Annotated in this window: 105 protein-coding genes, 2 tRNA genes, 1 other RNA gene, 3 pseudogenes and 1 riboswitch (1 of these 112 only partly in view); of the genes and pseudogenes, 58 read left to right on the forward strand and 53 right to left on the reverse strand. The window is 60.6% G+C overall.

Annotation, left to right across the window (positions count from 1 at the left end; all coding sequences use genetic code 11):
- Positions 1-181: 181 nt before the first annotated feature.
- The 3 genes from J1G18_RS19515 to J1G18_RS19525 are packed head-to-tail and all read left to right on the forward strand — an operon-like array spanning position 182 to position 3,747.
- Entirely contained in the window at positions 182-841 is a 660-nt protein-coding gene (locus J1G18_RS19515; protein ID WP_027612261.1) for a paraquat-inducible protein A, read from the forward strand.
- The gene (locus tag J1G18_RS19520; RefSeq protein ID WP_007961513.1) at positions 828-1,451 is read left to right on the forward strand and encodes a paraquat-inducible protein A; all 624 of its coding nucleotides are present in this window, start codon (positions 828-830) and stop codon (positions 1,449-1,451) included. Before J1G18_RS19515 ends, J1G18_RS19520 begins: the two co-directional genes overlap by 14 nt.
- Positions 1,444-3,747: a PqiB family protein gene (locus tag J1G18_RS19525; RefSeq protein ID WP_098965612.1), complete on the forward strand. Its 2,304-nt coding sequence runs from the start codon at positions 1,444-1,446 to the stop codon at positions 3,745-3,747. The genes J1G18_RS19520 and J1G18_RS19525 overlap by 8 nt, the downstream gene beginning before the upstream one ends.
- A gap of 214 nt (positions 3,748-3,961) precedes the next feature.
- Here the strand turns inward: J1G18_RS19525 and mksF are convergent, their stop codons facing one another.
- Genes mksF through mksB form a run of 3 tightly spaced genes read right to left on the reverse strand, consistent with a single transcriptional unit; the run spans position 3,962 to position 8,770 of the window.
- Positions 3,962-6,802, reverse strand: coding sequence for an Mks condensin complex protein MksF (mksF, locus tag J1G18_RS19530; RefSeq protein ID WP_134787332.1), 2,841 nt, complete (start codon positions 6,800-6,802; stop codon positions 3,962-3,964).
- Entirely contained in the window at positions 6,799-7,500 is a 702-nt protein-coding gene (gene mksE / locus J1G18_RS19535; protein WP_016773189.1) for an Mks condensin complex protein MksE, read from the reverse strand. Before mksE ends, mksF begins: the two co-directional genes overlap by 4 nt.
- Positions 7,490-8,770: an Mks condensin complex protein MksB gene (mksB, locus tag J1G18_RS19540; RefSeq protein WP_003228202.1), complete on the reverse strand. Its 1,281-nt coding sequence runs from the start codon at positions 8,768-8,770 to the stop codon at positions 7,490-7,492. Before mksB ends, mksE begins: the two co-directional genes overlap by 11 nt.
- Positions 8,771-9,003: 233 nt before the next feature.
- Between mksB and J1G18_RS19545 the strand changes: the two genes are divergently transcribed.
- The gene (locus tag J1G18_RS19545; RefSeq protein WP_223008323.1) at positions 9,004-9,750 is read left to right on the forward strand and encodes an energy transducer TonB; all 747 of its coding nucleotides are present in this window, start codon (positions 9,004-9,006) and stop codon (positions 9,748-9,750) included.
- A complete protein-coding gene (rimI, locus tag J1G18_RS19550; RefSeq protein ID WP_064589192.1) occupies positions 9,743-10,195 on the forward strand; it encodes a ribosomal protein S18-alanine N-acetyltransferase in 453 nt (150 codons plus the stop codon). Before J1G18_RS19545 ends, rimI begins: the two co-directional genes overlap by 8 nt.
- 112 nt (positions 10,196-10,307) lie before the next feature.
- On the opposite strand, the gene J1G18_RS19555 is transcribed toward rimI, so the two are convergent.
- On the reverse strand, positions 10,308-10,712 hold the full coding sequence (locus J1G18_RS19555; protein WP_027612254.1) for a hypothetical protein: 405 nt from the start codon (positions 10,710-10,712) through the stop codon (positions 10,308-10,310).
- A gap of 141 nt (positions 10,713-10,853) precedes the next feature.
- On the opposite strand from J1G18_RS19555, the gene can reads away from it, so the two are divergent.
- Positions 10,854-11,498 carry a carbonate dehydratase gene (gene can / locus J1G18_RS19560; protein ID WP_003228196.1) on the forward strand — a complete coding sequence of 215 codons (645 nt, stop codon included), beginning with the start codon at positions 10,854-10,856 and terminating at the stop codon, positions 11,496-11,498.
- A 6-nt stretch (positions 11,499-11,504) separates the two neighbouring features.
- On the opposite strand, the gene J1G18_RS19565 is transcribed toward can, so the two are convergent.
- The 6 genes from J1G18_RS19565 to J1G18_RS19590 all read right to left on the reverse strand — a co-directional run bounded on the left by J1G18_RS19565 (position 11,505) and on the right by J1G18_RS19590 (position 20,414).
- Complete coding sequence (locus J1G18_RS19565; RefSeq protein WP_139054150.1) at positions 11,505-12,020, reverse strand: SET domain-containing protein-lysine N-methyltransferase; 516 nt, start codon at positions 12,018-12,020, stop codon at positions 11,505-11,507.
- A 177-nt stretch (positions 12,021-12,197) separates the two neighbouring features.
- Positions 12,198-13,379, reverse strand: a complete 1,182-nt coding sequence (locus J1G18_RS19570) for a hypothetical protein (RefSeq protein WP_223008300.1) — start codon at positions 13,377-13,379, stop codon at positions 12,198-12,200.
- A 117-nt stretch (positions 13,380-13,496) separates the two neighbouring features.
- On the reverse strand, positions 13,497-15,191 hold the full coding sequence (acpA, locus tag J1G18_RS19575) for an acid phosphatase (protein WP_223008301.1): 1,695 nt from the start codon (positions 15,189-15,191) through the stop codon (positions 13,497-13,499).
- Positions 15,192-15,364: 173 nt separating this feature from the next.
- Positions 15,365-17,086 (reverse strand): J domain-containing protein, encoded by a 1,722-nt coding sequence (locus tag J1G18_RS19580; protein ID WP_223008302.1) that lies wholly within the window; start codon positions 17,084-17,086, stop codon positions 15,365-15,367.
- A gap of 12 nt (positions 17,087-17,098) precedes the next feature.
- The gene (locus J1G18_RS19585) at positions 17,099-18,796 is read right to left on the reverse strand and encodes a molecular chaperone HscC (RefSeq protein WP_003228190.1); all 1,698 of its coding nucleotides are present in this window, start codon (positions 18,794-18,796) and stop codon (positions 17,099-17,101) included.
- 199 nt (positions 18,797-18,995) lie between these two features.
- Complete coding sequence (locus J1G18_RS19590; RefSeq protein ID WP_003228189.1) at positions 18,996-20,414, reverse strand: short-chain fatty acid transporter; 1,419 nt, start codon at positions 20,412-20,414, stop codon at positions 18,996-18,998.
- Positions 20,415-20,725: 311 nt separating this feature from the next.
- Here J1G18_RS19590 and J1G18_RS19595 point away from each other — a divergent pair, with 311 nt between their 5' ends.
- Complete coding sequence (locus tag J1G18_RS19595) at positions 20,726-22,039, forward strand: MFS transporter (RefSeq protein WP_098968455.1); 1,314 nt, start codon at positions 20,726-20,728, stop codon at positions 22,037-22,039.
- A 6-nt stretch (positions 22,040-22,045) separates the two neighbouring features.
- On the opposite strand, the gene J1G18_RS19600 is transcribed toward J1G18_RS19595, so the two are convergent.
- Positions 22,046-23,416: a gluconate:H+ symporter gene (locus J1G18_RS19600; protein WP_098965602.1), complete on the reverse strand. Its 1,371-nt coding sequence runs from the start codon at positions 23,414-23,416 to the stop codon at positions 22,046-22,048.
- A gap of 329 nt (positions 23,417-23,745) precedes the next feature.
- Between J1G18_RS19600 and J1G18_RS28490 the strand changes: the two are divergent.
- The 4 genes and pseudogenes from J1G18_RS28490 to J1G18_RS19615 all read left to right on the forward strand — a co-directional run.
- Positions 23,746-24,432, forward strand: a pseudogene (locus tag J1G18_RS28490) (PAS domain-containing protein); the annotation flags it as partial.
- Positions 24,433-24,534: 102 nt separating this feature from the next.
- Positions 24,535-24,972 (forward strand): annotated as a pseudogene (locus tag J1G18_RS28495) (methyl-accepting chemotaxis protein); the annotation flags it as partial.
- A 153-nt stretch (positions 24,973-25,125) separates the two neighbouring features.
- Positions 25,126-25,725 carry a flavin reductase family protein gene (locus J1G18_RS19610; RefSeq protein ID WP_134787327.1) on the forward strand — a complete coding sequence of 200 codons (600 nt, stop codon included), beginning with the start codon at positions 25,126-25,128 and terminating at the stop codon, positions 25,723-25,725.
- A 75-nt stretch (positions 25,726-25,800) separates the two neighbouring features.
- Entirely contained in the window at positions 25,801-26,433 is a 633-nt protein-coding gene (locus tag J1G18_RS19615) for a LysE family translocator (RefSeq protein ID WP_223008303.1), read from the forward strand.
- 80 nt (positions 26,434-26,513) lie between these two features.
- Here the strand turns inward: J1G18_RS19615 and ggt are convergent, their stop codons facing one another.
- Complete coding sequence (gene ggt / locus J1G18_RS19620; protein ID WP_223008324.1) at positions 26,514-28,346, reverse strand: gamma-glutamyltransferase; 1,833 nt, start codon at positions 28,344-28,346, stop codon at positions 26,514-26,516.
- 265 nt (positions 28,347-28,611) lie between these two features.
- On the opposite strand from ggt, the gene J1G18_RS19625 reads away from it, so the two are divergent.
- Positions 28,612-29,721, forward strand: coding sequence for a DUF2817 domain-containing protein (locus J1G18_RS19625; RefSeq protein WP_098965593.1), 1,110 nt, complete (start codon positions 28,612-28,614; stop codon positions 29,719-29,721).
- Between the two features lie 109 nt (positions 29,722-29,830).
- Here J1G18_RS19625 and J1G18_RS19630 read toward each other — a convergent pair.
- Together J1G18_RS19630 and J1G18_RS19635 are read right to left on the reverse strand one after the other, a co-directional pair.
- Positions 29,831-29,907, reverse strand: a tRNA-Met gene (locus J1G18_RS19630).
- A 115-nt stretch (positions 29,908-30,022) separates the two neighbouring features.
- Positions 30,023-32,080, reverse strand: coding sequence for a methyl-accepting chemotaxis protein (locus J1G18_RS19635; protein ID WP_210558561.1), 2,058 nt, complete (start codon positions 32,078-32,080; stop codon positions 30,023-30,025).
- 333 nt (positions 32,081-32,413) lie between these two features.
- Between J1G18_RS19635 and J1G18_RS19640 the strand changes: the two genes are divergently transcribed.
- Entirely contained in the window at positions 32,414-33,631 is a 1,218-nt protein-coding gene (locus J1G18_RS19640) for an MFS transporter (protein WP_098965589.1), read from the forward strand.
- A 189-nt stretch (positions 33,632-33,820) separates the two neighbouring features.
- Here the strand turns inward: J1G18_RS19640 and ychF are convergent, their stop codons facing one another.
- The 8 genes from ychF to J1G18_RS19680 all read right to left on the reverse strand — a co-directional run bounded on the left by ychF (position 33,821) and on the right by J1G18_RS19680 (position 40,741).
- Positions 33,821-34,921, reverse strand: a complete 1,101-nt coding sequence (gene ychF, locus J1G18_RS19645) for a redox-regulated ATPase YchF (RefSeq protein ID WP_047599160.1) — start codon at positions 34,919-34,921, stop codon at positions 33,821-33,823.
- A gap of 22 nt (positions 34,922-34,943) precedes the next feature.
- Positions 34,944-35,528: an aminoacyl-tRNA hydrolase gene (gene pth, locus J1G18_RS19650; protein ID WP_003228164.1), complete on the reverse strand. Its 585-nt coding sequence runs from the start codon at positions 35,526-35,528 to the stop codon at positions 34,944-34,946.
- Positions 35,529-35,697: 169 nt separating this feature from the next.
- Positions 35,698-36,300 carry a 50S ribosomal protein L25/general stress protein Ctc gene (locus tag J1G18_RS19655; RefSeq protein ID WP_095136806.1) on the reverse strand — a complete coding sequence of 201 codons (603 nt, stop codon included), beginning with the start codon at positions 36,298-36,300 and terminating at the stop codon, positions 35,698-35,700.
- A 141-nt stretch (positions 36,301-36,441) separates the two neighbouring features.
- Positions 36,442-37,383, reverse strand: coding sequence for a ribose-phosphate pyrophosphokinase (locus J1G18_RS19660; RefSeq protein WP_003171603.1), 942 nt, complete (start codon positions 37,381-37,383; stop codon positions 36,442-36,444).
- 45 nt (positions 37,384-37,428) lie between these two features.
- Positions 37,429-37,503: transfer RNA gene (locus tag J1G18_RS19665), tRNA-Gln, on the reverse strand.
- 37 nt (positions 37,504-37,540) lie between these two features.
- Positions 37,541-38,392 carry a 4-(cytidine 5'-diphospho)-2-C-methyl-D-erythritol kinase gene (gene ispE, locus J1G18_RS19670; RefSeq protein ID WP_027612238.1) on the reverse strand — a complete coding sequence of 284 codons (852 nt, stop codon included), beginning with the start codon at positions 38,390-38,392 and terminating at the stop codon, positions 37,541-37,543.
- A 3-nt stretch (positions 38,393-38,395) separates the two neighbouring features.
- Positions 38,396-39,013, reverse strand: a complete 618-nt coding sequence (gene lolB / locus J1G18_RS19675) for a lipoprotein insertase outer membrane protein LolB (RefSeq protein WP_095136807.1) — start codon at positions 39,011-39,013, stop codon at positions 38,396-38,398.
- Between the two features lie 3 nt (positions 39,014-39,016).
- Positions 39,017-40,741 carry a tetratricopeptide repeat protein gene (locus J1G18_RS19680; protein WP_098965585.1) on the reverse strand — a complete coding sequence of 575 codons (1,725 nt, stop codon included), beginning with the start codon at positions 40,739-40,741 and terminating at the stop codon, positions 39,017-39,019.
- Positions 40,742-40,923: 182 nt separating this feature from the next.
- On the opposite strand from J1G18_RS19680, the gene hemA reads away from it, so the two are divergent.
- The 6 genes from hemA (at position 40,924) to J1G18_RS19710 (ending at position 46,284) form a co-directional block, all read left to right on the forward strand.
- A complete protein-coding gene (hemA, locus tag J1G18_RS19685) occupies positions 40,924-42,210 on the forward strand; it encodes a glutamyl-tRNA reductase (protein WP_064589169.1) in 1,287 nt (428 codons plus the stop codon).
- Positions 42,207-43,289 (forward strand): peptide chain release factor 1, encoded by a 1,083-nt coding sequence (gene prfA, locus J1G18_RS19690; RefSeq protein ID WP_098965583.1) that lies wholly within the window; start codon positions 42,207-42,209, stop codon positions 43,287-43,289. Before hemA ends, prfA begins: the two co-directional genes overlap by 4 nt.
- A complete protein-coding gene (gene prmC, locus J1G18_RS19695) occupies positions 43,290-44,120 on the forward strand; it encodes a peptide chain release factor N(5)-glutamine methyltransferase (protein ID WP_098965581.1) in 831 nt (276 codons plus the stop codon).
- Complete coding sequence (locus J1G18_RS19700; protein ID WP_098965579.1) at positions 44,114-44,869, forward strand: molybdopterin-synthase adenylyltransferase MoeB; 756 nt, start codon at positions 44,114-44,116, stop codon at positions 44,867-44,869. The genes prmC and J1G18_RS19700 overlap by 7 nt, the downstream gene beginning before the upstream one ends.
- Positions 44,862-45,653: a glutamate racemase gene (murI, locus tag J1G18_RS19705; RefSeq protein WP_223008304.1), complete on the forward strand. Its 792-nt coding sequence runs from the start codon at positions 44,862-44,864 to the stop codon at positions 45,651-45,653. Before J1G18_RS19700 ends, murI begins: the two co-directional genes overlap by 8 nt.
- A 112-nt stretch (positions 45,654-45,765) precedes the next feature.
- A complete protein-coding gene (locus tag J1G18_RS19710; RefSeq protein WP_027612230.1) occupies positions 45,766-46,284 on the forward strand; it encodes an acyloxyacyl hydrolase in 519 nt (172 codons plus the stop codon).
- Positions 46,285-46,417: 133 nt separating this feature from the next.
- Here the strand turns inward: J1G18_RS19710 and J1G18_RS19715 are convergent, their stop codons facing one another.
- The 12 genes from J1G18_RS19715 to J1G18_RS19770 all read right to left on the reverse strand — a co-directional run bounded on the left by J1G18_RS19715 (position 46,418) and on the right by J1G18_RS19770 (position 56,510).
- On the reverse strand, positions 46,418-46,723 hold the full coding sequence (locus J1G18_RS19715) for a YkgJ family cysteine cluster protein (protein WP_007967664.1): 306 nt from the start codon (positions 46,721-46,723) through the stop codon (positions 46,418-46,420).
- Between the two features lie 53 nt (positions 46,724-46,776).
- The gene (locus tag J1G18_RS19720; RefSeq protein ID WP_098965576.1) at positions 46,777-47,268 is read right to left on the reverse strand and encodes a DUF2878 domain-containing protein; all 492 of its coding nucleotides are present in this window, start codon (positions 47,266-47,268) and stop codon (positions 46,777-46,779) included.
- Complete coding sequence (locus J1G18_RS19725) at positions 47,261-48,526, reverse strand: SAM-dependent methyltransferase (RefSeq protein ID WP_134787320.1); 1,266 nt, start codon at positions 48,524-48,526, stop codon at positions 47,261-47,263. Before J1G18_RS19725 ends, J1G18_RS19720 begins: the two co-directional genes overlap by 8 nt.
- The gene (locus J1G18_RS19730) at positions 48,513-49,328 is read right to left on the reverse strand and encodes a DUF1365 domain-containing protein (protein WP_223008305.1); all 816 of its coding nucleotides are present in this window, start codon (positions 49,326-49,328) and stop codon (positions 48,513-48,515) included. The genes J1G18_RS19725 and J1G18_RS19730 overlap by 14 nt, the downstream gene beginning before the upstream one ends.
- A complete protein-coding gene (locus tag J1G18_RS19735) occupies positions 49,325-50,572 on the reverse strand; it encodes an NAD(P)/FAD-dependent oxidoreductase (protein WP_223008306.1) in 1,248 nt (415 codons plus the stop codon). The genes J1G18_RS19730 and J1G18_RS19735 overlap by 4 nt, the downstream gene beginning before the upstream one ends.
- Positions 50,569-51,351 (reverse strand): SDR family NAD(P)-dependent oxidoreductase, encoded by a 783-nt coding sequence (locus J1G18_RS19740; RefSeq protein WP_095136816.1) that lies wholly within the window; start codon positions 51,349-51,351, stop codon positions 50,569-50,571. Before J1G18_RS19740 ends, J1G18_RS19735 begins: the two co-directional genes overlap by 4 nt.
- Positions 51,348-51,770, reverse strand: coding sequence for a nuclear transport factor 2 family protein (locus J1G18_RS19745; RefSeq protein ID WP_027612224.1), 423 nt, complete (start codon positions 51,768-51,770; stop codon positions 51,348-51,350). Before J1G18_RS19745 ends, J1G18_RS19740 begins: the two co-directional genes overlap by 4 nt.
- Positions 51,763-53,208 carry a deoxyribodipyrimidine photo-lyase gene (gene phrB, locus J1G18_RS19750; protein ID WP_098968454.1) on the reverse strand — a complete coding sequence of 482 codons (1,446 nt, stop codon included), beginning with the start codon at positions 53,206-53,208 and terminating at the stop codon, positions 51,763-51,765. The genes J1G18_RS19745 and phrB overlap by 8 nt, the downstream gene beginning before the upstream one ends.
- 11 nt (positions 53,209-53,219) lie before the next feature.
- Entirely contained in the window at positions 53,220-54,161 is a 942-nt protein-coding gene (locus tag J1G18_RS19755) for a MerR family transcriptional regulator (protein ID WP_096797277.1), read from the reverse strand.
- Complete coding sequence (locus J1G18_RS19760; RefSeq protein WP_027612221.1) at positions 54,161-55,123, reverse strand: YbgA family protein; 963 nt, start codon at positions 55,121-55,123, stop codon at positions 54,161-54,163. The genes J1G18_RS19755 and J1G18_RS19760 overlap by 1 nt, the downstream gene beginning before the upstream one ends.
- A 188-nt stretch (positions 55,124-55,311) precedes the next feature.
- Complete coding sequence (locus J1G18_RS19765) at positions 55,312-55,527, reverse strand: TIGR02450 family Trp-rich protein (protein ID WP_027612220.1); 216 nt, start codon at positions 55,525-55,527, stop codon at positions 55,312-55,314.
- Entirely contained in the window at positions 55,524-56,510 is a 987-nt protein-coding gene (locus J1G18_RS19770; RefSeq protein WP_210558556.1) for an NAD(P)/FAD-dependent oxidoreductase, read from the reverse strand. Before J1G18_RS19770 ends, J1G18_RS19765 begins: the two co-directional genes overlap by 4 nt.
- Before the next feature lie 197 nt (positions 56,511-56,707).
- Here J1G18_RS19770 and J1G18_RS19775 point away from each other — a divergent pair, with 197 nt between their 5' ends.
- The gene (locus tag J1G18_RS19775; RefSeq protein WP_139054176.1) at positions 56,708-57,610 is read left to right on the forward strand and encodes a TIGR01777 family oxidoreductase; all 903 of its coding nucleotides are present in this window, start codon (positions 56,708-56,710) and stop codon (positions 57,608-57,610) included.
- Positions 57,611-57,623: 13 nt separating this feature from the next.
- Positions 57,624-58,649, forward strand: a complete 1,026-nt coding sequence (gene hemH, locus J1G18_RS19780) for a ferrochelatase (protein WP_223008307.1) — start codon at positions 57,624-57,626, stop codon at positions 58,647-58,649.
- Positions 58,650-58,767: 118 nt separating this feature from the next.
- On the opposite strand, the gene J1G18_RS19785 is transcribed toward hemH, so the two are convergent.
- A complete protein-coding gene (locus J1G18_RS19785) occupies positions 58,768-60,042 on the reverse strand; it encodes a uracil-xanthine permease family protein (protein WP_003228120.1) in 1,275 nt (424 codons plus the stop codon).
- Positions 60,043-60,044: 2 nt separating this feature from the next.
- Positions 60,045-60,683, reverse strand: coding sequence for a uracil phosphoribosyltransferase (gene upp / locus J1G18_RS19790; RefSeq protein WP_003228118.1), 639 nt, complete (start codon positions 60,681-60,683; stop codon positions 60,045-60,047).
- A gap of 161 nt (positions 60,684-60,844) precedes the next feature.
- Between upp and J1G18_RS19795 the strand changes: the two genes are divergently transcribed.
- The 3 genes from J1G18_RS19795 to J1G18_RS19805 all read left to right on the forward strand — a co-directional run bounded on the left by J1G18_RS19795 (position 60,845) and on the right by J1G18_RS19805 (position 62,417).
- Complete coding sequence (locus J1G18_RS19795) at positions 60,845-61,402, forward strand: hypoxanthine-guanine phosphoribosyltransferase (RefSeq protein ID WP_016987197.1); 558 nt, start codon at positions 60,845-60,847, stop codon at positions 61,400-61,402.
- A gap of 178 nt (positions 61,403-61,580) precedes the next feature.
- The gene (locus tag J1G18_RS19800) at positions 61,581-62,066 is read left to right on the forward strand and encodes a hypothetical protein (RefSeq protein ID WP_027612216.1); all 486 of its coding nucleotides are present in this window, start codon (positions 61,581-61,583) and stop codon (positions 62,064-62,066) included.
- 63 nt (positions 62,067-62,129) lie between these two features.
- Positions 62,130-62,417 (forward strand): PA4642 family protein, encoded by a 288-nt coding sequence (locus tag J1G18_RS19805; protein WP_134787316.1) that lies wholly within the window; start codon positions 62,130-62,132, stop codon positions 62,415-62,417.
- 235 nt (positions 62,418-62,652) lie between these two features.
- Here J1G18_RS19805 and mqo read toward each other — a convergent pair whose 3' ends face one another.
- Complete coding sequence (gene mqo / locus J1G18_RS19810) at positions 62,653-64,161, reverse strand: malate dehydrogenase (quinone) (protein WP_027612214.1); 1,509 nt, start codon at positions 64,159-64,161, stop codon at positions 62,653-62,655.
- Positions 64,162-64,870: 709 nt separating this feature from the next.
- A complete protein-coding gene (locus J1G18_RS19815) occupies positions 64,871-65,104 on the reverse strand; it encodes a hypothetical protein (protein ID WP_003228102.1) in 234 nt (77 codons plus the stop codon).
- A 205-nt stretch (positions 65,105-65,309) separates the two neighbouring features.
- Here J1G18_RS19815 and J1G18_RS19820 point away from each other — a divergent pair, with 205 nt between their 5' ends.
- Entirely contained in the window at positions 65,310-65,894 is a 585-nt protein-coding gene (locus J1G18_RS19820) for a YajG family lipoprotein (RefSeq protein WP_003228101.1), read from the forward strand.
- A gap of 243 nt (positions 65,895-66,137) precedes the next feature.
- Here the strand turns inward: J1G18_RS19820 and J1G18_RS19825 are convergent, their stop codons facing one another.
- Entirely contained in the window at positions 66,138-66,344 is a 207-nt protein-coding gene (locus tag J1G18_RS19825) for a hypothetical protein (RefSeq protein WP_027612213.1), read from the reverse strand.
- 194 nt (positions 66,345-66,538) lie between these two features.
- Between J1G18_RS19825 and J1G18_RS19830 the strand changes: the two genes are divergently transcribed.
- A complete protein-coding gene (locus tag J1G18_RS19830) occupies positions 66,539-66,817 on the forward strand; it encodes a hypothetical protein (protein ID WP_007967709.1) in 279 nt (92 codons plus the stop codon).
- Positions 66,818-66,960: 143 nt separating this feature from the next.
- Here J1G18_RS19830 and J1G18_RS19835 read toward each other — a convergent pair whose 3' ends face one another.
- Positions 66,961-68,127 (reverse strand): 1-acyl-sn-glycerol-3-phosphate acyltransferase, encoded by a 1,167-nt coding sequence (locus J1G18_RS19835; RefSeq protein WP_098965560.1) that lies wholly within the window; start codon positions 68,125-68,127, stop codon positions 66,961-66,963.
- Positions 68,128-68,266: 139 nt separating this feature from the next.
- Between J1G18_RS19835 and J1G18_RS19840 the strand changes: the two genes are divergently transcribed.
- Genes J1G18_RS19840 through J1G18_RS19850 form a run of 3 tightly spaced genes read left to right on the forward strand, consistent with a single transcriptional unit; the run spans position 68,267 to position 69,379 of the window.
- Positions 68,267-68,449 (forward strand): CPXCG motif-containing cysteine-rich protein, encoded by a 183-nt coding sequence (locus J1G18_RS19840; protein ID WP_096797159.1) that lies wholly within the window; start codon positions 68,267-68,269, stop codon positions 68,447-68,449.
- A gap of 9 nt (positions 68,450-68,458) precedes the next feature.
- The gene (locus J1G18_RS19845; protein ID WP_003228093.1) at positions 68,459-68,719 is read left to right on the forward strand and encodes a putative signal transducing protein; all 261 of its coding nucleotides are present in this window, start codon (positions 68,459-68,461) and stop codon (positions 68,717-68,719) included.
- Between the two features lie 36 nt (positions 68,720-68,755).
- Entirely contained in the window at positions 68,756-69,379 is a 624-nt protein-coding gene (locus J1G18_RS19850; RefSeq protein ID WP_007967716.1) for an SOS response-associated peptidase, read from the forward strand.
- A 105-nt stretch (positions 69,380-69,484) separates the two neighbouring features.
- On the opposite strand, the gene J1G18_RS28500 is transcribed toward J1G18_RS19850, so the two are convergent.
- Together J1G18_RS28500 and J1G18_RS28505 are read right to left on the reverse strand one after the other, a co-directional pair.
- Positions 69,485-70,327 carry a methyl-accepting chemotaxis protein gene (locus J1G18_RS28500; protein ID WP_410477717.1) on the reverse strand — a complete coding sequence of 281 codons (843 nt, stop codon included), beginning with the start codon at positions 70,325-70,327 and terminating at the stop codon, positions 69,485-69,487.
- A 12-nt stretch (positions 70,328-70,339) separates the two neighbouring features.
- Positions 70,340-71,686, reverse strand: a pseudogene (locus J1G18_RS28505) (HAMP domain-containing protein); the annotation flags it as partial.
- 203 nt (positions 71,687-71,889) lie between these two features.
- On the opposite strand from J1G18_RS28505, the gene J1G18_RS19860 reads away from it, so the two are divergent.
- Positions 71,890-72,708, forward strand: a complete 819-nt coding sequence (locus J1G18_RS19860) for a M48 family metallopeptidase (protein ID WP_223008309.1) — start codon at positions 71,890-71,892, stop codon at positions 72,706-72,708.
- A 191-nt stretch (positions 72,709-72,899) separates the two neighbouring features.
- On the opposite strand, the gene J1G18_RS19865 is transcribed toward J1G18_RS19860, so the two are convergent.
- The 3 genes from J1G18_RS19865 to J1G18_RS19875 form a co-directional block, all read right to left on the reverse strand.
- Positions 72,900-73,484 (reverse strand): TMEM165/GDT1 family protein, encoded by a 585-nt coding sequence (locus tag J1G18_RS19865; RefSeq protein ID WP_027612206.1) that lies wholly within the window; start codon positions 73,482-73,484, stop codon positions 72,900-72,902.
- Between the two features lie 89 nt (positions 73,485-73,573).
- Positions 73,574-73,696, reverse strand: a riboswitch (yybP-ykoY riboswitch).
- A 40-nt stretch (positions 73,697-73,736) separates the two neighbouring features.
- Positions 73,737-74,735, reverse strand: a complete 999-nt coding sequence (locus J1G18_RS19870; RefSeq protein ID WP_223008310.1) for a class I SAM-dependent methyltransferase — start codon at positions 74,733-74,735, stop codon at positions 73,737-73,739.
- Positions 74,736-74,768: 33 nt separating this feature from the next.
- Complete coding sequence (locus tag J1G18_RS19875; RefSeq protein WP_134787311.1) at positions 74,769-75,734, reverse strand: 2-hydroxyacid dehydrogenase; 966 nt, start codon at positions 75,732-75,734, stop codon at positions 74,769-74,771.
- 243 nt (positions 75,735-75,977) lie between these two features.
- Here J1G18_RS19875 and J1G18_RS19880 point away from each other — a divergent pair, with 243 nt between their 5' ends.
- Positions 75,978-76,607 (forward strand): LysE family translocator, encoded by a 630-nt coding sequence (locus J1G18_RS19880; protein ID WP_027612203.1) that lies wholly within the window; start codon positions 75,978-75,980, stop codon positions 76,605-76,607.
- 127 nt (positions 76,608-76,734) lie between these two features.
- On the opposite strand, the gene J1G18_RS19885 is transcribed toward J1G18_RS19880, so the two are convergent.
- Positions 76,735-77,499, reverse strand: a complete 765-nt coding sequence (locus tag J1G18_RS19885) for an AraC family transcriptional regulator (protein ID WP_223008311.1) — start codon at positions 77,497-77,499, stop codon at positions 76,735-76,737.
- A 100-nt stretch (positions 77,500-77,599) separates the two neighbouring features.
- On the opposite strand from J1G18_RS19885, the gene J1G18_RS19890 reads away from it, so the two are divergent.
- The 7 genes from J1G18_RS19890 (at position 77,600) to J1G18_RS19920 (ending at position 88,728) form a co-directional block, all read left to right on the forward strand.
- A complete protein-coding gene (locus tag J1G18_RS19890; RefSeq protein ID WP_098965555.1) occupies positions 77,600-78,784 on the forward strand; it encodes an MFS transporter in 1,185 nt (394 codons plus the stop codon).
- Positions 78,785-78,931: 147 nt separating this feature from the next.
- Positions 78,932-80,614, forward strand: a complete 1,683-nt coding sequence (locus tag J1G18_RS19895; protein WP_223008312.1) for a fatty acid--CoA ligase — start codon at positions 78,932-78,934, stop codon at positions 80,612-80,614.
- A 337-nt stretch (positions 80,615-80,951) separates the two neighbouring features.
- On the forward strand, positions 80,952-82,841 hold the full coding sequence (locus tag J1G18_RS19900) for a DUF1302 domain-containing protein (protein WP_098965554.1): 1,890 nt from the start codon (positions 80,952-80,954) through the stop codon (positions 82,839-82,841).
- A gap of 28 nt (positions 82,842-82,869) precedes the next feature.
- Positions 82,870-84,234, forward strand: coding sequence for a DUF1329 domain-containing protein (locus J1G18_RS19905; protein WP_027612198.1), 1,365 nt, complete (start codon positions 82,870-82,872; stop codon positions 84,232-84,234).
- Positions 84,235-84,435: 201 nt separating this feature from the next.
- Complete coding sequence (locus J1G18_RS19910; RefSeq protein WP_223008313.1) at positions 84,436-87,168, forward strand: LuxR C-terminal-related transcriptional regulator; 2,733 nt, start codon at positions 84,436-84,438, stop codon at positions 87,166-87,168.
- A gap of 63 nt (positions 87,169-87,231) precedes the next feature.
- Positions 87,232-87,876, forward strand: a complete 645-nt coding sequence (locus J1G18_RS19915) for an MBL fold metallo-hydrolase (RefSeq protein WP_223008314.1) — start codon at positions 87,232-87,234, stop codon at positions 87,874-87,876.
- A gap of 117 nt (positions 87,877-87,993) precedes the next feature.
- Positions 87,994-88,728 carry an OmpA family protein gene (locus J1G18_RS19920; protein WP_007961595.1) on the forward strand — a complete coding sequence of 245 codons (735 nt, stop codon included), beginning with the start codon at positions 87,994-87,996 and terminating at the stop codon, positions 88,726-88,728.
- Between the two features lie 254 nt (positions 88,729-88,982).
- Here J1G18_RS19920 and J1G18_RS19925 read toward each other — a convergent pair whose 3' ends face one another.
- Positions 88,983-89,417 (reverse strand): YhcB family protein, encoded by a 435-nt coding sequence (locus J1G18_RS19925; RefSeq protein WP_027612195.1) that lies wholly within the window; start codon positions 89,415-89,417, stop codon positions 88,983-88,985.
- Positions 89,418-89,561: 144 nt separating this feature from the next.
- Between J1G18_RS19925 and J1G18_RS19930 the strand changes: the two genes are divergently transcribed.
- The 3 genes from J1G18_RS19930 to zapE all read left to right on the forward strand — a co-directional run bounded on the left by J1G18_RS19930 (position 89,562) and on the right by zapE (position 92,756).
- Positions 89,562-90,191, forward strand: coding sequence for an alpha/beta hydrolase (locus J1G18_RS19930; RefSeq protein ID WP_223008325.1), 630 nt, complete (start codon positions 89,562-89,564; stop codon positions 90,189-90,191).
- 24 nt (positions 90,192-90,215) lie between these two features.
- A complete protein-coding gene (locus J1G18_RS19935) occupies positions 90,216-91,571 on the forward strand; it encodes a tryptophan--tRNA ligase (protein WP_223008315.1) in 1,356 nt (451 codons plus the stop codon).
- A gap of 90 nt (positions 91,572-91,661) precedes the next feature.
- A complete protein-coding gene (gene zapE / locus J1G18_RS19940) occupies positions 91,662-92,756 on the forward strand; it encodes a cell division protein ZapE (RefSeq protein ID WP_041074841.1) in 1,095 nt (364 codons plus the stop codon).
- A gap of 176 nt (positions 92,757-92,932) precedes the next feature.
- Here zapE and J1G18_RS19945 read toward each other — a convergent pair whose 3' ends face one another.
- Positions 92,933-93,829: a GlxA family transcriptional regulator gene (locus tag J1G18_RS19945; protein ID WP_171061848.1), complete on the reverse strand. Its 897-nt coding sequence runs from the start codon at positions 93,827-93,829 to the stop codon at positions 92,933-92,935.
- Between the two features lie 250 nt (positions 93,830-94,079).
- On the opposite strand from J1G18_RS19945, the gene J1G18_RS19950 reads away from it, so the two are divergent.
- Positions 94,080-95,216 (forward strand): acyl-CoA dehydrogenase family protein, encoded by a 1,137-nt coding sequence (locus J1G18_RS19950; RefSeq protein ID WP_007961611.1) that lies wholly within the window; start codon positions 94,080-94,082, stop codon positions 95,214-95,216.
- Positions 95,217-95,319: 103 nt separating this feature from the next.
- On the opposite strand, the gene J1G18_RS19955 is transcribed toward J1G18_RS19950, so the two are convergent.
- Entirely contained in the window at positions 95,320-96,360 is a 1,041-nt protein-coding gene (locus J1G18_RS19955) for an NADP(H)-dependent aldo-keto reductase (RefSeq protein WP_003228063.1), read from the reverse strand.
- A 244-nt stretch (positions 96,361-96,604) separates the two neighbouring features.
- On the opposite strand from J1G18_RS19955, the gene rplM reads away from it, so the two are divergent.
- The 7 genes from rplM (at position 96,605) to J1G18_RS19990 (ending at position 101,491) form a co-directional block, all read left to right on the forward strand.
- The gene (rplM, locus tag J1G18_RS19960; RefSeq protein WP_003228062.1) at positions 96,605-97,033 is read left to right on the forward strand and encodes a 50S ribosomal protein L13; all 429 of its coding nucleotides are present in this window, start codon (positions 96,605-96,607) and stop codon (positions 97,031-97,033) included.
- Positions 97,034-97,047: 14 nt separating this feature from the next.
- Positions 97,048-97,440, forward strand: coding sequence for a 30S ribosomal protein S9 (gene rpsI, locus J1G18_RS19965; protein WP_007961615.1), 393 nt, complete (start codon positions 97,048-97,050; stop codon positions 97,438-97,440).
- A gap of 270 nt (positions 97,441-97,710) precedes the next feature.
- A complete protein-coding gene (petA, locus tag J1G18_RS19970; RefSeq protein WP_003228055.1) occupies positions 97,711-98,304 on the forward strand; it encodes a ubiquinol-cytochrome c reductase iron-sulfur subunit in 594 nt (197 codons plus the stop codon).
- Positions 98,304-99,515, forward strand: a complete 1,212-nt coding sequence (locus tag J1G18_RS19975; RefSeq protein ID WP_096797145.1) for a cytochrome b — start codon at positions 98,304-98,306, stop codon at positions 99,513-99,515. Before petA ends, J1G18_RS19975 begins: the two co-directional genes overlap by 1 nt.
- Positions 99,515-100,297 (forward strand): cytochrome c1, encoded by a 783-nt coding sequence (locus J1G18_RS19980; protein ID WP_007917027.1) that lies wholly within the window; start codon positions 99,515-99,517, stop codon positions 100,295-100,297. Before J1G18_RS19975 ends, J1G18_RS19980 begins: the two co-directional genes overlap by 1 nt.
- Before the next feature lie 146 nt (positions 100,298-100,443).
- Positions 100,444-101,061, forward strand: a complete 618-nt coding sequence (locus J1G18_RS19985; protein WP_007961620.1) for a glutathione S-transferase N-terminal domain-containing protein — start codon at positions 100,444-100,446, stop codon at positions 101,059-101,061.
- Between the two features lie 16 nt (positions 101,062-101,077).
- Complete coding sequence (locus tag J1G18_RS19990; protein WP_223008316.1) at positions 101,078-101,491, forward strand: ClpXP protease specificity-enhancing factor; 414 nt, start codon at positions 101,078-101,080, stop codon at positions 101,489-101,491.
- A gap of 51 nt (positions 101,492-101,542) precedes the next feature.
- On the opposite strand, the gene J1G18_RS19995 is transcribed toward J1G18_RS19990, so the two are convergent.
- The 4 genes from J1G18_RS19995 to J1G18_RS20010 all read right to left on the reverse strand — a co-directional run bounded on the left by J1G18_RS19995 (position 101,543) and on the right by J1G18_RS20010 (position 104,989).
- A complete protein-coding gene (locus tag J1G18_RS19995; RefSeq protein WP_007961621.1) occupies positions 101,543-102,121 on the reverse strand; it encodes a BON domain-containing protein in 579 nt (192 codons plus the stop codon).
- On the reverse strand, positions 102,118-102,711 hold the full coding sequence (locus J1G18_RS20000; RefSeq protein WP_007961622.1) for a phosphoheptose isomerase: 594 nt from the start codon (positions 102,709-102,711) through the stop codon (positions 102,118-102,120). Before J1G18_RS20000 ends, J1G18_RS19995 begins: the two co-directional genes overlap by 4 nt.
- 104 nt (positions 102,712-102,815) lie before the next feature.
- On the reverse strand, positions 102,816-103,178 hold the full coding sequence (locus J1G18_RS20005) for a YraN family protein (RefSeq protein ID WP_027612188.1): 363 nt from the start codon (positions 103,176-103,178) through the stop codon (positions 102,816-102,818).
- Positions 103,178-104,989: a penicillin-binding protein activator gene (locus J1G18_RS20010; RefSeq protein WP_135296534.1), complete on the reverse strand. Its 1,812-nt coding sequence runs from the start codon at positions 104,987-104,989 to the stop codon at positions 103,178-103,180. Before J1G18_RS20010 ends, J1G18_RS20005 begins: the two co-directional genes overlap by 1 nt.
- A gap of 177 nt (positions 104,990-105,166) precedes the next feature.
- On the opposite strand from J1G18_RS20010, the gene rsmI reads away from it, so the two are divergent.
- From rsmI to mraY, 9 genes are all read left to right on the forward strand, one after another.
- Positions 105,167-106,072: a 16S rRNA (cytidine(1402)-2'-O)-methyltransferase gene (gene rsmI, locus J1G18_RS20015; protein ID WP_135296533.1), complete on the forward strand. Its 906-nt coding sequence runs from the start codon at positions 105,167-105,169 to the stop codon at positions 106,070-106,072.
- 73 nt (positions 106,073-106,145) lie between these two features.
- An RNA gene (rnpB, locus tag J1G18_RS20020) (RNase P RNA component class A) lies at positions 106,146-106,499 on the forward strand.
- Positions 106,500-106,900: 401 nt separating this feature from the next.
- The gene (mraZ, locus tag J1G18_RS20025) at positions 106,901-107,356 is read left to right on the forward strand and encodes a division/cell wall cluster transcriptional repressor MraZ (protein ID WP_003228026.1); all 456 of its coding nucleotides are present in this window, start codon (positions 106,901-106,903) and stop codon (positions 107,354-107,356) included.
- The gene (gene rsmH / locus J1G18_RS20030) at positions 107,353-108,300 is read left to right on the forward strand and encodes a 16S rRNA (cytosine(1402)-N(4))-methyltransferase RsmH (protein WP_027612185.1); all 948 of its coding nucleotides are present in this window, start codon (positions 107,353-107,355) and stop codon (positions 108,298-108,300) included. Before mraZ ends, rsmH begins: the two co-directional genes overlap by 4 nt.
- Positions 108,297-108,590 (forward strand): cell division protein FtsL, encoded by a 294-nt coding sequence (ftsL, locus tag J1G18_RS20035; protein WP_007961627.1) that lies wholly within the window; start codon positions 108,297-108,299, stop codon positions 108,588-108,590. Before rsmH ends, ftsL begins: the two co-directional genes overlap by 4 nt.
- Positions 108,590-110,329, forward strand: a complete 1,740-nt coding sequence (locus tag J1G18_RS20040; protein WP_171061849.1) for a peptidoglycan D,D-transpeptidase FtsI family protein — start codon at positions 108,590-108,592, stop codon at positions 110,327-110,329. The genes ftsL and J1G18_RS20040 overlap by 1 nt, the downstream gene beginning before the upstream one ends.
- Entirely contained in the window at positions 110,329-111,792 is a 1,464-nt protein-coding gene (locus J1G18_RS20045; RefSeq protein ID WP_223008317.1) for a UDP-N-acetylmuramoyl-L-alanyl-D-glutamate--2,6-diaminopimelate ligase, read from the forward strand. The genes J1G18_RS20040 and J1G18_RS20045 overlap by 1 nt, the downstream gene beginning before the upstream one ends.
- On the forward strand, positions 111,785-113,152 hold the full coding sequence (locus tag J1G18_RS20050; protein WP_223008318.1) for a UDP-N-acetylmuramoyl-tripeptide--D-alanyl-D-alanine ligase: 1,368 nt from the start codon (positions 111,785-111,787) through the stop codon (positions 113,150-113,152). The genes J1G18_RS20045 and J1G18_RS20050 overlap by 8 nt, the downstream gene beginning before the upstream one ends.
- Positions 113,152-113,541, forward strand: partial view of a phospho-N-acetylmuramoyl-pentapeptide-transferase gene (gene mraY, locus J1G18_RS20055; protein WP_007961631.1) — the 5' portion only. Its footprint extends 693 nt past the window's final position; 390 of the gene's 1,083 nt are visible here — the first part of the coding sequence; it begins with the start codon at positions 113,152-113,154; its stop codon lies beyond the right edge, outside the window. Before J1G18_RS20050 ends, mraY begins: the two co-directional genes overlap by 1 nt.

The raw sequence follows: 113,541 nt of genomic DNA on the forward strand, positions 1-113,541 counted from the left end.
TTCCCCATGTGAGAGTAGGTCATCGTCAAGATTAAATTCCGAAACCCCAATTGCGAAAGCAGTTGGGGTTTTGTTTTGCCCGCAGGAAAGTATTTTTACTTAGGCAGCGAACAATTTTGCACAGTTATTTTCGAATCAGAACACTAGAATAACCCCCATCTTCTTCGGAGCCAGAGCCTTTATGTCAGATCCGGTTGACGCCCAAGGGCTGTCAGATTTACCGCTGGAAGACTTGGTGGCCTGTCATGAGTGCGACCTGCTGATGCGCAAGCCCAAGCTTGCCCATGGCGAGAAAGCACTCTGCCCGCGCTGCGGTTACGAGTTGTACGCCCATCGCCATAATGTGGTGCAGCGCAGCCTTGCCTTGGTGATCGCAGCATTATTGCTGTACATCCCGGCAAACTTTTTACCCATCATGCAACTCAATATCCTCGGACAATCTTCGCAGGATACGGTCTGGAGCGGCGTGCTCGGCTTGTTCAATACGGACATGCAGGGCGTTTCGATCGTTGTATTCCTGTGCAGTATGGCTATTCCGTTGCTGAAGTTGCTGTGCCAGTTATTCGTTTTGCTGACGATTCGATTCAACGTCGGACGCAGTTACGGCTTATTGCTCTACCGCATTTATCACCACCTCAAAGACTGGGGAATGCTCGAGGTCTACCTCATGGGCGTCCTCGTGGCGATCGTCAAACTGGCGGACATGGCGGCCATCACCGTCGGCCTCGGTCTGGCGTGTTTCATCGGTTTGTTGTTGGTTCAGGTCTGGCTGGAAGTGGTGATGTCACCGCATCAGATCTGGCAGGCGTTATCAGGAGAGGATGCCCATGCGGGCGATTGATGCGGGCATTCTGATCTGTACCGAATGCCATGAATTGAACAAACAGGATGCGGACACCGACGAGCAGACCTGCACCCGCTGCGGTGCGCTGGTTCACGCTCGTCGTCCGAACAGTCTGGCCCGAACCTGGGCCCTGCTGATCACAGCTGCGATTATCTACATCCCGGCCAATGTGTTGCCGATCATGACGGTCAGTTCGCTGGGGCAGGGCGATCCCAGCACCATCATGTCCGGTGTGATCCAGTTGGTGCAGCACGGCATGATCCCGATTGCCGCCGTGGTGTTCATCGCCAGTATTCTGGTGCCGACCTTCAAACTGGTGGGCATCGCACTGCTGCTGTTTTCGGTGCAGCGACGTCAGCCGTTGTCCGCGCGGCAGCGGATCTGGATGTACCGCTTCATCGAGTTCATCGGTCGCTGGTCGATGCTCGACATCTTTGTGATCGCCATTCTGGTGGCGGTCGTCAACTTCGGCCGACTTGCCAGTGTCGAAGCCAACCTTGGCGCCATCGCCTTCGCCAGTGTGGTGATTCTGACGATGCTTGCCGCAGTAACTTTCGATCCCCGACTGATTTGGGATAACACGGAGTCGGACGACGACCATGACTGATTTGCCTGTAGCGAAAACCCGACCGGCCTCCAACTGGTCTGCCATTTGGGTACTGCCTCTGATTGCCCTGATCATCGGTGGCTGGCTCGGCTGGCGTGCCTATAACGAAACCGGCATCGAGATTCAGGTGCGTTTCGAAAGCGGTGAAGGCATCCAGGCCAACAAGACCGAAGTGGTCTACAAGGGCATGCCGGTGGGTAAGGTGAAGACGCTCAAGCTTGATGACGAGGGCAACTCCAAAGGGGTGATTGCCACCGTCGAGATGAACAAGGACGTCGAGCAATACCTCAAGACCAGCACGCGCTTCTGGCTGGTGAAACCGAGCGTGACCCTGGCCGGCATCACCGGTCTGGAAACCCTGGTTTCAGGTAACTACGTGGCCATCAGTCCCGGTGAAGGCGAGCCGACCCGCAAGTTCAAGGCGCTGGCCGAGGAGCCGCCGCTATCGGACTCCAAGCCCGGCCTGCACCTGACGATCAAGGCCGATCGCCTCGGTTCGCTGAACCGCGGCAGTCCGGTGTTCTACAAGCAGATCAAAGTCGGTCAGATCAAAAGCTACGTGCTGTCTGAAGACCAGAGCACCGTTGAGCTCAAAGTGTTCATCGAGCCGACCTACGCCAAACTGGTGCGCAAACACACGCGTTTCTGGAATGCCAGCGGCATCAGCATCGACGCCAACCTGTCCGGGGTGAAAGTACGCAGCGAGTCTCTGGCGAGCATCGTCGCCGGCGGCATCGCCTTCGCCACACCAGAGAATCGCAAGGACAGTCCGCCCACCGATCCAAGCCTGCCGTTCCGTCTCTATGAGGACTTCGACGCCGCCGCTGCCGGTATTCGGGTCAAGGTCAAACTCAGTGACTTCGAAGGCTTGCAGGCCGGCCGTACGCCGGTGATGTACAAGGGCATTCAGGTCGGCAACATGAAAGCGTTGAAAATCGATCCGGATCTGAACAGCGCCACGGCCGAGCTGACGCTGGATCCTCTGGCCGAAGACTATCTGGTCGAAGGCACGCAGTTCTGGGTGGTCAAACCGTCGATTTCCCTGGCCGGTATCACCGGACTCGAAGCGTTGGTGAAAGGTAACTACATTGCCGTGCGTCCGGGCGACAAAGGTGCCGCGCCGAAACGCGAATTCGAGGCGCGGCCAAAAGCGCCGCCGCTGGATCTGCGTTCGCCGGGTCTGCATCTGGTGCTGTTCACCGATGTTCTCGGTTCGATCGAAGTCGGCAGTCCGATTCTGTACAAACAGGTCAAGGTCGGTTCGGTACAGAGCTATCAGTTCTCCAAGACCAAAAAGCAAATCGTCATTGGCGTGCATATCGAGAAGGAATACGAAAGCCTGGTCAACGCGTCGACACGCTTCTGGAATGTCAGCGGCATCACCCTCACCGGTGGTCTTACGGGTGGTATTCAAGTGAAGAGCGAGTCGTTGCAGACGTTGATGGCCGGCGGTATCGCTTTCGAAACGCCGCAGGCCAAAGCGCCGCTGCAAAAGCGTATTCCGCGCTTCCGTCTGTTCGCCAACCATGATGAAGCCAACCAGAAAGGCACGCTGGTGACGATCAAGGTCGACCGCGCCGATGGTTTGCGCCCGGGCACACCGATTCGTTTCAAAGGCCTGGATGTCGGCAAGATTGAAGACGTCGATCTGACCGACGATTTGCAAGCCGTGATGATTACCGCGCGGATCACCGAAGTACCGGAGCGCATTGCGCGGGTCGGCAGTCAGTTCTGGGTGGTCAAGCCGGAGTTGGGACTGATCAAGACCCAGAACCTGGAAACCCTGGTCACCGGGCAATATGTGGAAGTGCAGCCGGCGGCGAAAAATCTCGGCCCGCAGAAGAACTTCGTTGCGCTGGCCAGTCCGCCGGAAGTGAGCAAGCAGGAGGCTGGCTTGAGTCTGGTGTTGAGCGCCGCGCGCCGTGGCTCGCTGAAACCGGGCGTACCCGTGACCTACCGCGAAATCACCGTGGGCAAGGTCACCGGTTACGAACTGGGCCAGACGGCTGACCGGGTGTTGGTGCACATTTTGATCGAGCCGAAATACGCGCCGTTGGTGCGCAGCGGCAGCCGATTCTGGAACACCAGCGGCGTTGGTTTCGACATCGGCTTGTTCAATGGTCTGACAGTGCGCACGGAGTCGCTGGAGACGGCGATTCAGGGGGGGATTGCCTTCGCTACGCCGGACGGTGAGCGCATGGGCACCCCGGCACGGGCTGAGCAGACGTTCCCGTTGTTCGACAAGTTCGAGGATGAGTGGCTGACCTGGGCGCCGAAGATTTCGCTCGGTAAATAACCCGCCATTGATGTGGCGTCTGGAAGGACGCCTTCGCGGGCAAGCCCGCTCCCACAGGGTTTGTGTCGTATACAGAATGTGTATTCAACGCAAAAACCTGTGAGAGCTGGCTTGCCAGCGATGAGGTCCTCCTGATCAGCACAAACCCAAAGCCATAAAAAAGGGCCGCGATCCCAACAGATCGCGGCCCTTTTTGGTTTTCAGCTAAAGTCGATCAAACCTCATCCAGCTCCGGCTCATCGGCTTGCACACTGACGGTGGCCTTCACCACATCATGCCGGCGGATGTACTTCCAGTCCGCCTCGTCGATGTAGATCCCCGCCGGGCCGCTGCCGCCCTCCAGGTCGATGGCGACACTGGCGCAGACCTGCGGCTTCACACTCGCCAGAATCGGCACGAAGCCCAGTTGCAGGCTGGTTTCCAGCAGCGCTGCCTGGTTCTTCTCGTCGATGTCCGCCGCCTCGTCAAGGTAGTACGGCAGGCGCACGCGACCGGCCAGATCGCGATCCATCAGGTGCAGCAACAAGTACATGTTGGTCAGCGCCTTGATGGTCATGGTGGTGCCGTTGGATGCCGCGCCGTCGATGTCGGTGTGAATCACCGGTTGACCGTTGACCTTGGTGATCTCGAACGCCAGTTCGAACAAGTCCTTGAGGCCGAGCTGGTTATGGTTCGCCGCCACCAGCCGCGCCAGGTATTCCTTGGCCTCTTCGTTCTTGTTGTCCTGTTCGGCGCTCTGGCTCAGATCGAACACCGACAGGGTTTCGCCTTCTTCGTACTGACCGGCGCTGTGGATGATCTGATCGATGTGCTTGAGCGCTTCCTTGTTCGGCGCCAGGACGATGCGGAAGCTCTGCAGGTTGGACACCTGACGCTTGTTGATCTCGCGGTTGAACAGCGCCAGTTGATGCTCGAGGCTGTCGTAGTCGCTGCGGATGTTGCGCAGGGTCCGGGCGATGTCGGTGACCGCCGCACGCCGGGCCTTGCCCAGCGTCAGGGCTTCGTCGGTACGGTGCGCGTAAGCGTTGATCAGCAGCGACAGACGGCGCTCCATGTCGTCTTCGCTGTCGAACTTGGCCACGCCCTTGAGGCGCACCTGCGCGTACAGCGCTTCGATCTGTCCGTCAGCGCGCAGCAAGCCTTGCCAGCTGTCCTGATAGTCGTTGAGCAGCGGCAGCAGGTTGTCCATCGAATCGTCGACCGGATCCATAAACGGCGTACCGAACGGCAGGTCCGCCGGCAGCAGCTGACGGCGGCGCAGGGCGTCGTCGAGGGTGCGCTGCTTGGCTTCCATGTCGGCGATCTGCCGACCGACCAATTGCAGCTTGGCTGACAGTTGCTGGACGCGCTCGGTGAACGCATCGCTGGAGCGCTTGAGTTCGTCCTGCGCCGCTTCCATCTGCGCCAGTTGCTCGAGCTTGTCGCCTTCTTCGGCGCTCAGGGTCTGGGTGCGACGGAAATCTTCCAGGGCTTTCTGCGCATCCAGCACTTGCTGGTACAGCGCTTCGGTCTGGGTCTTGCTCGCGGCGCGGTCGGCGGCCACGGCTTGCTGAGTCTTGAGCTGCTTGAGTTCTTTTTCCAGACGCTCTTTCTGGTCACGCAGCGCGGCGCGGTCGGCCAGCGCTTGCAGAGCCGGCGGCTCGATGTGCGAGATGTCGATCGACAGCCCCGGCACTTCGAAACGCTCGCCCTTGAAGCCATCGAGGATCAGCTCGACCGATTTGACCCACTCGCCATCCTCGTCGAGGGTGATGCCGTGCTCGCCCAGCGGCAGGCTGAATAGCGCGCTGTTGAACAGACGCATCAGGCGCTCGACGTCCTGCTGCGAGAATTCCTCACGCAGACGCGCGTAGCTGTTGTTGTCGGCGTGATCGAGTTGCTGCTTCACCGACTTCAGGCGTTTTTCCAGATCGCGCAGACGTTCTTCCAGATCCTCGGCGCTGAACTGCCGGGACTGTGCCAGCGCACCGGCCAGTTCGTCGTGCGCGTCCTTGGCGGCGAGCAGTTGCTGCTCCAGCACCTTGACGTCATCGACCAGCGCGAAGCGGTTTTTCAGCACCGACAACTCGCCGAGCCAGCGCTGGATGCCGGAGATTTCCCGCTCCAGACGCATCAGCTCCTGCGTGCCGCCGCGCTGATCGTTTTGCAGATCATCCTGTTCGCGACGGTAGTGCTCGGCCTGGATCGTCAGCTCTTCCTTGCGCGCCGTGGCGTAGTCCGACCACGTGCCGAGCAGCGAGTCGAGCAACGGCGACAGGCGATGCAGTTTGCCGCGCAGCACGTCGCGCTGTTTCACGCCGTTGGCCAAGGCTTCGACCAGCGGGCCGGCAGCGACCAGCGAGTTGTAGTCCTGCTCCATCCGGCGCACATCGCGGAAGGCTTCTTCGCACGCGGCGATGTAGTCGACGCTGCCGGAACGCAGGCTGTGTTCGAAGGCATCGAGGAACAGTTGCTTCAACTTGGCCGCAGTGATTTCACGCATGTGCAGCAGGTTGATGAACAGCGCGCGGAAGGTCTTCAGGCTCTGCTCGCTGGTGGAGCGCAGCGGAATCAGGGTCAGATCCAGCGGGATCGAGGTGTGCCCGCCCACCAGCAAACGACGCAATTCATCAGGCTTGAGTTCGTAGGCTTTCAGGCCTTCTTTCTCAAGGTTGCTGAACAGTTCTTTTTGACGCAGGCAAGTGTCGTTCTTCTGGTAATGCGCCAGATCGAGCTTGCCGGCGTAGGCGAAGAACTGGTGACCGAAACCACCACCCGGGCCGCGACCGACCACGCCGATCACGTGCGGGCCGTGCGGTAGATTGACTTCGACGAGGATGTAGCTGGTGTCGGAAGCAAAGTAGAAGCGCCGCGATTGTTCCAGGCTGTACTTGCCGAAACTCATGTCCGACATGCGCGCCAGAATCGGGAACTGCAAGGCGTTGATCGAGGCGGATTTGCCGAGGTTGTTCGCGCCGTAAACCGATAGCGGTTCTTCCAGCGGGAACAGGCCGAGGCTGTAACCGGCGGTGTTCAAAAGGGCAAAGCGGCGGATGCCGTAGCGTTCCTGGCTCATGCGTCGGACTCCTGTTCTTCGGCAATGGCCCGGGCCAGTGCGTCTTCTTCGCTCTCTTCCTCAAATTCGCTGAGATCAAGCGGATCGTCGGTCTCGAGGAATTTGGCTTCGGCCTCTTCGTCGATCAGCACCGGTGCCGGCAGCGGCAGCACGCTGTGTACGCTAGCCGCCAGATCGCGGTCCTGCTGCACCGACAGGCACACATCGAGGAAACGGTGCATCGGCGGTAGGAAACGGTACACGCCGTTTTCTTCACCGGCGAAACCGAGCTGAGTCATGCGGCGCATGATTTTTTCTTCGAGTTCTTCGACGGTCTGCACTTCGGCCTGGATGAACAGGTCGCGGTATTTGTCCAGCAACGACGGCAGTTCTTCACGGCCGAGGCTGCCACCGTCGAGCACGGCGATCGGATCGCGGCCCTGATCGGCCAGATGCTCGACGAGAATGAAGGTGAACAGCGCCAGACGCTGAGCAGTCTTGTTCACCGCCGCAGCGGCCATGTCCGGCACGAAGTAATAGAACCCACGGGTGTCGCAGACCAGTTCGAACCCCAGCGCCTTGAACAGCGTGCGGTATTGATCCTGGAAGTTCGACAGTTGCGCGTACAGTTCCGGGTCGCGGCGGCTGACGTGATAGCCCTTGAACAGCTCGCGGAAGATCGGCGCCAGTTGGGACAGTTCGGATAGATCAAGATGCATTGGGGATGCTCGCAGAATCCTCGGCGGCGGAGTCGCGGGCCGAGAGCAGGGCGAAGGAGCGCAGGCTGACCTGGTGCTCGTGAGTGTGGTATTCGCGGCGTTCCAGACGCTCGCGCTTGAAGCGTTTTTCCCGCGACAGGCGCGAGAACCAGTAGAGCAATTCGTCGGTGGCGCCGTCCGGTTCCTGCTCCAGCAGCCAGGTCATCAGATCCGGCATTGGCAGGGACTCTTCGCAACGCTCGACCATCTCGCGCACGGTGCGCGGTGCGCGCGGGGCATCGCCGGATTTCTGGGTTTTGTGCGCCTTGGGGAACCGCGCCGGTTTCGGCTCGAAACGCGCCAGAGCGTAGACGTAAGCCTCGACCTGACTGGCGCTGCCGAGGAAGGTGCTTTGCGGCCGGGTGAACAGCGGCATCGCCGCTTGCGGCACGGCATCGATGCCTTTACGGCGAATCGCTGCCAGCGCCAGCGCGGCACCACGGGTCACGGCGTTGTGGCGGCGTGCTTCTTCACGCAGCGGCAACAGCAGTTCGCGGGCGTGACGCAGGGTCAACTGGGCGCTGGTCTGCATTTCGAGGATGCGCGCGTGGGTGCGCAGCAGCATGTCGTCGTCGACCAGATGGCCGAGGCGCTGCTGTTCGCTGAGCATCTTCAACAGCACGGTTTCAACCTTGCGCACGCCTTGTTCGAAGGCGCCGTCGGCGTTCACCAGATCGATCATCGGCTCGACGTATTCGTCCCAGGTCGCCAGGACTTCGGCGTAACGCTGACGCAACGGAATCTGCCGGTCGCTGGTCTTGGCCCGTTCGGCGACGGCCACCAGCGCCTGTTCGTCGTTGTCGAGTTTCTTCAATACGTCGCGCACGCGCATGTCGAGCAAGCGCAACTGACGGGCGAGGTCGTTGCCGTCGCGCACATCGAACGCGTCCTGAATGTAGCCGGCCAGCCGTTCGAGGTGGCGCAGATAGGCTTCGATTTCCAGGCACAGGCCCAGACGGTGCTCACGGCGCAGGTAGGCGAGGAAGTCGTGGATCTGCGCGTTCAGCTCGAAACGGTTCGGGCTTTTCGCCACGGGCACCAGAATGTCCAGGCGAATCCACACGTCGAGCAGGCTGGTGATGTCCTGCGGCGTGCTGTCCAGTTGTTGGGCGGCCAGTTGCGTGCGCAGTTCGTTGAGGCTCAGGGTGCCTTGGTCGAAGTGCTCGCACAGTGGCTCCAGAAGTGCCCAGTGTTCAGCGAGGGCGCGCAAGACGCGCTTGGGTTCGATCATCGGAATGGCCGGCTGGTTGGCGATTAAAAGCCGCGATTGTACTGCATCACGAGGGATGCGATTCACTCTCGGGACGGGCTGTCGCATTTTCTCAGGGAGCGAGCCCAGGTAAAGGCTATCGATCAACAGCAAGCGATCTTGAACGAAGGGCTGTAGAATCAGCCCACTTCAGTTATCCACAAGTGGCCGACCCTTTGCTTATCGAGTCCCGCCGCCGCGCCTATTTGAACGCCATGCAGGTGGTCAACTGGCTGCCGCGCACCGAATTGCCTTTCGCCGCCCCGTCGCGGCCCGAGCTGCTGGACATGCCCGAGCCTGAGCCAGAGGTCGTGGTGATGCCGGTTGTGCAGGCCGAAGCTCCGGTGCAGCCTGCCGCCCGTCCGGTCGAACGGCCGAAGATCGAAGTGCCACGCCCGTCGCTCGCCAGTACCCGCAATGGCGCCAAACCGGTGGAAGAGGTCGAGGAGGCGCCAGTTGTCGCCAGACCCGCGCCCGTGCCGCCACCGCGTTTTGCCCTGCAGTTGCTGCGCGCCGGGGCTTGCCTGCTGCTGGTCGAGTTACCCACAGGCGAAGCGTTCCAGAGCCGCGATCCGGCCTATCTACTGCTTAAAGACATGTTGCGCGCCGCCGGTCTGCCGGATGCGCCACAAATCGTCGGCGAGCCGGTGCGCTGGCCGTGGCTGAACCGCGGCACCATGGATCAGGGCCCGGAAGCGGCGCGCGACTTTGTTCAGGGTTTCCTCTCGGTACAGATGGAAGCGGCACCCTGCGCCTGCCTGTGGCTGATCGGCCTTCCGGCAATACGCTTTGCCGGTGAAGCGGACGCCGAAGCGTTCAATAGTGAATTGCAGATCGAAGGCCTGGGCCTGGCATGGGCCATCCCCGGTCTGGAATTGTTAATGGAAGAGCCACAGCGCAAAGCCGCTGTGTGGCAAGCCATGCGTCGGCTGATGGCGCGCTGGAAACCATCGAATGAGTGAAGCTGTATCGTTCCGCCCGATGACCGAGGCGGACCTGGACGCGGTATTGAAGATCGAATACGCGGCGTACAGCCATCCCTGGACGCGCGGGATTTTTCTCGACGGGCTGGGCAAATACCAGATCTGGCTGATGTTCGAAGGCCAGCAGCAGGTCGGCCATGGCGTGGTGCAGATCATTCTCGACGAGGCGCATCTGCTGAATATCACGGTCAAACCGGAGAATCAGGGACGGGGGCTGGGGCTGACGCTGCTCGAGCATCTGATGTCGCGGGCGTATGCGGCCTCGGCGCGGGAGTGTTTCCTGGAAGTGCGCGACAGCAATACTGCAGCCTTCCGGCTATACGAGCGGTATGGTTTCAATGAGATTGGCCGGCGTCGCGATTATTATCCGGCGGTGGGCGGGCGCGAAGACGCCGTAGTGATGGCCTGCACCCTGGTCGACTGATCTTGTTTAAAAGCTTCGCGAGCAAGCCCGCTCCCACATTGGTTTTGAGCCGAGTCTCAATTCTCTGTGGGAGCGGGCTTGCTCGCGAAGGCGTCCTTACAGGCAATACAGATCAGCGATTGCCATCCAGCGGATCACGCCGCGCCAGCTCCGCCTCATCCAGACCATTGCCGCCGCCGATGTCATCCTCATCGACAATGCTCAGATCCCAATCGGCCTGATTGCCCTCGCCAGCCTCTTCGGCATCGCGTGCGCCATCCTCGTGAATCAGTGTTTCCGGGCTCAAGTCATCGTCGGTCGGTTCATGATCAGCCGTCGATGCACCGGTAAGGCCGGCCTCGCGCACCCGTTCAGCGGGCATCAGTTGCTCGCGTTCACGTTCCGGAATCTCGTCACCGATTTTCGCGCTGGGTTCGTCTTCATCGAAATCCAGCTCATGCACCGAGCCCATGCGGTCTTCGTTGTCATCGATGGGTTCCGGTTGCACCGCATCGAACGGACGTCGTGAATCAGTCATGGCAAATCCTCATACTGTGGGCCTTACTGAGGTTGACACACCGGGCACCCGAGAATTCCAAAGAAAAACACCTGCGGTTCTTGCGTGACCCCGACGGGCGGCCGTCTGTCATACCTGCGCATCTTTCTTGAGGCCTTAACCATGCACGACTTACAAGACCTGATTGATAACAACGAGCGTTGGGCTGACGCGATCACCAAGGAAGACCCGGATTTCTTCGCCAAGCTGGCGCGCCAGCAGACCCCGGAATATCTCTGGATCGGCTGCTCCGACGCGCGGGTGCCGGCCAACGAGATCGTTGGCATGCTGCCGGGCGATCTGTTCGTACACCGCAACGTCGCCAACGTGGTGCTGCACACCGACCTCAATTGCCTGTCGGTGATCCAGTACGCGGTTGATGTGCTCAAGGTCAAACACATCCTGGTTACCGGCCACTATGGCTGCGGCGGTGTGCGCGCCTCGATGCAGGATCGCCAGTTCGGTCTGATCGATGGCTGGCTGCGCTCGATCCGCGACCTGTACTACGAAAAACGTGAAGAACTGGCCAAGCTGCCGACCGAGGAAGAGCAGGTCGATCGGCTGTGCGAACTCAACGTCGTCCAGCAAGTGGCCAACGTTGCGCACACCAGCATCATCCAGAACGCCTGGCATCGCGGCCAGAGCCTGTCGATTCACGGCTGCATCTACGGCATCAAGGACGGTCGCTGGAAAAGCCTGAACACCACCATCAGCGGTTTCGAGCAACTGCCGCCGCAATATCGTCTGCGTCCGGTCGGGGCGTTGTAATCCCGATCAGTGTGGATGCCGCCAGCGCTGCAGAAAGTGCTGGCCCTCGATCGTGGGTGGTTCATCGTAGCCGGTGATCCACCCCCGACAGCGCGGCGAGCCGCAAGTGCAGGCGAACTGTTGCAGCAAACGGTCTTCGGTGGCGGCGAAGTCGATGGTCAGGCGTTCACCCGGCTGAATGTCGCGAAGTGCCCACAGCCACAGCTCACTCATGTCCAGAAACACATTCGGATCGCAGGCGTGTTCGAGCAACCCGCAAAAGCGCGGATCGTAGAGATGGATGCCGGCCAGTAACTGACGCGTCTGTCGGCAGCGATAGGGCAACAGTTGTCCGGATACCCGACACATCCGGGTGATGCGCAAGAACGCCCGGCGCGCCACCACTGCCGCGTGACCGTGGTGGTCCTGCACGATTTCGAAATCCTCGGTGGATGGGAAACCCAGACGCACCGGCAATCCGGCAAACGGGTAGATGCCGGGTGCGTCGCGTGGAATGTTGTGTTGATGGGCCTGATTATTCATAACGGTCCCTGTCGGCAAATGCTGCGACTTCCCTGGTCTGACGTCCTGTCAGCGCTGCAACATGTTTGGATCCAATATTCCGGTGTATCCCTCAAACTGTCTACTGTCAGATCTGACAGGCGTGATTGGCTGCTCCCCGCGTCAGCATTGACTGACACGGGAAGCTTTTTCAGCGGATCAGAGGTGTGGTGCAGGAACGGCGGTGGCCGGCAATTCGCCCTGAAGCTGTTGCAACTGGGCCTTGATTGGCGTGGTCGAGCACTTGGCGGCGGCCTGTGCCGGGGTCAGGTTGCGGATCGAGGTGTAGAACAGTTCGCAGGTCTTGCCCTTTTGCGTCACTTGCCAGGTCTGCGTGCAGCTGTTGAGCAGGGCTTTCGCATCGGTGCCCGGTTTACTGCCCATCCCGGCTTGCCAGCAAGCGGCGCTCAAGTCCTGACCCATGACCTTCAAACCGGCGGCATCGGCCTTGGCCTCATCGCCGTCATAGCTGGCCGGGTCGGCGGCGTACCAGATGTAGCTCGGATGGTTCGATCCCAGCACCGGCACGCTCACCCCAGCACTAGGGCTGATGGTCGCCAGACCCAATACGGCCACGGTCGGGCCGTATTGCTGCTTGATCCAGTTACGCACCGGCGCACCGAACGCGACCATCGGCAGGGTGGTGCCGGCGCTGGTCTGGCTGAACTGCTTGACCAGCGTGGTCTGGTAATCCTTGAAGTAGTCGTAGACGCCCTCCAGATCACTACCGGCGTTGGACGGCGCGGCGATTGGCGCGATGTCGATGATGGTCTGATAGGCCGGCGTCTGCTCGGCCGGAATGCCGTTGACGGTCAGCAGCGTGGCCCAGCGGTCGGTGGTGTTCGAGCGCAGGTAATCCTGCGCCTGAGTCAGCGAATAGTCCGGCGGGAAGTGCAGCAGTTCGACGCTCTTGCGGTTTTCCAGGGCCATGCCCAGCGGCAGGAACAGATACCAGCTGTACGCCCATTTGCCATCGGCATTGAGCCTGCTGGCGCCGTTATAGGCCAGATCACCGGCATCGAGCAGCGCCGACAGCGGCTTGTCGTAACCTTTGGGCACGCCGCTGATCTCGGCGAAAATCTGCCCGTTATCGTTCTTCACCAACACCTTGGCATTGCTGTAACCATCGCGCTGCACGCTCTGGCTCAGGTAATGGGCGACGGTCTGCTCCAGGGACCAGTTGCGATAACAGATCACGCTGCAATTGTTGGGGTAGGCGAAGAGGCGGGTGACGCGCTCGGTGCTGCCCAGCTTCAGGTCGACATCGGCGTGGGCAGCCGCGCTCAGGGTGAGCGCGGCGAGGGTAAGAACTGCGGGGGTAAATCCTGCGAGTTTGAACATGCTCAGATCCTTTTCAGCGTGGGTTCCCCGGGTTCGGGGCGCTTCATATTGGATCAGCCGTGTTGCACAGAGAAGCGGTCATTCACGGATTTTTGCGTCAGCCCGCAGAACTCGGTTTCACGCCTGAAAATGCAGGGCGTTGGTCAGATCGCCCATCGGTTTCTGGCCACGGGCGATCATTGCCTCATCGCGCTGCTTGAGGCCGTCGAGGGTTTCCAGTTGGAACACTCGGGTGATCAGGCGCAGGATCGACGCCGTGTCGTAAACCGTGTGATCCACCGTGCCTTTGCGGGCGAATGGCGACACTACCAGCGCCGGCACCCGCGACCCCGGACCCCAGCGATCGCCCTTGGGTGGCGCCACATGATCCCACCAGCCGCCGTTTTCATCGACCGTCACGACCACCACCATGTTTTTCCACTGCGGACTTTCGCGCAGCACTTTCAGGGCGCGGACGATGTGCCGGTCACCGGAGGCGACGTCGGCATAACCGGCGTGCATGTTCAGGTTGCCCTGCGGTTTGTAGAAAGTTACCGCCGGCAGCTTGCCGGCCTCGGCATCGGCGAAGAACTTGTTGCTGCTCGACTCATCGCCCAGACCCGCGTCGCGCAGACGTTTGTTGCGCTCTTGCGGGTTCTCCGGGCCTTGCCGCTTGAAGTAGTTGAACGGCTGGTGGTGGTACTGGAAGTTGGGGATCTTCGGAATCCCGCCCGAGTCCTTGTACTGCTCCAGCGTCGCCTGCCAGGCGCCGGCATACCAGGCCCAGTCGACATTCTTCTTCGACAGTTTGTCGCCGATATGCTCGTGGGTCTGCGGCACCATCACATTGGGCAGATCCGGCTTGGAGTACGCCGGACGCTCCGGATCGCGAATCCACGTCGGCCAGTACGGCGGGGCGAGGGTGTTGACGCCGAAGCCGTCCGGGGTCAGCGCACTTGGGCCGAACTGCGGCGGGCCGGTCATGGCGCTGGCCGGCGATGCCTCCAGCGGCTTGAGGCGCGGGTCAGTCGGATCATCGCTTTGCAGGGCGGCGATCTGGGATTTGGCCACCGAATTGGCCGCGTCCGGATAGAACGGCGCGGTGGCGCTGATCAGGTATTGGTGGTTGAGGAACGAGCCGCCGAAGGCACCCTGGAAGAAGTTGTCGCACAGCACGAATTCCTGCGCCACATCCCACAAGCGTAGCGAGTAGCGGCTCTGGGCGTAGTGCCCCATGGTCAAACCACCGGAGTCGGCCCAGGCGACGAAGCCGTCGTTCTTGCCGCCATTGATCTGCATCTGGTTCTGATAGAACACGTGCCACAAATCGCGGGTCACCAGACCGAACGGCAAGTCTTCGGCATTCGGGCCCTTGAGGGCGAAAGGCGCGTTGGGCAGGTTTTCCTGAAACTGCGTGGCGCTGGGGTAGGTCACGCCATCAAGCGTTTGCGGGCCGATCTGCAACACGCCACCCCAGACGGGCGGCAGCGTCTGCAACAGGCTGCCGTCGCGGTCACGTTGCTGGTAATCGGCATGCTTGAGCGCCGACAGCGGCTTTTCGACACCGGGGAAATCACCGAACAGGTTGTTGAAGCTACGGTTCTCGGCGTAGATCACCACCACGGTTTTCACCTGATCGCGCAGGGCCTTGTCCAGCTCGGTCGGGGTCAGCGGGCGCTCGACTGGTTTACCCGGTTGATCACTGGCGTTGCCGCAGCCGGCCAGGGTCGCGCCCACGCCGAGGACGGCGACACCGCCGAGAAAGCGGCGGCGACTGGTGTCGGTGGGGTTGTCGGATTCAGGTGCGTCAGTGCCGTCTGTCTCGTCTTTCATCTGTCAGCCCGTTCTGCTTAATTGTTTCAGTTTGTTTCGGGCGGACGCTAGCAAGGCAATGTGACAGTTGGGTGACACTTTCAGGTGCAGCAAAACAAATGTGGGAGCGACCAGGTCGGCTCCCACAACGATTCACTCGATTACAACCGGCGCAACGCAAGCCCGCTGCTGTTCTAGCCGGGCATCAGCGAGTGCAAGGAATAGCCGAGCCTGCTGGCCGCCGTTATCGCGGTCATCACCACCAGAAACAGCAGTTGCAGCGGACTGAAGTGCGCCCAGTGCAGCGCGGTCAGCCAGGGGTGGTTATTGCTCAGTTGCGGGTCGAGCGAGCCGATTCGTCGTTTGTGCACCAGTCCGATCAGGATCACGCCCACGTAAGTGAGCGCGCCCAGTGGCCCGAGCAGCAGCGAAAACAGCAGCACCATGACCACCTGCGGTAGCCCGTGGCGTATTACCAGCCAGCGGGTGTCAGGGTTCCATCGGCGCGGAATCAGCCATTCGGTGAGCCAAAGATCCGCAACGACCACGTGAGACGTCAGCACCACCCACCAACTCAGCGCAAAACGAAAAAACCACACCGGCACACACGCTAACCCCAGCGGAATGAAGGCCAGGGTTGCCGCATCTTTTTGTGGCGAAGCCAGATAGAACAGGAACAGCGCCAAGGCAATGGCCGTCCAGACCCGCACCCAGGTTTCGTCGGCGATGGGCCGTGGCAAAAACCGCCGCCAGTAAAAAACGTCGGCGTAGGGCAGCCGTGCGAGCAGCTCCGGGAAGCGCCATTTGAGCTTTTCCGACAGATCGTGGCAGGCCTGCCATTCATTCTGACCAAAGCCGTCGATGATCTTCTTCTGCTGCATCGGTTTGAGCGGGTTGATCAACAGATGCGCTGCCTGCACATCCGCTGCCCACGTACGATCGCTTTCAGCCTTGGCCCGCAGGTTGTCGTAGAAACTTTCCTGATCGCAGCGTTCGATCAACCTCTCCCAGAGCCAGTCCGGTTGCGGGTGCAGACCTTTGGTGTGATCCCAGCCGAACAATTGGCCGATACGGTCGAACAGCGGCACGCTCCACTCATGGTCGTTAAGCAGATGCAGCAGATTTTGTTGCCATTGCTCGCGCCGATCGAATACCTGGAGCCACGGCTGGCCGCTGTAGTGTTTGAGCAAGTTGAGGAATTCGCGCTCGCTCTGGCTTTCGAGCAGCGCCTGCAAGGCGTTTCGATAGTCGGACATCAGGCTCTCGGCGAGCATGTCGCGCTGGCGATCATTCATCAGCACTTCTTGCCAGGGGCCCAACCATCCCAACTGCTCGACGGCCCAGTGCAGTACCGGTCCGCGCAGTTGTGGATGCTCAAAACATAATTGCAGCAACAGCCTTTCGAATGCCTTGGCGCAGCCTTGTTGTTGCGCCTGCTCCCAGCGCTCGCCGAGGTTGTCTGGCGACAGATCTTCAAGCAATCGCCATGCGGCCTGCGCTTCAAGACCCTGCGCGTCCGCCGCCAGCGGCTCGACACGCAGGGCGTCGTCCTTCGATGGCGGCACAAACGGCTCCGGGGCTGCCGGACTGACGGGCGAAACCTCCAGAGCGGCGAAATCCCACACTTGGTTTTTCGCCTGGCTGGAGCTGTTGGCCAGGGCATTATCGAGCGCCAGCGCAGCAAAGGCGCTGGACGCCGTGGCGACAGCGACGTCGGCGTCCTGCTCGTCTTCCTGTTCGGCGTTTTCCAGGCGCCATTGGGCAATCGCCAGCGCGCGTTCGTAGGCTTCGCGCAAGCGCTGGAAGCCTTCGGGATCTTCATCGGGCCTGAAGGTTTTCAGCAGGCGTGCATAGCTGCGCTTGATATCGCGGACGTCAGCGTCATCGGGCAAATGCAGGAAGGACCAGCAATCCATGTCAGCGCTCCCTTATTGCCACGGCGTGCGATCAAGTTCGCTCAGGTGCCTGCTCAGCTCGGTGCGCACTTCACGAATCTGGCGCTCGTCCTGCGAGTCGAGCGCGATCTGGAATTGCTTGGCCCAATGGCCAATCTGATCGCGCAGGTCGCCCAGGCTTTCCTGGTAGAGCCGTTCGAGACGAGCACTGAGCAGCGTGTTGACCTGTTGCTCGCGCGGGTGAATCTTGAGCTGAGCGAGGTTCTGCAAGCGTTGCTGAATCTCTTCAGGCGTGAGCACGCCGGGGTTGTTTTCGATGACCAGCGAATGTTGTTGCCCGGTCAGCGGAATATTCACCTGGGCCTCCAGCAGGCCGTTGTTGTCATAGGTGAAACGGACATCGAGGGACACTTCGCCGGCCTTGCGTTTCGGCACCTTGATCGCCAGTTCGCCAAGCGCGACGTTGTCTTTGACCAGACGGCTTTCGCCCTGGAAGATCCGCACGACCACCTGCTCCTGATTGTCCTGCAAGGTGTACACGGTCTTGACCCGGCTGACCGGGACGATGCTGTTGCGCTCGATGATGGGCAGGTAGTGACCGGCCTCATAATTGCGGCCAATCTGAGTCGAAGTTTCGATGCCCAGCGTGTAGGAGCAGACGTCGGTCAGCACCACTTCTTCAAGTGCGGCCGAGCGGGCCTTGAGTGCTGCCTGAATGGCTGCGCCTTGCGCCACCACCTGATCCGGATCGAGGGTGATCGACGGAAAGCGGCCGAACAACCCGGCGGCAAGTTTGCGCACCAACGGCATCCGGGTAGTACCGCCGACCAGCAGAATCTCATCAAGGTCGCTGACCCGGATGCGTGCGTCGCGCAGAGCCCGTTCGATCGGCGCGCGCAGGCGCTCGAGCAGTGGCATGTAAAGCGTCGCCAATTCTTGCTGGGTGATGGTGTGGGTCCAGTGGCGGTCACCCAGTTGCAGCCGGAACTCGGCGCTGCTGTCTTGGCCGAGGGCCTTGCGCACACGCTCAGCCTCGCGGCGCAGGGGCTGGATGACGCTGTTGCGGTCAGGGAAGTCGGCGACCGAGCGGTGCTGGTCGATAAAGTGTTCCAGCAGCACGCTGTCGAAGTCTTCACCACCGAGGAAGTTGTCGCCGGCGCTGGCGCGGACCTCCATGACCCCTTCGAACAACTCCAGAATCGACACGTCGAACGTGCCGCCCCCGAGGTCGAACACCAGGAACGAGGTTTCCTTGTCGCGTTGGTGCAGCCCATAAGCGAGGGCGGCGGCAGTCGGTTCGTTGATCAGCTTCTCGACTTTCAGCCCGGCCAGCTCGCCGGCGATCCGCGTGGCTTTGCGCTGGGCGTCGCTGAAGTAGGCCGGGACGCTGATCACCGCTTCAGTGACGGTTTCGCCATAAGCCCGTTCGACGTCTTCTTTCAGACTTTTGAGCACCAGCGCGGACAGCTCTTCCGGACGAAACGCCTTGTCCGCCAGATAGACTTCCGTGGCGCTGCCCATGTGACGCTTGAACAGCGACGCCGTCAGGCGCGGATGGGTGTGCAGACGCTCGCGCGCAGCCTGGCCGACCAGAATCCGGCCCTGATCATCCAGCCCCACCACGCTCGGTGTCAGGAACTGACCGAGGGCATTGGGCACCAATTCGGAGGATTCGCCACGCCAGACGGCGACGAGGCTGTTGGTGGTTCCCAGGTCAATCCCTACGATCATTGCAACAACTCCCTTGGCGCTTGGCAAAAAAATGAAACATATTTTCGGCGCGCAAGGATATTACCGAGGCGGTAATGCGGTAAAGGACGATGATGGCGCTGAGCCATTATTTGCGACAGAAAGCCATGTCGGCCTCAACACGGCGCTGTCAGGAAGGGAAAGGCGGGGCGTCGGCCGATTGACCGCGCCCCGCACTGACTCAAGGAATGACCGGCGGCGTATACGCCAATGTCGTGCCCAGCACCCACAGCAAGAACAGCACCAGCGGCGTGTGCACCAGCAATTGCACGAACGAGAAGCCGATCAGGTCGCGCGCCTTCAGGCCGAGCACGCCCAGCAGCGGCAACATATAGAACGGGTTGATCAGGTTCGGCAGGGCTTCGGCGGCGTTGTAGATCTGTACCGCCCAGCCGAGGTGGTATTGCAGATCGTTGGCGACTTGCATCACGTACGGCGCTTCGATGATCCACTTGCCGCCGCCGGACGGGATGAAGAAGCCGAGAATCGCCGAGTACACGCCCATCAGCAACGCGTAAGTGTCGTGGGAGGCGATGCTGACGAAGAAGGTCGAGATGTGATGCGCCAGCGTCTGCGCATCGGCGCCTTTGACCGTGGTCAGCAGCGCGGCGATCGAGCCGTACAACGGGAACTGGATCAGCACGCCAGTGGTGGTCGGCACCGCCCGGGCCACTGCATCGAGGAAGCTGCGTGGGCGCCAGTGCAGCAGGGCGCCGAGCATGATGAACAGGAAGTTATAGGTGTTGAGCCCGGAAATCGCGGTGATCGCCGGTTTGCTCGAGAACTCGTGGAACAGCCAACCGGCGGCCAGCAGCACCAGCAAGATGATCAGCAGCGGACTGTGTTCCAGCCATTCGCCGGGTCGGGTGCGTGGTTGCAGCGGTGGCAGGTTGAACGCCGGGTCGATGCCGCAATCCTTGGCATCGCGTGCAGAGTTTGGGCCGGGTGCGGTGGCGTAGGCGACGATGATCGAAATCACGATCAGCGCCAGCAGCATGGCGCCGGACTGCCAGAGGAAGATGGTTTGGGTGAACGGAATCACCCCGGTGATCGACAGGATCGCCGGCGGCAGGCTGGCCGGGTTGGCCTGCAACTGCGCCGCCGATGAGGACAGGCCCAGCGCCCAGACCGCGCCCAAGCCCAGATACGCCGCCGCACCGGCCGCGCGGTAATCCATTTTCAGATCGGTGCGACGGGCGAGGGCGCGCACCAGCAAACCGCCGAACACCAGCGACAGGCCCCAGTTCAGCAGCGAGGCGACCATCGAGATCAGCGCGACCCAGGCCACGGCAGAGCGGCCGTTTTTCGGGATGCGCGCCAGTTTGTCGATCAGTTTGACCGCTGGCGGCGAACTGGCGACGACGTAGCCGCCAATCACCACGAAAGCCATTTGCATGGTGAACGGGATCAGGCTCCAGAACCCGTCGCCAAAGGCCATCGCGGCATCGGTGGGTTTGGCGCCCATGGCCAAAGTGGCCAGCGCGACAATGATCACCGCCAGTGCGGCGAACACCCAGGAGTCGGGGAACCAGCGTTCGGCAAAGCTTGAACAGCGCAAGGCAAAGCGCGCAGAGCGGCTATCTTCGATATCAACGGCCACAGGGAGTACCTCGGATTTTTATGGTTATTGTGGGTCTGCAGCACGCTGAGTGCTTTGGGTGGGAGCGGGCTTGCTCGCGAATGCGGTGTGTCAGTCGACGCTGATTTGGCTGACACAGCGCATTCGCGAGCAAGCCCGCTCCCACAGGTTTTCACCAGGTGCGGCTGGAGACTGGTCTAAACAGTAAATCAAGCCTGGCTGTTTTGTGAGCTGGTTTTGCGAAACCGGGACTATGGTCTAACGGGTTGTCCCCAGGCAGATTTGCGTAGACCATGGGCGCCTTGGTTTTTTGCCTGCCAGAGTTCTTTGCCATGACTGCCCAATCCACAGCGCGACCGGCGCCGTTCAGCCGTTCCGACTACAAGACCCTCGGCCTTGCGGCCCTCGGCGGGGCGCTGGAGATCTACGATTTCATCATTTTCGTGTTCTTCGCCCTGACCCTCAGCCAGTTGTTCTTCCCGCCGGAAATGCCCGAGTGGCTGCGTCTGCTGCAAAGCTTCGGGATCTTTGTCACCGGTTATCTGGCGCGCCCGCTGGGCGGAATTCTGATGGCGCATTTCGCCGATCGTCTGGGCCGGAAAAAGGTTTTCAGTCTGAGCATCCTGATGATGGCGCTGCCGTGCCTGCTGATCGGGATCATGCCGACTTATGCCCAGATCGGCTATTTCGCGCCGCTGCTGTTGCTGGCGCTGCGCATCCTGCAAGGCGCGGCGGTCGGCGGCGAAGTGCCGAGCGCCTGGGTGTTCGTCGCCGAGCACGCGCCTGCCGGGCATCGCGGTTACGCGCTGGGCTTTTTGCAGGCCGGGTTGACCTTTGGTTACTTGATTGGCGCGCTGACCGCGACTTTCCTTGCACAAGTGTTCACCCCGGCGGAAATCCTTGATTACGCTTGGCGTTATCCATTCCTGCTCGGTGGTGTGTTCGGCGTGATCGGTGTCTACCTGCGCCGCTGGTTGAGCGAAACCCCGGTGTTCATGGCCATGGAAGCCCAGCGTGAAGCGCGGGTCGAACTGCCGTTGCGCACGGTGCTGCGCGAACATCGTCTGGCGATGTTGCCGGCGATGCTGCTGACCTGTGTGCTGACGTCGGCGGTGGTGGTGTTCGTGGTCATCACCCCGACCATGATGCAGAAAACCTTCGGCATGACCGCCAGCCACACCTTCGCCCTGAGCGCGTTGGGCATCGTCTTTCTCAACATCGGTTGTGTGATTGCCGGATTGCTGGTCGATCGCATCGGTGCCTGGCGCACGGTCATGCTTTATAGCCTGCTGCTGCCGTTGGGCATTGGTGTGCTTTATAGCTGTCTGATCATGGGCGGCAATTGGGTCGGGCTGGCGTATGCCGTCGCCGGCCTGGGCTGCGGTGTGGTCGGCGCGGTGCCATCGGTGATGGTCGGACTGTTTCCGGCGCGGATTCGCGTGTCGGGCATCTCCTTCACCTACAACATTGCCTACGCCGCGTGGGCGAGCATCACACCGCTGTTGCTGATCGGTCTGATGCCTTGGAGTCCGTGGATCTGCGTAATGTTCTGTGCGGTGATGGGCGCAGTCGGCATTGTCAGCGCGGCGTATTTCGGTTCGCGCATGAGCAGTGTCGGGCGCCAAGCCGTGGCGCCCTGTTCCTGACGAGTGTCAGGTCAACCAGTGCCACCACAATAACGTCCCCACCAGTCCCACCACCGAGACAATGGTTTGCAGAATCGACCAGACCCAGATCGTCTGTTTGAGTTGCAAGCCAAAGTACTCGCGAACCATCCAGAAGCCGGCGTCATTCACGTGGCAGAAGAACACGGAGCCGGCGCCAATCGCCAGCGCCACCAGTGAGCTTTGCGTCGCGGCGAGCCCCGCCATCATCGGCGCCAGAATCCCCGCCGTCGTGGTCGTGGCGACCGTCGCCGAACCCGTAGCCTGACGCAACGCCACGGCAATCAGCCAGGCCAGCAGCAGGTAGGGCATGTGCGCACCCTCGGCGACTTTGCTGATGGTCTGGCTGACGCCGGCGTCCAGCAAGGTCTGCTTCAAGCCGCCGCCGGCACCGATGGTCAGCAGCAACACGGCAATCGGCGCCAGGCTTTTGCGCAGCGTGCCGCCGACTTGATCGCGTGGCATGCCGTTGGCCCAACCGAGGCAGATCACTGCCGCCATCACCGCAATGCCCAGCGCCACCAACGGTTCGCCGAGGAACTTCAGGGTCAGGGCGACGCTGCTTTCCGGACTCATCGCGACTTTCGCCAGGGTGCTGCCGAGCATCAGCAGCACCGGCAACAGAATGATCAGCAGCGACATGCCGAAACTCGGCTGGCGCGGCGCTTTCGGCGGGGCGCTGAACAGTGCGCCGAGCTCTGCCGGCTCATCGACGTGCATGCGTTTCGACAGCCAGTTGCCGTAGATCGGCCCCGCCAGGATCACGGCCGGAATCGCGATGCTGAAACCCAGCAACATGGTCAGCCCAAGGTCGGCATGCAACGCACTGACCGCGATCAGCGGCCCGGGATGCGGCGGCATCAGGGCATGCAGGGTGGTCATCCCGGCCAGCGCCGGAATGGCGATTTTCAACAATGGCTGACCCGAGCGGCGGGCCATGACGAAGATGATCGGCACCATCATCACCAGCCCCACTTCGAAGAACAGCGGCAGGCCGATCACCATCGCCACCAACGCCATGACCCACGGCAGGTACTTGCCTTTGCCCAGCCCGAGCAGCGTCGAGGCGATACGGTCGGCAGCGCCGGACTCGGCCATCAGTGCGCCAAGCATCGAACCCAGGGCAATGATGATCCCCGCTTCTCCGAGAATCGCCCCGGCGCCTTTGCTGAACGCCTTCGCTACATCCTCTGGCGGCAGACCGGCGCCGACACCGGCAATAAAAGTGCCGATCAGGATCGAGAGAAAAGGTGGAAGTTTGGTGGCGCTGATCAACACGATAATCGTCGCAATCGCCAGCAGGCAGCAAAGAATCAGGCGGGTGTCATGCATCATCCAGGCAGCGGTCGATAAATCCAAAACGGCACTCCTTATCGGGCGGTTACCTGCAACATGTTGTTGCAATTTGACCTGAGAATACCTGAAGTGGCCGGGCCAGAGCGGCGGCTTTTGTAACGGCTCAGTGGAGTGATCGATAGGAGTAAAAGCCCGGCGGGATTATTTTTGACTGACCGGTCTCGAACGCTCTTCAGAAAAGTTTTCCAAGGCCGATGGTTAAGCTGCATCCCGCTTTCTACCCTGCCTATCGGTATTTCCCCATGTTCAACAAACGCCTCAAGCAAGAGCTGGCTACGCTTCGTGAAGAACTCTCCAGCCTGCTGCAGGTGAAGGAAAGCCTGGAAAGCGAGATGCTGGTGCTGACTCTGGAACCTGATGGCCGGATTCAGTCGGTCAATCAGAACTTCCTTGGCGAGATGCTCTACAAGAGCCAGGATCTGGTGGGGCGCGCCATTGAAGATATCGTTCCGGCGCACGTGAAGGCCGACGACTTTCATCACCGTTTCAAGGCCGCACTCACCCGTGGCGAGCATTTCGCCGGAGCCGTGCGCCTGTTGCGTGGTAATGGCGAAGAGGCGTGGCTGCGCTCCATCGTGCAGCCGGTGCGCTCTTCGGACGGGCGGATCAAGCATTTCTCGATCTTCTCCAGCGACCTGACCCGCACCATTGAAGCCTCCCGCGAACACGAAAACCTGATCGGCGCGCTTGTGCGTTCGACGGCTGTGATCGAGTTCGACCTCAATGGCAACGTGCTCAATGCCAACGAGCGCTTTCTGCATGGCATGGGTTACAGCCTGGCGCAGATCAAAGGCAAACATCACCGGATGTTCTGTACGCCCGAGGAGTACAACAGCGCCGAGTACCAGAATTTCTGGCGTCGCCTGAACAACGGCGAGTTTGTCGCCAACCGCTTCAAGCGGGTCGACAGCCATGGTCGTACGGTGTGGCTGGAGGCGTCCTACAACCCGGTGGTCGATGCCAACAACAAACTGTACAAAGTGGTGAAATTCGCCACGGTGATCACCGATCAGGTCAATCGCGAACAAGCGGTAGCCGACGCGGCCAGCATTGCCTACAGCACTTCGCAGCAAACCGACAGCACCGCTCAACGTGGCACTACGGTGGTCACCGAGGCAGTGAATGTGATGCGTGATCTGTCGCGCCACATGCAGGCGGCCGGTGAGGGCATCGAGGCACTGAACGAGCAGTCGCAGGTGATCGGTACCATCGTCAAAACCATCAGCGGCATTGCCGAACAGACCAACCTGCTGGCGCTCAACGCCGCCATCGAAGCGGCTCGTGCCGGCGAACAGGGCCGGGGCTTTGCGGTGGTTGCCGACGAAGTGCGGCAACTGGCCTCGCGCACGAGTCAGGCGACCGAAGAGATCGTCACTGTGGTGCGGCAGAACCAGGAAATGGCGCGCAACGCCGTGGCCCTGATGACCGATGGCAAGCTGCAGGCTGAACAAGGGTTGGCGCTAGCGGCGGAGGCGGGCACGGTGATCGTCGAGATCCAGGACGGCGCGCAGAAAGTGGTGGATGCGGTCGGCCAGTTTGCCAATCAACTGTCTAACTGACCTGTACTAAACCCTGTAGGAGTGAGCCTGCTCGCGATCGCAATAGATCAATCAACATGGATGTTGAATGTCAGACAGTTATCGCGAGCAGGCTCACTCCTACAGGTGCAGGTGGCGCTACAATCTGTTCCTTTTTCCCCGGAGCAGATCCCCATGAGTGCTTCCCACCGCCGCCCGGTGCCCTTGAACAAAGCCTATCGTCTGCTCAATCACGGGCCGACCGTGCTGGTCAGCGCTGCCCATGACGGCCAGCGCAACATCATGGCCGCCGCGTGGGCGATGCCGCTGGATTTCGAACCGCCGAAAGTTGCGGTCGTCCTCGACAAGTCCACCTGGACCCGCCAGTTGCTCGAAGCCTCCGGCACTTTTGTGCTCAACGTGCCGTGCGTCAATCAGGCTGACATCGTGCAAACCGTCGGCAATACCTCGGGTCTGGAAATCCAGCAGAATCAGGGGCAGGACAAGTTTCAGGCTTATGGCCTGCAAACCTTCGCCGGTGAAACCGTCGAGGCGCCTCTGTTCGAAGGCTGCGTGGCCTGGCTCGAATGCCGCTTGCTGCCCGAACCGCGCAACCATGAGCAGTACGACCTGTTCCTCGCCGAAGTCATCGCCGCTCAGGCGGATGAACGGGTGTTCAGCGACGGGCGCTGGCATTTCGACGGGCATGATGGCTTGCGCACGCTGCACCACGTGGCCGGCGGGCATTTCCTGACGATTGGCGATGCGGTGGACGGTAAAACCCTGCCGCTGTGACCTGCATCTGATGGAAAACGCGCGCCGGATGTAGCAAGGTGTGGGGCATTGTCGAACCAATCAGGCGCTCGCCCCATGGACCTTTCGCTTTCCAGCTATCTCGCCCCGTTGCTGTCGCTGGCGCTGTTGTGGACGGTCGCGGTGGTCACCCCCGGCCCGAACTTCTTCAACATCGCCCAACTGGCGGTCAGCCGTTCCCGACGCCATGGCGTGGTCGCGGCGCTGGGCGTCGCCAGCGGGACCGTGTTGTGGGGCCTGGCCGGCGGTTTGGGTATTCAGACCTTGTTCAGCGCGGCGCCAACCCTGTACCTGAGCTTCAAGATCGCCGGTGGCTGCTACCTGATCTGCCTCGGCCTCAAGCAGTTCAAACGCAAAGCGCCGATTGCCGCCGGTACGCTGGATGAGTCGCAACAGACCCTGCTGGGAGCCTACGGGCGGGGCTTTCTGGGCAACATGACCAACCCCAAGTCGGCACTGTTCGTCGCCACCATCTTCGCCACCGCGATGCCGGCCCATGTCCCGCCGCTACTGCTGACGCTGGCCGTGCTGACCATGGCCACGCTGTCGTTCAGCTGGTATTGCAGCGTCGCGCTGTTCTTCGCCAGCCGCCGGATCGCGAGCGTTTACGAACGGTCGCGGCAATGGCTGGATCGCTTGGCCGGTGGTTGTTATTTGCTGTTTGGGGCGCATCTGGTGGCTAATCGCTGAGCCGGGTGATATTGCGCGTTAAACCCGTTGCATAAAAAAGGCTTACCTCGCGGTAAGCCTTTTGTTTTTCCTGCGTCGCCTCAATCCCCCAACGCTTCCCCCTCACGCCGTGGATCCGCGCCACCTTCCAGCGAGGCTTTCCCTTGCGCATCCTTGACCCGCACGATCGCCTGCGTGCCGCTGGTCATGTCGATTTCATTCACAACATGTCCCTTGTCTTTCAACGCTTGAATCAGCGCCGGACTGAACTGGCCTTGTTCCAGTTCGGTCGGGCCGTTGCGGCTGCCGAAGTTGGGCAGGCTGATGGCGCTTTGCGGGTCGAGGTTCCAGTCGAGCAGGCCGACGGTGGTCTTGGCCACGTATTCGATGATCTGCGAACCGCCCGGCGAGCCGACGCTGGCGAGGAATTCGCCGCTGTTGCGGTCGAAGATCAGCGTCGGCGCCATCGACGAGCGTGGGCGTTTGCCGGGTTCGACGCGGTTGGCGACTTTCTGCCCGTGCTCTTCGGGGATGAACGAGAAGTCGGTCATCTGGTTGTTCAGCAAAAAGCCCTGCACCATCAGGTGCGAGCCGAATGCCGCTTCGATAGTGGTGGTCATCGACACCGCGCCGCCCAGATCATCCACGGCGACCACTTGCGAGGTGGAGATGCGCAGCGGCGAGCGATCCGGGGCGTAGGCCACTTGCACGCCCGGCGGTGTGCCCGGCTTGGCGCTGCCCATGCTGCGCTCGCCGATCAGGCTGGCGCGGCTGGCGAGGTAACCCGGGTCGACCAGGCCTTTGACCGGCACCGGAACGAAGTCGGTATCGGCCACGTATTGCGCGCGGTCGGCGTAGGCCAGGCGTTCGGCTTCGGCGATCAGGTGCACGGCTTGGGGATCGGGTTCGATACCGGCCGGTTTGTTGGTTTTCACAGGTTTGAGCGGTGTCAGCGACAGACGCGGGTCGCGGCTTTCCAGCGCCTGCAAGGTGCCGAGAATCTGCGCCACGGCGATCCCGCCCGACGACGGCGGCGGCATACCGCAGACCTGCCAGCGTTTGTAGTCGGTGCACAGCGGCGCGCGCTCTTTGGCCTGATAGCGCTGAAGATCATTCAGTGACAGGCTGCCGGGATTGGCGTGGCCCTGCACCTTGGCGACGATCTCTTCGGCGATCGGACCTTTGTACAGCGCGTCCGGACCTTCGGTGGCGATGCGCTTGAGCACGGCGGCCAATGCCGGGTTTTGCAGACGGGTGCCGACGGCTTTGACGCTGCCGTCGCGGTTGAGGAAGTAGGCGGCCATGTCCGGCGATTTACGGATCACCGGGTCGGATTCCAGCAGCGAATGCAGGCGCGGTGAAATCGCAAAGCCCTGCTCGGCGAGTTTGATCGCCGGCTCGAACAGCGTGGCCCACGGCAGGCGACCGTGTTGTTTGTGTGCCATTTCCAGCGCACGCAGCACGCCCGGAGTACCCACCGAGCGCCCGCCGATCTGCGCCTGCGGGAATGGCATCGGTTTGCCGTCGGCCTGCAGGAACAGCTTCTCGGTGGCACCCGCCGGGGCGGTTTCACGTCCGTCGTAGGTGCGCACCTGTTTGCCGTCCCACAACACAATCATCGCACCGCCACCGATCCCGGAGGATTGCGGTTCTACCAGAGTCAGCACCGCTTGCATGGCAATCGCCGCGTCGATGGCCGAACCACCCTTGCGCAGCATCTCGCGACCGGCCTCGGCGGCCAGCGGATTGGCGGCAGCGGCCATGTGTTGACTGGCGTGGCGAGTCTGCAGATCGGTGCGGTAACCGGAAGCGGCTTCCGGCGCCAGCGGCAAGGTCGAGGAGGGCGGGGCGTTGCACGCGGTGAGGGTCAGGGCGCTGATGATCAGCGTCAGGGCAGGCAGGCGAAAGCGGCTCAGGGGCAGGGCTGGAAACACGTGGGGCTCTCCGTCCGTGGGGTGAAAGGTCTGACGGACTTTATCGACCGCTCGGTCGCGACGCAAACCGGCGGGCATTTTTGTCTTTCTTTTCCGGGCGGATATTCGCTAGGGTCAACGTCAAACTCATCGAACTGAAACAAAGCCCCTGTGGGAGCGAGCTTGCTCGCGAATGCGGCGTGTCAGGCAACCAAAATGTTGAATGCACAATCGCTTTCGCGAGCAAGCTCGCTCCCACAAATACAAAACCAACAAGAGGCGACGCATGCACAGCGAGTTCCCCACCGAATCCAGCTACCGCGATCAACGTGAACGGTTTCTTGCCGCCACCAACGCCGCTGGCGCCACGCTCACCTCCTACGCCCATCCGCGCTGTGGCCCTTTCGGCGAACCGCTGAGCACTGATGTCGCGGTGCTCGGTGATCCGCAGGCAAAGCGCCGGCTGGTGGCGCTCAGCGGCACTCACGGAGTTGAGGGCTATTACGGTTCGGATTGCCAGATCGACTGGCTGAAGACTTTCGTGCCGGGCTCGCTGCCCAAGGATGTCGCGGTAGTGATGATCCACCTGATCAACCCGTGGGGCACCGCGTGGCTGCGGCGGGTCAACGAAGACAACATCGACCTCAACCGCAATCACCTGGATTTCACCGGGCCGTTGCCGGACAACCGCGCCTACGCCACGCTGCACGAGATCTACGCCTGCACTGATTTGCACGGCCCCGAGCGTAAGCGCGCCGACGCCTTGCTTGACGGGCAAATTACCGAACACGGCTGGCCGGCGGTGATGTCGATTGTCGAGGGCGGTCAGCACAGTCATCCCGACGGACTGTTCTATGGCGGCCGCGCGCCGAGTTGGTCGAATCGCACGTTGCATCAGATCATCGACGCGCATCTGGCAGGCGCGCAAACCGTGATGTGTTTCGACCTGCACACCGGCGCCGGCGAATACGGTCATCCGATGTTGCTGACCATCACCCAGGCGCCTTACCCGGCGTTGGCGCAAGCACAGTCGATCTACGGCCCATGGTTGTACACCTTGCACACCGGCGCCGAAACGTTGAGCGAAACCGGTGTCGCCGCGACGGCTACCGGCTACACCTCACAGGCATTGCTCAATGCGTTGCCGGGCGTGCAACTGATGCCGTTCGTGATCGAATGCGGAACGTATCCGGGGCCGGAGGTGCATCGTTATTTGCGCGATGATCACTGGTTGCATCTGCATGGCGATCCGCTGGATGCGACGGGGCGGGCGATCAAGTTGAAACTGCTGGAGCAGTTTTATCCGGCAGATCCGGACTGGCGGGCGATGGTCGGGTTGCGCACTCGGCAGATCTGGGCGAAGGGGCTGATGGCCCTGTCGGCAGAGCAGACCTGAATAGGTCAGGATTGGCATTGTGGTGAGGGATTTATCTCCTCACCACAGAGGGCGGTTTTCTCGAGGCATAAAAAAACGGCCTACCTTTCGGTAAGCCGTTTTTAGTACTTGGTGGCTACACAGGGACTTGAACCCCGGACCCCAGCATTATGAATGCTATGCTCTAACCAACTGAGCTATGTAGCCAAGTGGCGCGCATTATTCCCCTGAAATGGAAAAGCGTCAAGCGTAAATTTAAAATATTTCTTCTTATTTTCAACCGCTTATCCTCCGACCCCGGAAATCGGGGGCGGGCAGGGCGTCAACGCAGCTGGAATCTCGCGGTATTGGCGCTCAACGCATGGCTGCCTTGGCTCAGCGTGTCCGCTGCGAGGTTCACCGCCCGCGCACCTTCAAGCAAACGCATCGCCGCCTGATCGACCTGCTGGATATTGCCGCTGACTTCATCGGCGGTGCTCGCCTGTTCCTCAACGGCGGTGGCGATCTGCGCCAAGGTGTCAGTGACACTTTGCACCGCGCTGGCGATTTCACCAAGACGTTCACCAAGACCGGTCACGGCTTCAGCATCCGATTGTGCCTGGCCGCACGCGGCCTCCATCAGGCTCACCGCTTCGTTGACCGTGGCGCGCAAGCTGTCGACGGTGCCGGCAATCTGCGCGGTCGATGACTGGGTGCGCTGCGACAGGCTGCGCACTTCATCGGCGACCACGGCAAAGCCGCGTCCCTGTTCGCCGGCGCGTGCCGCCTCGATCGCAGCATTGAGCGCCAACAGATTGGTCTGCTCGGCGACGCCACGAATGGTGTCGACCACCAGTTGAATCTGCTGGCCCTGTTCGCTGACTCGACCGAGTGCCGCTGCGGTTTCGTTCAGGCGTTGATTGAGCTGCTGAATGCTCGCCGTGGTGCGCTGGCTGTCGCGGCTGCTGTCGGCGGCGATGCGCCGGGTGTGCTGGGCGCTGCCGGAAGCCTGTTCGCAACTCTGCGCCACACCTTGCGAAGTGGCGGCCAGTTGCGTGGCAGCGGCGGCGATCTGGCTGATCTGCAACTGCTGCGCTTCGACTTCGCTCAGCGCGCCGCTGGAATGATCGTTGAGGCTGCGCACCGCGTGGCTCAGTTGCGAGGTTTCGTGATCGACCCCGAGCATGCTCGCGCGCAGTTGCACCACCGCGACGTTGAGCGCGGTGCTGATCGCCGCCAGCTCATCGCGGCCCACCACCGGCACTTGCAGGCTGAGATTGCCGTCACGCAGGGCCTCGGCCAGCAGGGTAATGCCGCTGGCGCTGCGGCGTATCGAAGCCTGCAGGCAGACGAACAGGTACAGCGCCGCCAGCAACAGGCAACCGAACACGGCGGCGACCACGATGAACTGGCGAATCGCCGAGGCGTGGTAGGCGTCCAGACGCTGATCCAGCGACAGCAGCGATTGCTGGCGCAACGACGCGAGATCACCCAGCAGAGCATCGAGGCTGCGTTCGAAGTCTTCAGGCTTGAGGGTAATGCTGCCGCCGAACACGCCGTCATCCAGCACCTTCAGACCAGCGTCCAGACGCTTGAGGCTGTCGTGGTACTGACCAGCCCAGGTTTGCAGATCGCTCGGCAGACGCGCTTCGAGCAGGCCTGCCGTTTTGACAAGCTGCTCGCGGGCGTCGCCGATGCGGCCGCGCAGGTCGCGTAGCTGCAAGCGACTTTGCAGGGTGAATTGTCCTGAGACCACCGAAGCCTGGCCGACGGCGGCGAGGCGACCCACACGCTCGATCAGATCCGGTGCGTGTTGCGTGGAGATCTGCGTCAGCAGATAGGTTTCCAGCCATGGCGCCAACGTCAGGCGGTTGTCCATGACGATCTGCTCGCGCAAGGCTTGCAGGGCGCTGAGGGCGTTGGTGAAACGATCGTAACCGTCCGGCCACCAACCGACGCTGCTCAGGCTTTTCGAATCCAGACCACCGAGCGCGGTTTGCAGGGCTTGATAGCGGGCGAGGGTTTCGCCTTCGGCACCTTCATTTTTCAGCGCGTTGCCCAAATCGCTGGTGGCTTGCTGGACGGCTGGTTGCACCGCGTCAAACGCTGCCATGGCAGCGAGGGTGGCCGGGGTTGGCTGGCGATTGGTTTCGGTGGCGCGCCAACGGGCGGCGCGGTCACGCTGGGCGGCGAGCAGGTTGTCCAGCGCATCAAGGCTGAGCAACTGGCGTACGCCGGCGCGTTCGCCGGAAATCAGATTGAGCTTGTCGCGATAGTCCTGGCCGATCATCAACAGGCTGCCGGCCAACGGCAGAATGAACAGCAGAAACAACAGCTGGAATTTACGCGCGAATCCAAACCGCCCCAGCAATTTGATCCCCGGTGACAAGAAAGCCTGCATGCCTCATGACTCCTCTGGACACCACGCACCATTGGCGTGCATCACGGTCGTGCGACCTCGATGTCGTGCCCTGCTAAAAGGCCCCGAAAGTTCACTCTCGCCCGCTCTGTAGGCCGGCTCTGTAGCGAAACTTCCCATTCTCGGAGGCCTTTGTAAGGCCGCCGCGTTCGAGGGGAGAAGCAAGGCAAGATTCAGACCATGGCGTTGCGCTATCACTTCGCGTGCGACGGTCAGTCAGTTAGTTAGCTGGCTAAGGGGATGGCGCTGGCGCACCGAAAAATGGCACATTGACGCACCTGCCTGCGTGCACCCATCTGCTGTACGGAAACTTTCATGGCTATCAGCAACGCTCAGACCGCCGCTGCCTCGGCGTCCGCTCCTCCCCAAAGCAGCCCGTTGGTGATGCGTATCATCGGCGCGGTGGCGCTGGCGCATTTGATCAACGACCTGATTCAGTCGGTGCTGCCGTCGATCTATCCGATGCTCAAAGCCAACTATGGTTTGAGCTTCACCCAGGTCGGCCTGATCACGCTGACCTTCCAGTTGACCGCTTCGCTGTTGCAGCCGTGGGTCGGCTATCACACTGATCGCCATCCGAAACCGTGGCTGTTGCCGGCGGGTTCGGTTTGCACGCTGATTGGCATCGTGATGATGTCAGTGGTCGGCAGTTTTCCATTGATTCTGCTGGCAGCGGCGCTGATCGGTATCGGTTCCTCGACCTTTCACCCCGAGGCGTCACGGATTGCCCGGCTGGCCTCGGGCGGACGCTTTGGTCTGGCGCAATCGACCTTTCAGGTCGGCGGTAACGCCGGTTCCGCGTTCGGCCCATTACTGGCAGCGGCGATCATTATTCCGTTCGGTCAGGGCAACGTGGCGTGGTTCGGTCTGTTCGCGGTGTTTGCGCTGTTCGTGCTGTATCGCATCAGCCGCTGGTACGCCCATCACCTGAACCTGTTCAAGCTCAAGGCCGGGCAGGCGGCGACTCACGGGTTGTCGAAGGGCAGGGTGATCAGTGCGCTGGTAGTGCTCGGTCTGCTGGTGTTCTCCAAGTATTTCTACATGGCCAGCCTCACCAGCTATTTCACGTTCTACCTGATCGAGAAGTTCGACCTGTCGGTGGCCAGTTCACAGCTGCACCTGTTCCTGTTTCTCGGCGCGGTGGCGGCGGGGACGTTCTTTGGCGGGCCGATCGGCGACAAGATCGGGCGTAAGGCGGTGATCTGGTTTTCGATCCTCGGCGTGGCGCCGTTCACGTTGCTAATGCCGCACGTCGATCTGTTCTGGACCACTGTCCTCAGCGTGGTGATCGGCTTCATTCTCGCCTCGGCGTTCTCGGCGATTGTGGTTTACGCGCAGGAACTGGTGCCGGGCAATGTCGGGATGATCGCCGGGGTGTTCTTCGGCTTGATGTTTGGTTTCGGCGGGATTGGTGCGGCGCTGCTGGGGCATCTGGCGGATGTGCACGGTATCGAGTACGTGTATTTCCTGTGCTCTTTTTTGCCGTTGTTTGGCGTGCTGGCGATCTTCCTGCCGCGCACCAAAAAAACCTGACCCCACACCATTTCCAACTGTGGGAGCGGGCTTGCTCGCGAATGCGGTGTATCAGTCGATATTAATGTGGCTGACACACCGCTTTCGCGAGCAAGCCCGCTCCCACAGGGGGATTGGTGGTGTTGTATAAAAATCTGTAAGGCACAAAAAAGCCGCGTATCAAACGCGGCTTTTTCTTGGGCGTGTCGCTTACACGTTGAAACGGAAGTGCATTACGTCGCCGTCTTTGACGATGTAGTCCTTGCCTTCCAGGCGCCATTTACCGGCTTCCTTGGTACCGGCTTCGCCCTTGTACTGGATGAAGTCGTTGTAGGCGATCACTTCGGCGCGGATGAAGCCTTTCTCGAAGTCGGTGTGGATCACGCCAGCAGCTTGTGGTGCGGTGGCACCGACGCGGACGGTCCAGGCGCGGACTTCTTCAACACCGGCGGTGAAGTAGGTCTGCAGGTGCAGCATTTCGTAGCCGGCGCGGATCACGCGGTTCAGGCCAGGCTCTTCCAGGCCCAGGGCCTCGAGGAACATGTCTTTCTCTTCGCCGTCATCGAGCTCGGCGATTTCCGCTTCGATCTTGTTGCACACCGGAACGACCATGGCGCCTTCTTCTTCGGCGATGGCCTTGACCACGTCCAGGTGCGGGTTGTTCTCGAAACCGTCTTCAGCGACGTTGGCGATGTACATGACCGGTTTGGTGGTCAGCAGGTGGAAGCCCTTGATCACCGACTTTTCGTCAGCGCTCATGTTCTTCATCAGGCTGCGCGCAGGCTTGGCCTCGGTGAAGTGCGCGATCAGTTGCTCAAGCAGAGCTTTCTGAACGACTGCGTCCTTGTCACCGCCCTTGGCGTTGCGCGCGACTTTCTGCAGTTGCTTCTCGCAGCTGTCGAGGTCGGCGAAGATCAGTTCCAGGTCGATGATTTCGATGTCGCGCTTCGGGTCGACGCTGTTGGAAACGTGGATCACGTTGTCGTCTTCGAAGCAGCGCACCACGTGAGCGATGGCGTCGGTTTCGCGGATGTTGGCCAGGAACTTGTTGCCCAGACCTTCACCTTTCGAGGCGCCGGCCACCAGGCCTGCGATGTCGACGAATTCCATGGTGGTCGGCAGGATGCGCTTCGGATTGACAATGGCCGCCAGGGCTTCCAGACGTGGATCCGGCATCGGCACGATGCCGCTGTTCGGCTCGATGGTGCAGAAGGGGAAGTTCTCGGCCGCGATACCGGATTTGGTCAGGGCGTTGAACAGGGTGGACTTGCCGACGTTAGGCAGGCCGACGATGCCGCAATTGAATCCCATGGTGTTTCCCCTCGGATTAGAGTCAGGCCTTCTGGCTGTGCAGGTTTTTCATCGCGCGGTTCCATTCACCGGCGAGGATATCCGGCAGCACGCCGAGGGCAAAGTCGATGCTGGCATCGAGTTTTTCCTGTTCGGCGCGTGGCGCACGACCCAGGACGAAATTTGAAACCATACTGGCGACGCCCGGGTGGCCGATGCCAAGCCGCAGGCGGTAGAAAGTATTCTGATTGCCCAGTTGCGCAATGATGTCGCGCAACCCGTTGTGACCGCCATGGCCGCCGCCCTGTTTGAGCTTGGCGACGCCCGGAGGCAGGTCGAGTTCGTCGTGCGCCACCAGGATTTCTTCAGGCTTGATGCGGAAGAAACCGGCGAGTGCCGCCACGGCCTGGCCGCTGCGGTTCATGTAGGTGGTGGGAATCAGCAGACGAACATCCTGACCCTGATGCGAGTAGCGCCCGGTCAGGCCGAAATATTTGCGATCGGCCACAAGGTTCACACCTTGCGCGGCAGCGATGCGCTCAACAAAAAGGGCCCCTGCGTTATGCCGGGTCTGTTCGTATTCAGCGCCTGGATTTCCCAGGCCAACGATCAGTTTGATGGCAGTCACGATAGGGGCCCTTCCTTGGAGTGGTGGATAACATCGCCGCAAGCAGTGAAGGCGGCGAAAGTGGACGAAAATTGCTCATTTACCATGAATGTAAACTCCGCGTTCTCGCCCGCTTTCTCGCTACGTTCCAGTCCGCGATGTTTCACTCACTCCGACGAACAGAGTGAAATTACTCTGCTGCGCCTTCTTCGGTAGCTTCTGGAGCAACACGTGGAGCGTGGACGTTGGCTACTGCCTTGTCATCGCCGTGTGCCAGAGCAACGAACTCGACACCTTTAGGAGCTTTGAGGTCCGACAGGTGAACGATGGTGCCGATTTCAGCGTCAGCCAGGTCGACTTCGATGAACTCAGGCAGGTCTTTTGGCAGGCAGGAAACTTCGATCTCGGCAACAACGTGCGAGATTTCGCCGCCTTTCTTCACTGGAGCAGCTTCGTTGATGAAGTGCACAGGAACGATAGCGGTCAGTTTCTGGCCAGCTACAACGCGTACGAAGTCAGCGTGCATCACGTGGCCTTTGGCCGGGTGACGTTGCAGGGCTTTGATCACGACGTTTTGTTTCTTGCCACCAACGTTCAGCTCGATGATGTGGCTGTAAGCCGCTTCGTTTTCGAGCAGTTTGGCAACTTCTTTGGCCAGCATGCTGATGGATTCAGGGGCTTTGTCGCCACCGTAAACAACAGCTGGAACCAGAGCGGCGAGACGACGCAGGCGGCGGCTCGCACCTTTCCCCAGGTCGGAACGCACTTCAGCATTCAGAGTAAAATCGTTCATTTTGTATCTCCAAAATAGCCATGACCGAGTGGCGTTTGCGACCAGCGCCAAACACGGTATGGGCAAAAAAGCCCCGCCCCGACAGGAATGCCGGGGCGGGGCGCTTTTCGTCAACGAGACATTTCGAGAAGGGCAGGGCCCTTAACGGAACATCGCGCTGATCGATTCTTCATTGCTGATGCGGCGAACCGCTTCGGCAACAACCGGTGCGATATCCAGTTGACGGATACGTGCACAGGCTTGTGCTGCAGCGGACAGCGGGATGGTGTTAGTCACCACCAGCTCGTCCAGCACGGAATTTTCGATATTCTCGATGGCCCGACCCGACAGCACAGGGTGTGTGCAGTAGGCAAAGACCTTGGCTGCGCCATGCTCTTTCAGGGCCTTGGCCGCGTGGCACAGAGTGCCGGCGGTATCGACCATGTCATCGACCAGAATGCAGGTACGCCCTTCGACATCACCGATGATATGCATCACTTCAGAGTGATTGGCTTTCTCACGGCGTTTGTCGATGATCCCGAGATCCACGCCCAGGGATTTGGCAACAGCCCGTGCACGCACGACGCCACCAATGTCCGGGGACACGATCATCAGGTTTTCGAAGCGCTGATCTTCAATGTCATCCACCAGAACCGGGGAGCCGTAGATGTTATCTACCGGAATATCGAAGAAGCCCTGAATCTGGTCAGCATGCAGATCAACCGTGAGAACACGGTCGATGCCGACTACGGTGAGCATGTCAGCAACGACTTTCGCGCTGATAGCCACACGTGCGGAACGCGGACGGCGATCCTGACGGGCATAACCAAAATAAGGAATAACAGCAGTAATACGAGTAGCCGAGGAGCGGCGGAAGGCATCAGCCATCACTACCAGTTCCATCAGGTTATCGTTGGTCGGAGCGCAAGTCGGCTGAATAATGAAAACGTCTTTACCGCGAACGTTTTCATTGATCTCGGCAGTAATTTCGCCGTCGGAGAATTTACCGACAGAGATGTCACCGAGAGGGATATGCAGCTGACGTACAACACGCCGAGCCAGATCGGGGTTAGCGTTCCCCGTAAAGACCATCATCTTGGACACGCGCAGTACCTAGAGGCTGAGGGTAACCTGGATGAGTATAGAAAATGGCAGGGGCGGCTGGATTCGAACCAACGCATGGCAGGATCAAAACCTGCTGCCTTACCGCTTGGCGACGCCCCTGTATCTGTTGCTTCAAGTGCCTGGCACTTGATTCCTTTTAGAGCAGACTTTGCAGCTTGCGATGCAACATCGAAACGTTGCTTCCTTTCGCTACAAACCCTGTAAGGGTCTCTGTCAGAAGGGCCGAGACTTTATCAGCTTCAGCTTTGCTTGGGAAGCCCCCAAACACACAACTTCCAGTTCCGGTGAGTTTTGCTTCGGTAAATTTACCTAACAAATCCAATGCGTTACGTACTTCTGGATAACGCCTTGCAACCACCGGCAAGCAGTCATTTCGACTGTTTCCCTCGGGAACGGGGCGCACTTTAATGGGCGGCGTGTTACGTGTCAACAAAGGATCGGAAAAAATTTCTGCCGTACTTACAGAGACTTGCGGCACGAGTACCAGATACCACGGTTCTTCGGGGTCGACCGGGGTCAGTTTCTCGCCCACGCCTTCGGCAAAAGCTGCATGGCCACGGACGAAAACCGGCACGTCTGCACCGAGCGAAAGGCCCAGTGCCGCGAGGCGATCTTCATCCCAGCCCAGTTGCCACAAGTGATTGAGGCCTAGCAGGGTGGTCGCGGCATTCGAGCTGCCGCCACCGATGCCGCCGCCCATGGGCAGCACCTTGTCGATCCAGATGTCGATGCCGAGTGTGCAGCCGGACTGTTGCTGAAGCATTTTCGCCGCGCGCACGATCAGGTTGCTGTCGTGGGGCACGCCAGCGAATTCGGTGTGCAGATGAATCACGCCGTCATCGCGCACGGCGAAGGTGATTTCGTCGCCGTAATCGACAAACTGAAACAGCGTCTGCAGTTCGTGGTAGCCATCTGCGCGGCGCCCGAGAATGTGCAGCATCAGGTTGAGCTTGGCCGGCGACGGCAGCGTCAGACGTGGAGCGGTCATGCTTTATTGCCCCAATTTACGCGGTTGCCAGGTCTTGATCACCAGCGTCACGTCCAGATCGGTGCCGTGCAGTTTGATCCGCTCGGGCAGCCAGTAACCGTTTTGCTCGGCGTAGCTGAGGTACTCGACCTTCCAGCCGTCCTGTTCCAGATTGGCCAGGCGACTGTCGTTATCGAGGGTCAGACGGCTTTTGCTGCTGGGGGCCGGCAGGCCACGGACCCACCAGGCCAGATTGGATACCGGCAGCTTCCAGCCGAGTTGCTCTTCGAGCAGCGCTTCCGGTGACTCGGAGTCATAGCGGCCCTGATTGGCGACTTCCAGCGAAACCTTGCCCGGGCGCCCGGTCAGACGTGCCGCGCCACGACCCAGCGGGCCGGACAGGCGAATGTCGTAGTAGTCCTGGCGTTGCAGCCAGAACAGCGTGCCGCTACCGGAATCTTTCGGTGCGCGAATGCCGATCTTGCCGTCGATCTGCCAGCCGTCGAGGCCGGTCAGCTGTTGTTTGTTCGCGGCCCACTGAGCCGGACTGCCGTGGCCCTCGACCGATTCGCGAGCGCCGAAACCCGCGCAACCGGCGAGCAGGGCGATGAAGCTGAAAACAATAACGTGGCGCAAAAACATGAGTTAAAGAGTCTCGGATCCGGTCAGGCGCTTGATGGTGCTGCGCAGGATGGTGCTGTCGGGCTGATCTTTGAGGTACTTGCCCCAGACTTGTTTGGCCTCACGCTGATTGCCCTTTACCCACAGAACTTCGCCCAGGTGCGCGGCGACTTCGTGGTCCGGGAAACGCTCGAGCGCCTGACGCAGATATTTCTCGGCGTCGTCCAGATTGCCCATGCGGAAATTCACCCAGCCGAGGCTGTCGAGTACCGCCGGGTCTTCCGGATTGATCTGGTGCGCCTGTTCGATCAGGGCCTTGGCTTCAGCGTAGCGGGTGGTGCGATCGGACAGGGTATAGCCCAGCGCATTGAGCGCCATGGCGTTGTCCGGGTCGCGCTTGATGATCAGGCGCAGGTCTTTTTCCATCTGTGCCAGATCATTGCGTTTTTCCGCGAGCATGGCCCGGGTGTAGAGCAGATTCAGATCGTCCGGGTATTGCTGCAAGGCTTTATCCAGGGTTTTCCAGGCCTTGTCGTCCTGTTTGTTGGCCGACAGGGTTTCGGATTCGATCAGATACAGCTGGATCGCGTAATCCGGCTGGGCATCGCGTTCGGCGGCGAGTTTGCTCTGGGCTTCGGCGGTCTTGCCGTTGTTCATCAGAATATCGGCCTGACGCAGTTGCGCCGGCAGGTAGTCGTTGCCCGGGCCGACCTGCGCGTATTCGATCAGCGCGCCTTGCGGGTCATTGCGTTCTTCAGCGATGCGCCCCAGGTTGAGGTGCGCCGAATCGACATGACTTTCACGAGCGATCAGGTCTTCCAGGTAACCCTTGGCCTCGTCCCAGGCCTTGGCTTCCAGGCACACCAGTGCCAGCGAATAACGCAGTTCGTCGTCTTCCGGGTATTGCTGAACGAGGGTGGAGAACTCGACCTTGGCGTCATCCATCCGGTCCTGTTCAACCAGCGTGCGCGCATAAGTCAGGCGCAGGCGTTTGTCGTCCGGGTATTTCTTGATGCTTTTGCGCAACAGCGGCAGGGCTTCGTCGCCACGATTCATGGTTTGCAGCAGACGCGCGCGCAGCAGGATCGGCGCAATCTCGCCTTCTTCCGGCGGGTTGTCTTCGAGCAGGGTCAGAGCGGCTTTATTGTCGCCGTCCTGTTGCAGCAGCAGGGCCTTGCCGAAAATCAGCTGGCTGTTCTTCGGGTGGCGCTGTAGCAGACGGTCGAAACTTTTCATCAGGCCGTTGCGGGTTTCCTGATCGGTATCGGCGGCCGACAGCGCGAGGAAGTCGAAATGGGTGTCGCCCTTGCCCTGCAGGACTTTCTCCATATAGACCATGGAGTCGTCATAACGCCCGGCGCGGGCCAGTTGCACGGCGGCGGCGCGTTGCGCTTCGAGGTCGTCCGGAGCGTTTTTTGCCCAGATCAGTGCGGTATCCAGCGCAGGCTGGTCGGCACCGAGATATTCGGCGATGCGGAACGCGCGCTCGGAAACCCCCGGGTCCTGAGTATTGATCGCCTGGGTCACGTAGTTGTCCAGGGCAATGTCGAACCGATTGCGCTGGCCGGCGAGTTCGGCGCTCAGCAGGCTGAAAACGGTTTCCTCGCTGAACGAGCTGTAAACCTTGGGTTTTTCAGGCGGGGACGCGGTGTCTTCGACCGGCGGGGTACCGTCCGGCGAAACGGGTGCCATGGCCTGGCAGCCGCTGAGGAAGACAAAAGCAAGGAGCAACGCGGAAGATCTATTCATATAGGAAGAGGACGACTAACCTGCGGTCGGATCATCATGACACAAGCCTTCGGCCAAACATAACCGAGTCTCGAATGTGGCCTTTATAGTGGCCGACAATTGGGACAATAGTCAGCGGTAGTTGTTCTGAATCTGACGAAGTAGGACAATTGCCGGCTTCACGTCACCATCAGCGACCTTGAATGGCCTTCCTTGCACTCGGTATTAACCACAAGACTGCTTCAGTAGACGTCCGCGAGCGCGTGGCCTTTACCCCTGAGCAGCTGGTGGAGGCCTTGCAGCAGCTCTGCCGACTCACCGACAGCCGCGAAGCTGCGATCCTCTCCACCTGCAATCGCAGTGAGCTGTATATAGAACAGGATCAGGTTTCGGCTGATCTGGTTCTGCGCTGGCTGGCCGATTATCACCATTTAAGCCTCGATGAGCTGCGCGCGAGTGCTTATGTGCATGAAGATGATGCGGCAGTTCGTCACATGATGCGCGTCGCCTCCGGGCTCGACTCGCTGGTGCTGGGCGAACCGCAGATTCTCGGCCAGATGAAATCGGCTTACGCCGTGGCTCGCGAGGCCGGGACCATCGGCCCGCTGCTGGGGCGGCTGTTTCAAGCGACGTTCAATGCCGCCAAGCAAGTGCGTACCGACACCGCCATCGGCGAAAACCCGGTGTCCGTGGCGTTTGCCGCGGTCAGTCTGGCCAAACAGATTTTCAGCGACCTGCAACGCAGTCAGGCCCTGCTGATAGGCGCTGGCGAGACCATCACGCTTGTCGCCCGCCATTTACATGAGCTGGGGGTCAAGCGCATCGTGGTCGCCAACCGCACGCTGGAACGTGCCAGCCTGCTGGCCGAGCAGTTCGGCGCGCACGCGGTGCTGCTGTCGGACATTCCGGCGGAACTGGTGCGCAGCGATATCGTGATCAGTTCGACCGCCAGCCAGTTGCCGATCCTCGGCAAGGGCGCGGTGGAAAGCGCGCTGAAGCAGCGCAAGCACAAACCGATCTTCATGGTCGACATCGCCGTACCCCGCGACATCGAACCGGAAGTCGGCGAACTCGACGACGTTTACCTGTACAGCGTCGACGATCTGCACGAAGTGGTCGCCGAGAACCTCAAGAGTCGTCAGGGCGCAGCCCAGGCGGCGGAAGAGATGGTCTCGGTCGGCGCCGACGATTTCATGGTGCGTCTGCGTGAGCTGGCGGCGGTCGATGTGCTCAAGGCTTATCGGCAACAAAGCGAACGCCTGCGCGACGAGGAGCTGCAAAAAGCCCTGCGTCTGCTGGCCAACGGCGGCAACGCCGAAGAGGTGCTCGGGCAACTGGCCCGTGGCCTGACCAATAAACTGCTGCATGCGCCCAGCGTGCAATTGAAAAAGCTTTCTGCCGAAGGCCGCCTCGATGCGCTGGCCATGGCCCAGGAACTCTTTGCCCTCGAGGGCTCACCGGATAGTTTTTCGGATAAAAAACCGCAATGAAAGCGTCACTGCTCAACAAGCTGGACACCCTCCAGGACCGTTTCGAGGAACTGACCGCGCTGCTCGGCGACGGCGAAGTCATTGCCGATCAGGCCAGATTCCGCGCCTATTCCAAGGAATACGCCGAACTCGAGCCGGTGGTACAAGGCTACAAAAAGCTGCTCGGCGTACAAAGTGATCTTGAAGGCGCCCAGGCGCTGCTCAAGGACAGCGACCCGGACATGCGTGAAATGGCCGTGGAAGAAGTCCGCGAAGCCAAGGAATTGCTGATCAGGCTGGAAGATGATCTGCAGCGCATGTTGCTGCCCAAGGATCCCAATGACGGGCGTAACGTCTTTCTCGAAATTCGCGCCGGTACCGGTGGCGACGAGGCGGCGATCTTCTCCGGCGATCTGTTTCGCATGTACTCGCGTTACGCCGAACGACGTGGCTGGCGCGTGGAGATCCTTTCGGAAAACGAAGGCGAGCACGGTGGCTATAAAGAAGTCATCGCCCGCATTGAAGGCGACAACGTTTACGGCAAGCTGAAGTTCGAATCCGGCGCGCACCGCGTACAGCGTGTACCCGCTACCGAATCCCAGGGCCGTATCCACACCTCGGCCTGCACCGTGGCGGTGTTGCCCGAACCGGACGAGCGCGAAGCCATCGAGATCAACCCGGCGGATCTGCGTGTCGACACTTACCGCTCCTCCGGGGCCGGTGGTCAGCACGTCAACACCACCGACTCGGCGATCCGCATCACGCACATACCGACCGGCACCGTCGTCGAGTGTCAGGAAGAACGTTCCCAGCACAAGAACCGTGCCCGGGCGATGGCCTGGCTGTCGGCCAAACTCAACGATCAGCAAACCGCAGCGGCGGCGAATGCGATTGCCAGCGAGCGTAAGTTGCTGGTGGGTTCCGGTGATCGTTCCGAGCGCATTCGCACGTACAACTTTGCCCAGGGCCGGGTCACTGACCATCGCGTCAACCTGACCCTGTACTCCCTTGATGAAATCCTCGCCGGTGGCGTTGAAGCGGTGATCGAGCCTTTGCTGGCCGAATACCAGGCCGACCAACTTGCAGCGATAGGTGAATAAATGACCATCATCGCCAGTCTGTTGCGCGCTGCCGAATTGCCGGACTCGCCCACCGCGCGCCTGGATGCCGAATTGCTCCTGGCAGCGGCACTGGGCAAATCGCGAAGCTTCCTGCACACCTGGCCCGAGCGCATCGTACCCAGCGAAGCGGTGCTGATTTTTACCGAGTACCTGCAACGGCGTCGAAGTGGCGAGCCGGTGGCCTACATCCTTGGTCAGCAGGGGTTCTGGAAGCTCGATCTGGAAGTCGCGCCGCACACGTTGATCCCGCGCCCGGACACCGAGTTGCTGGTCGAGGCCGCACTGGAACTGCTGGCGGCAACGCCGGCGAAAGTCCTCGATCTGGGCACCGGTAGCGGCGCGATTGCCCTGGCCCTGGCCAGCGAACGCCCGGCGTGGAACGTCACGGCGGTGGATCGCGTGCTGGAAGCCGTGGCCCTTGCCGAACGCAACCGTCAGCGCTTGAACCTGAACAACGCCACGGTGCTGAGCAGTCACTGGTTCAGCGCCCTCGAAGGCCAACGTTTCAACCTGATCATCAGCAATCCGCCGTACATTGCGGCTGCCGATCCGCATCTGGTCGAGGGCGACGTGCGCTTCGAACCGGCCAGTGCGCTGGTGGCCGGTGTCGACGGGCTCGACGATCTGCGCCTGATTGTCGCGCAGGCTCCGGATCATCTGGAAGCCGGCGGCTGGCTGATGCTCGAACACGGCTATGATCAAGCCGAAGCCGTGCGTGATCTGTTGCTCACTCGCGGTTTTGAACAAGTCCACAGCCGCACCGATCTGGGCGGCCATCAACGGATCAGCCTGGGGCGTCTGCCGTGCTGAATGATCAGGAATTGCTGCGCTACAGCCGGCAGATTCTGCTGCAACACATCGACATCGACGGGCAACTGAAGCTGAAAAACAGCCGCGTGCTGATCGTCGGCCTCGGCGGTCTCGGCGCCCCGGTCGCGCTGTATCTCGCGGCGGCCGGTGTCGGTGAATTGCATCTGGCGGATTTCGACACGGTCGACCTGACCAACCTGCAGCGCCAGATCATTCATGACACCGACAGCGTCGGCATGAGCAAGGTCGACTCGGCGCTCAAGCGCCTGAGCGCGATCAATCCCGAGATTAAACTGGTGCCTCATCGTCAGGCGCTGGACGAGGATTCCCTGGCCGCCGCCGTGTCGGCGGTGGATCTGGTGCTCGACTGCTCCGATAACTTCTCCACCCGCGAGGCGGTCAACGCCGCGTGTGTGGCAGCGCGCAAACCGCTGGTCAGCGGCGCGGCGATTCGTCTGGAAGGGCAGTTGTCGGTGTTCGACCCGCGTCGCCCGGAAAGTCCGTGCTACCACTGCCTGTACGGGCATGGCAGCGAAGCCGAACTGACGTGCAGCGAGGCCGGTGTGGTCGGGCCGCTGGTGGGGCTGGTCGGCAGCCTGCAGGCGCTTGAAGCGTTGAAAGTGCTGGTCGGTTTTGGCGAACCGTTGGTGGGTCGTTTGCTGTTGATCGATGCCTTGGGTTCGCGCTTCCGTGAATTGCGGGTCAAGCGTGATCCGGGGTGCAGCGTCTGTGGTTCGCAGCATGCGTGAGGCGCCGATCGCGGTGTTCGATTCCGGTGTCGGCGGCTTGTCGGTACTGGCGGAAATCCAGCGTTTGCTGCCCCATGAGTCATTGCTGTATTTCGCCGATTGCGGGCATATTCCCTACGGCGAGAAATCCCCCGAGTTCATCCGCCAGCGTTGCAACGTGATGGCCGGTTTTTTCCGCGAGCAGGGCGCCAAGGCCCTGGTGATCGCCTGCAATACGGCGACGGTGGCCGCTGTCGCCGATCTGCGCCGGGATTTCCCCGATTGGCCGATTGTCGGCATGGAACCAGCGGTCAAACCCGCAGCTGCCGCCACCCGCAGCGGTGTGGTGGGCGTACTCGCCACCACCGGCACGTTGCAGAGTGCCAAGTTCGCCGCGTTGCTCGACCGCTTCGCCGCTGACGTTCGCGTCATCACCCAGCCATGCCCCGGTCTGGTGGAACTGATTGAAAGCGGTGATCTGCACAGCGCCGAGTTGCGCACGTTGCTGCAGCACTACGTCGATCCGCTGCTCGCCAACGGTTGCGACACGATCATTCTCGGTTGCACTCACTATCCGTTTCTCAAGCCGATGCTCAAGACGATGATTCCCGACAGCATCAGCCTGATTGACACTGGCGCAGCCGTAGCGCGGCAACTGCAACGGTTGCTGGCCGAACGTGATCTGCTCGCCGAAGGGCCGAACCGATCGGTCAGATTCTGGACCAGTGCCAACCCCGCGTTCTTCCGCAAGACCCTGCCCCTGTTGGGTCAGGTTGCCGGCGACGTCGAAAAATTCAGCTTGTAAAAAAAATGTGAAATAACTAGAAAAACAGCTGAACTTCTAATCAGGCGCTAGCTTCTATAGCGATGAGTTATCTAGAAAACCAAACGATCGTTCCGGAAAAGGAAGTTTCAAAGTGAAGCGACTATTCTGCTTGGCCGCGATTGCGGCCGCACTGATGGGGCAAAGTATTACCGCGCAAGCTGCAGGTGTTGAATTTGCAGTGGGTGCGACCAGCGATTCGACCATGACTTATCGCCTGGGCATGAATTTCGATTGGGACAAGAGCTGGCTTCAAAGTGATGTCGGTCGCCTGACCGGTTACTGGAGCGGCGCTTACACTTACTGGGAAGGTGACAAGACTTCGAGCAACAACAGCCTGTCGTTCTCGCCGGTATTTGTTTACGAGTTTGCCGGTCAGTCGGTCAAGCCGTATGTTGAAGCGGGCATTGGTGTCGCAGCGTTCTCCAACACCAAATATGAAAGCAACAACATCGGCGGCTCTTTCCAGTTCGAAGACCGCATCGGTTTTGGTCTGCGCTTCAATGGCGGGCATGAAGTGGGGATTCGTGCAACGCACTATTCCAACGCCGGCCTGGCCAGCAGCAACGACGGTGTAGAAAGCTACGCGCTGCATTACACGATGCCGCTGTAACTGCAGCTTGCACAAATCTTTGTGGGAGCGGGCTTGCTCGCGAATGCGGTGTGTCAGTCGACAACACAATTGACTGACACACCGCATTCGCGAGCAAGCCCGCTCCCACATTGGTTTTGAGCTGCTGTTGAAATCAACGGTAAGCAGTGGCAATGCCTTTGCGTTCTTCAATGCACTCCGGTGCACCCATCTCGAATTCGCGACAGATCAGCGGGCGTTTCTCATAGATCGTGCACATCATGCTGTCGCGATCCAGCGCCGCGCACCAGCCGTCGTCCAGACGCAGCATCACTTCACCACCCCACTCATCAGTATCGATAAAGCGTTCGGGCACGCCGGTGTCGGTGATCAGCATCACTTCGAGCTGGCAACAGCACGCTGCGCAGGTCGAACAGGTGACCGCTGGCTCGGTGATTTGCTGGTGGGGAATGGTTTTCATGCTGCGCAGTGTAAGGCAGCCGCCGGTTGCTGTGTGAAAGGCCTGACAGACGCTCAGTGGGCCAGCCGCCGAGCCATGGCATGCAGCAGCGGAAACAGCAGCGCCCACAGCAGGCCGATGCCGATCAGGGTCGGCAGTTCACCGTAGGGAAACTGCACCCCGGCCAAACGTCCACCGCCGTAATAGGACACCGCGCCACCCACCGCACCGAGCACACTGGCCAGCCACCACGGGCGGGCGCTCCATTGCAGACAGTGACGCAACGTGGTCGCGAGCAAGGCCCAGAGCAGCATCAGCCACAGCGGAATCAGTGGCGACAAATCCTGAAATTCGAACACGCCGGCAGCGCGCAACAGACTGTCTACGGCTGTACCGACAAGCACCACGCTGAGGATCAGGCGACCTTCCTCCGCCCAACTGCTGATCCAACCAAAATGGACCACCAGCACCGCCAGCGCCAGCAGCAGCCACAGACTGTCGCCGCCGATGACACAGGCCAGCCAGCCGACCTGGAACAGCACGGCATTGGTCAGCCGCTCAAGCATCGAAGCGTCCGAGCAACGGCGCCGGCATCGCGGCCGGTTTGGCCAGCAGCAGTTGCGCGGTGCCGATGGTGCGCTCCAGAAACCCGCCCTCGCAGTAGCACAGGTAAAACTCCCACAGCCGCAGGAAGTAATCGTCGTAACCCAACTCGCTCAAACGGCCATGGGCGCGGCGAAAGTTTTCGTGCCACAGGCGCAGGGTGCGGGCGTAGTGCAGGCCGAAGTCTTCCATGTGCAGCAGGTTCATGTCGGTCTCGCGGCTGACCACTTCGAGCATCTTCTGCACGCAGGGCAGGGCGCCGCCGGGGAAGATGTAGCGCTGGATGAAGTCGACGCCGCGCTTGGCCTGCTCGTAGCGCTGCTCGCGGATGGTGATCGCCTGCAACAGCATCAGGCCGTTGCTCTTGAGCAGGTGCGCGCATTGCTTGAAATAGGTGGGCAGGAAGCGGTGACCGACCGCTTCGATCATCTCGATCGACACCAGTTTGTCGTATTCGCCGGTGAGGTCGCGGTAGTCGGTGAGCAGCAGCGTTACCCGATCCTGCAACCCCAGTGCTTCAATGCGCCTGGCGGTAAACGCGTACTGCTCTTTCGACAGCGTCGTGGTGGTGACACGGCAGCCGTATTGCTGCGCGGCGTACAGCGCCATGCTGCCCCAACCGGTGCCGATCTCCAGCAGGTGATCTTCGGGTTTGAGCGCGAGCTTCTGGCAGATCCGTTCCAGCTTGTTCAACTGAGCCTGTTCCAGGCTGTCGTCGGGGCTGAGGAACTGCGCCGCCGAATACATCATGGTCGGGTCGAGAAACTGTTCGAACAGGTCGTTGCCGAGGTCATAGTGCGCCGCGATGTTTTTCTGCGACCCCTTGCGCGTGTTGCGGTTGAGCCAGTGCAGGCCTTGCACCAGCGGCCGGCTGAGGCGGGCCAGACCGCGCTCCATGGCGTCGAGCACGTCGAGGTTGCTGACGAACACGCGCACGACCGCCGTCAGGTCCGGTGAACTCCAGTAACCGTGGATAAACGCTTCGCCGGCACCAATCGATCCGTTGCCGGCGACCATGCCCCACACCGCTGCATCCTGCACATGGATTTCGCCGAGCAGGTGGCTGCCCGGTGTGCCGAACATCAGGCGTTCGCCATCCTCGACCACCAGCAATTGCCCGTGTTTGAGCTGACTGAGTTGCCGCAAAACGCCGCGACGCAGCAGCGAACCGGTCAAACCGTTGGTGCTGAAGCGACTGACCGACAGGCTAGAGGATTTCATGGTGGTGCTCCTTGGGAGGCACAGTGGCGATCTGAAAGCTGCCGTCGGCAGCCTGATGAGCAAAAATCGGAGCACGCTTGAGCAACAGGCGCACGGCTTGCCAGTAAATCGCCAGACAGGTTTTCGCGGTCATCCACGGAAAACGTCGCAAGTAGCGGTGCAGGCTGTGGCGGTCGAGGGGTTCGCGCTGCAGATTGAGCGTGGCGTCGAACAGCTTGTGCTCACCCTGCCAGTCGGCCATGTGCACGCCGAGCTTTTGCGCCGCCGGGCTGAAGCTCATGCGGTACTCGAGGTCACGCGGCAAAAACGGCGAGACATGAAAGGCCTTGGCCACGGCGAAGTGCTGGTGAAAGTCTTGCAGGTTGGTCGGCGTCCGGGCCGGCAGCACGTAGTGATAACGTTCGCGCCACGGTGTGTTGGTGACTTCGCAGAGAATCGCCGCCAGTTGCCCGTCGGCCTCGTGGCAATAAAAGAAACTCACCGGATTGAACGCCAGACCCCAACTGCGCGGTTGGGTCAGCAGGCAGATCGAACCCTGCGGTTGATGGCCGATGGCGACGCCGACTTGCTGGCGTACCGCATCGATCAGGCGCATGCCGCTGCCGGTAAAGGTTTTCAGGTAGTCGGTTTCGCGAAACGAAAACGGTGCAAAGCGGCTGCGACTGGCAAACGGTGACATTTCGAACACGGCGTCCTGTTCCGCCAGATCGAGGTACAACAGACCGATCCGGTAACGGAATTCGTGGCGTCTGGGCGAAAAGCGCCGATGGCCGATCCAGCCGCTGTACAGGGCGCTGTTCATAAGCTTTCCCCGAACGCGGCGGCCACGCGCAACGCGCTGACCACGCCGTCCTCATGAAAGCCGTTGGCCCAGTAGGCGCCGCAATAATGGGTGTGCTGCTGACCGTCGAGTTCGGCCCAGCGGTTTTGCGCCGCTACCGCCGCGAGGCTGAATTGCGGGTGGGCGTAGGTGTATTTGGCGAGCACCTTGAACGGGCTGATCCCGGCGCTCTGATTGAGGCTGACGCAGAACGTGGTGTCGCTCTGAATACCCTGCAGGATGTTCATGTCGTAAGTGACGGCCGCGTGGGTATGGCCGGCGCCGCTCAAGCGATAATTCCAGCTGGCCCACGCCAGTTTGCGGGTCGGCAGCAGACGGGTATCGGTATGCAGCACAACTTCGTTATCGGCATAGGGCAGGGCGCCGAGGATCGAGCGTTCCGCCTGGCTTGGCGTGCCAAGCAATTGCAGAGCCTGGTCGCTGTGGCAGGCAAGCACGACTTTGTCGAAACGCTCGATGCCGGCCGGGCTGTGGATAACCACGCCGTGTTCATCGCGATCGATGCGCGTCACCGGGCAACTGAGGCGGATCTTGTCCTGGAACGCTGCGGTCAGTGGCGCGACATAGGCACTGGAGCCGCCCTCGATCACCTGCCATTGCGGGCGATCACTGACTGACAGCAGGCCATGATTCTTGAAGAAGCGCACAAAGAATTGCAGCGGGAAATTGAGCATCTCGGCCATCGGCATCGACCAGATCGCCGAGCCCATCGGCACGATGTAATGCAGGATGAAACGTTCGCCATAACCGCCAGCCTTGAGGTAATCGTCGAGCGTGGTATCGGCGGCAATGCGCTGTTCGGCGAGGTCGCGCTGAGCTTCTTTATTGAAGCGCAGAATGTCGCGCAACATGCCCCAGAACCCCGGGGACAGCAGGTTGCTGCGCTGGGCGAAGAGGCTGTTGAGGTTGTTGCCGTTGTATTCCAGACCGGTGTCCGGGTCGGTGACCGAGAAGCTCATTTCCGTCGGTTTGAACGACACGCCGAGCTGGCCGAGCAATCGAATGAAGTTCGGATAGGTCCAGTCGTTGAACACGATGAACCCAGTGTCCACGGCGTATTCGCGGCCATCGACGGTCACCTGCACGGTATGCGTGTGACCGCCGACCCAGTCGCTGGCCTCGAACACCGTGATGTCGTGTCGGCGATTGAGCAGGTGGGCGCAGGTCAGGCCGGCGATTCCGCTGCCGACAATGGCAATCTTCATATCGGGTCTCGCAGCGGTGGGTTGCTGCGCACCATGCGCTTGCCGATCGCCAGTTGCAGGCGCGCCGGCAGCTTCGACAGTGGCCACAGCGCCGCCATGAACAGTGCCGGAAAGGCGATCTCCAGCGGACGATCCTTGAGCTTGGCGAAGATGTGCCGCGCCGCTTTATCCACAGGCCAGCTCAACGGCATCGGGAAGTCATTCTTGGCGGTCAGCGGGGTTTCGACAAAACCCGGGCTGATGATGGTGACATCGATGCCCTCGACGGCCAGGTCGATCCGCAGCGATTCGAACAGATAGCGCAGCCCGGCTTTCGACGCGCCGTAGGCTTCGGCTCGGGGCAGCGGCAGGTAGGTCACGGAACTGGCCATGCCGATCAGATGCGGCGCGGTGCCTTTGCGCAGCAACGGCAGGGCTGCTTCGATGCAGTAACTGCTGGCGAGCAGGTTGGTGCGCACCACGTGTTCGATGATCGAGGCATCGAACTGGCGGGCGTCGACGTACTCGCAGGTGCCTGCATTGAGAATCACGCTGTCGAGCGAGCCCCAGGCCTGTTCGATCTGCTGGCCGATTTCGCGCACGGTCTGACTGTTGGTCAGGTCGCCGGCCACCACCAGCACTTGCCCCGGGTAGCGTTGCGACAGCACTTTGAGCGGTGCCACCTGACGCGAACTGACAGCCAGATGCGCGCCGCTTTTCAGAATGTCTTCAGCCAGTGCTGCGCCGATGCCACTGCTGGCACCGGTCAGCCAATAACGCCGTGGAGGTGTACGACTCATCCCATTCTCCTTTTCAACCAGGCGATCACCCGGCCCAATACGGGTAAATGTTCATACAGCATGGCCCCGGCATCGAAATAATCCCGGTGGCGATAAACCTTGTCCCGCCACAGCAGGTGCGAACACCCGGCGACGCGAATCAATTGACCACCGGCCAGACGCGGGTGGCGGTAACTCATGACCCAGCGCAAGTAGCCTTCGCCGTCAGCGATCTGGTCGAAGCCGTGGAAATCGAAGCGCAGCTCGCTGACGTTGGCGTACAACTCGCTGAAGTAATGTCGCAGTTGCACCAGCCCCTGCACTTCATGCAGCGGGTCGGTGAAGTGAATGTCATCGCTGTACAGCTCGCCCAGACGTTGCAAGTTGTCTTTGTTCAACTCGGCGAACTGGCGGGCGAAGCGGCGCAGGAATTCACTCATGAACTTCTTCCATAGACGAGCGCGACGGCAGGTTCTTGAACGCCGCCAGCGCGCGTTCGCGCGAAGCCCCGAGATTGACGATCGGCGCGGGATAATCCGCCACGCCGAACAGTCCGCCGGCGCTGGCCGGGTTGTGTACTTCCTTCTTGTTCAGGCCGGCCAGTTCAGGCAGCCAGTGCTTGATGAACAGGCCTTCGCTGTCGAATTTTTCCGATTGACTCAGCGGATTGAAGATGCGGAAGTACGGCGCCGAATCGGTGCCGGTCGAAGAACTCCATTGCCAGCCACCGTTGTTCGCCGCCAGATCGCCGTCGATCAGGTGGCGCATGAAAAAGCGCTCGCCTTCACGCCAGTCGATCAGCAGATTCTTGGTCAGGAACATCGCCACAATCATCCGCAAGCGGTTATGCATCCAGCCGGTTTCCAGCAGTTGGCGCATGGCCGCATCGATGATCGGCAAACCGGTGCGCGCCTCTTGCCAGGCCGCCAGATCGTCCGGCGCATCACGCCAGGCCAGGGCTTCGGTTTCCGGGCGAAATGCGCGGTGGCGCGAAACCCGTGGGTAGCCCACCAGAATGTGTTTGTAGAACTCGCGCCACAGCAGCTCGTTGATCCAGGTCACCGCGCCGACCTTGCCGCTGTCGAATTCGCCCTGATTGCTTTGCAAGGCCGCATGCAGGCATTGGCGCGGCGAAATCACCCCGGCGGCGAGGTACGCGGAAAGTTGACTGGTGCCGGGTTTGGCCGGGAAGTCGCGTTCGCTCTGGTAGTAGTCGATCTGCGCGTCGGCGAAGGTGTCGAGACGGCGCCGGGCTTCCTGTTCGCCGGCCGGCCACAGTGTGCGCAAAGACTCGCTCGGCGTTGCAAAACCGGCGACGGATGCCGGCACCGGATCGCTGTCGATGTTCAGCTTTGCCTGTTTGCCGGGCGTCTTGACCAGCGCCGGCATCGAGCGGTGCAGGCGTTCATAGCAGACCTTGCGGAACTGGCTGAACACCTGAAAGTAGGTTTCGGTTTTGGTCAGTACCGTGCCGGGCTTGAACAGCAGTTGGTCAAGGTAGCTGTGGAAAGCGATGCCTTTGGTCTTCAGGGCCACCGCCACCGCGGCGTCGCGCTGGCTTTCGTGGATGCCATATTCTTCGTTGACGTGCACAGCTTGAATATTCAATTGCACACAAAGTTCGAGCAGCACCGCCGGGGCCTGATCCCAATGATTGGCGGTGCGCAGCAGCAACGGGATGTTCAGCTCGCCGAGGCGACTGCTCAGCTCACGCAGGTTGCGCAGCCAGAAGTCGACCTTGCACGCGGCGTCGTCATGTTCCAGCCATTGCTGCGGGCTCAACAGATACACGGCAACCGTCGGACCGCGCGCTGCGGCGGCCGCGAGGGCGGTGTTGTCATGTTGGCGCAAGTCGCTGCGCAGCCAGATCAATTGCATGGCGGTTTCCATTAAATCAGCCCACGCTGAACCAGTTCCTGATGTGCCGAGAGCGGGTCTTCGGCCAGGATCAGATCAGCGATCTCAGGGGTTCTTACGGACAACTCGGTCTGGTGGATGCATACCGTTGGTCCGACGAGCATTTTTGCAGTGCCGATGCCATTCAGCAGTTTTGGCAGCTGCGCCAGATTCATCGCCTTGCTGGAATACAGCAGCACTCCCCGCGCTTGCAGATGATCGACCGCGAGCGCCAGTTCTCCGGCCGGTAGCGGCCAGTCGAACACTTGCACCGGGCAGTCGGCACTGCTGATCAGCCACGCGCATAGCCACAGGTGAGGTTCCAGTGCCAGGTCCGAGTGATTGATCAGCAGCAACGGCGCAGCGTGTAATTGCCGATTGTTATGGTAGATGCGCGCGCCGAATTTGCTGCGTAACCAGGAATAAAAGAACACCCGTTCCATCTGTGCGCCGAACTGGCCTTGCCAGCGCTGCTCGAGTTCGGCCAGCAGCGGCAGGAGCAATTGCTCGCACAGGGTGCGTGGCGGGTACAGGGCCATGGCCTGGTTGATGCTGTCGTCGAGGTTGCGCTCATTGAGCTGGATGACGGCGCCGAGCAAGGACTGGCGCTGCCGTTGCCAGTCGTTTTCCACCGTCTCGGTAAAGGCTTGCGGAGCATCGAGCAACGGTTTGACCTGACTGACAGCCACGCCTCGATTAAGCCAGGTCAGGATGGTCAGGATTCGTTGCACATGTTCGCTGGAATACAGGCGATGGCCCTTGGGCGTGCGCTGCGGCACGATCAACCCGTAACGGCGCTCCCAGGCGCGCAGGGTGATGGCGTTGACCCCGGTCTGCCGCGCCACTTCGCGGATCGGCAGCCAGCCCTCGTCGAGGGCTTTCTTGAAGTCGGCGCCGAGGTCTTCCTGGGCGCTGGTGTCGAGTTTATCGTTCATCAAATGGCGTTTCGCAGGCTGAGGTTTTCCGGATGCGGCTGCAAGTAAACCTGCCGCGCAATGTACGGATCCGGGTGTTGGCGAAAGTGGTGTTTGAGCAGAGTCAATGGCACCACCAGCGGCACGATGCCGTGGCGGTACTGGCCGATGACATGCTGCATTTCCTGTTTGTCTTCCGGGCTGATCGCCTGTTTCAGGTAGCCGCTGATGTGTTGCAGCACGTTGCTGTGGGTGCGGCGGGTAGCGCATTTCTTCAACGCGCTCATCAACTCGCTGAAATAGCGCGGGCCGAGTTCGACCGGATCGGTCTTGGCCATGTTGCCCAGCAGTTTGCCCAAGGCTTTGTATTGCTCAGGGTTGTGTGCCATCAGCAGGTATTTGTAGCGTGAGTGGAATTCGGTCAGGGCGCGGCGGCTCAAGCCTTGTTCGAGCACCTGCTGCCAGGCGCTGTAGGCGAGCACGCGGGTGATGAAGTTTTCCCGCAACACCGGATCGTTCAGGCGTCCGGCTTCTTCCACCGGCAGGTCAGGGTGCTGCGCACAGAACGCCTGAGCGTAGATGCCACGGCCGCCGCCGTTCACCGGCGCGCCGTTGGCGTGATAGACCTTGACCCGCTCCAGACCGCACGAAGGCGACTGCTGCATGAAGATATAGCCGCAGATGTCATTGAGCTCGCCGGCCATTTTCTGCCCGTAGGCTGCCAGTGGTTCGGTGACATTGATTTGCGGATTGACCGTACCGATAGCTTCAGGAGCATCGGGATCGCCAACCAGGCGGATCGGTTCGCGCGGGATGCCCAGGCCAATCGCGACTTCCGGACATACCGGCACGAATTCGAAATACTCGGCAAGGGTGCGGCTGCACAACCGCGATTCCTTGTGCCCGCCGTTGTAGCGCACTTCGGCGCCCATCAGGCAGGCGCTGATGGCGATTTTGGGCCGGGAAGCAGAAAGATCGGACATGCACACCTCGAATCTATTCCTGTACAGATATTTATCTCTGTACAACTTTTCCTCAGCATAGATTCATGCGTGTACAAGTCAACTCATTTGTATAAGTTTTTCCAGGTTTACCACGATCGACTGTGGGAGGCAGCATTGATGTTGAATGATGCGACGCCATCGCGAGCAGGCTCACTCCTACAGGATCTTTATTGCCAGCCCAGTAACCAGTGATCGTTGTTCTTCAACGTCTGCCAATCGAGGCGTTCGGCGCGCTTGGTCAGCACCGCCTGCAACTCAATCTCCAGCACCGTGCCTTCCTCATCCCGGAACAGTTCGGTGACCAGAAAATGTTTTTCGCGGTTTTGCGGGTGGGCTGCTGTCCACTTCGACAGCAGCAATTTTTGCGGATTGATGCGATTCATTGCAGGTGTTCGTGCAAGCGGCGTGCAGCTTCCTGGCCACTGAGCCAGGCCCCTTCGACACGCCCCGACAGGCACCAGTCGCCGCAGGCGTACAAGCCCAGATCGGCGTCGGCCAGCGTGCCCCATTCGTGGCCGGTCGCAGGGCGTGCGTAGAGCCAGCGGTGGGCGAGGCTGAAAGTCGGAGCGGGCATCGCGCTGTGCAGCAGTTCGGCGAATGCACCGTGCAGTTGCTCGATGACCGCTTCCTTGGACAGGTCGATGTGTTGCCGACTCCAGGCGCTGCTGGCGTGCAGCACCCAGGTGTCGCACATGGTATCGCGCCCCGGTTTACTGCGGTTGCGTGCCAGCCAGTCGATGGGGCTGTCCTGCACGAAGCAACCTTCGATCGGCGTATCCAGTGGCGTATCGAAGGCGAGGGCGACGGCCCAGGTCGGGTCCATTTTTACCCCGGTGGCCGCACCGGCCAGTTTCGGTGCCGCAGCCAGCAACGCCGTGGCTTGCGGCGCTGGCGTTGCAATCACCACGTGACTGAAGGGACCGTGGGTGAAGCCTTCGGCGTCCTGCAGGTGCCAGTGTTCTTCACCGCGAAAGACTTCGGTGATGCGGCAGGCGAAGTGCACTTCCAGACCGTCGAGCAAACCCCGGGTGATCGCGCTCATGCGTGGCGTGCCGACCCAGCGCGTCTGTTCGTCCGGCGACAGATTCAGTTGCCCGCCCTGAAAGGTGTAGAGCTGCGGCGTCCACTCGGCGACCCAGCCCAAGCTCTGCCAGCGTTGCACCTCGGTGACGAAACGCCGGTCGCGGGCGGTGAAGTATTGCGCGCCCATGTCCAGCGAACCGGCGTCGCTGCGTTTGCTCGACATGCGTCCGCCACTGCCGCGGCTTTTGTCGAAGAGCTGGACGGTGTGTCCGGCCTCTGTCAGCGCCTGCGCGGCGGAGAGTCCGGCGATGCCGGTGCCGATGATTGCGATAGGTACAGTCATAGGGGCCTCGTTTACCTTTCTGTACAGACTACGCCGTCAATGAAACCTGTACAATTTTGTTTTTTGGTATAACTTCTAGCGTTCTCGTTCTGACAGCTTGGCCTATGGTTAAACAATAGAGCCTGCCCGATAGAAAAGATCCCTGCTTATAAAAATAGACTAGTGATCCGGGTAAAACGCCACGCGAGGAAGAAGTCATGCGCATATTGCTGACCGGCGGTACTGGTTTGATAGGCCGTCAGCTCTGCCGACACTGGTCGGGGCAGGGCCATCAATTGACGGTGTGGAGTCGACGCCCGGAAAAGGTCGCGAGAATCTGTGGCGCGCAGGTGCGTGCAATTGCGCGTCTCGAAGACTTCGGCAACGAGCCGCTGGACGCGGTGGTCAACCTGGCCGGTGCACCGATCGCGGATCGGCCATGGACCCACCGGCGCAAGGCGTTGTTGTGGAGCAGCCGCATCACCCTCACCGAAACCCTGCTGGCCTGGCTGGAAACACGGCAGCAGAAACCGCCGTTGTTGATCTCCGGTTCGGCTGTCGGCTGGTACGGCGACGGCGGTGAACGCGAGCTGACCGAAGAGTCGCCGCCAGTGATCGACGATTTTGCCAGTCAGTTGTGCATTGCCTGGGAGGAAACCGCCCAGCGTGCCGAAGGTCAGGGCATCCGCGTGGTGCTGGTGCGCACCGGGCTGGTGCTGTCGGCCGAGGGCGGCTTTTTGTCGCGGCTGTTGTTGCCGTTCAAACTCGGGTTGGGTGGGCCGCTGGGCAATGGTCGGCAGTGGATGCCGTGGATTCACATCGATGATCAAATCGCCCTGATTGATTTTCTTCTGCACCGCGATCAGGCGAGCGGTCCTTATAATGCGTGCGCACCGAAACCGGTGCGCAATCGCGAGTTTGCCAAGACGCTGGGCAGCGTACTGCACCGCCCTGCGTTCATGCCGATGCCGGCCCTGGCGCTGAAGGTCGGGCTTGGCGAAATGTCATTGCTGTTGCTGGGTGGCCAACGGGCCGTGCCGGCACGCTTGCTGGAAGCGGGTTTCACTTTCCAGTTCACGGATTTGCGCGCGGCTTTGGATGATCTCTCCGGCCGCCTTTGAAATAGGACGATGCATGACCGATCACGCCTTGCTTCTGGTCAACCTGGGTTCCCCGGCCTCCACCTCGGTGGCCGATGTACGCAGCTACCTCAATCAATTTCTGATGGACCCGTATGTGATCGACCTGCCGTGGCCGGTGCGGCGGCTGTTGGTGTCGCTGATCCTGATCAAGCGCCCTGAGCAATCGGCCCATGCCTACGCTTCGATCTGGTGGGAGGAGGGCTCGCCGCTGGTGGTGCTCAGCCGTCGTCTGCAACAGCAGATGACCACCCAGTGGAGCCACGGTCCGGTAGAGCTGGCCATGCGTTACGGCGAGCCGTCGATTGAAACCAGGTTGCTGCAACTGGTGGCGGCGGGGCACAAGCGCATCACGCTGGCACCGCTTTATCCACAGTTCGCTGACAGCACCACGACCACGGTGATCGAAGAAGCCAAGCGGGTGATTCGCGAGAAGAAGCTCGATGTAAAACTCTCGGTGCTGCAACCGTTTTACGATCAGCCTGAGTACATCGACGCGCTGGTCGCCAGCGCTACCCCGCATTTGCAGCAGGACTACGATCACTTGCTGTTGAGCTTCCATGGCTTGCCGGAGCGGCACCTGACCAAGCTCGATCCGACTGGCAATCACTGCTTGAAAAACGCGGATTGCTGCAAGAACGCTTCGCCGGCCGTGCTGGCCACCTGTTACCGCGCCCAGTGCATGCGCACCGCCGCAGAGTTCGCCAAGCGCGCGGGCATTGCCGATGGCAAATGGTCGGTGTCGTTTCAGTCGCGTCTGGGGCGGGCGAAGTGGATCGAACCCTACACTGAAGCGCGGCTGGACGAGCTGGCGCAAAGCGGGGTGAAGAAGATTCTGGTGATGTGCCCGGCGTTTGTCGCCGATTGCATCGAGACGCTGGAAGAGATCGGTGATCGCGGCAAGGAACAGTTCCGCGAAGCGGGGGGCGAGGAGTTGGTGCTGGTGCCGTGCCTGAATGATGACCCGCAATGGGCGAAGGCGTTGGCAACCCTGTGTGAACGAGCGCCGCTGGCGCTTTAAAGCCAAAAGCTTCGCGAGCAAGCCCGCTCCCACATTTGATCTACGGTGCGCTGAAGATCAAATGTGGGAGCGGGCTTGCTCGCGAAAGCTATCTGTCAGACAACAAGGATCTAGACCCTTAAATCAGCGGCTCATCGGCCTTCTTGTTCTTCCAGCCATCATTGCCCGGCAGAATCAGGTTCAGCGCAATCGCCACCACCGCGCACAGCGCGATGCCTTTGAGGCCGAAGTCGTCCGGGCCAGTGCCGGTGCCGACCAGCACACCGCCGATACCGAACACCAGGGTCACCGACACGATCACCAGATTGCGCGCCTCACCGAGGTCGATCTTGTGACGGATCAGGGTGTTCATCCCCACCGCCGCGATCGAGCCGAACAGCAGGCACAGAATCCCGCCCATCACCGGCACCGGAATGCTTTGCAGCAGCGCGCCGAACTTGCCGATGAACGCCAGGGTGATGGCGAAGATCGCCGCCCAGGTCATGATTTTCGGGTTGTAGTTCTTGGTCAACATCACCGCGCCGGTCACTTCGGCGTAGGTGGTGTTCGGCGGGCCGCCAAACAGACCGGCCGCCGTGGTGGCGATGCCGTCGCCGAGCAGGGTGCGATGCAGGCCCGGTTTCTTCAGATAGTCACGACCAGTCACGCTACCCACCGCGATCACTCCGCCGATGTGCTCGATGGCCGGAGCCAGCGCCACCGGAACGATGAACAGGATCGCCTGCCAGTTGAACTCCGGAGCGGTGAAGTGCGGCAGGGCGAACCATGGCGCCGCCGCAATCTTCGCGGTATCGACCACGCCGAAATAGAACGACATGGCAAAACCGACCAGCACGCCGGAAATGATCGGCACTAGACGGAAGATGCCTTTACCGAACACCGCCACGATCAACGTGGTCAGCAGGGCCGGCATCGAGATCATCATCGCGGTCTGGTAGTGGATCAGCTCGGAACCGTCACCCGCCTTGCCCATCGCCATGTTCGCGGCAATCGGCGCCATGGCCAGACCGATGGAGATGATCACCGGGCCAATCACCACTGGCGGCAGCAGACGGTCAATGAAACCGGTGCCTTTGATTTTCACGGCGAGGCCGAGGAAGGTGTAGACGAAACCGGCTGCCATCACGCCGCCCATGGTCGCGGCGAGGCCGAACTGGCCCTTGGCGAGAATGATCGGGGTGATGAAGGCAAAGCTCGACGCGAGGAACACCGGCACCTGACGCCCGGTGACGATCTGGAACAGAATCGTCCCCAGACCCGCGGTGAACAGTGCCACGTTCGGGTCAAGGCCGGTGATCAGCGGCATCAGCACCAGGGCGCCGAACGCTACGAACAGCATCTGGGCGCCGGACAGCACCGTGCGCCAGAGCGGATCGTTGAACTCTTGCTGCATGCTCACGCGTCCTTCTGCTTGGTACCGAAGATCTTGTCACCGGCATCGCCAAGCCCTGGGATGATGTAACCGTGTTCGTTCAGACGCTCATCGATGGAAGCGGTGTAGATGGTCACGTCCGGGTGAGCCTGTTCCACAGCGGCAATGCCTTCCGGCGCGGCCACCAGCACCATTGCGCGGATGTCCTTGCAACCGGCTTTTTTCAGCAGATCGATGGTCGCGACCATGGAGCTGCCGGTGGCGAGCATCGGGTCGATGATCATCGCCAGCCGTTCGTCGATTTCCGGAACCAGTTTTTCCAGATAAGTGTGCGCTTGCAGGGTTTCTTCATTGCGGGCAACGCCCACAGCGGAAACCTTGGCACCCGGGATCAGGCTCAGCACGCCTTCGAGCATGCCGATGCCGGCGCGCAGGATCGGCACGACGGTGATCTTCTTGCCGGCGATTTTCTCCACCGACACAGTGCCGCACCAACCTGCGATATCGTAGGATTCGAGCGGCAGATCTTTTGTAGCTTCATAGGTCAACAGGGCGCCGACTTCCTGAGCAAGCTCACGGAAATTCTTGGTGCTGATATCGGCGCGGCGCATCAGGCCGAGTTTATGGCGGATCAGCGGGTGGCGGATCTCGAGGATGGGCATGGAAAAACTCCGGCGGCGGGCAAAAAAACCGGCCTAGATTAATCTATCCGAGGGTGATGTCCTATAGGACATTGAGTACGTTAGTCCATTAAGGCTTGATTCGACCTCACGGGATGCGTACCTTTGCCCGCTTTTCCGAAAACATCCCCCTGGAGAGCGCCATGTCCGCTGATCTCGAGCATATCCGTCAAATCATGCGAGAGGCTGACTGCCTGTACACCGAATCTGAAGTCGAGGCCGCCATCGCCCGCGTCGGTGCACAAATCAACGAACAACTGGCCGACAGCAACCCGGTGGTGTTCTGCGTGATGAACGGCGGCCTGATCTTCTCCGGAAAACTGCTGACTCACCTGCAATTCCCGCTGGAAGCGTCCTACCTGCACGCGACCCGTTATCGCAACGAAACCAGCGGCGGCGACCTGTTCTGGAAAGCCAAGCCGGAAGTCTCGTTCATCGACCGCGACGTGCTGATCATCGACGACATCCTCGACGAAGGTCACACCCTGGGCGCGATCATCGACTTCTGCAAACACGCCGGCGCGCGCAAAGTGCACACCGCCGTGCTGATCGACAAGGATCACGACCGCAAGGCGCGTCCTGATCTGAAGGCAGACTTCGTCGGCCTGCCGTGCATTGACCGCTACATCTTCGGTTACGGCATGGACTACAAAGGTTACTGGCGCAACGCCAACGGGATCTTTGCCGTTAAAGGCATGTAAGAACCCTGCACTATCCCCTGTAGGAGTGAGCCTGCTCGCGATAGCGATCTGTCAGCAATGTTGATGTTGACTGATACGACGCTATCGCGAGCAGGCTCACTCCTACAGTTGTTTTGTGTGTGCTGATCCATCTGCTACACCCATGCTAGAGTGCTCCGCCCCGCCCCCGGAGCCTGTCATGAGCCTTCTGATCCGCAGTCTTGCCGCCCTGTTGCTGACCCTCAGCCTGCCTCTGGCCGCCGCCCCGGCACCGATGCACAGTCAATTCCTGCCGCCGGACGACCTGACCCTGCGCGATGCCGAACCCGAGCAGCAACAATTGCTGCAGGTCACCGATTATTCGGTGGTGGTCGGCGCACAACGCCAGTCCAATCAGCAGCCGATTCCGGTCACGTCGCCGCTGATGATCCGCCTCAAGGGCAAGTCGCTGAACAAGGGCGCAACCATCGCCCAGGTGCTGGTCAATTTCGATGGCGAAAGCAAAAGCCTGAAAAAACCGGCTTATGACGACAAGAGCAAAACCCTGACCCTGTTTTACCCGCTGGCCCAGTACCGGGTGGTGATCGATCTGCTGCGCAACGACACGGTGTATGTACAGTTCCTCAGTTACGCCAACGGCCACATCTGGGCCGATCTGCACACCGGAGCGGTTCGTGCGCGTTGAGCCGGGTGGCAGGGCAGGGGTAAACTGCCCGCCCCGTGTAATGTCTGCGAGCTGGAGTCGGCAATGCGTAAAGATAAGAAACAGGTGATTGGTGACGAGATCGGCGATGAGCAGATCAAGCTGTTCCTCGATTTTGAACCGGTCGACGCCACTTCGCCGTCGCTGCACAAACTGATCAAGGCCTATCGTGGCTTGCGCATCGACGATTTCGAGCGCTTCCTGACGTTCTTCGTGGCTGCCGGTTATGACGTGGATGGCAAGGACGAGCACGGTCAGACCTTCGTTGAGCTGATCAAGGATCAGCGTAACGCGGCCGAGTACATCGAGCTGATCGACAAGGCTCGCGGTTGAGATCACCCGATATCTGTGGCGAGGGGATTTATCCCCGATGGGCTGCGTAGCGGCCCCGAAGCCTGAGTGCAAGGGTGTCAGGTAAATCGCATCAATGGTTTTGCGACTGCTGCGCAGCCGATCGGGGATAAATCCCCTCACCACAAGTGTTGGTGAGCCAGCAGTATTGGTTTTTATCCCAGCAAAAAAAACGCCCCGCACTCACTGAGTACGGGGCGTTTTTTATGCCGCAAGATCAAGCGAAGCTTGGGGTCTCGCTGCTTTCTTCAACCAGTTCCAAAGCGATGTTGTTCTGCGTGTTGATCTTGCGATACAGCGCAGCATCGGTTTCCAGAACCTTCTCGCGGGCCGGGAAGATTTCCGCCAGTTTGGCCGCCCACTCACCCTTGGCCTTGGCCGGGAAGCATTTCTCGATCAGCTCGAGCATGATCGAAACGGTTACCGAAGCACCTGGCGAAGCGCCGAGCAGGGCGGCGAGGGAGCCGTCTTTCGCCGCAACCAGTTCGGTACCGAATTGCAGGATGCCGCCCTTTTTCGGGTCTTTCTTGATGATCTGTACCCGTTGGCCGGCCACTTCCAGGCGCCAGTCCTCGGCTTTCGCCTCAGGGTAGAAGCGGCGCAGGGATTCCAGACGCTGCTCCATCGATTGCATCACTTCGCTGACCAGATATTTGGTCAGGTCCATGTTGTTCTTCGCCACTGCCAGCATCGGGCCGATGTTGCCGGCGCGAACCGACAGCGGCAGGTCCATGAAGGAACCGTGCTTGAGGAACTTGGTGGTGAAACCGGCGTATGGCCCGAACAGCAGGGATTTCTTGCCATCGACCACACGGGTGTCCAGGTGCGGCACCGACATCGGTGGCGAACCGACTGCCGCCTGGCTGTAGACCTTGGCCTGGTGGTGCTTGACCACTTCCGGGTTGTCGCAACGCAGCCACTGGCCGCTGATCGGGAAGCCGCCGAAGCCTTTGCTTTCTTCGATGCCCGAAGCCTGCAGCAATGGCAGAGCCGCGCCGCCAGCGCCGAGGAAGACGAACTTGGCGTCGACTTCACGGCTGGCGCCGCTGTTGACGTCCTTGATGCTGACGGTCCAGCCGGCGCCGTTACGCTTGAGGCCGGTGACGCGCTTGCAGTATTTGACCTGGGTGTCCGGTGCGCTGGTCAGGTGCTTGAGCAACTGATTGGTCAGAGCGCCGAAGTTGACGTCGGTGCCATTCATCACGCGGGTGGCGGCCAGGACTTCATCCGGCGAGCGGCCCGGCATCATCAGCGGCATCCACTCGGCCATCTTGGCCTTGTCTTCGGTGTATTCCATGTCGGAGAAGGCGTGGTGCTTGTGCAGCACGTTGAAGCGTTCCTTGAGGAACGACACGCCTTTGTCACCCTGAACGAAGCTCAGGTGCGGCACCGGGCTGATGAAGGATTTGCACGAGCCGAAGGTGCCTTTCTTGGTCAGGTACGACCAGAACTGTTTGGACACTTCGAACTGGGTGTTGATGTGCACGGCTTTCTTGATATCGACGCTGCCGTCGGCTGCCTGCGGCGTGTAGTTCAGCTCGCACAGGCCGGCGTGGCCGGTACCGGCGTTGTTCCACGGGTTGGAACTCTCCGCAGCACCGGAATCCATCAACTCGACGACTTCCAGCTTGATCGCCGGGTCGAGCTCTTTGAGCAGTACTGCCAGGGTGGCACTCATGATGCCCGCCCCAACCAGAACTACGTCGACTGCTTCGTTATGCGCCATTTAACGCGTCTCCAAAATCTGCAGCACCAAATTGTCGGCATGGCTGCCAGGGAGTGACGGGGCAGGTCAGTTGCGCCCCGGGTACCCATGGTCAGGTTCGTCATGTCCGAATCTTCGCAATTTTTCGCAACTTCGACGGATGCATGCGGCCTGGCTTCAAGAGCTCCATGAACTCATTTCAGCACGCGGCTGGCAATTCGACTTATGGTCGAGACATCCGTTTTTGTGCAACCAAATCCGTAGCGGACAGGCTTCAGGCTCCGATGTTCGAGGTATACCCGGTCCTGTGTCGTTGGGCTGTTTCAGACGCTAATGGTGCATGTTCAGACGCAAAACTTTTCATTTGCTCGCCACACTCTTGTGAAGTTGTGAAAACCCGTTTTTTTCACGCTCTTTTGAAGACGTGAACCTCAAAAAAGGGCTGTCCAGGCCTGGCACCCCGCCCGCAAGGGCAAAACAACGCGGTGGCCGAGCGTCATGACAGCTCTGCAGATTCGCGAAAAGCGGGGTTTTTGCCGGAAGAACAGGCAAGCGCGCCAACTTCACTCGATCTGTGTGGGCGGCTCTCTGTGGGCGATTTGGGTGTCGATGCATGCGCATTGACGGTGTTGCGGGGCCCGATCAGGAGACGTCCTTATAATCGGGGGGAGATTGTATCGAAGAAATGCGGGCAGTTGCTCGTGTTTAATGACTTTTATTAGGCATCCGGTCAGATGCTCAACATCGCTTGCACGCGTGCGCGGGGCTGCGACGGTATGACGCGGGCGCTGGCGGGCAGTGGCTGGTGCAACCAGTTGAGGCGGATTTCTTCGATTTCCACCCAACCATCGCCCATCGGTTGCAGGCTGCACTGTTTGAATGCCTGGCAATGACCGTTGCGATCGAGCAGGGCAAAGCTGCGGTGCAGTGGGCGTGGGGCGAACAACGAGATCAGATAGCGCATGGCCGAGTACCTTGTTGGAGGACTGGTTTGAAGCTTGCCGGGCGGCCGTGACGCCAACGTGTATGGGCGGTGAATAATCTGTGACAGGAACCGCATTCCCACGGCTGGGTCAGACATTTGAGTATTCACTGTCGGGTGCTGGTGACCCGCAGTGGCCCACCGCTATACTGCCGGCCTGTTTGTGCCTGATTCTGGAGAAAAGAGCATGTTGCAACGCCTGTTGTTCGGTTTGATCACTGTGACCAGTTTGACCCTGGTTGGCTGCGCCCACAGCCCGCAACAACTGAGCCCGGAACCGAAGCTGACCACGCAGTTGGCCCCGGTCGGCCATGGCCAGCAAGTGGTGGTGCGTGTGGTTGACGGTCGTCCGTCGCCAACCCTCGGCACCCGCGGCGGCCTGTACCCGGAAACCAGCGCGATCACCGTGCAGCGTGAGCAGATCCTGCCCAAGTTGCAGGCGCAGGCTGAAGCCGCCGTGCGTCTGCTCGGCTTCACCCCGACCAGCAACGGGATGAACGCGCCGCAACTGACCGTGACCCTGACCGAGCTGAAGTACCAGTCGCCGAAAGAAGGCATGTACGTGACCGAAGCCACCATCGGCGCGACCTTCCGCTCCGACGTGCAGAGCGGCAACCGTCGCTACAGCGGCCGCTACGGCGCTTCGCTGGACCAGCGTTTCGGCATGGCGCCTAACCAGGAAACCAACACCAAGCTGGTCAGCGACGTGTTGAGCGATGCCTTGACCCGTCTGTTCAAGGACCCGACCGTGGGTCAGATCCTCGCCGAGTAAGCTGTTCGGCTGATGTGAAAAAGCCCGGCGCCAGTGATGGCTCCGGGCTTTTTTGTGGGGCATGGAATCGTACCCCCTCACCCCAGCCCTCTCCCCCAGGGGAGCGAGGGGGAAGGGAGCCGATCGGGGGCTTTTCAGAACCGGCGTTCACCTCGAGTTTTCAGGTCGATGCACCTCGAATAAACAACTCGGTCAGTCCCCTCTCCCTCCGGGAGAGGGTTAGGGTGAGGGAGCTTTTACTTTTCAGGCAGCTTGGGAATAAAAATCAAGCACGCTGACACCCGTCAGCAAATCCGTCTCCGGCAAATCCGCATGCTGATGCCCGCCGAGGGCGCAATACACCAGCCAGTGGCGATCCTGAACATTGAAGGCGAGGCTGCCGACGAGGCTTTGTTGTTCGTCGGTCGGGGTGATGAGGTACAGGCGATCCTGGTTTTCGGCGTGCAGCATGTCGCGTTCCATGTGTGTTTCGAGGCGCGCATGGTGGCCGATGTAAATGACGATGCCGTGACACAGGACAGCCATCGGTCGATTGTCAGGTTATTTGTCGCAAAGGGTAGGGTAGTGGAGGCGTGTTTCGGTAGAATCCGCGCCGCGGTCGTCGATCGGGCGCCTGCCACACCGATTCAGTTCCGAGGTCTGTGATGTCGCTGCACTTGATGACGCTGTTTACCGCCCATCCCGCCAAATTGATCAACCTGCTGGCGTTGGCACTGGCCTTCCCCGGCAGTTGGCTGCTGCACGCGACCCGCCGTCGTGAACAACGCGCCATGGCCAGCATCGCCGCGCAACGCCAGGCTCAACCGAATGCCGAGCCGATTCTGGATTGGGCGACGTTGCGCATGAACCGCTTTTTCTACCGCTTCGGTTTTGCCTGCCTCGGCCTGGCCCTGATCGTCTCCTGGATCAGCACGCGCTTCTGAAGCGAATGCAAAACCTTGTGGCGAGGGGATTTATCCCCGATGGCCTGCGCAGCAGGCCCATGATTATTCAGGCAGAATCCTGGGGCCGCTTCGCGACCCATCGGGGATAAATCCCCTCGCCACAGGGGCTCCGCTATGCCTGTTTACAACGGCAACCCAGCCTTCACCCGGTACTGATTGCGCACCGGCGTCGCATATTGCAGCACCAGATAAGGACGGTGCTCCTCAGGGCAGGCGTCCAGGCGGCGCTGCCATTCTTCCTGCGCCTTGGCCAGTTCATCAGCCGGGAACAGCTCGGCAGCCTTCGGCACGTTCAATTGCGGATCGGCATCGGCCCACATCGCATACGCCAGGTAATGCACCGGGAACAGGCGATATCCGCCGAGAATCTGCTTGTCCATCTCGACCGCCAATTGCTTGGTGTCTTCGAACAGCTCGGTGATCGGCGCGGCGAAGTTCACGTGCACCCGGCCCTTATAACCGGTGATGCCCTTGGCAATGCTCACGTCATCCTCGCCCGGCGCCTTGGCGTAGGTGCCGGTGGTGGCGCGGATGTACAACTCGCGGGCCTTGGCCTGATCGCACGGGTCGTATTCGTAGCTGATCGACACCGGGGTCAGGTTCAGCGACTGAATCACTTCACCGAACGGCTCGTCCTTGCGGCTCATGTGGAACATCTTGAGGATCGCCGACTCGGTACGGTCGTCGCCGTCCTTTGCCCGGCCTTCAGCCTGCGCGATCCAGATCGAGGCGCAATCGTTGCGGATCGAGTGGTTGATGTACGCCGACAGCAATTGATACGCCGCCATCTTCTCGCGACGTCCGGTGATCGAGCGGTGCACGATAAAGCTCTTGTTCAGGCGCATCAGGTCGCTGACGAAGGGCTTCTGCAGCAGGTTGTCGCCGATCGCGATGCGCGGGGTCGGCAGGCCGGCGTGGTACACCGCGTAGTTGACGAAGGCCGGGTCCATCACGATGTCGCGGTGGTTGGCGATGAACAGGTAGGCGCTGCCGGACTTGAATTGCTCGACACCGGTGTAGGTCACGCCATCAGTGGCGCGCTCGATGGTGTGGTCGACGTAGAACTCGACTTTGTCCTGCAAAGTGGCCACGGAGGTCACGTCGGCAAACTCACGACGCAACCGATGGGCTATAAGTGGTTTGAGCATCCAGCCGAAGGCACCGGCAAAACGCGGGAAGCGGAAGTGGGTGAGGATATCTAGAAACGCCTTGTCGCCGAGCAGTCTTGCCAGTACCGCAGGTACTTCGCTGTCGTCGTAAGGTCGGATGGCATCGAATTCGCCCATCATGCTCTCTTGTTGGAAACGGCTAGGGTAAGTAAAGGTTTTGATCGAAAACCAACGGGGCACGGTCTGAAAAAGTAGCCAGACAAAAATAGCCCTGCAAATAGACCGGCGATTATACGCACAAGTCACCTGGGAGACCGCGATGCTGGAAAGCGCACTGTATGAATGTCCGTATTGTGGTGAAGAGGTCGAGACGACGGTGGACCTGTCCGCAGGCGATCAGACCTACATCGAGGACTGTCAGGTGTGTTGCCGACCGATTACGTTTGTCTTGCAGGTGCATGGCGAGGATTGGTTTCTGGAAGTCTTCAGCGAAAACGAGTGAGGGGCGCCCATGCAGCGAATCTACGAGCCGGAAAACCTGATGGAGGGCGAGATGCTCAAGGGCATGCTCGCCAGTGAAGGCATCGAAGCGCACCTGGTGGGCCGCGATCTGCTCGGCGGCACGGGGGAATTGCCGATTTTTGGCCTGCTGGGGCTGTCGGTCGAAAACGATCAGGCCGAATACGCCCGCGAACTGATCACCGCGTACAATGCCGCGCTGCCGCTGCCCGGCGATGAACCGGAGAGCTTCCCCGGGACGCTGGTCTGTTAGGCTGGCGTTCGTTTTTTTTCTGAGTCGTGTTGCCCCATGTGTGGACGTTATGCCCTGTTTCGCTGGAACCGCGATTTCGCGGCCCTGCCCGGATTTCCCGCCGATCAGCAGGCGCAGTGGAACATTTCCCCCAATGATTCGGTGTTGATGCTGCGTGCCGAGGCCGACGGCCAACGCACCCTGGCCCGCGCCCGTTGGGGGCTGACGCCACCGTGGCTGACCGATCTGTCGCGTACCCCGGCGCATGCCCGGGCCGAAACCGTCGCCGAGCAACCGATGTTCCGCGAGGCGCTGCGCCTGCGTCGTTGTCTGTTGCCGGCCAACGGTTTCTACGAATGGCGCGGCAATCTGCGCAAGCGCCCGTACTGGCTGACGCCGGGGGAGGGCTCGTCGCTGTTTTTCGCGGCGATCTGGGAGGCGTATCCGGTGCAGGAGCAGGTGTGGCTGAGCACCGCCGTCATCACGCAGCCGGCGGCCAGTCAGCGCCGACCGTTGATTCTTGATGAGGCAGGGCAGGCGGCATGGCTCGATCCCGCGACGCCGTTGCATGTGCTGCAGGGCTTGCTCGCCAGTGAGCCGGCGGCATTGCGCGAGCGGGTGCTGGCGAATCTGGTGAATGATCCGAAGCTCAATGGGCCGGAGTGTCTGACTCCGGGTTGATTTGATGCTGTGCCGCCCTCTTCGCGAGCAAGCCCGCTCCCACAGGTTTTGTGAACGCCGCAAAATTACTGTGGGAGCGGGCTTGCTCGCGAAGGGGCCTTTGGATCAGACCTTGAACTGATTGATCAACCGCCGCTGCTGCTCCGCCAATTTAGTCAGGCCGGCACTGGCCGAACTCGACTCATCCGCACCGCCCGCCACTTCATTCGCCACCTGACCGATATTGATCACGTTACGGTTGATGTCATCCGCCACTGCGCTCTGCTCTTCAGCGGCACTGGCAATCTGCGTGTTCATGTCATTGATCACCGACACCGCCTGAGTAATCGTCTCCAGCGCCTCGGCCGCTTTCGCCGCGTGCTGCACGCTTTCGTCGGTGCGGTTCTGGCTGTCTTCCATGACCCGCACCACATCGCGGGTGCCCTGTTGCAGTTGCTGGATCATGCTCTGGATTTCTTCGGTGGCCTTCTGGGTCTTCTGCGCCAGATTGCGCACCTCGTCCGCCACCACGGCAAAACCGCGACCCTGCTCGCCGGCCCGCGCCGCTTCGATCGCCGCGTTCAGCGCCAGCAGGTTGGTCTGCTCGGCGATCCCGCGAATCGCGGTGAGGATCGCGTTGATGTTCTCGCTGTCCTTGGCCAGCGTCTGCACCACGTCCACCGCTTTACCGATTTCCAGCGCCAGCGCACCAATCGAGTTCGACGTATCACGGACGATCTGCATGCCCTGACCGGCGGCCTGATCCGCATGGCTCGCTGCCTGAGCCGCTTGGGTAGCGTTGCGCGCCACGTCTTGCGCGGTGGCGGTCATCTCCTGCACCGCCGTGGCGACCTGATCGATCTCGGCCATCTGTTTCTGAATGCCGATGTTGGTGCGAATCGCGATGTCGGCAGTGTGCTCGGAGGAATCGCTGACGCTCTGCACTGACGTCACCACCTGCGTGATCATCGCCTGCAACTTGGCGAGGAAGGTGTTGAAACCTTTGGCAATCGAGCCGAGTTCATCGCTGCGATCACTGCTCAAGCGACGGGTCAGGTCGCCTTCACCTTTGGCGATGTCATCGAGCATGGCGACCATCTGCTTCAGTGGCCGGGCGATGCCGTGCCCCACCAGCCAGATCACCAACAAACCGATGGCGGCGATGATCAGGCCGACCATGGCCATGCCGAAGGTGTCGGACTTGCGTTGTGCATCAAGGTCGGCCTGGAGTTTTTGCAGATCCGCCATCACTGCGTTCAGCGGCAGTTGCAGCATCAGGGTCCAGCGCGCGTCGGTCTGGCCGATGCCGAACGGCAGGTACAGCTCGATGCGGCCCTTGTCCTTGTTGACCGAGTAGGTGACTTCGCCGCGTTTGAGATTGGCCATGTTGGCGATCTGCTCGGCGTCGAGAATGTCGCTGACCTTTTCACCGAATTTGCTCGGATCCTTGGTGTAAGCCACGATCCGGCCGTTGCCGCCGATCAGAGCCATTTGCCCGGCGCCGCTGTACAACTTCTGGTTGGCGCCGAGGAGCATGTCCTGGATGAAGTTCACCGACAGGTCGGCGCCGACGATGCCCTGGAATGCGCCGTTGAGCATGATCGGTTCAATAAAGGAGGCGAGCATCACGACCTTGTCACCGACCTTGTACGGCGCCGGATCGATCACGCAGGGCTTTTTCGTTTCCTTGGAGCAGAGGTAGTACTCACTGGCGCGCACCCCGGTGGACAGGGTTTTCTGATCGTCGACATCGGCCAGTTTGTCCACGCCCAGACTGCCGTCGGTATTGCGGAACCACCACGGCAGGAAGCGTCCGTTGGCGGGATCGATACCGGTCACGGCGCTGCCGACGTAGGCCGCGTCATTGTGATCCAGGGCGTTTTTTTCCCAGCCGATGTAGGTGCCGAGAATCTTCGGGTTCTGCTCGACGTTCTCCTTGATCAGGCTGATCAGTTGCTCGCGGCTGATGGTCAGTCGCGGCTGACCGTCGGCGCCCGGTGTGCCGAGCAGCGCGTTGACCCGCACCAGTCCGCCGGCAATCAGCAACGGCGCTTCGAGTTCGCGCTGGATCTGGCTGACCTGAGTCTGCGCCAGCGAGGTCAGGCGCTGTTCGATGACTTGTTCGAACTGCGCCTGGGTGCGCTGTTGCACCATGTCTTGAGTGCGGGCACCGGAAAACAGCGCGTACAGCACCAGCGCGGCGACCACGCTGAGGACGATGGCGCCGGCCAGGGCGGCCACGGAAAACTGGATCGACTTGAACTTCATGGGAGCTCCGCACGCAAGAGGACGTCTGCGCTGTTGTATCGGCAGCAGGCATGGCGCCATGAGCGTTGAGCGGAACAAAGGGCGGAGGATGTCGCAAATGGATCGGTGCGCGACGCAGCGGCAGCAGACTTGCCGGGTGCTGTGAATTTTTTACGACAACAGCGGTGGGAAACTTCCGAAAGACGCTGCAACACGTCTGTTGTATCTGGCGCCGATACAATTCACCCCCTACGATACGCGGCAGGTTTTCAGGGAGCTTTTGAATGAACAAGACATTGGTTGTAAGTGCACTGAGCGCAGCGCTGTTGCTGGCCGGTTGTCAGTCGGTCAACACCACCAGCGGCGGAGCCGTCGGTGTGGAGCGCAAGCAGTACATGTTCAGCATGCTGTCCTCGCAAGAGGTCGACCAGATGTATGCCCAGTCCTATCAGAAGACCGTCGGCGAGGCGTCGAGCAAAGGCGTGCTGGACAAGACCAGCCCGGAGGCCAAGCGGGTTCAGGCGATTGCCAACCGGCTGATCGCCCAGGCACCGAACTTCCGCCCGGATGCGGCGCAGTGGCAGTGGGAAGTCAATCTGATCAAGAGCGACGAGCTCAACGCAAACTGCGGGCCTGGCGGCAAGATCATTTTCTACACCGGGCTGATCGACAGCCTGAAGCTGACCGACGATGAAATCGCGGCGGTCATGGGCCATGAAATCGCCCACGCCCTGCGCGAGCACGGTCGTGAGGCGATGTCCAAAGCCTATGGCATTGAAATGGCCAAACAGGGTGCCGGTGCGTTGCTCGGTCTGGGTCAGGACAGCCTGGCGCTGGCCGACGCCGTGGCCAATTACGGCATGACCTTGCCCAACAGCCGTGCCAACGAAAACGAAGCCGACCTGATCGGCCTGGAACTGGCCGCCCGCGCCGGGTACAACCCGAATGCGGCGATCACCTTGTGGAACAAGATGAGCAAGGCTTCGGAAGGCGCACCGCCGGAGTTCATGAGCACCCACCCGGCCTCGTCCAGCCGGATCGCCTCGCTGCAGGCAGCGATTCCGAAGGTGATGCCGTTGTACGAGAAAGCCCCTAAATCCTGAGTCCGTCGGGGCTTGAAGGGAACTGGCTTTATTGTGGTGAGGGGATTTATCCCCGATGGGCTGCGAAGCAGCCCCAAAACCTGCAAATGCGTTATGTCTGACACTCTGAGGAGGCAGGTTTGGGGGCGCTTCGCGCCCCATCGGGGATAAATCCCCTCGCCACAGTTAATTGTCAGATCACGGCTCAGGGGTTAAATCCAGCCACTGCTCTGCATCGCCTTGTACACCGCCACGATCGCCAGAATCAGGAACGCCGAAGCCGCCAGGCGACGGATCAAGGTCAGTGGCAATTTCTCCGCGGCAAAGTTACCCGCCAATACCACCGGCACGTTGGCAATCAACATGCCCAAGGTGGTGCCGATAATCACCAGCCACAGCTCAGGGTATTGCGCCGCCAGCATCACGGTGGCGATCTGCGTCTTGTCGCCGATTTCCGCGAGGAAAAACGCGATCAGCGTGGTCAGGAAGGGGCCGAACTTGCGTGCGGTGCTGGCTTCATCGTCGTCCATCTTGTCCGGGACCAGCGTCCACAGCGCAGTGGCGGTGAAGCTCGCGGCGAGAATCCAGTGCAGGACCGAGTCTGAGAAGAAGCTGCCGAACCAGGCGCCTACCGCACCGGCTGCCGCGTGGTTGGCCAGGGTCGCAGCGACGATACCGGCAATGATCGGCCAGGGTTTGCGAAAGCGAGCGGCGAGAATCAGCGCGAGCAGTTGCGTCTTGTCGCCGATTTCGGCCAAGGCAACGATTGCGGTGGGAACGAGTAACGAGTCCAGCATCAGGATTTTCCTAAGGGGCGGGTCGACACGGCTATGACACGTACAGCCTTCCCGCCCCGGGTAAGGTGTGCGTGTCATAGGTCTTGTCAAACCCTGCGATCCGTCTGGTGCGGACGCTTGGGTCGCATACGCCATGATCTGAGGATCAAGTATGTTGACGTATGCCGGACGAGCTTGGCGCTCGTGGGAGACTACTCCCCTAGGACGGAGCGGATTCTGCCTTCGCAAAACCGATAGAGCAAGAACAAATTTTCAGCCGCGCTTGGCCCGGTAAATCCGGAAACCATTGCCTTCGGCCTTGATCGCACACACGCCCAGATGCTCTTCGATCAGCGGCTGATACTTCAGGAAGCTGTTCGCAACCAGGCGCAGTTCGCCGCCGTTTTTCAGATGTTTGGCCGCTTTTCGCAGCAAGTTTTCGGTAGCGAAATAATCGGTGTGCACGCCGACATGGAACGGCGGGTTGCTCAGAATCGCGTTCAAACCCATCGGTGCAGCGTCGATACCGTCGCCGGTCAGCACTTCGGCGTCCAGACCGTTGGCCGCCAACGTCAGGCGACTGCTGGCGGCGGCGAAGGCATCGACGTCGAGCAAAGTCACCTCATTGTGCGGATAACGCCGTTTGACCGCCGCGCCCAAAACCCCGGCGCCACAACCGAAATCCAGCAGATGACCGCTCGGCAGTTTGTCCAGATGCTCAAGCAGCAGGGCGCTGCCGCGGTCCAGTCGACCATGGCTGAACACGCCCGGCAGGCTGATGACTTTAAGCGGGCCTTCGGCCAGCGGCAGCTCATAAGTCTGCGCCAGGCTTTCCAGCGATTTTGCTTCAGGCGCGTTGGCCACGGTGACCTGCCACAGTTGGCAGTGACGGGCGCTGTCGAGTTTGCGCGGCTTGCCGAACGGGTTGAGTTGCTTGGACGCACCCTCGATACCGCTGCGTTTTTCCCCGACCAGAAACACCTCGCGCCCGGGCAGACGTGCGGCCACGGCATTGAGGATGTAATCGGTCAGATCCTTGGACTTGGGCAAAAACACCACGGCGCTGTCGAACTCGCGCTCCGGCACGTTTACGCCGAAATGGCTGCGACCTTCGAAGCGCGCATCGAGAGCGGCCTGATCGCCGGCATGCCAGCACCAGCCGAACGCATTGGGCAGGCGCCCGAGCAGATCGTCGGCAGGCAAACCGGCCAACAACAGCGAACCCTGGAATAACTCGGCCTGACGAAGCAGTACTTCACTGCGCGGATCCATAACTGCTCCTTGGAAAAAAAGTGCCGCAGTTTATCAACTGACGACCCGCAGCGCTTTACCGCTGAAGAATGCCTGGGCGTTTTCGGTCAATTGGCCGACGATGCGTTGCCGCGCTTCGCGACTGCCCCAGGCGTTGTGCGGAGTGACGATCAGCCGTGGAATGTCGGCGGCCAGCAGCGGATTGCCGTTGACCGGCGGTTCGACGCTGAGCACGTCGGTGGCGGCGCCGCCAAGGTGACCGTTGCGCAACGCGGCGGCCAAGGCTTGCTCGTCGATCAAACCACCGCGAGCGGTGTTGACCACAAAGGCGCCGGGTTTCATCGCCGCCAGCTCGCGGGCGCCGATGAAGTGCCGGGTGTGTTCGTTGAGCGGACAGTGCAGGGTCAGGGCGTCGATCTGCGGCAGCAATTCGTTCAGCGGCAGACGGTCCGGCCGCGCCGGGCGGCCCGGAATCTGTCCGAGCAATACACGCATGCCAAATGCTTCGGCCAGTCGCGCGACCGCACCGCCGAGTTCGCCATGACCAAGCAGGCCGAGGGTTTTGCCCTCCAGTTCGACGATCGGATAGTCGAGCAGGCAGAACTGTCTGGCCTGCTGCCAGCGACCTTCGCCGACGGCTTTTTGATAATCCGCGAGGCGGGTGGCGAGGTTGAGCAGCAGCATGATCGTGTGTTGCGCCACCGACGGCGTGCCGTAACCCTGACAGTTGCACACGGTGATGCCGTGGGCGCGAGCCGCGTCCAGATCGACGTTGTTGGTGCCGGTGGCGGTGATCAGGATCAGTTGCAGATCCGGGTTGGCGGCCATCGTGGCGGCATCGATGCGGATCTTGTTGGTGATCGCCACGCTGGCCCCGTGCAGGCGTTCGGCGACTTGATCAGGCGCAGTCTGGGCGAACAGTTGCAGGTCGCTGAAGCAGGCGCGCAACGGGCTGAGGTCGAGATCGCCGAGATCCAGTGACGGGTGATCGAGGAATACGGCGCGGCGCGGGTTCGTCATCAACTGTACCTTTTGTGCTTGGAACGGAAGGCGTAATCTGCCGAGCCTACCAGATGAAACAAAACGTTACGCAGTGCCCGAGGTGCTCACAAAACCTGTGGGAGCGGGCTTGCTCGCGAAGAGGGCGTGTCAGACCCATAAAGGTTGCCTGACACAACGCCATTCGCGAGCAAGCCCGCTCCCACAGGGGAAAAGCATTCAGGCGATGTGTTCAAGTTGATGATCACCCCCAGAGGAGCCCCCATGTACTGGACCGAGTTCTTGACCGTTGCACTGATCCATCTGCTGGCCGTGGCCAGCCCCGGCCCGGACTTTGCCGTGGTGGTGCGCGAGAGCGTGACCCATGGGCGTCGCGCCGGCACCTGGACCGCACTGGGCGTGGGCACGGCGATTTTCCTGCATGTGGGTTATTCGCTGCTGGGCATCGGCCTGATCGTGTCGCAGTCGATCGTGCTGTTCAACGCCTTGAAATGGGCCGCGGCCGCTTACCTGCTGTATATCGGCTTCAAGGCCTTGCGCGCGCAGCCGGCGAAAACCGTTACCGATGATCTGCACAAGGAAGCCGGCGTGCGCACGGCGCGCGGCGCGTTCACCTCGGGCTTCGTGACCAATGGTCTGAATCCGAAAGCCACGCTGTTCTTCCTGTCGCTGTTCACCGTGGTGATCAACCCGCACACGCCACTGGCGGTGCAGGCGGGTTACGGGGTTTACCTGGCCGTTGCGACCGCTTTCTGGTTCTGCCTGGTGGCGATGCTGTTCAGTCAGCAACGTGTACGTGCCGGTTTTGCCCGCATGGGCCATTGGTTCGACCGCACCATGGGCGCGGTGCTGATCGCTCTCGGCGTGAAAATCGCGTTTACCGAGATGCACTAAGAGCTGAAACCCGATCAAAACTGTGGGAGCGAGCTTGCTCGCGAAGGCGTCGGATCAGTCGATATCACAGGTGACTGGAAGATTGCTTTCGCGAGCAAGCTCGCTCCCACAGGGAGATGGGGAATTCCTACACGAGTTGGCTGAGTTTGCTCAGATTATTCAGGTACTCCCGGGGATTGTCCCCAAGCAAACGGCGAAACATCGCGCTGAACGCCCGCGCGCTGCCGTAACCCAGATCCCGCGCCACGCGCTGCACGCTGTGCCCGGCGAGCAGGCGCGGTAGCGCTTCCATTAGGCGCAGTTGCTGGCGCCAGGCGTTGAAACTCATCTTCAGTTGTCGCTGGAATAGCCGCGCCAGAGTGCGTGAGCTGGCGCCGACCTGCTGCGCCCAGTCTTCCAGGGTGTTGGGGTGATCCGGTGTGTGCAGCAACGCCAGACAGATGTTCTGCAGGCGTCGGTCAGTAGGCATTGGAATGTGCAGCGGCAGGTTTTCCAGGCTGGCGAGCTCTTCCAGCATCAACTGCTGGATCAGCGGATTATCCGCGTGCGGCGGGCCTTGAACGGCGCGCAGGATCAACTCGCGCAGTAGCGGCGTCACCGCCAGCACGCAGCACTGTTGCAGGCCGGCCGGTGACAGCTCGGGGGCAATGAACAGCGAGCGCATCTGCACATCGCCGGACATGAATATCTCGTGCGCGACTTGCGGCGGAATCCACACTGCGCGGCTTGGCGGAATCACCCAGGCACCGAGGTCGGTGACCACCCGCATGATCCCTCGGACGGCGTACAGCAACTGCGCCTCGCGGTGCAGATGCAGCGGCTGGTGCGCGCCGTCCAGATAATCCCGGGGATAGGCGCTCACCGGACCGTGTTCGAAGTGGCTGATCAACATGTCGGATTCGATGACCTGGTTGGCAGGTATGCGCTTTTTCGCCAACTTAGCATAAAGCCGCTGACAACAATCCGCCCATAACAAACACAAGCGTGCCGCCATGAATCAATCTCGAAACGTCATTCGCTACGTCAACGCCGCCCATGTGATCGATCACATGTTCATGCTGATTTTCCCCGCCGCCGTGCTCGGCATGACCCAGGCCTTCGGCCTCGACTACGCCGCGCTGATCGGCCTTTCGCTGGGTGGGTTCATTGCCTTTGGCGCCTGTTCGTTACCGGCCGGCTGGCTGGGCGATCACTGGAGTCGGCGGCAGATGATGCTGGTGTTTTTCTTCGGCATCGGCGCCTCGGCGATCTTCACCGGGCTGAGCACCAGCCCGACGATGCTGGTGATCGGGTTGACCCTGATCGGCATTTTCGCCGCGATCTACCACCCGGTGGGCACCGCGATGCTGGTGGCCTACGCGCAGAATCGCGGGCGGGAGATCGGCATCAATGGCATGTGGGGCAACCTCGGCGTAGCGTTCTCGGCGCTGATCACCGGGTTGCTGGTGGCGCAGTTCGGCTGGCGGTCGGCCTTTGTGTTACCGGGGGTGGTGGCGATCATGCTGGGAATCGGCTTTGCCTTGCAGGTGCGTGAAGAGCCGATCCCGCAGCGTCCACACACCGCACTGAAGGGCGCTGCCGGGCAGCGGATTTCGATGCTCATGGTATTCGGCGTGCTGGCGCTGGCGACGGCCACCGGTGGCGTGGTGTTCAACGCCACCACCATGACCTATCCGAAGCTGTTTCAGGAACGTCTGCATGACCTGTTCGCCTCGCCGCAAACCCTCGGCGTGGTGGTCAGCCTCGCGTATGCCTTTGGTGCAGTCGCGCAGTTGAGCATTGGCCAGGTGCTGCACCGAGTCAGCCTGAAATGGCCGTTTATTGTGTTGACGCTGTTTCAGGCGCCGCTGTTGTACGCCATGGCGTATGTCGATGGCTGGGCAGTGATCGTGCTCGGTGCGGCGTTCATGTTCGTGGTGTTCGGTCAGGTGACGGTGAACGACTCGATGGTCGCCAATTTCGTCGCGCCGCAGTGGCAATCGCGGGTCTTCGCCCTGCGTTACTGCCTGTCGTTCGGCGCCAGTGCGACGGCGATTCCGCTCATTGCCTACATCGAGCCGCGCCATGGGTTTGTCGGGCTTTACTTGATTCTGGCGGGTTTCGGCGCATTGACCTTCCTTGCTGCGCTGGTTTTCCCACGGACGCCTTCAGAAGCGGCTGTAGGGCAAACGGCCTGAACGGCGCTGAAATACCGACAAATGCTGGCGCAAAGCTAGCATTTGTACGGCTGTGCAAATCATTCCTTCGGCTGATTTGACTGGGGTATAACGGCTCTAGAGTAACGCTCTCTACGCCAACACCGTGCAGCCAGAAAAGGGATTCATATGTTGCAGACTCGCGTCATTCCCCCGGCCGATGGGGCCTACCAGTATCCATTGCTGATCAAACGGCTGCTGATGTCCGGCGCCCGTTACGAGAAAACCCGCGAGATCATCTACCGAGACCAGTTGCGCTACAGCTATCCGACCCTGATCGAGCGGGTGGCGCGGCTGGCCAACGTATTGACGGCGGCCGGGGTGAAGGCGGGTGACACCGTGGCGGTGATGGACTGGGACAGCCATCGCTACCTCGAATGCATGTTTGCCATTCCGATGATCGGCGCGGTGATCCACACCATCAACGTGCGTCTGTCGCCGGAGCAGATCCTCTACACCATGAACCACGCCGAGGACCGCTTCGTGCTGGTCAACAGCGAGTTCGTCGGGCTGTACCAGGCCATCGCGCCGCACCTGATCACCGTCGAGAAAACCCTGCTGCTGACCGATCTGCCGGAAAAGACCGCCGAGCTGCCGAACCTGGTCGGCGAGTATGAGCAACTGCTGGCCGCTGCGAGTGCGCAATACGACTTTGAGGATTTCGACGAGAACTCGGTCGCTACCACCTTCTACACCACCGGCACCACCGGCAACCCGAAAGGCGTGTACTTCACCCATCGGCAACTGGTGCTGCACACCATGGGCGTGTCGACCATCATGGGCGCGATCGACAGCGTGCGCCTGCTCGGCACCAACGACGTGTACATGCCGATCACCCCAATGTTTCATGTGCATGCCTGGGGTTTGCCGTACGTGGCAACCATGCTCGGGCTCAAGCAGGTTTACCCGGGGCGTTACGACCCGGAATTCCTCGTCGAGCTGTGGCGCAAGGAGAAGGTCACGTTCTCCCACTGCGTGCCGACCATCCTGCAGATGCTGCTCAACGCCAAAGGCGCACAGGGCACCGATTTCGGCGGCTGGAAGATCGTCATCGGTGGCAGTGCGCTGAACCGTTCGCTGTATGAAACCGCCAAGGCCCGGGGCATTCAGCTGACGGCGGCGTACGGCATGTCGGAGACCGGGCCACTGGTTTCCTGCGCGCATTTGAACGACGAGTTGATGGCCGGCACCGAAGATGAGCGCACCACTTACCGGATCAAGGCCGGTGTGCCGGGGCCGTTGGTGGAAGCGGCGATCGTCGACGCCGAGGGCAACTTCCTCCCCGCCGACGGCGAAACCCAGGGCGAACTGGTCCTGCGCGCGCCGTGGCTCACCGAAGGCTATTTCAACGAACCGCAGAAGGGCGCCGAGCTCTGGGCCGGCGGCTGGCTGCACACCGGCGATGTGGCAACGCTCGACAGCATGGGCGTGATCGACATCCGCGACCGCATCAAGGATGTGATCAAGACTGGCGGCGAGTGGATTTCCTCGCTGGACCTCGAAGACCTGATCAGCCGTCATGTGGCGGTACGTGAAGTAGCAGTGGTGGGCATCGCCGATCCGCAATGGGGCGAGCGGCCGTTTGCACTGCTGGTGATCCGCGAAGGGCACGAGATCGGGGCGCGCGAGCTCAAGGAACACCTCAAGCCGTTCGTGGAGCTGGGGCACTTGAGCAAGTGGGCGATTCCAAGCCAGATCGCCCTTGTTACGGAAATTCCCAAGACCAGTGTCGGCAAGCTCGACAAGAAGCGCATCCGCCTCGACATCACCGAATGGCAGGCCAACAACAGCACCTTCCTCTCGACACTTTGAGTGTCTGCTGGCGCGCCGAAACCGGCGCGCCAGACCCACCAAGCAAGCGCTTGGCTTGTTAAATCGAAAAATTCAGCCATCCTTGCCGTGCCGACATGTGTCGGACTGGCGAAAGGACTGTTCCAGAGTGGCCGGCAGCTGCAAATCACACTTTAGAGGGATCAAGCAGTACCCCCTGCTGGCTATAGTCCGCTCAAGGATTTTTAAGAACGGGGCACACGCACGAACAGGGGCGATGCAACTTTGGAGTGACGTCGGGTGGCTACTGGCTCCCGGTCTTCCAGGCGTTTTTAAAAGTACTCACTGCCATAACAATAATGCACATGGAGTAGCGTCGATGACATCAGTAAACCAGTTCTGGCGCCGGGCTAAACTGCCTCTGGCCGTCAGTCTTGCCTCTACGCTCGCCGGGCCCGCATTCGGCGTCAGTTTCAACGTCGGTGAAATCGAAGGTCAGTTCGACTCCTCGCTCTCCCTGGGCATGAGTATCTCGACCCAGCAGCCGAACAAGGACCTTATTGGTGTCAACAACGGCGGCAAGGGCCTGTCCCAGACCTCCGACAACGGCCACCTGAACTTCAAGAGCGGGCAAGCCTTCTCGAAGATCTTCAAGGGCATCCATGATCTGGAACTGAAATACGGCGACACCGGGGTCTTCGTCCGGGGCAAATACTGGTACGACTTCGCGCTGCAGAATCAGGACCTGGAATACAAGGACGTCAGCAACCACAACCGCGACGTCGCGGCGCGCTCTTCCGGCGGGCAGATCCTAGACGCCTTCGTTTACCACAACTACTCGATTGCCGATGAGCCGGGTTCGGTGCGTCTGGGCAAGCAGGTGGTGAACTGGGGCGAAAGTACCTTCATCGGTGGCGGCATCAACTCGATCAACCCGATCGACGTGTCCGCGTTCCGCCGTCCGGGTGCCGAGATCAAGGAAGGTCTGATCCCGGTCAACATGTTCTACGTATCCCAGAGCCTCACCGAAAACCTCTCGGCTGAAGGTTTCTACCAGATCGACTGGCAGAAGACCGTGACCGACAACTGCGGCACCTTTTTCTCGCAGCCGGATATCGTCACCACCGGTTGCGACGATAACCTGCGGGTACTGAACAAGCGTTCGACCATTCCGGGTATTGCGCTCGGGCCGTTGGCCAACGCTGGTGTCGACGTCAACGAAGAGGGCGTGCTGGTGCGCCGTTCGCCCAACCGCAACGCGCGTGACAGCGGGCAGTGGGGCGTTTCCGCCAAGTACATGTTCGACCCGCTGGCCACCGAGTTCGGCGCCTACTTCATGAACTACCACAGCCGTGCGCCGATCTTCAGCGCCACCGGCGCGCCCCAGTCGATCTATAACGGCGTCAAGGCATTGCCAGGGCCGTTCCAGGCACTGGGCCCGCTGGTCGTGGCAGGCAACTCGGAATACTTCATCGAATACCCTGAAGACATTCGCCTGTACGGTCTGAGCTTCTCCACTACCCTGCCTACCGGTACGGCGTGGAGCGGTGAAGTCAGCTACCGGCCGAATGCTCCGGTGCAGTTGAACTCCACCGACATCCTGTTCGCCGGCGTACGTCCGCTGGGAGGCGCGTTGACCAACGCGTCGGTCCTCAACGGCGTGCCGGGCCAGGATCTGCACGGTTACAACCGTAAAGAAATCACCCAACTGCAAACCACCCTGACGCACTTCTTCGATCAGGTGATGGGCGCCAACCGGCTGACCCTGGTGGGTGAAGTCGGCGTGACCCACGTCGGTGGTCTGGAAAGCAAATCCGAAGCCCGTTACGGTCGCGATCCGGTGTTCGGCCCGGGCGAACTGCCTGCCACGGGAGGTCTCAACACCTGCTCGCAGATCCTCAACACCTCCACCATCAACGGTGCCGGGCCGGGGGCTTCGCGCGACAACGTTTCCAGCAACTGCAACAACGATGGTTTCACCACGGCCACTTCGTGGGGCTATCGCGCTCGTGCCATCTGGGATTACAGCGACGTGTTTGCCGGTGTGAACCTCAAGCCGAACGTGGCCTGGTCGCACGACGTGAAAGGTTACTCGCCAGGCCCTGGCGGCAACTTCGAGGAAGGTCGCAAGGCCATCAGCCTCGGTCTCGATGCCGAATACCAGAACACCTACACGGCGAGCCTGGCCTACACCAACTTCTTTGGCGGCGACTACACGACCGTGGACGATCGTGACTTCGTGGCCTTGAGCGTCGGCGTGAACTTCTAAGCACAGTTTTTTCAGGACGAACACACATATGAAAATAACAAAGAGTCTGTTCCACGCGAGTGTTCTGGGTTTGTCGCTGCTGGCGACCAGCGTCATGGCGGCCGTTCCCGCCGCCGAAGCCGACAAGCTGGGCAAGAGCCTGACCCCGATGGGCGCCGAAATGGCCGGCAACGCCGACGGTTCGATCCCTGCCTGGAAACCGTTGGCGAAAAATGCCGGCACGGTCGACAGCAAGGGCTTCCTGTCCGATCCGTTCGGCAGTGAAAAACCGCTGTTCACCATCACCGCGCAGAACGTCGAGCAGTACAAGGACAAGCTTGCTCCGGGCCAGTACGCGATGTTCAAGCGCTACCCGGACACCTTCAAGATTCCGGTTTATCCGTCCCATCGCGGCTCGACCGTGCCGGATGATGTGTTCGCCGCGATCAAGAAAAACGCCACCACCACCAATCTGGTCGCAGGCGGTAACGGTCTGGAAAACTTCGATACCGCCGTGCCGTTCCCGATTCCCAAAAGCGGTCTGGAAGTGATCTGGAACCACATCACCCGCTATCGCGGTGGCAGCGTGACCCGTCTGGTGACCCAGGCGACTCCGCAAACCAACGGCTCGTTCAGCCTGGTGTACTTCCAGGACCAGTTCGTGTTCCGCGACAAGATGAAGGATTACGATCCGGCCAACCCGGGCAACATCCTGTTCTACTTCAAGCAGAAAGTGACCGCGCCGGCACGTCTGGCCGGTACCGTACTGCTGGTGCACGAAACCCTCGACCAGGTGAAGGAGCCGCGCAAGGCGTGGGTCTACGCCACTGGTCAGCGTCGTGTGCGTCAGGCACCGCAAGTGTCCTATGACGGCCCGGGCACTGCGGCGGACGGTCTGCGTACCTCCGACAACCTCGACATGTACAACGGTGCGCCGGATCGCTACGACTGGAAGCTCGAAGGCAAGAAAGAGATGTACATTGCCTCCAACAGTTACAAGATCGACTCGCCGACCCTCAAGTACGCCGACATCATCAAGGCCGGCCATATCAACCAGGACCTGACCCGTTACGAGTTGCGTCGTGTCTGGCACGTGGTCGCCACCCTGAAACCGGGTCAGCGCCATATCTATGCCAAACGTGACTTCTACATCGACGAAGACACCTGGCAGGCAGCAGTCATCGACCACTACGACGGTCGCGGTCAGCTGTGGCGTGTCGCCGAAGCGCATGCCGAGGACTACTACGACAAGCAAGTGCCGTGGTACGCGCTGGAAGCCCTGTACGACCTGCAATCGGGTCGCTACCTGGCGCTGGGCATGAAGAACGAAGAAAAATCAGCGTATGACTTCGGTTTCTCTGCCACCAAGAGCGAATTCCAGCCGGGCAACCTGGGCCAGGATGGTATCCGCTAAGCTTTGACCCGAGGCCGCATCCTCGAAAAAACGCCCCGACTGGTTCGGGGCGTTTTTTTTGGCGTTGATTTTGTAGGAGCTGCCGGCTCGCGACAGTCTTTTTGTAGCCATTTGTAGCAGCAACCTTCATAACCGCTACGTTTAAGGCTAGGCTGCGGACATCTGCTACGCCGCCAACCGCCATTCGAACAAGAGCCGGCCATGACTGATCTGTCCCCACTTCCGGGTCCCGCAAGCGTTGCCGTCGCGGCACTGGACGGACGTTTTTTCCGTCCTCCGCTGCCGGACGGATACGTCTTGCGGCCACGTCTCTGCGAGCGCCTGCAAACCGGGCTCGGTGGACGTCTGTTACTGGTCTGCGCTCCGGCCGGGTTCGGCAAGAGTTCGCTGGCGGTAGAGTTCTGTCAGAGCCTGCCGGGGCACTGGCAAAGCCTTTGGCTGGGATTGAGCCCACGGGATAACGATCCGGGGAGGTTTCTCGAGCGATTGCTGGAGGGACTGCAGGACTACTTTCCGGATCTGGGCAGTCGTGCACTCGGCCTGTTGAAGATGCGCCAGCGCCATCAGCCGTTCGCCTTCGAAGAATGGCTCGATGGCTTGCTCGATGAACTGGCCCTGCAACTGCAACCGACGGCGCCGCTGTTGCTGGTGCTCGACGACTACCATCTCGCCCAAGGCCCGGTACTCGACCGTTGCCTGCAGTTTTTCCTCAATCATCTTCCTGATGGCTTGCTGGTCATGGTCACCAGTCGGCAGCGCCCGGACTGGCATCTGGCGCGTCTGCGCCTGTCGCGCCAGTTGCTTGAACTGCATGAGCAGGACTTGCGCCTGACCCACGATGAAGCCCTGACGCTGCTCGATCGACACAGCAGTTCATTGCGCGGCGAAGCGCTGGAAAACCTGATCCAGCGCAGCGAAGGCTGGGTGGCCGGACTGCGTTTCTGGTTGCTTGCGGTCTCCGAGGCTGGCAGCGGGGCTCCGTTGCCACCCGCGCTGAACGGCGGGGAAGGGCTGATCCGCGATTACCTGCTGGAAGAAGTGATCGATTGCCTGCCGGCCGAGGTGCAGGCGTTCCTCTACGACACCGCCCCTCAAGAGCGCTTTTGCAGCGAGCTGTGCGACGCGGTGCGCGAAGCCCACGACAGCGCCGAAATCCTGCGGTTTCTGTTGGCGCATCAGGTATTTCTGGTGCCGCTGGACGAACACGGTCACTGGTATCGCTATCACCATTTGTTTTCCGATCTGCTGCGCAGCCGTCCCGTGACCCAGACGCTGGTGCCGGCGGCGACCCTGCACCTGCGCGCCTGTCGCTGGTTCAATGCTCAAGGGCTGCTCGACGAAGCGGTGGAGCAGGCCTTGCGCGCCGGCCATCTGGATGTCGCAGCGAATCTGGTGCAGAACCTGTCCGAGGAACAACTGCTCGCCGAGCAGAACGTGGGCATGCTGCTGCGCTGGAAAATGGACTTGCCCGACAGTCTGCTGATCAGCACGCCACGCTTGATCGTGCTCTACAGCTGGGCGCTCGGGCTGGCCTGTCAGCTGGATGCCGCTGAAGAGCTGGCCAGTCATTTAAGTCGTTTCCTGCCGGCGCCTTCGGCCTCTGCGCAGAAGTCGATGCTCGCGCAATGGCTGGCGCTCAGCGGCATCATCGCCCGCGGGCGCGGGCATCGTGAGCTGACCCAGCGCTATTGCAGCGAAGCGTTGGAAAGCCTGCCGGTGAAACGTTACGGGCAACGCCTGATGTGCCTGTCGACCTTGTCCAATCTGGCGATTGCCGACGGTGACCTGTGGCGTGCGCGGGGCTTGAATCGAGAATCCCTCGAGCTGGCGCAGCGGGTCGGCAATCCGTTGTTCGAAGCCTTGGCGCATTACGACCGGGCGCGGGTCCTGCAATCGCGCGGGGAAATTCTGCGGGCACTGGATGAGGTGCATCAGGGTCTTGATCGTCTGCGCGGGTTGTCGGCGCAACGTCTGTACGCGGTGCGTGCGCGATTGACGCTGTATGAAGGTTTTCTGCTGTCGATGCGCTTGCAACCGCAGCAGGCCCGGGCCCGATTGCTGAGCGGTCTGGCCGAAGCGCGGGTCTGTCGCGATATCAGCGTATTGATCGGTCACTGCGTGATCGCCCGTCTCGACGGCAGCGTCGGCGAGTTCGCCAAGGCCTTCGCCGAACTCGCTGAAGCCGAGCGTCTGATGCATATCTGGGATGTGCCGCCGATCTACTATCTGGCAATGATCACCCTGGTCAAATGCGAACTGTGGCTGGCGCAAGGCCGCACTGATCTGGCCGAAGCCTGGCTGGCGCGACTGGGCCAGACCTACACCGGCGAACGTGCAGCCGCACCACCGGAATTTCATCCACAGCTGCCGCTGCATGTGGAATTGCAACAAGCGTTGCTCGACGTGATCAAGGGCCAGCCGATGCTCGCCGAAGGGCGGTTGAATGTGTTGCTGGAAAACGGTCAGCAAACCGGGCGCCAGTTGCTGTGTGTGATGGCGCTGGCGCAGAAAGTGAATTTGCTGCTGAGCAGTGGTCGCGAATCCGAGGCACGCAAAGCATTGAACCAGGCGCTGGAAGCGGCGACGGGCGGCGTGATACAGCCATTTGACGCCTTGATCAACGCGCATCCGGACTGGCTGCGCAGCCAGCTGCAAAACTCGCCAGCACTGGCAGGACAGCAGTTGCTGACGCATTTTCCGCTGGTGGTTGCCCGTCCTGTCATTGAATGTGGATCTGCCGAACAACTCAGCAGTCGCGAGCTGGCGGTGCTGCGTTTGATTGCCCAGGGCTGTTCCAATCAGGAAATCAGCGAGCAACTGTTCATTTCGCTGCATACGGTGAAAACCCATGCCAGCCATATCAACAGCAAGTTGGGGGTTGAGCGGCGTACCCAGGCGGTGGCCCGCGCCAAGGCGCTGGGGTTAATGATCTAGTCCCGCTAAAATCTTCGGCATCAGCGGTTTTCGCCGCCGTCGAATATTGATCAGGATTGCCCCATGACTGTTCCAGCGCCTGCGCTCATCCGCGAAACCTTCCCCGTCGGCCCGCTGCAGTGCAACTGCACGATCATCGGCGACCCGATCACTAAAAAAGCCATCGTCGTCGATCCGGGCGGCAACCCTGACCTGATCATGGCGCGCCTGGATGCCCATGGCCTGAGAGTGGTCAGCATCATCCACACCCACGCGCATCTCGATCACTTCCTCGCTTCCGGGCAGATGAAAGAGAAAACCGGCGCAACCTTGCATCTGCACAAGGAAGACCAGTTCCTGTGGGACAACCTTGAAATGCAATGCCAGATGTTCGGTGTGCCCTACACGCCGGTGCCGTCGCCGGATCGCTGGTTGAGCGACGATGAAGAACTGGCCTGCGGCTGCGGCGTGGCGCTGCATACGCCGGGACATACGCCCGGTTCCATGAGCTTTTGGTTTTCCGAGGCTAAGCTGTTGATTGCCGGCGACACGCTGTTTCGTCGCGGGGTAGGGCGCACGGATTTGTGGGGCGGCGATCAGGCGACCATCGTGCGATCGATCAAGCAGCGGCTGTACACCCTCGACGAAGACGCAATCGTGGTTGCCGGACATGGCCCGGACACGCGTCTCGGGGATGAAATGCGCGAAAACCCGTTCGTGCGCGCCTAAACATTTTGTCATGAGTGTGCGGCGGAATTTTTCGGCATTGTCATGATCCAACGCCCGCACAGGTCTATTGCCTAGGGCCGCTGCCACACAGAATGCGAAAAAAACCAGGAGCTTTTCATGTTCACCACGCCTCGTTTGATTATTGTTGCTACCGCTGTGGCCATGTTGGCCGGCTGCGCCTCGCCCAACCCGTATGACAATCAGGGGCAGGCCGACGGTGGCTCGCAAGGCATGAGCAAAACCGCCAAGTACGGCGGTCTCGGTGCGCTGGCCGGCGCCTTGGCGGGTGCCGCCATCGACCACAACAACCGTGGCAAGGGTGCCTTGATCGGCGCGGCGGTGGTGGGTGCCTCGGCGGCCGGTTACGGTTACTACGCCGACCAGCAAGAGAAAAAGCTGCGCGCCAGCATGGCCAACACCGGGGTTGAAGTGCAGCGCCAGGGCGATCAGATCAAGCTGATCATGCCAGGCAACATCACCTTCGCCACCGACTCGGCGAACATCGCGCCAAGCTTCTATCAGCCGCTGAACAACCTGGCGAACTCGCTGAAAGAGTTCAACCAGAACCAGATCGAAATCGTCGGCTACACCGACAGCACCGGCAGCCGCCAGCACAACATGGACCTGTCTCAGCGTCGTGCGCAGAGCGTGGCCACCTACCTGACCTCGCAAGGTGTCAGCGGTGCCAACCTGTCGGCCCGTGGCGCCGGTCCGGATAACCCGATTGCCAGCAACGGTGACGTCAATGGCCGCGCGCAGAACCGCCGCGTCGAGGTCAACCTGAAAGCGATTCCGGGCCAGCAGTATGGTGGTCAGCAGCAACAGCCGGGGACGGTTCAGCAGTATCCGTAAGTGAATGCTTGAGTGAAGAAATGCCCGGTCTTGTGACCGGGCATTTTTTTGGGTTGCCCGTGCTGGCCCTTTCGCGAGCAAGCCCGCTCCCACAGGGATGGGTGTTGTTCACAGAATCTGCGTTCACCACATGACCCTGTGGGAGCGGGCTTGCTCGCGAAGGGGCCGGGTCAACACCCTCAAATCATCAGATACAAAAAAAGCCCCCGGACAACCGAATTGTCCGGGGGCTTTTTGCTTGCAGCGAAGACTGATTACTTCTTCAAGCCATAATGCTCATCGAGCATGCCAGGCGAGTTCGGGGCTTTCGGTGCGTAGTCGCGTGGCGGCTCCTGATCGCGCGGCGGCGTCAGGCGTTCGCGCGGTGCCTGGGCGGCATCGGCGTGCAAAGCGGCGATCAGGCGTTGACGGGTCTGCTCGTCCAGGGCCAGGCGGTTGGCACCCTCGGCGAGATGATCCTGCACTTCCTGATAGCTCTGGGTCAGCTTCTTGACCAGCGTCGCGGTGCTGTTGAAGTGAGTGACCACCTCGTTTTGATAGCTGTCGAAACGCTCCTGGATATCATCCAGTTGACGCTGCGTGCGGCTCGGCGCGGCATTCGGTGCGACGCGAGCGATCAGGAATCCAATGGCGACACCCACAACCAGGGCAAGAGTCGGTAACAACCAAACTAAGAGCGAGTGTTCCACGAGTCCTTCCTCTATAAACGGCTTTGCTTTACGTTAACGGCTCGAACCTGCGCTGTATACCGCGATTCACTCGCAATAGATTGGCACAGACAATTTGCTAGACGAGTCGACCCGATTCGAGGTCACGGAGTTCCTTCCTTGCTGATGCGTGAAACCCCTGTAGTGATTGCCGGCCCAGTCGGCCAAATCGAAGCGCTGTACCTCGATAACGAGCAGCCAGTCGGCATCGCGCTGATCTGCCATCCAAACCCGGTGCAGGGCGGCACCATGCTCAACAAGGTCGTCTCGACCCTGCAGCGCACTGCGCGCGACGCAGGTTTGATCACCTTGCGCTTCAACTATCGCGGCGTCGGTGCCAGCGAAGGCTCCCACGACATGGGCAGCGGTGAAGTCGACGACGCTCAGGCTGCCGCAGCATGGCTACTGGAAAAGCATCCGGAGCTGCCGCTGACCCTGTTCGGTTTCTCCTTCGGCGGATTTGTTGCAGCAAGTCTCGGCGGTCGTCTCGAAGCCCAAGGCGTGCAGCTCAAGCGGTTGTTCATGGTCGCGCCGGCGGTGATGCGTCTGGGCGATCAGGATCAACTGCCACAGCACGGCGAGCTGACCGTGATCCAGCCGGAAACCGACGAAGTGATCGATCCGCAGTTGGTCTACGACTGGTCGGAAAAACTCCAGCGCCCCCATGAGCTGCTGAAAGTGGCAGAATGCGGACACTTTTTTCATGGCAAGCTGACCGATCTCAAGGATCTGATCCTGCCGCGTCTCTCGAATTGATTGCAGTCTGACAAGCGATTACCCATGACGAACCGTACCCGTATCCTCACCGGCATCACCACCACCGGCACGCCGCACCTGGGCAACTACGCCGGCGCCATCCGCCCGGCGATCCTCGCCAGCCGCGACAGCAATGCCGATTCGTTCTACTTCCTGGCCGACTACCACGCCCTGATCAAATGCGATGACCCGCTGCGCATCCAGCGCTCGCGTCTGGAAATCGCCGCGACCTGGCTGGCCGGTGGCCTGGATGTCGACCGTGTGACCTTCTATCGCCAGTCCGACATCCCGGAAATCCCTGAGCTGACCTGGCTGCTGACCTGCGTCGCCGCCAAAGGCTTGCTCAACCGGGCGCACGCCTACAAGGCCTCGGTGGACAAGAACGTCGAGAGCGGTGAAGACCCGGATGCCGGGATCACCATGGGTCTCTACAGCTACCCGGTGCTGATGGCGGCGGACATCCTGATGTTCAACGCGCACAAGGTCCCGGTCGGTCGTGACCAGATCCAGCACGTGGAAATGGCCCGCGACATCGGCCAGCGCTTCAACCACCTGTTCGGCCAAGGCAGAGAGTTCTTCACCATGCCTGAAGCGCTGATCGAGGAGAGCGTGGCGACCTTGCCCGGCCTCGACGGGCGCAAGATGTCGAAGAGCTACGACAACACCATCCCGCTGTTCTCCAGCGCCAAAGAGATGAAGGACGCGATCTCGCGGATCGTCACCGACTCCAAAGCGCCGGGCGAAGCCAAAGATCCGGACAACTCGCACCTGTTCACTCTGTTTCAGGCGTTCGCCACACCGGCGCAGGCGGACGAATTCCGCAGCGAACTGCTCGGCGGTCTGGGTTGGGGCGAGGCGAAGAATCGTCTGTTCCAGTTGCTCGACAATGAACTGGGCGAGTCCCGCGAGCGCTATCACCAGTTGATCGAGCGCCCGGCGGATCTGGAAGACATCCTGCAACACGGCGCGAAAAAGGCTCGTGCGGTGGCGACGCCGTTCCTCAACGAACTGCGTGAAGCGGTCGGCCTGCGTTCGTTCGTCAATCAGGTGCAAGTCGCGGCGACCACCAAAAAGAAAGCCGTGAAAGCTGCACGTTTCGTGAGCTTCCGTGAAGACGACGGCAGCTTCCGCTTCCGTCTGCTGGCGGCTGATGGCGAGCAACTATTGCTGTCGCGCAACTTTGCCGACGGCAAAACCGCCGGCCAAGTGACCAAGCAACTGCAGGCCGGTCAGGCGCTGGACATTCGCAATCAAGACCTGAGCTTCAGCGTGTGGCTGGAAGGCGAGTGCGTTGGCGACAGCCCGGCGTTCGCCGATACTGCTGCGCGGGACGCGGCTGTCGAAGCTCTGTGCGTTGCACTGACCCCGGTTCAGGACTAATCCGCGGCGCGGCCCGACCAAGGGCTGATTGCCATTCCTACGGGCCGTCGCTACAGTGACGGCCCGTTTTTGTTGCCTTGCTAACGAATTATGACGCCCCTAGAACGATATCAAGCTGATCTGAAACGCCCGGACTTCTTCCATGACGCCGCGCAGGAAACTGCCGTGCGTCATCTGCAGCGCCTGTACGACGATCTGATCGCGGCCGAGCAGAACAAGCCGGGTTTGCTGGGCAAGCTGTTTGGCAAGAAGGATCAGACGCCGGTCAAGGGCCTGTACTTCTGGGGCGGCGTGGGTCGCGGCAAGACTTACCTGGTCGACACCTTCTTCGAAGCGCTGCCGTTCAAGGAAAAGACCCGCACCCACTTCCACCGCTTCATGAAGCGTGTGCACGAAGAGATGAAAACCCTCGGCGGCGAGAAAAACCCGCTGACCATCATCGCCAAGCGCTTCGCGACCGAGTCGCGAGTGATCTGCTTCGATGAATTCTTCGTCTCTGACATCACCGACGCGATGATCCTCGGCACGCTGATGGAAGAGCTGTTCAAGAACGGCGTGACCCTGGTCGCGACCTCGAACATCGTTCCGGACGGCCTGTACAAGGACGGTCTGCAGCGCGCGCGCTTCCTGCCGGCTATTGCGCTGATCAAGCAGAACACCGAGATCGTCAACGTCGACAGCGGTGTCGACTATCGTCTGCGGCACCTCGAACAAGCGGAGCTGTTCCACTATCCGCTGGATGAAGCCGCGCACGAAAGCCTGCGCAAGAGCTTCAAGGCACTGACGCCGGAATGCACCGCGGCAGTCGAGAACGATGTGCTGATCATCGAGAACCGCGAAATCCGTGCCCTGCGCACCTGCGACGACGTGGCCTGGTTCGACTTCCGCGAACTGTGCGACGGTCCGCGCAGCCAGAACGACTACATCGAGCTGGGCAAGATCTTCCACGCGGTGCTACTCAGCGGCGTCGAGCAGATGAGCGTCACCACCGACGACATCGCCCGGCGTTTCATCAACATGGTCGACGAGTTCTACGACCGTAACGTCAAGCTGATCATTTCTGCCGAAGTCGAGTTGAAAGACCTGTACACCGGCGGACGCCTGACGTTCGAATTCCAGCGTACGCTCAGCCGTCTGCTGGAGATGCAATCGCACGAATTCCTGTCGCGGGCGCACAAGCCTTAAACAGCTTCGTCAAAGAAAAAGGGCCTGCAATTGCAGGCCTTTTTTTATGCGACGCAGTACCCCTGTGGGAGCGGGCTTGCTCGCGAATGCGGTGTGTCAGCTAAATAGATGCCAACTGAAAGTACGCTTTCGCGAGCAAGCCCGCTCCCACAGTGGTTTTGTGCGTGGGCAGGGAGTTATGCTGCCTGCTGAAACTGCTGCCGATACTGGTTCGGCGACAGCTCCGTATGCTGGCGGAACAGCCGCGCAAAGAAGCTCGCATCGTCGTAACCGACCTCATAACTGATGGTCTTGATGCTCTTGCGGCTGCCGGACAGCAGACCTTTGGCGGTCTCAATACGCAGCCGTTGCAGGTAGTGCAGCGGCTTGTCGCCGGTGGCGGTCTGGAAGCGGCGCATGAAGTTGCGGATGCTCATGCCGTGCTCGCGGGCCACGTCTTCGAAGCGGAACTTGTCGGCGAAATGCTCTTCGAGCCAGTGCTGGATCTGCAGGATGATCACGTCCTGGTGCAGCTTCTGGCCGCCGAAACCGATACGTCCCGGCGAGTAACTGCGCTGCACTTCATACAGAATGTCGCGGGCCACGGCTTGGGCGACGTTGGCGCCACAGAAGCGTTCGATCAGGTAAATATAGAGGTCGCAGGCCGAGGTGGTGCCGCCGGCGCAATACAGGTTGTCGGCGTCGGTCAGGTGCTTGTCCTGATTGAGGTACACCTTGGGGAAGCGCTCGGCGAAGGCATTGAAGAAACGCCAGTAGGTGGTCGCTTCCTTGCCATTGAGCAGTCCGGCCTCGGCCAGCCAGAATACCCCGGTGGCTTCGCCGCAGAGCACGGCGCCGCGGGCATGCTGCTCGCGCAGCCACGGCAGGATTTGTGGATAACGGCCGCACAGGGTTTCAAAGTCGTCCCAGAACGCCGGGAGGATGATGACGTCGGCGTTTTCCAGGCCGCCGTCCACCGGCATCATCACGTCACTGAAGCTATTCACCGGTTTGCCGTCGGGGCTGACCAGGCGGGTTTCAAACGCCGGTGTCAGGCCGTGGCCCAGTTGTTTGCCGTAACGCAGGCTGGCCAGATGGAAGAAATCCTTGGCCTGCATGAGAGTGGATGCGAAAACCCGGTCGATTGCCAGGATGCTGACGCGCCGCAAGGGCGTGGAGACTTGCTTGGACATAATTCAACTTTTGTTTTGTTTTTATAAGGGAAAGTGGTCACCAGACGGCTGGATCGTCTTATTTTTTGTCGGATGTGTCCAGTGTCCTGTGTCGGAGGTGAGGCTTAGTCTCTGAAGGTCATATCCCTCCAACAAGAATGAAAGGTGCCGCATGATCCCCAGAACCTTGTTCAGCTCCGAGCACGAATTGTTCCGCGACAGCGTACGAACTTTCCTCGAAAAAGAGGCCGTGCCATTCCATGCGCAATGGGAGAAACAAGGCCACATCGACCGCAAGCTGTGGAACAAGGCCGGGGAGGCGGGGATGCTCTGCTCACACCTGCCGGAAGAATACGGCGGCCTGGGCGCGGACTTTCTGTACAGCGCGGTGGTGATCGAAGAAGTCGGTCGCTTGGGTCTGACCGGTATCGGCTTTTCGCTGCATTCGGACATCGTCGCACCGTACATCCTGCATTACGGCAGCGAAGCGCTGAAGCAAAAATACCTGCCGAAACTGGTCTCTGGCGAGATGGTCAGTGCCATCGCGATGACCGAGCCGGGCGCCGGCTCCGACCTGCAAGGGGTCAAGACCACCGCAGTGCTGGACGGCGACGAGTACGTGATCAACGGCTCGAAGACCTTCATCACCAACGGCTTCCTCGCTGATTTGGTGATCGTGGTCGCCAAGACTGATCCGAAGGCCGGCGCCAAGGGCACCAGCCTGTTTGTGGTAGAAGCGAATACGCCGGGCTTCGAGAAGGGCAAACGCCTGGAGAAAGTCGGAATGAAGGCTCAGGACACGTCGGAATTGTTCTTCCAGGACGTGCGTGTTCCCAAGGAAAACCTGTTGGGTCAGGCCGGGGCAGGGTTCGCTTATTTGATGCAGGAATTGCCACAGGAGCGACTGACGGTAGCGATCGGTGGTCTGGCCTCAGCCGAAGCTGCGCTGAAATGGACGCTGGATTACACCCGTGATCGCAAGGCGTTCGGCAAGGCGATTGCCGACTTCCAGAACACCCGCTTCAAACTGGCGGAAATGGCTACCGAGATTCAGATCGGCCGGGTCTTTGTCGACAAGTGCCTGGAACTGCACCTGCAAGGCAAGCTCGATGTTCCAACAGCGGCGATGGCCAAATACTGGGGCACCGACCTGCAATGCAAGGTGCTCGACGAGTGCGTGCAGTTGCATGGCGGCTACGGCTTCATGTGGGAATACCCGGTGGCCCGGGCGTGGGCGGATGCGCGCGTGCAGCGCATCTATGCCGGCACCAATGAAATCATGAAGGAGATCATTGCGCGGTCGCTTTGAAATTTGCAGTGAGTTGACTGGCCTCTTCGCGAGCAAGCTCGCTCCCACAGGTGCGGTGAGCCTCTGTGGGAGCGGGCTTGCTCGCGAAGCTTTTAGCGGTCGATCAAGGTGCCGGATTCGGGTGATCCTTGTGAATCGCCTCGATCCCCGCCAGCACTTCATCGGAAAGTTTCAGATCAAAACTGGCAATGTTGCTGTCCAGTTGCTCCAGCGTCGTCGCGCCAATGATGTTGCTGGTGACGAACGGTTGCTGGGTGACGAACGCCAAGGCCATTTGCGCCGGGTCCAGACCATGTTCCCGGGCCAGTGCCACGTAACGGCTGCAAGCAGCTTCCGACTGCGGGTTGAAGTAGCGGCTGAAGCGGCTGTAGAGGCTCAGGCGGCCTTTCGGCGGGCGAGCGCCACCTTCGTACTTGCCGGACAGGAAGCCGAACGCCAGCGGCGAGTACGCGAGCAGGCCGCACTGTTCGCGAATGGCGATTTCCGCCAGGCCGATTTCGAAGCTGCGGTTGAGCAGGTTGTACGGGTTCTGGATCGACACCGCGCGCGGCCAGCCACGGGCTTCGGCCAGGGCAAGGAAACGCATGGTGCCCCACGGGGTCTCGTTGGACAGCCCGATGTGGCGGATCTTGCCGGCCTTCACTTGTTCGTCGAGCGCTTCGAGGGTGTCTTCGAGCGGTGTCAGGTTGGCTTCGATCTTGTGCTTGTAGCCCAGCTGTCCGAAAAAATTGGTGCTGCGCTCCGGCCAGTGCAATTGATACAGGTCGATGTAATCGGTCTGCAGGCGCTCGAGGCTGGCATCCACCGCGGCGGTGATGTGCTGGCGGTTATGGCGCAGGTTTTTGTCGCGGATGTAGTCGATGGTGTTGCCGGGGCCGGCGATCTTGCTGGCGAGGATCCAGTCGGCACGATCACCACGGCTTTTGAAATAATTGCCGATGTAGCGCTCGGTGGTGGCGTAGGTGTCGGCTTTCGGCGGCACCGGGTACATCTCGGCGGTGTCGATGAAATTGATCCCGGCTTCCTTGGCCCGTTCGATCTGGGCGAAGGCTTCAGCTTCGGTGTTTTGCTCGCCCCAGGTCATGGTGCCGAGGCAGATTGCACTCACGTTCAGGTCGGTACGGCCTAGCTGGCGATAGTCCATCGGGTGCTCCTTGGGCAAAACAATCATAAAAGCAGGTTGAAAATTTTTTCGCAATCTGCATAATTGCCGACCTCTTTCTGCAGTGGAAGTGATGCGCCGCCGCCGAAGAATCTTGCCGTTGAACGGACGCGCCGACCCGAGCCCCCGAAAGCGTCTGTATCCGGCTGCCTTTGACTTGTCAAAGTACGCACTATTCAGTAAGATCCGCCGTCTTATTTACAGGCGGCCCCTGAGGCTATAAAGAATGAAAACTTTTACTGCTAAACCGGAAACAGTAAAGCGCGACTGGTTTGTCGTCGACGCTGCTGGTCAGACCCTGGGTCGTCTGGCCACCGAAATCGCGAGCCGTCTGCGTGGCAAGCACAAGCCTGAGTACACTCCTCACGTTGACACCGGCGACTACATCGTCGTAATCAACGCCGAGCAGATCCGTGTAACCGGCGCTAAAACCACTGACAAAATGTACTACTCCCACTCCGGTTTCCCGGGCGGCATCAAGTCGATCAACTTTGAAAAGCTGATCGCCAAAGCCCCTGAGCGCGTGATCGAGACCGCGGTTAAAGGCATGCTGCCTAAGAACCCGCTGGGTCGTGACATGTACCGTAAGCTGAAAGTCTATGCGGGCGCTGCACACCCTCATACTGCTCAGCAGCCCCAAGAACTGAAGATTTAACGGAATAGTTCATTATGTCGGCGACTCAAAATTACGGCACTGGCCGTCGCAAGACCGCAACCGCACGCGTTTTCCTGCGTCCGGGTACTGGTAACATCTCCATCAACAACCGCTCCCTGGACTCGTTCTTCGGCCGCGAAACTGCCCGCATGGTAGTTCGTCAGCCGCTGGAACTGACCGAGACTGTCGAGAAGTTCGACATCTACGTCACTGTCATCGGTGGTGGTGTAAGTGGTCAGGCTGGCGCAATCCGCCACGGCATCACTCGCGCTCTGATGGACTACGACGAAACCCTGCGTAGCGCTCTGCGCAAAGCTGGCTTCGTTACTCGCGACGCCCGTGAAGTTGAACGTAAGAAAGTTGGTCTGCGTAAAGCGCGTAAGCGTCCGCAGTACTCGAAGCGTTAATTCGCTTCCACGTTCAAAAAAGAACGCCCGATTCCTCACGGAAGCGGGCGTTTTTTTATGCCTGCGATTTATCAAAAGAATTGCGCTGTGACAACTTGCCACATTCGTAGACCCCCTATACTGCAAGGCTTGAGGGTATGAGCTCCGGGTAATTCCCTTGTCAGAATTGGGGCTTTTCATTACCATCTCGGCAAAATTTTTATAAGTAACATTGATTTATTTAGTAGATGCCTGATTTAACAGGCCACAAAGCTGATGGGAGAGGACTGAATGAGCAATGACGGCGTGAATGCAGGCCGGCGTCGCTTCTTGGTAGCAGCCACATCCGTGGTGGGTGCTGCAGGAGCGGTGGGGGCTGCGGTCCCGTTCGTGGGGTCATGGTTTCCCAGTGCCAAGGCGAAAGCCGCCGGTGCACCGGTGAAAGTGAATGTCAGCAAGATCGAGCCAGGACAGCAGATGATTGCCGAGTGGCGCGGCCAGCCGGTGTTCATTGTCCGCCGTACTGCGGAAATCCTGGGGAATCTCAAGAAGATCGAGGGCCAGCTCTCCGATCCGACTTCCAAAAACTCCACGCAACCCACCTATGTCGACCCTGAAGTGCGCTCGATCAAGCCGGAAATTCTCCTGCTGATCGGGATCTGCACTCACTTGGGTTGCTCACCAACCTTCCGTCCCGAAGTGGCGCCTGCAGATCTGGGTAAAGACTGGGTCGGTGGCTATTTCTGCCCTTGCCACGGCTCCCACTACGATCTGGCTGGCCGCGTCTACAAGTCGCAACCTGCGCCTTTGAACCTGCCAGTTCCCCCGCATTCCTATGAGACCGATGACCTGATTGTCATTGGCGTCGATACGGAGAAAGCGTGATGAGCAAGTTCATGGATTGGGTGGATGCGCGCTTCCCTGCGACCAAAATGTGGGAAGACCATCTCAGCAAGTATTACGCGCCAAAAAACTTCAACTTCTTCTATTTCTTCGGCTCGCTGGCGCTGCTGGTGCTGGTCAATCAGATCGTCACCGGTGTCTGGCTGACGATGAGCTACACGCCGTCGGCAGAAGAGGCGTTCGCTTCCGTCGAATACATCATGCGCGATGTCGAGTACGGCTCGATCCTGCGTCTGCTGCACTCCACCGGCGCGTCGGCGTTCTTCATCGTGGTCTATCTGCACATGTTCCGTGGCCTGCTCTACGGTTCGTACCAGAAACCACGTGAACTGGTCTGGGTATTCGGCATGCTGATCTACCTGGCGCTGATGGCCGAGGCCTTCATGGGTTATCTGCTGCCTTGGGGTCAGATGTCCTACTGGGGTGCCCAGGTGATCATCTCGCTATTCGGTGCGATTCCGGTGATCGGTAACGACCTGACCCAGTGGATTCGGGGTGACTACCTGATCTCCGGAATCACCCTGAACCGCTTCTTCGCCCTGCACGTGGTGGCGCTGCCGATCGTGATTCTTGGTCTGGTGGTGCTGCACATTCTGGCGCTGCACGAAGTCGGCTCGAACAACCCTGATGGCGTCGACATCAAGAAGCACAAAGACGAAAACGGTGTCCCGCTGGATGGCATTGCTTTCCACCCGTACTACACCGTGAAAGACATCGTCGGCGTAGTGGTGTTCCTGTTCATCTTCTGCTTTATCGTGTTCTTCTTCCCGGAAATGGGCGGCTACTTCCTCGAAAAACCAAACTTCGAGCAAGCCAACCCGTTCAAGACGCCTGAGCACATTGCACCGGTCTGGTACTTCACACCGTTCTACGCGATCTTGCGTGCGATCCCGGACAAACTCATGGGTGTTATCGCCATGGGCGCCTCGATTGCCATGCTGTTCGTGCTGCCGTGGCTGGATCGCAGCCCGGTCAAATCGATGCGTTACAAGGGCTGGATGAGCAAAATCTGGCTGGTGGTGTTCTGCATTTCCTTCGTGATCCTCGGCATTCTGGGCGTACTGGCCCCGACGCCGGAGCGCACGCTGGTGTCGCAGATCTGCACCTTCCTGTACTTCGCCTACTTCATTCTGATGCCGTTCTACACCAGGCTCGAGAAGACCAAACCGGTTCCGGAAAGGGTGACTGGCTGATGAAAAAGTTATTTTTTGCTCTGATTTTTGCTGCTCTGCCTGTGCTGTCTTTCGCCGCTGAACACGGTGGTCCGGAGCTGGAAAAAGTCGATATCGACGTGTCCGACAAGGCTGCCCTGCAAGATGGTGCGCGGACCTTCGCCAACTATTGCATGGGCTGCCACAGTGCCAAGTTTCAGCGTTACGAGCGGGTGGCCGATGACCTCGGCATTCCCCACGAAATGATGCTCGAGAAGCTGGTGTTCACTGGCGCCAAGATCGGCGATCACATGAACATCGGCATGCAGCCGGCGGACGCCAAGACCTGGTTCGGTGCTGCTCCGCCGGACCTGACTTTGGTGGCTCGCGTGCGTGGTACTGACTGGCTCTACGGTTACCTGCGCTCGTTCTACGAAGATCCGGCACGTCCTTGGGGCGTGAACAACAAGGTCTTCCCGAACGTCGGCATGCCTAACGTGCTGGTCGGCCTGCAAGGTCGCCAGGTGGTTGGCTGCAAGCAAGTGCAGATCGTCGAGGACGGCAAGAAGCAATACGATCCGCTGACCGGTACGCCGCTGACCCATGAAGCGTGCGATCAGTTGACCATCGTGCCGAAATCCGGTGCTCTGAACGAAGAGCAGTTCGATGAGAAGGTCAAGAATCTGGTAACCTTCCTGGCTTACTCGGCTAACCCGGTTAAGCTGCAACATCAGCGCATCGGTACTTACGTCTTGCTGTACCTGGCGTTCTTCTTTGTGTTCGCCTACCTGCTCAAGCGTGAATACTGGAAAGACGTGCACTGATACGCTTCAAGCATTGCTGTTAATCGCGCGCGCCCAAGGGTTCCTCCGATAACGCAAGGTCTGGTTCGCCAGACATTGCGGGAGGCGCCCTCTGGGCGCGCGCGTTTTTCCGGTTCCGATAATTTCAACAAGCGAGGAGGATCGCCATGGGCGTGACCAATCGGTTGGCCTGTTACTCCGACCCCGCCGACCACTATTCCCACCGAGTGCGCATCGTGCTTGCAGAGAAGGGTGTCAGCGCCGAAATCATTTACGTGGAAGCTGGTCGCCAGCCGCCTAAACTGATTGAGGTGAACCCTTACGGCAGTCTCCCGACACTGGTCGATCGCGACCTGGCGTTGTGGGAGTCGACCGTGGTGATGGAATATCTGGATGAGCGTTACCCGCATCCGCCACTGATGCCGGTTTATCCGGTGGCGCGTGCCAACAGTCGTCTGCTGATTCACCGTATTCAGCGCGACTGGTGTGGTCTGGTGGATCTGATTCTTGATCCCAAGTCCAAGGAGGCCGCGCGTGTCGTGGCGCGTAAGGAATTGCGTGAAAGCCTGACGGGCGTGTCGCCGCTGTTTGCCGACAAGCCGTTTTTCCTCAGTGAGGAACAAAGTCTGGTGGATTGCTGCCTATTGCCAATACTCTGGCGTTTGCCGATTCTGGGTATTGAACTGCCGCGGCCGGCCAAGCCGCTGCTTGATTATATGGAGCGCCAGTTTGCGCGTGAGGCTTTCCAGGCGAGTCTGTCTGGCGTCGAACGCGATATGCGCTAAGGCTTAAGGAGCCGCTATGAACTCCAGTCGACCTTATCTGGTCCGCGCGCTCTACGAGTGGATTGTGGATAACGATTGCACCCCGCACATGCTGGTCAATTCCGAATACCCGGCAGTGCAGGTGCCGCAGGGCTTCGCCAGTGACGGGCAAATTGTCCTGAACATTTCGCCCAGCGCCGTGCGTCACTTGCACATGGACAACGACGTGGTGACCTTTGAGGGTCGCTTTGGTGGCGTTCCGCACAGTCTGTATGTGCCGATCAGCGCGATTCTGGGCATCTACGCCCGGGAGAACGGGCAGGGCATGGTGTTCGATCTCGAGTCGCCGATGGATGACGAAGACGATGTCGAACCCGATGACGACTTGCCGCCACCGGGCGGCGAGCCGCCGCGACCAAGCGGCCGGCCAAGCCTGAAAGTGGTGAAGTAATAAAAAAGGCGATCCGGATGGATCGCCTTTTTTGTGTCTGCTCGTCGCGTATCAGTCGATGTATTCGAACAGCTTCACGATTTTCTGCACACCGGAAACGCTCTGCACCAGGTTGGTCGCTTGTTGGGCTTCCTGCTTGGTCAGCAGGCCCAGCAGGTAGACGATGCCGTTCTCGGTCACGACCTTGATGCGCGAGCCGGGAATGCTGGCATCGGTCAGCATCTGGGTCTTGATCTTGGTGGTCAGCCAGGCGTCGTTCTGGCGGGCGAGGAAGCTCGACGGCGCAATCACTTGCAGCTCGTTGTGCACCTTCTTCACGCGCTGGACGTTGGCGGCGGCCTGTTCAGCCTTGGCCTTGAGGTCTTCGCGCGGCGTCTGGCCGGCGAGCAGCACCACGCCGTTGAAGCTGGTGACGACGATATGCGAGTCCTTGTCCAGGCCGGGGTCGGCCTTGGCCACGTTGACGCCGACTTTGGTCTCGATCAGCGAGTCGTCGATTTTGCTGCCGAAGGTTCGGGTGCCGCGGTCGTCTTCAATCGGCGCTTCACGGCTGGCATTCACCACCGAGGTGCAGCCGCTGATGCCGAGGCACAGGGTCAAGGCCAGAAGGCCAAGGCGATTAGGGGTCATTCTTCACTCCCGAACAGTTGGCTGTCGATCAGATCGCAGAGGCAATGGATCGCCAGCAGATGGACTTCCTGAATACGTGCAGTGACATGGGCCGGTACGCGAATCTCGACATCTTCAGGCAGCAGCAGCGAAGCCATGCCGCCGCCATCGCGGCCAGTCAATGCTACGACAATCATTTCGCGATCATGTGCGGCCTGGATCGCCTGAATAATGTTGGCCGAGTTACCGCTGGTCGAAATCGCCAGCAATACGTCGCCTGGTTGACCCAGTGCGCGGATCTGCTTGGAGAACACTTCGTTGTAGCTGTAGTCGTTGGCGATCGAGGTGATCGTCGAGCTGTCGGTGGTCAGGGCGATGGCCGGCAGACTTGGACGTTCGCGCTCGAAGCGGTTGAGCAGCTCCGAGGAGAAGTGCTGGGCGTCGCCGGCAGAGCCGCCGTTGCCGCACGAAAGCATTTTGCCTTCGTTGAGCAGGGCGTTGACCATGATCTGGCTGGCTTGCTCGATGTGCGGTGCAAGTACGTCCATCGCCTGTTGCTTGGTGTCGATACTGGCCTGGAAAAGCTGGCGAATTCGGGATTGCATGTCCATCTGTGTGACCTTAAGTAGCGCGGCTGTTCGGCACGTGAATGTGCAGCCCGCAAAGCAAAGAGCAAAAATTGTCGGTGAAAGTGTCCGGGGTGGTGTGCAGAGAATCAACCATCGAACGCATTCTGCAACCAGTTCAATTGATCCGGGTGCCTGTCGATGGCCACCACGTCGAAGCGGCAAGGGGAGTCGGCCCAGCGTGACTCACGCTGAAGAAAATACTGTGCGGCGAAAATCAGTTTCTGCCGTTTGCGCTCATCGATGCTAGCGAGCGCGCCACCCCATTGAGTGTTTTTTCTGTAGCGGACTTCGACGAATACTACTGTATCGCCATCAAGCATGACCAGATCAAGCTCGCCCCGTTTGCATGACCAGTTCTGCGCCAGCAGGCGCAGACCGTGGTGTTGCAGATGCTCGAGCGCCTGGCGCTCGGCATCCTTGCCGCTCTGCAGGTGCGAGCCGTCGGGCATCAGCGCGGGGTGTCCGGCAGGCGCTGAACCTGACCGTTGACGAACTGCGCCCATGGCAACTGACGTACGACGCGTTGGGTCTGGGTCATGCCCAGGCTGCCCGACTGACCTTCGATGCGGCTGTCCGGCAGCGCCTTCAACTGACCCAGGCGCGGTGCCAGACGGTAGGCATCGACGCCCATGGCGTACAGGCGGCCGAGGCTGCCGGCCGCTTGTGGCCATTGCGCGGTGACTTGCTGGCGCAGCGGGTCATTGGCTTCCAGCAACCACGGGGTTTCGCAGAAGCGCACACCGTTCATGTCGTTGTACTGGTTCACATCGCCGCTGGCGCTGTAGACGTGGGACGTTGCGTACACCGGAACGTCACCGGCGTACTGGAAGTTCAGGGTCGGCTTGATCTGCTGCGCCTGTTGCGGGGTGGCTGCGAGGAAGATGAACTCGATGTCCTGACGACGCGACGGCTGCGCGGCTACGTTGGTGCCAGCGGCGTTCTGCAGGCTCTTGGCGCGGGCTTCGCTCTGGCGCAGCTGGAACATGTCGGCGATCTGCTGGGCCAGTTGCACCGGCTGATCGACACGTTCGGTGGCGACGATGCTGCCGCCATTGGCCTGCCAGTCCTGGCTGAACGCACGCAGTACGCGGTCGCCCCATTCGCCTTTCGGCACCATGATCGCCGCGCGGTGCAGGCCGTCGGCGCGGGCACGACGCGAAACTTCGCGGGCTTCGTCTTCAGCCGCCAGGCCGAACTGGAACAGTTGCGCCGGACCTTGATCACCTTCGCTGTAGTTCAATGCGAGGGTGGTGATCGGCAGTTGCGGACGGGTGCTCAGTTGTTTGACCAGCGGTTTTTCCAGCGGGCCGACCACCAGTTGCACGCCGTCAGCCTGAGCCTTGCGGTAGAACTCGTCCATCGAGGTCAGCTTGGAGCTGTCGTAGAACTCGATGGCGGGCGGCTTCTGGCCGGCCTGTTGCGCTTGATAGTGCGCCGCCATGAAACCTTCACGCAGGGCCTTGCCGACCGAGGCCAGTGGGCCGTCTTGCGGCAGCAGCAGGGCGATCTTGCTCAGGGGCTGGCTGGCCAGTTCCTTGAGTTTGGTCAGGGGCAGCGGCAGGTTGATTGCCGCCGGGTGTTTCGGGTTTTGTGCGCGCCAGGTATCGATTGCGGCTTGCTGCTGTTCCAGGGTGCCGGCAGTTTTCACTGCCAGGGCCAGGCCCATCCAGCCACCGAGATCGTCGGAGGTATTGGGTTGCAGTTGATCGGTTGGCAGCGAGGCGATCAGGATCCAGATCGCTTCGTGGTTCTTGCTTGCGACTTCGCCTTTGAGCATCGGTGCGATGAAGATGCGCTCGCGAGCGGCCGCCAGGGTCTGGCCATCGGCTTCCAGTGCGCGGGCGCGCACGGTGCCGGTGCGCACTTGCTGGTCTTCCGGCATTTCGCTCAGATGCTGCAGGCTCGGATGGCTCAGGGCCGTCAGCGCGGCTTTCGGCTGATTGCGAGTCATCGCCAGCTCAGCGGACAGGGTGCTGGCGAAGATCTGCTGGCCTGGCTTCAACTGCTCCATCGGCACTTGTTGCAGGATCTGCGCGGACTGGCCGGCGTTGCCCTGGCGATAAGCCAGGTCTGCCGCACTCAAGCGCAACAGGGCGGCTTTTTCCGGCGTCTTGGCCTGGGTAGCCTGTTCGAGCAGTTGCTCGATGCTGGCATCCGGAGTCCGTGGAAGTTCGCCAAGGCTGGAGGAAGGGGAGCTGGCGCAGGCCGCCAGCAAGGCAGCGAGGCAGAGGGCAGTGAACAGCCGCAGGCAAGCGATCATGTAAGTGTTCCTGATACTCGATCAAATTAGCGTGGAATTGTACCCAAGCACTGGCCGGGGCGCGATGTTACTGGCGTGAATCAATCAATTTAGCTGGAGTAAATGTTGCAGCGGCGCACAACTGCGTGCAAAACCGCGCTTGGCTCATACGGTTCGCAAGCCTCGTGACGCGCTACAATGCCGGCTTTTACCGAACACGAGGTGTGCGCTTTGACTGCTCCAGGTCCTTTGAATTCCGCTGCTGGCTCGCTTTATGTGGTGGCGACGCCCATCGGCAACCTGGACGACATCAGCGCCCGGGCTCTGAAAATCCTTCGCGAAGTGGCGTTGATCGCCGCCGAAGACACACGGCACTCGGCGCGGTTGATGCAGCACTTCGGCATTGCCACGCCGTTGGCCGCCTGCCACGAACACAACGAACGTGATGAAGGTAGCCGCTTTATTACCCGTTTGCTGGCGGGCGATAACGTCGCGCTGATTTCCGATGCGGGGACGCCGCTGATCTCAGATCCGGGTTATCACCTGGTGCGCCAGGCACGGGCGGCGGGGATCAATGTGGTGCCGGTGCCGGGCGCCTGTGCTTTGATCGCGGCGCTGTCGGCGGCGGGCCTGCCCTCCGACCGATTCATCTTCGAAGGCTTCCTGCCGGCCAAGTCGGTAGGGCGCAAGGCGCGCCTGGAAGCAGTCAAAGAAGAGCCGCGCACGCTGATTTTCTACGAGGCCCCGCACCGTATTCTCGAATGCCTGCAGGACATGGAAGCCGTGTTCGGTGGAGAGCGTCAGGCATTGCTGGCCCGGGAAATCACCAAGACTTTCGAGACGCTTAAGGGGTTGCCGCTGGGTGAGCTGCGTGCGTTTGTCGAGTCCGACAGCAACCAGCAGCGCGGCGAGTGTGTGGTGCTGGTCGCAGGCTGGTCTGCACCGGAGTCCGAAGACGCCGTCAGCAGCGAAGCGATGCGCGTGCTCAATCTGTTGCTCGAAGAGATGCCGCTCAAGCGCGCTGCCGCCCTGGCCGCGCAAATCACCGGCGAGCGCAAAAACGTGCTGTATCAGGTCGCACTGGAGCAGCAGAAGGGCGAGTAACCCGTCGCGCAGACGGGTTTCACGGCTATTAGCGCTTGTTCTTCGGGCGCTCTGCCGTTAACCTGCGCGGCGGAGAGTCGATCGGACAGTCGCTGCCCTCTATGAAAATTAGGGGGGGGAGGAAAGTCCGGGCTCCATAGGGCGAAGTGCCAGGTAATGCCTGGGAGGCGTGAGCCTACGGAAAGTGCCACAGAAAATAACCGCCTAAGCGCTTCGGCGCCGGTAAGGGTGAAAAGGTGCGGTAAGAGCGCACCGCACGTCTGGCAACAGTTCGTGGCTAGGTAAACCCCACTTGGAGCAAGACCAAATAGGGTCCCAAGGCGTGGCCCGCGCTGGGACCGGGTAGGTTGCTAAAGATGTCCAGTGATGGCCATCGTAGACGAATGACTGTTCAAGACAGAACCCGGCTTACAGATCGACTCTCCACCTTTTTCTTTCCCTGCTTGAATCAATGGCGTCAGGGCTGGTTATTATCGGCAGGCCTGCGCTAAAGTCCGGCAGCGGCAAATGCAGTAATAGCCATTTCCCACCTTGCTTCAATCAACAGCAGAAGCGCTTTTGTAATACCGAAAAAATCTTACTCTTAACAAATTACTTTAACTTCCGAGCGCAGCTTTCAGTGCTGCATCAAGTTATTGGTCAAAAGTGTCCGCCAATTTGTCGTTACCCCTCCTTTTAAGCTCCTAAATCTCCGTTCTGTAAGGGTTTTCCTTTGATCCGCGCCTTGACGGTGTGGTGGGCGCATTCCTATAGTGTGCGCAAGTGGCGGAAAGTGGCATGAAGTGGGTTTTTTGAGCTCAAAACGATAAAAATTGGAGAAACGCTGACGTGTTTCGCGGAGCTAACGCTATCAGTCTCGATGCAAAGGGCCGTCTCGCCATGCCGAGCCGGTACCGTGACGAGCTCGTTTCGCGTAGTTCCGGCCAATTGATCGTGACCATTGATGCCGTTGATCCGTGCCTGTGTGTCTACCCGCTCGACGAGTGGGAAATCATTGAAACCAAGTTGCGCGCACTCCCTTCGCTTCGCGAAGAGAACCGTCGCCTGCAGCGTTTATTGATTGGTAATGCCGTCGACCTCGAACTCGACGGCAGTGGTCGTTTTCTGGTTCCACCGCGTCTGCGCGAATACGCCAAGCTTGATAAGAAAGCGATGCTGGTGGGCCAACTGAACAAGTTCCAATTGTGGGACGAGGATGCATGGAACGCGGTGTCTGCCGCTGACCTTGCTGCTATTCAACAACCGGGCGCCATGCCTGACGAACTGCGTGATTTGATCCTGTGACTATTGATAGCGGCTTTAACCACATCACCGTACTGCTTGACGAAGCCGTCGAGGCTCTCGCCGTACGTCCTGATGGCTGCTATCTGGACGGTACGTTCGGGCGCGGCGGGCACAGTCGGCTGATCCTCAGCCAGCTCGGGACGGACGGTCGGCTCATCGGGTTCGACAAAGATCCACAAGCGATTGCCACCGGGCAAACGCTAGCGGCCGAAGACGGCCGCTTTGTCGTTGTGCAGCGCAGCTTTGCCGAGCTGGGTTCGGTGGTTGCCGAGCGAGGTCTGAGCGGCAAGGTCAGCGGTATCCTGCTCGATCTCGGCGTGTCTTCGCCGCAGCTCGACGACGCCGAACGCGGCTTCAGTTTCCTTAACGACGGCCCGCTGGACATGCGCATGGATCCGTCCCGTGGCATCAGCGCCGCCGAGTTCGTCAACACCGCGCCGGTGGAAGAAATCGCCCGGGTGTTCAAGGAATACGGCGAAGAACGTTTCTCCGGGCGCATGGCCCGTGCCGTGGCCGAGCGCCGCGACATCAAGCCGTTCGAGCGCACCGCTGATCTGGCCGAAGTCTTGAAAGTCGCCAACCCGGCGTGGGAGAAGGGCAAGAACCCGGCGACCCGTGCATTCCAGGGTTTGCGCATTCACGTCAACAACGAACTGGGCGATCTGGAAGCCGGCCTCGAAGCCGCACTGGATGCTCTGGAGATCGGTGGCCGTCTGGTGGTCATCAGCTTCCACTCGCTGGAAGACCGCATCGTCAAACTGTTCATGCGCAAGCTGGTGAAAGGCGAAGCCGACAACCTGCCGCGCAACCTGCCCGTGCGCCACGTGGCGTTCGAACCGAAAATCAAAATCCACGGCAAAGCGCAGACGGCCTCCGACGCCGAACTCAAAGCCAACCCACGTTCCCGTAGCGCTGTCATGCGTGTCGCGGAGAAGTTGCGGTGAGCAAGCTTTTCGCCAAGCCCCTGCCGGGCGGCAGCTTTATCATGCTGCTGCTGTTTATCGGCGTGCTCGTGTCGGCCATCGGCGTGTCTTACAGCGCGCACTGGAACCGGCAGTTGCTCAACAATCTTTATAACGAACTCAGCGTGCGCGACAAGGCGCAGGCCGAGTGGGGGCGCCTGATTCTCGAGCAAAGCACCTGGACTGCGCACAGCCGCATCGAAGTGCTGGCCACCGAACAACTGAAAATGCACATCCCTGGCGCGGCTGACGTGAAGATGGTGGCGCCATGATGAAACTCGAAGGGGCACTCTTCCCGTGGCGCTTCCGCCTGATGGTGGCACTGCTCGGCGTGATGGTCGCGGCGATCTGCTGGCGCATCATCGACCTGCAAGTGGTTGACCGTGACTTCCTCAAAGGTCAGGGCGACGCGCGCAGTCTGCGTCATATTCCGATTCCTGCTCACCGTGGTCTGATCACCGACCGCAATGGCGAACCTCTGGCCGTGAGTACCCCGGTGACTACGCTGTGGGCCAACGCCAAGGAAATGCAGACCGCCAAAGAGAAGTGGCCGGCGCTGGCCGCTGCGCTGGGGCAGGATCCGAAAGCCCTGGCCGAGCGTCTCGAAGCCCAGGCCAACAAAGAATTCATTTACCTGGTGCGCGGGCTGACCCCGGAGCAGGGTCAGGCTGTGCTTGACCTGAAAGTGCCGGGCGTTTACGGCATCGAAGAATTCCGCCGCTTCTATCCGGCCGGTGAAGTCACCGCGCACATGGTCGGCTTTACCGACATTGACGATCACGGGCGTGAAGGCGTCGAGCTGGCCTACGACGAGTGGCTGGCCGGTGTCCCGGGCAAACGGCAGGTCATCAAGGATCGGCGCGGTCGGCTGATCAAGGATGTCCAGGTCACCAAGAACGCCAAGGCCGGCAAGCCCTTGGCGTTGTCGATTGACCTGCGTCTGCAATACCTGGCCAACCGCGAGCTGCGCAACGCGATCATCGAGAACGGCGCCAAGGCCGGCAGCCTGGTGATCATGGACGTGAAGACCGGCGAGATTCTCGCCATGGTCAACCAGCCGACCTACAACCCGAACAACCGTCGCAACCTGCAGCCGGCGATGATGCGTAACCGCGCGATGATCGACGTGTTCGAACCGGGTTCGACCATGAAAGCGATCTCGATGAGTGCCGCGATCGAAACCGGCCGCTGGAAACCGAGCGACACCGTCGAGGTGTACCCAGGCTCCCTGCAGATCGGCAAGTACACCATCAAGGACGTGTCGAAGACCGAAGGTCCGGTACTCGACCTGACCGGCATTCTGATCAACTCCAGTAACGTCGGCATGAGTAAGGTCGCGTTCGATATTGGTGGCGAAACCATTTTCCGCCTCGCGCAGAAAGTCGGCCTCGGCCAGGACACCGGCCTCGGCTTCCCGGGCGAGCGCGTCGGCAACCTGCCGAACTACCGCGAATGGCGCAAGGCTGAAACCGCGACGCTGTCCTACGGCTACGGTATTTCCGTGACCGCGATCCAGTTGGTGCACGCGTTCTCGGCGCTGGCCAACAACGGTCGTCTCGCACCGCTGACCCTGATCAAAACCGACAAGCCGCCGCAGACCACCCAGGTACTGCCGGAAGCGGTCGCGAAAACCATGCAAGGCATGCTGCAGCAAGTGATTGAAGCACCGCGCGGCGTGTTCCGTGCGCAGGTGCCGGCGTATCACGTGGCCGGCAAGTCGGGTACTGCACGTAAAACGTCGGTGGGCACCAAGGGCTACGCCGAAAACTCGTACCGTTCGCTGTTCGCCGGTTTCGGCCCGATGAGCGATCCGCGTTACGCCATCGTGGTGGTGATCGATGAACCGTCCAAGGCCGGTTACTTCGGTGGTCTGGTGTCGGCGCCGGTGTTCAGCCGTGTGATGTCCGGCACCCTGCGTCTGATGAACGTGACCCCGGACAACCTGCCGACCACCCAACAGGCCAACGCTACTCCGGTCGTTCCGCTGAAAGCCAATGGAGGGCGCGGCTGATGTCTCTGAGTCTGAACAAGATATTCCCCCACGCCGGCCACGATCTGCTGATCCGTGAATTGGCGCTGGACAGCCGCAACGTACGCGCGGGTGACCTGTTCCTCGCCGTGCCGGGCGGCAAGTTCGATGGCCGTGCGCACATCGCCGATGCCTTGCAGCGCGGCGCGGCGGCGGTTGCCTATGAAGTGGAAGGTGCCACCGTGCTGCCGATCACCGAAGTGCCGTTGATACCGGTCAAAGGCCTGGCGGCGCAGCTGTCCGATATCGCCGGGCGCTTTTATGGTGAGCCAAGCCATCATCTGAACCTGGTCGGGGTCACTGGCACCAACGGCAAAACCAGCGTGACCCAACTGGTTGCGCAGGCTCTGGATCTGCTCGGCCAGCACTGCGGCATCGTCGGTACGCTGGGTTCCGGCTTCTATGGCGCGCTGGAAAGCGGCCTGCACACCACGCCGAATCCGATCGCCGTGCAAGCGACCCTCGGCGACCTGAAGAAGGCCGGGGCTAAAGCCGTGGCTATGGAAGTGTCGTCTCACGGTCTGGATCAGGGTCGGGTCACCGCATTGGCATTTGATGTGGCGGTGATGACCAACCTGTCCCGCGATCACCTGGATTATCACGGCACCATGCAGGCGTATGCCGAGGCCAAGGCCAAGCTGTTCGCCTGGAATGACCTGAAGTGCCGCGTGGTCAACCTCGACGACGATTTCGGTCGGCAACTGGCCGCCGAAAAACGCGATTCGCGCCTGATCACCTACAGCCTGCTCGACAGCAGCGCCTACCTGTTCTGCCGTGAAGCGCAGTTCGATGACCACGGCGTGCGCGCCACGCTGGTCACGCCGCAGGGCGAGCATCACCTGCGCAGCACGCTGCTCGGTCGTTTCAACCTGAGCAACGTACTGGCGGCAGTCGGCGCCTTGCTCGGTCTGGATTACGCCCTAGACGAAATTCTCAAGGTGCTGCCGAAACTCGAAGGCCCGGCCGGACGCATGCAGCGTCTGGGTGGCGGCACTCAGCCGCTGGTGGTGGTCGATTACGCCCACACCCCGGATGCCCTGGAAAAAGTTCTGACTGCATTGCGCCCACACGTCAAAGGCCAGTTGCTGTGCCTGTTCGGCTGTGGCGGTGATCGTGATCGCGGCAAGCGTCCGCTGATGGCCGAAGTGGTCGAGCGTCTGGCTGATCGCGTACTGGTCACCGATGACAACCCGCGCACGGAAGACCCGGCGCAGATTTTCGACGACATCCGCGCCGGTTTCAGCGCTGTGGATAACGTCACCTTCGTCGCCGGCCGTGGTCAGGCGATTGCGCAACTGATCGCTGGCGCTTCGGCGGATGACGTGATCGTGCTGGCCGGTAAAGGTCACGAGGACTATCAGGAAATCAACGGCGAGCGGCACGCTTTCTCCGATCTGGTCGAGGCCGATCACGCCCTCACCGCGTGGGAGGTGGCCCATGCTTAAGGCCCTGACATTGAGCGAACTGACCAACGTGCTCGACGCCCGTCTGATCAGCAGCGACGCCAGTTTTGATGGCGTCAGCATCGACAGCCGTGCGATCACCGCTGGCCAACTGTTTATTGCCCTGACCGGCCCGCGCTTCGATGGTCACGACTATCTGAGCGATGTCGCCGGCAAAGGCGCGGTCGCGGCACTGGTCGAGCGCGAAGTGCCCGACAGCACCTTGCCGCAACTGCTGGTCAAGGACACCCGCCAGGCCCTCGGCCAGTTGGGTGCGTTGAACCGTGCCGCATTCACCCAGCCAGTCGCGGCCATCACTGGCTCCAGTGGCAAGACCACGGTCAAGGAAATGCTCGCGAGTATCCTGCGTACCCGCGGTCCGGTGCTGGCGACGCGCGGCAATCTGAACAACGACCTCGGCGCACCGCTGACCCTGCTCGAACTGGCCCCGGAACACACCGCCGCCGTGATCGAACTGGGCGCTTCGCGTCTGGGCGAAATCGCCTACACCGTCGGGCTGACCAAGCCACACGTGGCGATTCTCAACAACGCCGGTACCGCCCACGTTGGCGAGTTCGGCGGGCCGGAAAAAATCGTCGAAGCCAAAGGCGAGATCATCGACGGGCTGGCAGCGGATGGCGTCGCCGTGCTCAACCTCGATGACAAGGCCTTTGGCATCTGGAAGCTCCGCGCCGGCGCACGCAAGGTGCTGACCTTCTCCCTGAACAATCCGCAGGCAGACTTCTACGCCAGCGACCTGAGCACCGATGCCCGGGGTTGCCCGGCCTTCAACCTGCATACACCTGAAGGTGTGGAGCACGTTCAGCTGAACCTGCTCGGCACCCATAACGTCTCCAACGCCATGGCTGCCGCCGCTGCCGCTCACGCCCTGGGCGTGTCGCTGTTCGGCATTGCCACCGGGCTTGGCGCGGTACAACCGGTCAAGGGTCGCACCGTCGCGCAACTGGCGAAGAACGGCATGCGCGTGATCGATGACACTTACAACGCAAACCCCACCTCCATGTGCGCGGCCGTTGATATACTCGCCGGCTTTTCCGGCCGCACCGTCCTGGTGCTCGGAGATATCGGCGAGTTGGGCGACTGGGCGGAGCAGGGGCACCGCGACGTGGGCGAATATGCCCGGGGCAAGGTTTCCGCGCTTTACGCGGTCGGGCCGAACATGGTCCACGCCGTGAACGCATTCGGCAAAGAGGCGCATCACTTCGGCACGCAAGCCGAACTGATCCAGGCCCTCGACGCCGAGCAGGACACAAACACCACCATTTTGATCAAGGGTTCGCGCAGTGCAGCGATGGAAAACATCGTTGCGGCTCTGTGCGGGCCCAGTCTGGAGAAACATTAATGCTGCTGCTGCTAGCGGAGTATCTGCAACAGTTCTACAAAGGCTTCGCGGTCTTCCAGTACCTGACCCTGCGCGGGATCCTCGGTGTGCTGACCGCGCTGGTTTTGTCGCTGTGCTATGGCCCGTGGATGATCCGCACCCTGCAGAACCGTCAGATCGGCCAGTCCGTTCGTAATGACGGCCCGCAATCGCACCTGTCCAAGTCGGGTACGCCAACCATGGGTGGCGCACTGATTTTGTCTTCCATCGGTGTCAGCACCCTGCTGTGGGCTGACCTGAGCAACCGCTACGTGTGGGTCGTGCTGCTGGTGACGCTGCTGTTCGGTGCCATCGGCTGGGTCGACGACTACCGCAAAGTGATCGAGAAGAACTCCCGTGGCTTGCCAAGC

The organism is Pseudomonas sp. MIS38, from assembly GCF_019891575.1.
In the GTDB taxonomy this organism is placed as follows: domain Bacteria; phylum Pseudomonadota; class Gammaproteobacteria; order Pseudomonadales; family Pseudomonadaceae; genus Aquipseudomonas; species Aquipseudomonas putida_A.

Coding starts and splice junctions, on each gene's coding strand:
- J1G18_RS19515 (WP_027612261.1), top strand. CDS start 182: ATGTCAGATCCGGTTGACGCCCAAGGGCTGTCAGATTTACCGCTGGAA.
- J1G18_RS19520 (WP_007961513.1), top strand. CDS start 828: ATGCGGGCGATTGATGCGGGCATTCTGATCTGTACCGAATGCCATGAA.
- J1G18_RS19525 (WP_098965612.1), top strand. CDS start 1,444: ATGACTGATTTGCCTGTAGCGAAAACCCGACCGGCCTCCAACTGGTCT.
- mksF (WP_134787332.1), bottom strand. CDS start 6,802: ATGAGCCAGGAACGCTACGGCATCCGCCGCTTTGCCCTTTTGAACACC.
- mksE (WP_016773189.1), bottom strand. CDS start 7,500: ATGCATCTTGATCTATCCGAACTGTCCCAACTGGCGCCGATCTTCCGC.
- mksB (WP_003228202.1), bottom strand. CDS start 8,770: ATGATCGAACCCAAGCGCGTCTTGCGCGCCCTCGCTGAACACTGGGCA.
- J1G18_RS19545 (WP_223008323.1), top strand. CDS start 9,004: ATGCAGGTGGTCAACTGGCTGCCGCGCACCGAATTGCCTTTCGCCGCC.
- rimI (WP_064589192.1), top strand. CDS start 9,743: ATGAGTGAAGCTGTATCGTTCCGCCCGATGACCGAGGCGGACCTGGAC.
- J1G18_RS19555 (WP_027612254.1), bottom strand. CDS start 10,712: ATGACTGATTCACGACGTCCGTTCGATGCGGTGCAACCGGAACCCATC.
- can (WP_003228196.1), top strand. CDS start 10,854: ATGCACGACTTACAAGACCTGATTGATAACAACGAGCGTTGGGCTGAC.
- J1G18_RS19565 (WP_139054150.1), bottom strand. CDS start 12,020: ATGAATAATCAGGCCCATCAACACAACATTCCACGCGACGCACCCGGC.
- J1G18_RS19570 (WP_223008300.1), bottom strand. CDS start 13,379: ATGTTCAAACTCGCAGGATTTACCCCCGCAGTTCTTACCCTCGCCGCG.
- acpA (WP_223008301.1), bottom strand. CDS start 15,191: ATGAAAGACGAGACAGACGGCACTGACGCACCTGAATCCGACAACCCC.
- J1G18_RS19580 (WP_223008302.1), bottom strand. CDS start 17,086: ATGGATTGCTGGTCCTTCCTGCATTTGCCCGATGACGCTGACGTCCGC.
- J1G18_RS19585 (WP_003228190.1), bottom strand. CDS start 18,796: ATGATCGTAGGGATTGACCTGGGAACCACCAACAGCCTCGTCGCCGTC.
- J1G18_RS19595 (WP_098968455.1), top strand. CDS start 20,726: ATGACTGCCCAATCCACAGCGCGACCGGCGCCGTTCAGCCGTTCCGAC.
- J1G18_RS19610 (WP_134787327.1), top strand. CDS start 25,126: ATGAGTGCTTCCCACCGCCGCCCGGTGCCCTTGAACAAAGCCTATCGT.
- J1G18_RS19615 (WP_223008303.1), top strand. CDS start 25,801: ATGGACCTTTCGCTTTCCAGCTATCTCGCCCCGTTGCTGTCGCTGGCG.
- J1G18_RS19625 (WP_098965593.1), top strand. CDS start 28,612: ATGCACAGCGAGTTCCCCACCGAATCCAGCTACCGCGATCAACGTGAA.
- J1G18_RS19635 (WP_210558561.1), bottom strand. CDS start 32,080: ATGCAGGCTTTCTTGTCACCGGGGATCAAATTGCTGGGGCGGTTTGGA.
- J1G18_RS19640 (WP_098965589.1), top strand. CDS start 32,414: ATGGCTATCAGCAACGCTCAGACCGCCGCTGCCTCGGCGTCCGCTCCT.
- ychF (WP_047599160.1), bottom strand. CDS start 34,921: ATGGGATTCAATTGCGGCATCGTCGGCCTGCCTAACGTCGGCAAGTCC.
- J1G18_RS19655 (WP_095136806.1), bottom strand. CDS start 36,300: ATGAACGATTTTACTCTGAATGCTGAAGTGCGTTCCGACCTGGGGAAA.
- ispE (WP_027612238.1), bottom strand. CDS start 38,392: ATGACCGCTCCACGTCTGACGCTGCCGTCGCCGGCCAAGCTCAACCTG.
- lolB (WP_095136807.1), bottom strand. CDS start 39,013: ATGTTTTTGCGCCACGTTATTGTTTTCAGCTTCATCGCCCTGCTCGCC.
- J1G18_RS19680 (WP_098965585.1), bottom strand. CDS start 40,741: ATGAATAGATCTTCCGCGTTGCTCCTTGCTTTTGTCTTCCTCAGCGGC.
- hemA (WP_064589169.1), top strand. CDS start 40,924: ATGGCCTTCCTTGCACTCGGTATTAACCACAAGACTGCTTCAGTAGAC.
- prfA (WP_098965583.1), top strand. CDS start 42,207: ATGAAAGCGTCACTGCTCAACAAGCTGGACACCCTCCAGGACCGTTTC.
- prmC (WP_098965581.1), top strand. CDS start 43,290: ATGACCATCATCGCCAGTCTGTTGCGCGCTGCCGAATTGCCGGACTCG.
- murI (WP_223008304.1), top strand. CDS start 44,862: ATGCGTGAGGCGCCGATCGCGGTGTTCGATTCCGGTGTCGGCGGCTTG.
- J1G18_RS19715 (WP_007967664.1), bottom strand. CDS start 46,723: ATGAAAACCATTCCCCACCAGCAAATCACCGAGCCAGCGGTCACCTGT.
- J1G18_RS19720 (WP_098965576.1), bottom strand. CDS start 47,268: ATGCTTGAGCGGCTGACCAATGCCGTGCTGTTCCAGGTCGGCTGGCTG.
- J1G18_RS19725 (WP_134787320.1), bottom strand. CDS start 48,526: ATGAAATCCTCTAGCCTGTCGGTCAGTCGCTTCAGCACCAACGGTTTG.
- J1G18_RS19730 (WP_223008305.1), bottom strand. CDS start 49,328: ATGAACAGCGCCCTGTACAGCGGCTGGATCGGCCATCGGCGCTTTTCG.
- J1G18_RS19735 (WP_223008306.1), bottom strand. CDS start 50,572: ATGAAGATTGCCATTGTCGGCAGCGGAATCGCCGGCCTGACCTGCGCC.
- J1G18_RS19740 (WP_095136816.1), bottom strand. CDS start 51,351: ATGAGTCGTACACCTCCACGGCGTTATTGGCTGACCGGTGCCAGCAGT.
- J1G18_RS19745 (WP_027612224.1), bottom strand. CDS start 51,770: ATGAGTGAATTCCTGCGCCGCTTCGCCCGCCAGTTCGCCGAGTTGAAC.
- phrB (WP_098968454.1), bottom strand. CDS start 53,208: ATGCAATTGATCTGGCTGCGCAGCGACTTGCGCCAACATGACAACACC.
- J1G18_RS19755 (WP_096797277.1), bottom strand. CDS start 54,161: ATGAACGATAAACTCGACACCAGCGCCCAGGAAGACCTCGGCGCCGAC.
- J1G18_RS19760 (WP_027612221.1), bottom strand. CDS start 55,123: ATGTCCGATCTTTCTGCTTCCCGGCCCAAAATCGCCATCAGCGCCTGC.
- J1G18_RS19765 (WP_027612220.1), bottom strand. CDS start 55,527: ATGAATCGCATCAATCCGCAAAAATTGCTGCTGTCGAAGTGGACAGCA.
- J1G18_RS19770 (WP_210558556.1), bottom strand. CDS start 56,510: ATGACTGTACCTATCGCAATCATCGGCACCGGCATCGCCGGACTCTCC.
- J1G18_RS19775 (WP_139054176.1), top strand. CDS start 56,708: ATGCGCATATTGCTGACCGGCGGTACTGGTTTGATAGGCCGTCAGCTC.
- hemH (WP_223008307.1), top strand. CDS start 57,624: ATGACCGATCACGCCTTGCTTCTGGTCAACCTGGGTTCCCCGGCCTCC.
- J1G18_RS19785 (WP_003228120.1), bottom strand. CDS start 60,042: ATGCAGCAAGAGTTCAACGATCCGCTCTGGCGCACGGTGCTGTCCGGC.
- upp (WP_003228118.1), bottom strand. CDS start 60,683: ATGCCCATCCTCGAGATCCGCCACCCGCTGATCCGCCATAAACTCGGC.
- J1G18_RS19795 (WP_016987197.1), top strand. CDS start 60,845: ATGTCCGCTGATCTCGAGCATATCCGTCAAATCATGCGAGAGGCTGAC.
- J1G18_RS19800 (WP_027612216.1), top strand. CDS start 61,581: ATGAGCCTTCTGATCCGCAGTCTTGCCGCCCTGTTGCTGACCCTCAGC.
- J1G18_RS19805 (WP_134787316.1), top strand. CDS start 62,130: ATGCGTAAAGATAAGAAACAGGTGATTGGTGACGAGATCGGCGATGAG.
- mqo (WP_027612214.1), bottom strand. CDS start 64,161: ATGGCGCATAACGAAGCAGTCGACGTAGTTCTGGTTGGGGCGGGCATC.
- J1G18_RS19815 (WP_003228102.1), bottom strand. CDS start 65,104: ATGCGCTATCTGATCTCGTTGTTCGCCCCACGCCCACTGCACCGCAGC.
- J1G18_RS19820 (WP_003228101.1), top strand. CDS start 65,310: ATGTTGCAACGCCTGTTGTTCGGTTTGATCACTGTGACCAGTTTGACC.
- J1G18_RS19825 (WP_027612213.1), bottom strand. CDS start 66,344: ATGCTGCACGCCGAAAACCAGGATCGCCTGTACCTCATCACCCCGACC.
- J1G18_RS19830 (WP_007967709.1), top strand. CDS start 66,539: ATGTCGCTGCACTTGATGACGCTGTTTACCGCCCATCCCGCCAAATTG.
- J1G18_RS19835 (WP_098965560.1), bottom strand. CDS start 68,127: ATGATGGGCGAATTCGATGCCATCCGACCTTACGACGACAGCGAAGTA.
- J1G18_RS19840 (WP_096797159.1), top strand. CDS start 68,267: ATGCTGGAAAGCGCACTGTATGAATGTCCGTATTGTGGTGAAGAGGTC.
- J1G18_RS19845 (WP_003228093.1), top strand. CDS start 68,459: ATGCAGCGAATCTACGAGCCGGAAAACCTGATGGAGGGCGAGATGCTC.
- J1G18_RS19850 (WP_007967716.1), top strand. CDS start 68,756: ATGTGTGGACGTTATGCCCTGTTTCGCTGGAACCGCGATTTCGCGGCC.
- J1G18_RS28500 (WP_410477717.1), bottom strand. CDS start 70,327: ATGATCACGCAGGTGGTGACGTCAGTGCAGAGCGTCAGCGATTCCTCC.
- J1G18_RS19860 (WP_223008309.1), top strand. CDS start 71,890: ATGAACAAGACATTGGTTGTAAGTGCACTGAGCGCAGCGCTGTTGCTG.
- J1G18_RS19865 (WP_027612206.1), bottom strand. CDS start 73,484: ATGCTGGACTCGTTACTCGTTCCCACCGCAATCGTTGCCTTGGCCGAA.
- J1G18_RS19870 (WP_223008310.1), bottom strand. CDS start 74,735: ATGGATCCGCGCAGTGAAGTACTGCTTCGTCAGGCCGAGTTATTCCAG.
- J1G18_RS19875 (WP_134787311.1), bottom strand. CDS start 75,734: ATGACGAACCCGCGCCGCGCCGTATTCCTCGATCACCCGTCACTGGAT.
- J1G18_RS19880 (WP_027612203.1), top strand. CDS start 75,978: ATGTACTGGACCGAGTTCTTGACCGTTGCACTGATCCATCTGCTGGCC.
- J1G18_RS19885 (WP_223008311.1), bottom strand. CDS start 77,499: ATGTTGATCAGCCACTTCGAACACGGTCCGGTGAGCGCCTATCCCCGG.
- J1G18_RS19890 (WP_098965555.1), top strand. CDS start 77,600: ATGAATCAATCTCGAAACGTCATTCGCTACGTCAACGCCGCCCATGTG.
- J1G18_RS19895 (WP_223008312.1), top strand. CDS start 78,932: ATGTTGCAGACTCGCGTCATTCCCCCGGCCGATGGGGCCTACCAGTAT.
- J1G18_RS19900 (WP_098965554.1), top strand. CDS start 80,952: ATGACATCAGTAAACCAGTTCTGGCGCCGGGCTAAACTGCCTCTGGCC.
- J1G18_RS19905 (WP_027612198.1), top strand. CDS start 82,870: ATGAAAATAACAAAGAGTCTGTTCCACGCGAGTGTTCTGGGTTTGTCG.
- J1G18_RS19910 (WP_223008313.1), top strand. CDS start 84,436: ATGACTGATCTGTCCCCACTTCCGGGTCCCGCAAGCGTTGCCGTCGCG.
- J1G18_RS19915 (WP_223008314.1), top strand. CDS start 87,232: ATGACTGTTCCAGCGCCTGCGCTCATCCGCGAAACCTTCCCCGTCGGC.
- J1G18_RS19920 (WP_007961595.1), top strand. CDS start 87,994: ATGTTCACCACGCCTCGTTTGATTATTGTTGCTACCGCTGTGGCCATG.
- J1G18_RS19930 (WP_223008325.1), top strand. CDS start 89,562: ATGCGTGAAACCCCTGTAGTGATTGCCGGCCCAGTCGGCCAAATCGAA.
- J1G18_RS19935 (WP_223008315.1), top strand. CDS start 90,216: ATGACGAACCGTACCCGTATCCTCACCGGCATCACCACCACCGGCACG.
- zapE (WP_041074841.1), top strand. CDS start 91,662: ATGACGCCCCTAGAACGATATCAAGCTGATCTGAAACGCCCGGACTTC.
- J1G18_RS19950 (WP_007961611.1), top strand. CDS start 94,080: ATGATCCCCAGAACCTTGTTCAGCTCCGAGCACGAATTGTTCCGCGAC.
- J1G18_RS19955 (WP_003228063.1), bottom strand. CDS start 96,360: ATGGACTATCGCCAGCTAGGCCGTACCGACCTGAACGTGAGTGCAATC.
- rplM (WP_003228062.1), top strand. CDS start 96,605: ATGAAAACTTTTACTGCTAAACCGGAAACAGTAAAGCGCGACTGGTTT.
- rpsI (WP_007961615.1), top strand. CDS start 97,048: ATGTCGGCGACTCAAAATTACGGCACTGGCCGTCGCAAGACCGCAACC.
- petA (WP_003228055.1), top strand. CDS start 97,711: ATGAGCAATGACGGCGTGAATGCAGGCCGGCGTCGCTTCTTGGTAGCA.
- J1G18_RS19975 (WP_096797145.1), top strand. CDS start 98,304: ATGAGCAAGTTCATGGATTGGGTGGATGCGCGCTTCCCTGCGACCAAA.
- J1G18_RS19980 (WP_007917027.1), top strand. CDS start 99,515: ATGAAAAAGTTATTTTTTGCTCTGATTTTTGCTGCTCTGCCTGTGCTG.
- J1G18_RS19985 (WP_007961620.1), top strand. CDS start 100,444: ATGGGCGTGACCAATCGGTTGGCCTGTTACTCCGACCCCGCCGACCAC.
- J1G18_RS19990 (WP_223008316.1), top strand. CDS start 101,078: ATGAACTCCAGTCGACCTTATCTGGTCCGCGCGCTCTACGAGTGGATT.
- J1G18_RS19995 (WP_007961621.1), bottom strand. CDS start 102,121: ATGACCCCTAATCGCCTTGGCCTTCTGGCCTTGACCCTGTGCCTCGGC.
- J1G18_RS20000 (WP_007961622.1), bottom strand. CDS start 102,711: ATGGACATGCAATCCCGAATTCGCCAGCTTTTCCAGGCCAGTATCGAC.
- J1G18_RS20005 (WP_027612188.1), bottom strand. CDS start 103,178: ATGCCCGACGGCTCGCACCTGCAGAGCGGCAAGGATGCCGAGCGCCAG.
- J1G18_RS20010 (WP_135296534.1), bottom strand. CDS start 104,989: ATGATCGCTTGCCTGCGGCTGTTCACTGCCCTCTGCCTCGCTGCCTTG.
- rsmI (WP_135296533.1), top strand. CDS start 105,167: ATGCCGGCTTTTACCGAACACGAGGTGTGCGCTTTGACTGCTCCAGGT.
- J1G18_RS20040 (WP_171061849.1), top strand. CDS start 108,590: ATGAAACTCGAAGGGGCACTCTTCCCGTGGCGCTTCCGCCTGATGGTG.
- J1G18_RS20045 (WP_223008317.1), top strand. CDS start 110,329: ATGTCTCTGAGTCTGAACAAGATATTCCCCCACGCCGGCCACGATCTG.
- J1G18_RS20050 (WP_223008318.1), top strand. CDS start 111,785: ATGCTTAAGGCCCTGACATTGAGCGAACTGACCAACGTGCTCGACGCC.